The organism is Lysinibacillus sp. GJ-1, assembly GCF_021166035.1.
GTDB lineage: Bacteria > Bacillota > Bacilli > Bacillales_A > Planococcaceae > Lysinibacillus > Lysinibacillus sphaericus.
The window spans coordinates 634385-749727 of the sequence record NZ_CP088912.1 but is presented as its reverse complement, the minus strand read 5'-3'; the positions used below and the strand labels follow the sequence as shown (position 1 = coordinate 749727).

General features: G+C 36.7%; 120 protein-coding genes, 1 pseudogene and 1 other annotated feature (2 of these 122 running past the window's edge). Of the genes and pseudogenes, 20 read left to right on the top strand and 101 right to left on the bottom strand.

Translation table 11 applies throughout. From position 1 onward, the window contains the following. The 11 genes and pseudogenes from LO754_RS03430 to LO754_RS23605 all read right to left on the bottom strand — a co-directional run. A protein-coding gene (locus LO754_RS03430; protein WP_024362562.1) for an NAD-dependent epimerase/dehydratase family protein crosses the window boundary here: on the bottom strand, positions 1-427 show its start. It extends 500 nt beyond the left edge of the window; only the first 427 of its 927 coding nucleotides appear in the window; the start codon lies at positions 425-427; its stop codon lies off the left edge, out of view. 316 nt (positions 428-743) lie between these two features. Further along, positions 744-1271, bottom strand: a complete 528-nt coding sequence (locus LO754_RS03425; RefSeq protein ID WP_231785616.1) for a YceI family protein — start codon at positions 1269-1271, stop codon at positions 744-746. 282 nt (positions 1272-1553) lie between these two features. Continuing rightward, the gene (gene srtB, locus LO754_RS03420; protein ID WP_231785615.1) at positions 1554-2330 is read right to left on the bottom strand and encodes a class B sortase; all 777 of its coding nucleotides are present in this window, start codon (positions 2328-2330) and stop codon (positions 1554-1556) included. A 12-nt stretch (positions 2331-2342) separates the two neighbouring features. After that, positions 2343-3113: an ABC transporter ATP-binding protein gene (locus LO754_RS03415; RefSeq protein WP_024362559.1), complete on the bottom strand. Its 771-nt coding sequence runs from the start codon at positions 3111-3113 to the stop codon at positions 2343-2345. 6 nt (positions 3114-3119) lie between these two features. After that, entirely contained in the window at positions 3120-4085 is a 966-nt protein-coding gene (locus LO754_RS03410; protein WP_231785614.1) for an iron ABC transporter permease, read from the bottom strand. A 153-nt stretch (positions 4086-4238) separates the two neighbouring features. Then, on the bottom strand, positions 4239-5144 hold the full coding sequence (gene isdE / locus LO754_RS03405; protein WP_420798344.1) for a heme ABC transporter substrate-binding protein IsdE: 906 nt from the start codon (positions 5142-5144) through the stop codon (positions 4239-4241). 29 nt (positions 5145-5173) lie between these two features. After that, the gene (locus LO754_RS03400; RefSeq protein ID WP_231785612.1) at positions 5174-6421 is read right to left on the bottom strand and encodes an NEAT domain-containing protein; all 1248 of its coding nucleotides are present in this window, start codon (positions 6419-6421) and stop codon (positions 5174-5176) included. 84 nt (positions 6422-6505) lie between these two features. Next, positions 6506-8029 (bottom strand): NEAT domain-containing protein, encoded by a 1524-nt coding sequence (locus tag LO754_RS03395; RefSeq protein WP_024362555.1) that lies wholly within the window; start codon positions 8027-8029, stop codon positions 6506-6508. Further along, positions 8029-8625, bottom strand: coding sequence for a heme uptake protein IsdC (gene isdC, locus LO754_RS03390; RefSeq protein WP_025218684.1), 597 nt, complete (start codon positions 8623-8625; stop codon positions 8029-8031). Before isdC ends, LO754_RS03395 begins: the two co-directional genes overlap by 1 nt. A 272-nt stretch (positions 8626-8897) precedes the next feature. Beyond that, positions 8898-9245, bottom strand: a complete 348-nt coding sequence (locus LO754_RS23610) for a manganese efflux pump (RefSeq protein ID WP_304364566.1) — start codon at positions 9243-9245, stop codon at positions 8898-8900. Next, positions 9243-9476 (bottom strand): annotated as a pseudogene (locus LO754_RS23605) (manganese efflux pump); the annotation flags it as partial. The pseudogene LO754_RS23605 and the gene LO754_RS23610, both read right to left, overlap by 3 nt. 51 nt (positions 9477-9527) lie before the next feature. Between LO754_RS23605 and LO754_RS03380 the strand changes: the two are divergent. Further along, the gene (locus LO754_RS03380) at positions 9528-9728 is read left to right on the top strand and encodes a hypothetical protein (RefSeq protein WP_231785611.1); all 201 of its coding nucleotides are present in this window, start codon (positions 9528-9530) and stop codon (positions 9726-9728) included. A gap of 93 nt (positions 9729-9821) precedes the next feature. Here LO754_RS03380 and LO754_RS03375 read toward each other — a convergent pair whose 3' ends face one another. The 4 genes from LO754_RS03375 to LO754_RS03360 all read right to left on the bottom strand — a co-directional run bounded on the left by LO754_RS03375 (position 9822) and on the right by LO754_RS03360 (position 11690). Next, a complete protein-coding gene (locus tag LO754_RS03375; RefSeq protein WP_231785610.1) occupies positions 9822-10034 on the bottom strand; it encodes a sunset domain-containing protein in 213 nt (70 codons plus the stop codon). Positions 10035-10163: 129 nt separating this feature from the next. Beyond that, positions 10164-10346, bottom strand: a complete 183-nt coding sequence (locus LO754_RS03370) for a thermonuclease family protein (RefSeq protein WP_231785609.1) — start codon at positions 10344-10346, stop codon at positions 10164-10166. Continuing rightward, positions 10261-10632 carry a hypothetical protein gene (locus LO754_RS03365; protein ID WP_231786380.1) on the bottom strand — a complete coding sequence of 124 codons (372 nt, stop codon included), beginning with the start codon at positions 10630-10632 and terminating at the stop codon, positions 10261-10263. Before LO754_RS03365 ends, LO754_RS03370 begins: the two co-directional genes overlap by 86 nt. A gap of 476 nt (positions 10633-11108) precedes the next feature. Then, positions 11109-11690, bottom strand: a complete 582-nt coding sequence (locus LO754_RS03360; protein ID WP_024362550.1) for a phosphatidylglycerophosphatase A family protein — start codon at positions 11688-11690, stop codon at positions 11109-11111. A 112-nt stretch (positions 11691-11802) separates the two neighbouring features. Between LO754_RS03360 and LO754_RS03355 the strand changes: the two genes are divergently transcribed. The 3 genes from LO754_RS03355 (at position 11803) to LO754_RS03345 (ending at position 13553) form a co-directional block, all read left to right on the top strand. Next, on the top strand, positions 11803-12522 hold the full coding sequence (locus LO754_RS03355) for an alpha/beta hydrolase (protein WP_025218681.1): 720 nt from the start codon (positions 11803-11805) through the stop codon (positions 12520-12522). 83 nt (positions 12523-12605) lie between these two features. Further along, positions 12606-13121, top strand: coding sequence for a YjcG family protein (locus LO754_RS03350; protein WP_024362548.1), 516 nt, complete (start codon positions 12606-12608; stop codon positions 13119-13121). Between the two features lie 3 nt (positions 13122-13124). Continuing rightward, entirely contained in the window at positions 13125-13553 is a 429-nt protein-coding gene (locus LO754_RS03345; RefSeq protein ID WP_231785608.1) for a GNAT family N-acetyltransferase, read from the top strand. Between the two features lie 114 nt (positions 13554-13667). Here the strand turns inward: LO754_RS03345 and LO754_RS03340 are convergent, their stop codons facing one another. The 6 genes from LO754_RS03340 to LO754_RS03315 all read right to left on the bottom strand — a co-directional run bounded on the left by LO754_RS03340 (position 13668) and on the right by LO754_RS03315 (position 16562). After that, on the bottom strand, positions 13668-13916 hold the full coding sequence (locus tag LO754_RS03340; protein ID WP_024362546.1) for a stage VI sporulation protein F: 249 nt from the start codon (positions 13914-13916) through the stop codon (positions 13668-13670). 190 nt (positions 13917-14106) lie between these two features. Further along, positions 14107-14274: a YjcZ family sporulation protein gene (locus LO754_RS23600; RefSeq protein WP_080653321.1), complete on the bottom strand. Its 168-nt coding sequence runs from the start codon at positions 14272-14274 to the stop codon at positions 14107-14109. A 64-nt stretch (positions 14275-14338) separates the two neighbouring features. Further along, complete coding sequence (spoVAE, locus tag LO754_RS03330; RefSeq protein ID WP_374116275.1) at positions 14339-14698, bottom strand: stage V sporulation protein AE; 360 nt, start codon at positions 14696-14698, stop codon at positions 14339-14341. Between the two features lie 15 nt (positions 14699-14713). Next, positions 14714-15709, bottom strand: coding sequence for a stage V sporulation protein AD (locus tag LO754_RS03325; protein WP_024362544.1), 996 nt, complete (start codon positions 15707-15709; stop codon positions 14714-14716). Beyond that, positions 15703-16158, bottom strand: a complete 456-nt coding sequence (gene spoVAC, locus LO754_RS03320; protein ID WP_024362543.1) for a stage V sporulation protein AC — start codon at positions 16156-16158, stop codon at positions 15703-15705. The genes LO754_RS03325 and spoVAC overlap by 7 nt, the downstream gene beginning before the upstream one ends. Further along, positions 16158-16562, bottom strand: coding sequence for a YhcN/YlaJ family sporulation lipoprotein (locus LO754_RS03315; protein WP_227665410.1), 405 nt, complete (start codon positions 16560-16562; stop codon positions 16158-16160). Before LO754_RS03315 ends, spoVAC begins: the two co-directional genes overlap by 1 nt. A 135-nt stretch (positions 16563-16697) precedes the next feature. Between LO754_RS03315 and LO754_RS03310 the strand changes: the two genes are divergently transcribed. Further along, positions 16698-17222 (top strand): CotY/CotZ family spore coat protein, encoded by a 525-nt coding sequence (locus LO754_RS03310; RefSeq protein WP_024362541.1) that lies wholly within the window; start codon positions 16698-16700, stop codon positions 17220-17222. A gap of 66 nt (positions 17223-17288) precedes the next feature. Here the strand turns inward: LO754_RS03310 and LO754_RS03305 are convergent, their stop codons facing one another. The 6 genes from LO754_RS03305 to LO754_RS03280 form a co-directional block, all read right to left on the bottom strand. After that, on the bottom strand, positions 17289-17714 hold the full coding sequence (locus LO754_RS03305; RefSeq protein ID WP_024362540.1) for a hypothetical protein: 426 nt from the start codon (positions 17712-17714) through the stop codon (positions 17289-17291). A gap of 53 nt (positions 17715-17767) precedes the next feature. After that, positions 17768-19144, bottom strand: coding sequence for a magnesium transporter (gene mgtE / locus LO754_RS03300; protein WP_024362539.1), 1377 nt, complete (start codon positions 19142-19144; stop codon positions 17768-17770). 226 nt (positions 19145-19370) lie between these two features. After that, complete coding sequence (locus LO754_RS03295) at positions 19371-20279, bottom strand: RluA family pseudouridine synthase (protein WP_231785607.1); 909 nt, start codon at positions 20277-20279, stop codon at positions 19371-19373. Next, complete coding sequence (locus tag LO754_RS03290) at positions 20272-21066, bottom strand: NAD kinase (protein ID WP_024362537.1); 795 nt, start codon at positions 21064-21066, stop codon at positions 20272-20274. The genes LO754_RS03295 and LO754_RS03290 overlap by 8 nt, the downstream gene beginning before the upstream one ends. Continuing rightward, positions 21063-21734 (bottom strand): GTP diphosphokinase, encoded by a 672-nt coding sequence (gene yjbM, locus LO754_RS03285; RefSeq protein WP_024362536.1) that lies wholly within the window; start codon positions 21732-21734, stop codon positions 21063-21065. Before yjbM ends, LO754_RS03290 begins: the two co-directional genes overlap by 4 nt. 63 nt (positions 21735-21797) lie before the next feature. Continuing rightward, the gene (locus LO754_RS03280; RefSeq protein ID WP_024362535.1) at positions 21798-22181 is read right to left on the bottom strand and encodes a UPF0738 family protein; all 384 of its coding nucleotides are present in this window, start codon (positions 22179-22181) and stop codon (positions 21798-21800) included. A 294-nt stretch (positions 22182-22475) separates the two neighbouring features. On the opposite strand from LO754_RS03280, the gene LO754_RS03275 reads away from it, so the two are divergent. From LO754_RS03275 to LO754_RS03260, 4 genes are all read left to right on the top strand, one after another. Next, positions 22476-23066 carry a CYTH domain-containing protein gene (locus LO754_RS03275; protein WP_231785606.1) on the top strand — a complete coding sequence of 197 codons (591 nt, stop codon included), beginning with the start codon at positions 22476-22478 and terminating at the stop codon, positions 23064-23066. Between the two features lie 33 nt (positions 23067-23099). After that, entirely contained in the window at positions 23100-23891 is a 792-nt protein-coding gene (locus tag LO754_RS03270) for a lytic transglycosylase domain-containing protein (RefSeq protein WP_108029440.1), read from the top strand. A gap of 252 nt (positions 23892-24143) precedes the next feature. Next, positions 24144-24551: a globin domain-containing protein gene (locus LO754_RS03265; RefSeq protein ID WP_024362532.1), complete on the top strand. Its 408-nt coding sequence runs from the start codon at positions 24144-24146 to the stop codon at positions 24549-24551. Next, on the top strand, positions 24544-25353 hold the full coding sequence (locus tag LO754_RS03260) for a DsbA family protein (protein WP_024362531.1): 810 nt from the start codon (positions 24544-24546) through the stop codon (positions 25351-25353). Before LO754_RS03265 ends, LO754_RS03260 begins: the two co-directional genes overlap by 8 nt. Positions 25354-25967: 614 nt before the next feature. On the opposite strand, the gene pepF is transcribed toward LO754_RS03260, so the two are convergent. The 5 genes from pepF to spxA form a co-directional block, all read right to left on the bottom strand. Beyond that, positions 25968-27785, bottom strand: a complete 1818-nt coding sequence (pepF, locus tag LO754_RS03255; RefSeq protein ID WP_231785605.1) for an oligoendopeptidase F — start codon at positions 27783-27785, stop codon at positions 25968-25970. Between the two features lie 144 nt (positions 27786-27929). Then, entirely contained in the window at positions 27930-28178 is a 249-nt protein-coding gene (locus tag LO754_RS03250; protein WP_231785604.1) for a hypothetical protein, read from the bottom strand. A 329-nt stretch (positions 28179-28507) separates the two neighbouring features. After that, a complete protein-coding gene (locus LO754_RS03245; protein ID WP_231785603.1) occupies positions 28508-29047 on the bottom strand; it encodes a competence protein CoiA family protein in 540 nt (179 codons plus the stop codon). A gap of 188 nt (positions 29048-29235) precedes the next feature. Continuing rightward, positions 29236-29904, bottom strand: coding sequence for an adaptor protein MecA (mecA, locus tag LO754_RS03240; RefSeq protein WP_024362528.1), 669 nt, complete (start codon positions 29902-29904; stop codon positions 29236-29238). A 432-nt stretch (positions 29905-30336) separates the two neighbouring features. Further along, a complete protein-coding gene (gene spxA / locus LO754_RS03235) occupies positions 30337-30732 on the bottom strand; it encodes a transcriptional regulator SpxA (RefSeq protein ID WP_024362527.1) in 396 nt (131 codons plus the stop codon). A gap of 550 nt (positions 30733-31282) precedes the next feature. Beyond that, positions 31283-31514, top strand: a binding site (T-box leader). 65 nt (positions 31515-31579) lie between these two features. Here spxA and trpS point away from each other — a divergent pair. After that, complete coding sequence (gene trpS, locus LO754_RS03230; protein WP_231785602.1) at positions 31580-32569, top strand: tryptophan--tRNA ligase; 990 nt, start codon at positions 31580-31582, stop codon at positions 32567-32569. 15 nt (positions 32570-32584) lie between these two features. Continuing rightward, positions 32585-32893, top strand: coding sequence for a hypothetical protein (locus tag LO754_RS03225; protein WP_024362525.1), 309 nt, complete (start codon positions 32585-32587; stop codon positions 32891-32893). Here the strand turns inward: LO754_RS03225 and LO754_RS03220 are convergent. The 3 genes from LO754_RS03220 to LO754_RS03210 form a co-directional block, all read right to left on the bottom strand. Further along, a complete protein-coding gene (locus LO754_RS03220; RefSeq protein ID WP_024362524.1) occupies positions 32877-33107 on the bottom strand; it encodes a YuzI family membrane protein in 231 nt (76 codons plus the stop codon). The genes LO754_RS03225 and LO754_RS03220 overlap by 17 nt on opposite strands. 97 nt (positions 33108-33204) lie before the next feature. Further along, positions 33205-34446, bottom strand: a complete 1242-nt coding sequence (gene fabF / locus LO754_RS03215; RefSeq protein ID WP_024362523.1) for a beta-ketoacyl-ACP synthase II — start codon at positions 34444-34446, stop codon at positions 33205-33207. Positions 34447-34476: 30 nt separating this feature from the next. Further along, entirely contained in the window at positions 34477-35415 is a 939-nt protein-coding gene (locus LO754_RS03210; protein ID WP_231785601.1) for a beta-ketoacyl-ACP synthase III, read from the bottom strand. A gap of 379 nt (positions 35416-35794) precedes the next feature. Between LO754_RS03210 and LO754_RS03205 the strand changes: the two genes are divergently transcribed. Then, positions 35795-35989, top strand: coding sequence for a YjzD family protein (locus LO754_RS03205; RefSeq protein ID WP_024362521.1), 195 nt, complete (start codon positions 35795-35797; stop codon positions 35987-35989). A gap of 54 nt (positions 35990-36043) precedes the next feature. Here the strand turns inward: LO754_RS03205 and LO754_RS03200 are convergent, their stop codons facing one another. Continuing rightward, complete coding sequence (locus LO754_RS03200) at positions 36044-38170, bottom strand: ATP-dependent Clp protease ATP-binding subunit (RefSeq protein WP_229388623.1); 2127 nt, start codon at positions 38168-38170, stop codon at positions 36044-36046. A gap of 256 nt (positions 38171-38426) precedes the next feature. Between LO754_RS03200 and LO754_RS03195 the strand changes: the two genes are divergently transcribed. Beyond that, entirely contained in the window at positions 38427-39122 is a 696-nt protein-coding gene (locus tag LO754_RS03195) for a Crp/Fnr family transcriptional regulator (protein ID WP_231785600.1), read from the top strand. Positions 39123-39314: 192 nt separating this feature from the next. On the opposite strand, the gene LO754_RS03190 is transcribed toward LO754_RS03195, so the two are convergent. Together LO754_RS03190 and LO754_RS03185 are read right to left on the bottom strand one after the other, a co-directional pair. Next, positions 39315-39623, bottom strand: coding sequence for a metal-sulfur cluster assembly factor (locus LO754_RS03190; protein ID WP_024362519.1), 309 nt, complete (start codon positions 39621-39623; stop codon positions 39315-39317). A gap of 53 nt (positions 39624-39676) precedes the next feature. Next, positions 39677-40441, bottom strand: coding sequence for a serine aminopeptidase domain-containing protein (locus LO754_RS03185; RefSeq protein WP_024362518.1), 765 nt, complete (start codon positions 40439-40441; stop codon positions 39677-39679). 124 nt (positions 40442-40565) lie between these two features. On the opposite strand from LO754_RS03185, the gene LO754_RS03180 reads away from it, so the two are divergent. Beyond that, on the top strand, positions 40566-41375 hold the full coding sequence (locus tag LO754_RS03180) for a Cof-type HAD-IIB family hydrolase (RefSeq protein WP_024362517.1): 810 nt from the start codon (positions 40566-40568) through the stop codon (positions 41373-41375). A gap of 239 nt (positions 41376-41614) precedes the next feature. Then, complete coding sequence (locus LO754_RS03175) at positions 41615-42472, top strand: DegV family protein (protein WP_231786276.1); 858 nt, start codon at positions 41615-41617, stop codon at positions 42470-42472. A 104-nt stretch (positions 42473-42576) separates the two neighbouring features. Here the strand turns inward: LO754_RS03175 and LO754_RS03170 are convergent, their stop codons facing one another. The 8 genes from LO754_RS03170 to LO754_RS03135 all read right to left on the bottom strand — a co-directional run bounded on the left by LO754_RS03170 (position 42577) and on the right by LO754_RS03135 (position 55863). Then, entirely contained in the window at positions 42577-44052 is a 1476-nt protein-coding gene (locus LO754_RS03170; RefSeq protein WP_025218668.1) for an alpha-amylase family glycosyl hydrolase, read from the bottom strand. A gap of 225 nt (positions 44053-44277) precedes the next feature. Continuing rightward, positions 44278-44646 (bottom strand): YisL family protein, encoded by a 369-nt coding sequence (locus LO754_RS03165; protein WP_024362514.1) that lies wholly within the window; start codon positions 44644-44646, stop codon positions 44278-44280. Between the two features lie 288 nt (positions 44647-44934). Continuing rightward, a complete protein-coding gene (locus tag LO754_RS03160) occupies positions 44935-45837 on the bottom strand; it encodes a fumarylacetoacetate hydrolase family protein (protein WP_024362513.1) in 903 nt (300 codons plus the stop codon). Between the two features lie 123 nt (positions 45838-45960). Further along, the gene (locus LO754_RS03155) at positions 45961-47127 is read right to left on the bottom strand and encodes a DUF418 domain-containing protein (protein ID WP_108029436.1); all 1167 of its coding nucleotides are present in this window, start codon (positions 47125-47127) and stop codon (positions 45961-45963) included. A 160-nt stretch (positions 47128-47287) separates the two neighbouring features. Next, positions 47288-51001 carry a helicase-exonuclease AddAB subunit AddA gene (gene addA / locus LO754_RS03150; protein WP_231785599.1) on the bottom strand — a complete coding sequence of 1238 codons (3714 nt, stop codon included), beginning with the start codon at positions 50999-51001 and terminating at the stop codon, positions 47288-47290. 1 nt (position 51002) lies between these two features. Next, entirely contained in the window at positions 51003-54512 is a 3510-nt protein-coding gene (addB, locus tag LO754_RS03145) for a helicase-exonuclease AddAB subunit AddB (protein ID WP_231785598.1), read from the bottom strand. 167 nt (positions 54513-54679) lie between these two features. Continuing rightward, positions 54680-55300 carry a TVP38/TMEM64 family protein gene (locus LO754_RS03140; protein ID WP_231785597.1) on the bottom strand — a complete coding sequence of 207 codons (621 nt, stop codon included), beginning with the start codon at positions 55298-55300 and terminating at the stop codon, positions 54680-54682. An 11-nt stretch (positions 55301-55311) separates the two neighbouring features. Beyond that, positions 55312-55863: a helix-turn-helix domain-containing protein gene (locus LO754_RS03135; RefSeq protein WP_024362509.1), complete on the bottom strand. Its 552-nt coding sequence runs from the start codon at positions 55861-55863 to the stop codon at positions 55312-55314. A gap of 125 nt (positions 55864-55988) precedes the next feature. Between LO754_RS03135 and LO754_RS03130 the strand changes: the two genes are divergently transcribed. Both LO754_RS03130 and LO754_RS03125 read left to right on the top strand, forming a co-directional pair. Then, positions 55989-56720 carry an AzlC family ABC transporter permease gene (locus LO754_RS03130; protein WP_025218664.1) on the top strand — a complete coding sequence of 244 codons (732 nt, stop codon included), beginning with the start codon at positions 55989-55991 and terminating at the stop codon, positions 56718-56720. Further along, positions 56717-57043: an AzlD domain-containing protein gene (locus LO754_RS03125; protein WP_231785596.1), complete on the top strand. Its 327-nt coding sequence runs from the start codon at positions 56717-56719 to the stop codon at positions 57041-57043. Before LO754_RS03130 ends, LO754_RS03125 begins: the two co-directional genes overlap by 4 nt. A gap of 167 nt (positions 57044-57210) precedes the next feature. Here the strand turns inward: LO754_RS03125 and LO754_RS03120 are convergent, their stop codons facing one another. The 12 genes from LO754_RS03120 to LO754_RS03065 form a co-directional block, all read right to left on the bottom strand. Continuing rightward, positions 57211-57435 carry a DUF2198 family protein gene (locus tag LO754_RS03120; protein WP_024362506.1) on the bottom strand — a complete coding sequence of 75 codons (225 nt, stop codon included), beginning with the start codon at positions 57433-57435 and terminating at the stop codon, positions 57211-57213. Next, a complete protein-coding gene (locus LO754_RS03115) occupies positions 57435-58640 on the bottom strand; it encodes a PDZ domain-containing protein (protein ID WP_231785595.1) in 1206 nt (401 codons plus the stop codon). The genes LO754_RS03120 and LO754_RS03115 overlap by 1 nt, the downstream gene beginning before the upstream one ends. A gap of 100 nt (positions 58641-58740) precedes the next feature. Then, positions 58741-60189 carry a S41 family peptidase gene (locus LO754_RS03110; RefSeq protein WP_024362504.1) on the bottom strand — a complete coding sequence of 483 codons (1449 nt, stop codon included), beginning with the start codon at positions 60187-60189 and terminating at the stop codon, positions 58741-58743. Positions 60190-60417: 228 nt separating this feature from the next. Then, positions 60418-61005 (bottom strand): peroxiredoxin family protein, encoded by a 588-nt coding sequence (locus LO754_RS03105; RefSeq protein ID WP_025218662.1) that lies wholly within the window; start codon positions 61003-61005, stop codon positions 60418-60420. Then, on the bottom strand, positions 61002-61622 hold the full coding sequence (locus LO754_RS03100) for a hypothetical protein (RefSeq protein ID WP_231785594.1): 621 nt from the start codon (positions 61620-61622) through the stop codon (positions 61002-61004). Before LO754_RS03100 ends, LO754_RS03105 begins: the two co-directional genes overlap by 4 nt. A 259-nt stretch (positions 61623-61881) precedes the next feature. Further along, positions 61882-63183, bottom strand: coding sequence for a peptidoglycan DD-metalloendopeptidase family protein (locus LO754_RS03095; protein WP_231785593.1), 1302 nt, complete (start codon positions 63181-63183; stop codon positions 61882-61884). 186 nt (positions 63184-63369) lie between these two features. Then, entirely contained in the window at positions 63370-64254 is an 885-nt protein-coding gene (gene ftsX / locus LO754_RS03090; protein ID WP_108029432.1) for a permease-like cell division protein FtsX, read from the bottom strand. After that, a complete protein-coding gene (ftsE, locus tag LO754_RS03085) occupies positions 64244-64930 on the bottom strand; it encodes a cell division ATP-binding protein FtsE (protein WP_024362499.1) in 687 nt (228 codons plus the stop codon). Before ftsE ends, ftsX begins: the two co-directional genes overlap by 11 nt. 280 nt (positions 64931-65210) lie before the next feature. Beyond that, the gene (locus LO754_RS03080; protein WP_229388612.1) at positions 65211-66389 is read right to left on the bottom strand and encodes a DUF4097 family beta strand repeat-containing protein; all 1179 of its coding nucleotides are present in this window, start codon (positions 66387-66389) and stop codon (positions 65211-65213) included. Positions 66390-66677: 288 nt separating this feature from the next. After that, positions 66678-69542 carry an excinuclease ABC subunit UvrA gene (uvrA, locus tag LO754_RS03075; protein ID WP_229388610.1) on the bottom strand — a complete coding sequence of 955 codons (2865 nt, stop codon included), beginning with the start codon at positions 69540-69542 and terminating at the stop codon, positions 66678-66680. Between the two features lie 7 nt (positions 69543-69549). Next, positions 69550-71529, bottom strand: coding sequence for an excinuclease ABC subunit UvrB (uvrB, locus tag LO754_RS03070; RefSeq protein ID WP_231785592.1), 1980 nt, complete (start codon positions 71527-71529; stop codon positions 69550-69552). Positions 71530-71900: 371 nt separating this feature from the next. Further along, positions 71901-72143 (bottom strand): IDEAL domain-containing protein, encoded by a 243-nt coding sequence (locus tag LO754_RS03065; RefSeq protein WP_024362495.1) that lies wholly within the window; start codon positions 72141-72143, stop codon positions 71901-71903. Between the two features lie 229 nt (positions 72144-72372). Between LO754_RS03065 and LO754_RS03060 the strand changes: the two genes are divergently transcribed. Beyond that, on the top strand, positions 72373-72882 hold the full coding sequence (locus tag LO754_RS03060; protein WP_231785591.1) for a competence protein ComK: 510 nt from the start codon (positions 72373-72375) through the stop codon (positions 72880-72882). Positions 72883-72971: 89 nt separating this feature from the next. Here LO754_RS03060 and prfB read toward each other — a convergent pair. From prfB to LO754_RS02855, 42 genes are all read right to left on the bottom strand, one after another. After that, a protein-coding gene (prfB, locus tag LO754_RS03055) for a peptide chain release factor 2 (RefSeq protein WP_370510640.1) occupies positions 72972-74076 on the bottom strand; the annotation gives its coding sequence in 2 pieces (ribosomal slippage) (positions 72972-74000 and positions 74002-74076; 1104 coding nt in all). 556 nt (positions 74077-74632) lie between these two features. Continuing rightward, on the bottom strand, positions 74633-75190 hold the full coding sequence (locus tag LO754_RS03050; RefSeq protein WP_024362492.1) for a competence protein ComK: 558 nt from the start codon (positions 75188-75190) through the stop codon (positions 74633-74635). Between the two features lie 347 nt (positions 75191-75537). After that, the gene (gene secA, locus LO754_RS03045; RefSeq protein WP_231785590.1) at positions 75538-78051 is read right to left on the bottom strand and encodes a preprotein translocase subunit SecA; all 2514 of its coding nucleotides are present in this window, start codon (positions 78049-78051) and stop codon (positions 75538-75540) included. A 224-nt stretch (positions 78052-78275) separates the two neighbouring features. After that, on the bottom strand, positions 78276-79484 hold the full coding sequence (gene fliB, locus LO754_RS03040) for a flagellin lysine-N-methylase (RefSeq protein ID WP_231785589.1): 1209 nt from the start codon (positions 79482-79484) through the stop codon (positions 78276-78278). 85 nt (positions 79485-79569) lie between these two features. After that, on the bottom strand, positions 79570-80121 hold the full coding sequence (gene hpf, locus LO754_RS03035) for a ribosome hibernation-promoting factor, HPF/YfiA family (protein ID WP_025218652.1): 552 nt from the start codon (positions 80119-80121) through the stop codon (positions 79570-79572). 90 nt (positions 80122-80211) lie between these two features. Beyond that, positions 80212-80595: a PilZ domain-containing protein gene (locus LO754_RS03030; RefSeq protein WP_024362489.1), complete on the bottom strand. Its 384-nt coding sequence runs from the start codon at positions 80593-80595 to the stop codon at positions 80212-80214. Positions 80596-80813: 218 nt separating this feature from the next. Continuing rightward, positions 80814-81224, bottom strand: coding sequence for a flagellar export chaperone FliS (gene fliS, locus LO754_RS03025; protein WP_231785588.1), 411 nt, complete (start codon positions 81222-81224; stop codon positions 80814-80816). Between the two features lie 74 nt (positions 81225-81298). Next, a complete protein-coding gene (fliT, locus tag LO754_RS03020) occupies positions 81299-81658 on the bottom strand; it encodes a flagellar protein FliT (RefSeq protein ID WP_231785587.1) in 360 nt (119 codons plus the stop codon). A gap of 34 nt (positions 81659-81692) precedes the next feature. Beyond that, entirely contained in the window at positions 81693-84173 is a 2481-nt protein-coding gene (fliD, locus tag LO754_RS03015; protein WP_231785586.1) for a flagellar filament capping protein FliD, read from the bottom strand. A 22-nt stretch (positions 84174-84195) separates the two neighbouring features. Further along, entirely contained in the window at positions 84196-84585 is a 390-nt protein-coding gene (locus LO754_RS03010; protein ID WP_231785585.1) for a flagellar protein FlaG, read from the bottom strand. Between the two features lie 280 nt (positions 84586-84865). Continuing rightward, positions 84866-86002, bottom strand: a complete 1137-nt coding sequence (pseC, locus tag LO754_RS03005; protein ID WP_231785584.1) for a UDP-4-amino-4,6-dideoxy-N-acetyl-beta-L-altrosamine transaminase — start codon at positions 86000-86002, stop codon at positions 84866-84868. Beyond that, positions 85999-87045 (bottom strand): pseudaminic acid synthase, encoded by a 1047-nt coding sequence (gene pseI / locus LO754_RS03000; RefSeq protein WP_231785583.1) that lies wholly within the window; start codon positions 87043-87045, stop codon positions 85999-86001. The genes pseC and pseI overlap by 4 nt, the downstream gene beginning before the upstream one ends. Then, a complete protein-coding gene (gene pseG / locus LO754_RS02995; RefSeq protein ID WP_231785582.1) occupies positions 87042-88007 on the bottom strand; it encodes a UDP-2,4-diacetamido-2,4,6-trideoxy-beta-L-altropyranose hydrolase in 966 nt (321 codons plus the stop codon). Before pseG ends, pseI begins: the two co-directional genes overlap by 4 nt. Then, on the bottom strand, positions 88007-88729 hold the full coding sequence (locus tag LO754_RS02990) for a glycosyltransferase family protein (RefSeq protein WP_231785581.1): 723 nt from the start codon (positions 88727-88729) through the stop codon (positions 88007-88009). The genes pseG and LO754_RS02990 overlap by 1 nt, the downstream gene beginning before the upstream one ends. A gap of 15 nt (positions 88730-88744) precedes the next feature. Beyond that, on the bottom strand, positions 88745-89917 hold the full coding sequence (locus LO754_RS02985; RefSeq protein ID WP_231785580.1) for an acyl-CoA reductase: 1173 nt from the start codon (positions 89915-89917) through the stop codon (positions 88745-88747). After that, positions 89914-90975, bottom strand: a complete 1062-nt coding sequence (locus LO754_RS02980; protein ID WP_231785579.1) for a LuxE/PaaK family acyltransferase — start codon at positions 90973-90975, stop codon at positions 89914-89916. Before LO754_RS02980 ends, LO754_RS02985 begins: the two co-directional genes overlap by 4 nt. After that, positions 90972-92306: an AMP-binding protein gene (locus tag LO754_RS02975; protein WP_231785578.1), complete on the bottom strand. Its 1335-nt coding sequence runs from the start codon at positions 92304-92306 to the stop codon at positions 90972-90974. The genes LO754_RS02980 and LO754_RS02975 overlap by 4 nt, the downstream gene beginning before the upstream one ends. A gap of 58 nt (positions 92307-92364) precedes the next feature. Next, positions 92365-93336 carry a transketolase C-terminal domain-containing protein gene (locus LO754_RS02970; protein ID WP_231785577.1) on the bottom strand — a complete coding sequence of 324 codons (972 nt, stop codon included), beginning with the start codon at positions 93334-93336 and terminating at the stop codon, positions 92365-92367. Next, a complete protein-coding gene (locus tag LO754_RS02965; protein WP_231785576.1) occupies positions 93329-94003 on the bottom strand; it encodes a transketolase in 675 nt (224 codons plus the stop codon). The genes LO754_RS02970 and LO754_RS02965 overlap by 8 nt, the downstream gene beginning before the upstream one ends. Before the next feature lie 28 nt (positions 94004-94031). Continuing rightward, positions 94032-94154: a hypothetical protein gene (locus LO754_RS23415; RefSeq protein ID WP_255702603.1), complete on the bottom strand. Its 123-nt coding sequence runs from the start codon at positions 94152-94154 to the stop codon at positions 94032-94034. Then, positions 94147-94902 carry an SDR family oxidoreductase gene (locus LO754_RS02960; RefSeq protein WP_231785575.1) on the bottom strand — a complete coding sequence of 252 codons (756 nt, stop codon included), beginning with the start codon at positions 94900-94902 and terminating at the stop codon, positions 94147-94149. The genes LO754_RS23415 and LO754_RS02960 overlap by 8 nt, the downstream gene beginning before the upstream one ends. 16 nt (positions 94903-94918) lie before the next feature. Beyond that, positions 94919-95158 carry an acyl carrier protein gene (locus tag LO754_RS02955; protein ID WP_231785574.1) on the bottom strand — a complete coding sequence of 80 codons (240 nt, stop codon included), beginning with the start codon at positions 95156-95158 and terminating at the stop codon, positions 94919-94921. Beyond that, entirely contained in the window at positions 95151-95729 is a 579-nt protein-coding gene (gene pseH / locus LO754_RS02950; RefSeq protein WP_231785573.1) for a UDP-4-amino-4,6-dideoxy-N-acetyl-beta-L-altrosamine N-acetyltransferase, read from the bottom strand. The genes LO754_RS02955 and pseH overlap by 8 nt, the downstream gene beginning before the upstream one ends. A 573-nt stretch (positions 95730-96302) precedes the next feature. Further along, positions 96303-97283 carry a UDP-N-acetylglucosamine 4,6-dehydratase (inverting) gene (gene pseB / locus LO754_RS02945; protein ID WP_231785572.1) on the bottom strand — a complete coding sequence of 327 codons (981 nt, stop codon included), beginning with the start codon at positions 97281-97283 and terminating at the stop codon, positions 96303-96305. Between the two features lie 72 nt (positions 97284-97355). Then, positions 97356-98543, bottom strand: a complete 1188-nt coding sequence (locus LO754_RS02940) for a 6-hydroxymethylpterin diphosphokinase MptE-like protein (RefSeq protein WP_231785571.1) — start codon at positions 98541-98543, stop codon at positions 97356-97358. Next, the gene (locus tag LO754_RS02935; RefSeq protein WP_231785570.1) at positions 98543-98884 is read right to left on the bottom strand and encodes a DUF8042 domain-containing protein; all 342 of its coding nucleotides are present in this window, start codon (positions 98882-98884) and stop codon (positions 98543-98545) included. The genes LO754_RS02940 and LO754_RS02935 overlap by 1 nt, the downstream gene beginning before the upstream one ends. Beyond that, complete coding sequence (locus tag LO754_RS02930; protein ID WP_231785569.1) at positions 98871-100352, bottom strand: 6-hydroxymethylpterin diphosphokinase MptE-like protein; 1482 nt, start codon at positions 100350-100352, stop codon at positions 98871-98873. Before LO754_RS02930 ends, LO754_RS02935 begins: the two co-directional genes overlap by 14 nt. 282 nt (positions 100353-100634) lie before the next feature. Further along, entirely contained in the window at positions 100635-101453 is an 819-nt protein-coding gene (hag, locus tag LO754_RS02925; protein WP_231785568.1) for a flagellin Hag, read from the bottom strand. Positions 101454-101652: 199 nt separating this feature from the next. After that, positions 101653-101871 (bottom strand): carbon storage regulator CsrA, encoded by a 219-nt coding sequence (csrA, locus tag LO754_RS02920; RefSeq protein WP_103977402.1) that lies wholly within the window; start codon positions 101869-101871, stop codon positions 101653-101655. Then, positions 101871-102314 (bottom strand): flagellar assembly protein FliW, encoded by a 444-nt coding sequence (fliW, locus tag LO754_RS02915; protein WP_231785567.1) that lies wholly within the window; start codon positions 102312-102314, stop codon positions 101871-101873. The genes csrA and fliW overlap by 1 nt, the downstream gene beginning before the upstream one ends. Before the next feature lie 17 nt (positions 102315-102331). Further along, positions 102332-102895, bottom strand: a complete 564-nt coding sequence (locus LO754_RS02910; RefSeq protein WP_231785566.1) for a DUF6470 family protein — start codon at positions 102893-102895, stop codon at positions 102332-102334. A gap of 80 nt (positions 102896-102975) precedes the next feature. After that, entirely contained in the window at positions 102976-103890 is a 915-nt protein-coding gene (gene flgL / locus LO754_RS02905; RefSeq protein WP_231785565.1) for a flagellar hook-associated protein FlgL, read from the bottom strand. A 40-nt stretch (positions 103891-103930) separates the two neighbouring features. Next, the gene (flgK, locus tag LO754_RS02900; protein ID WP_024362472.1) at positions 103931-105478 is read right to left on the bottom strand and encodes a flagellar hook-associated protein FlgK; all 1548 of its coding nucleotides are present in this window, start codon (positions 105476-105478) and stop codon (positions 103931-103933) included. Between the two features lie 34 nt (positions 105479-105512). Continuing rightward, positions 105513-106013, bottom strand: coding sequence for a flagellar protein FlgN (locus LO754_RS02895; RefSeq protein ID WP_108029409.1), 501 nt, complete (start codon positions 106011-106013; stop codon positions 105513-105515). Positions 106014-106040: 27 nt separating this feature from the next. After that, positions 106041-106301 (bottom strand): flagellar biosynthesis anti-sigma factor FlgM, encoded by a 261-nt coding sequence (gene flgM, locus LO754_RS02890; protein ID WP_024362470.1) that lies wholly within the window; start codon positions 106299-106301, stop codon positions 106041-106043. Positions 106302-106481: 180 nt separating this feature from the next. Beyond that, entirely contained in the window at positions 106482-106895 is a 414-nt protein-coding gene (locus LO754_RS02885) for a TIGR03826 family flagellar region protein (RefSeq protein ID WP_231785564.1), read from the bottom strand. 85 nt (positions 106896-106980) lie between these two features. Continuing rightward, a complete protein-coding gene (locus tag LO754_RS02880; RefSeq protein WP_231785563.1) occupies positions 106981-107571 on the bottom strand; it encodes a ComF family protein in 591 nt (196 codons plus the stop codon). Then, complete coding sequence (locus tag LO754_RS02875; protein ID WP_231785562.1) at positions 107564-108931, bottom strand: helicase-related protein; 1368 nt, start codon at positions 108929-108931, stop codon at positions 107564-107566. The genes LO754_RS02880 and LO754_RS02875 overlap by 8 nt, the downstream gene beginning before the upstream one ends. Positions 108932-109060: 129 nt before the next feature. Further along, positions 109061-109903 carry a DegV family protein gene (locus tag LO754_RS02870; RefSeq protein WP_024362466.1) on the bottom strand — a complete coding sequence of 281 codons (843 nt, stop codon included), beginning with the start codon at positions 109901-109903 and terminating at the stop codon, positions 109061-109063. 213 nt (positions 109904-110116) lie between these two features. Further along, positions 110117-110668, bottom strand: a complete 552-nt coding sequence (locus LO754_RS02865) for a nuclear transport factor 2 family protein (protein ID WP_231785561.1) — start codon at positions 110666-110668, stop codon at positions 110117-110119. A gap of 192 nt (positions 110669-110860) precedes the next feature. Continuing rightward, on the bottom strand, positions 110861-111535 hold the full coding sequence (locus LO754_RS02860; protein ID WP_024362464.1) for a response regulator: 675 nt from the start codon (positions 111533-111535) through the stop codon (positions 110861-110863). A gap of 36 nt (positions 111536-111571) precedes the next feature. Beyond that, positions 111572-112720 carry a sensor histidine kinase gene (locus LO754_RS02855; protein WP_231785560.1) on the bottom strand — a complete coding sequence of 383 codons (1149 nt, stop codon included), beginning with the start codon at positions 112718-112720 and terminating at the stop codon, positions 111572-111574. A 165-nt stretch (positions 112721-112885) separates the two neighbouring features. Here LO754_RS02855 and LO754_RS02850 point away from each other — a divergent pair, with 165 nt between their 5' ends. Together LO754_RS02850 and LO754_RS02845 are read left to right on the top strand one after the other, a co-directional pair. Continuing rightward, entirely contained in the window at positions 112886-113521 is a 636-nt protein-coding gene (locus tag LO754_RS02850; protein WP_231785559.1) for a YigZ family protein, read from the top strand. Between the two features lie 145 nt (positions 113522-113666). Then, entirely contained in the window at positions 113667-114725 is a 1059-nt protein-coding gene (locus tag LO754_RS02845) for an LCP family protein (RefSeq protein ID WP_024362461.1), read from the top strand. Between the two features lie 229 nt (positions 114726-114954). Here the strand turns inward: LO754_RS02845 and LO754_RS02840 are convergent, their stop codons facing one another. Further along, positions 114955-115343 carry the 3' end of an MraY family glycosyltransferase gene (locus LO754_RS02840; RefSeq protein ID WP_231785558.1) on the bottom strand. Its footprint extends 655 nt past the window's final position, so the window shows 389 of its 1044 coding nt (coding positions 656-1044); the start codon falls outside the window, past its right edge; it ends in the stop codon at positions 114955-114957.

Below are 115343 nucleotides of genomic sequence, written 5' to 3'. Positions count from 1 at the left end.
TTAAGCCATACATTGAAATAGGCTCACTCACATCTGTTTCCTCTAGCGGAGGATAATGACTATTACCATACACCGCCGCAGAAGAGGCAAAGACAAAATGTTTCACCTTGTATTTTGACGAAAAGAAGAGCATCTGGCTAAGCCCTACAATGTTCGTTAAAATATCCTTCATTGGCTCCTGTATCGAAAGTTGAACACTCGTTTGCGCTGCACAGTGAATCACCACATCGAATGCAACTTCCTTAAAGAAGTGCTCGCAAACTTCATCCTCAACATTTAATAAGTAGGATTTATGCTCAAAATCAATGTTTCGTAGATGTCCCGTACTTAAATTATCAATTATATAAATATTGGCGCCTTCCTCAAAAAATCGTCTTGCCACAGCACTGCCAATAAAACCATAGCCACCTGTCACTAATACATTCATCCCATCGCCCCCAAAAACAATATGATGTTTTATATGCATTAATTGCTAAAAATATGCAAGTAACATATTGCTGGTTTATTTTAACAGACTATCAATAACAATACATATTCCTTCTACAGAGGTTGTTTGTCCTAATAGACAAACTGCTAGACTCATTCTACTTTTTCGTAAAAATACATAACAATAACCAACACCTGAAATAAAAAAATCCGCTCAGACTTTCAAGCATGCCATGAGCGCCAAACGAAAGCGTTTAGCTCCGTTACTCATCACTTGCCAATAAAAGTCGAGCAGATGTTTAGTTAAGAGATTTAGTTTAAGCTGGGTTCACTTCAAGTTCAACTGAAATTTTAATATCCTTGCCTACAAGGACACCTCCTGTTTCCAAAGCAGCATTCCAAGTTAAACCGAAATCTTCACGGTTAATTGTTGTTTCTGCCTCGAAGCCATATACTTCCTGACCCCATGGATTTGTACCTTTACCGTTAAATTCAGTATCGAATGTGACTGATTTCGTTACATCCTTAATTGTTAAATCACCAGTTAACGCATACTCATCGGCAGATTTTTTGGTAATGCTTGTTGATTTAAACGTAATATTTGGATAGCTGTCTGTATCAAAGAAATCACCTGCTTTTAAGTGATTATCTCGGTCTTCACTACGTGTGTTAATGCTTGCTGCATCAATTGTAATAGTAATGTTTGCTGTTGTTAAATCTGCAAGATCCGTTGCTTCGATATCAGCTGAATAACTATCGAATACGCCTTTTACTTTTGATACCATCATGTGTTTTACTTGAAAGTTAATTGCTGAGTGTCCTAAATCGATATTCCATTTTGCCATTTTAAATTCCTCCAATTGTTTGTTTTATATCTCGAATTCGAGATATATGTTAAAATATGAAGTAACTACTTTAATTATGTTACCCAAAAATTAATGAGCTAAACATATGTAGTTACTTCGAGTACTTCTTAGCTTATTTTACATTACGAAAAGTAATCAATTACTTTATGTAACTTACTATATATTAATAATCAATTTACGTCAAGTAATTTATTTTCATTATTTTCGACATCGTTCTTGTTTTAAAATTTGTCGAAGTAGCGAACTTCTTGCTGAAGCAAGTTATCGTTTTACTAATTTCCCTTGTACAACAAATCGATGGTCATCACTCATGACAGAATCTTTACATGTAGATAGCGTCACAATTTTATCATTTGGTCCAATAGCTACATTCAAATCAATTTCAGAACGCTTTTGCACTTCTTCAATAAATTGAATAAAATCCTTATCTGACTTAAATTCGGTTTCAATATAATAAAAATCAATAGTTGTTTCATAAGCTGCAAATACTTCCACATCATAACCTTCATATAAGGTATCCAGATAAATTGTACGATGTGCTTCAGCATAATCTTGTTTCAAGTAATTTTTCAAACTACCAAACATCGTTCCATCTTTCATGGCATGACCATACAAAATCGTATTGCGATTAATATCGAGTGCATCATTACGATAGTCCATAAAGATGCTACCTGCACGACTTTCACGGTTTTTAAAATTATGGGTTAGATAAAAATCATTATCCTCTGCTTGTAAAATTGGATTGTTGAGCTTTGTATCATCTATAGCAATCCAGCCTACAATGCGCTCATTTACAGCTAATAAATCGTGAAATTGAGATCTTATCGTATAGTTTGATTTTATTTTCTCAGTCGTTTTTGCTTCGTCATTAACTTCTTCCTGGATAGTTGCCAACGTTTCGGCATATATCGTTTGTACTTCCTTTAAAGACTTTGCAGACTCATAATAGGTATAGAGATACTTTACAAGAGCAAAACCAGAATATAAAAATATTGCAATATATAAAACTGTTAATAACCTAGATGTCCATTTTTTCATCGTTCCACCAACTTAAATACCTACTGGTACCATATAAAGGCCTAGCTGTTCATCCTCATTGAAGATTGCTTCAACACCATATACTTCTTTTATGACTTCCTTTGTAATGACATCACGTGGAGCTCCCTCTGCCATAATATGTCCATCCTTCATCAAAATAATATGATCACTATAACGAATCGCTTGATTAATATCATGAAGCACCATAACAATTGTTAGACCATAATTCTTATTTAAAGCTTTTACCAGTTCCAATAGCTCCATTTGATAATAAATATCTAAATACGTCGTCGGCTCATCCAAGCACAATATTTCAGATTGTTGTGCTAATGCCATTGCAATCCATACGCGCTGTCTTTCCCCGCCCGATAAAGCCACTAAATCATTGTCTCGTTTTTCTAGTAAATTCGTACAAGATAAAGCCCAATCAATCGCTTTCTTATCATCCTCATCATTGCGTTTTAACATTGTATGATGTGGCAGACGCCCAAAACTCACTAACTTTTCAATCGTTAAATCTTTCGGTACATCATTTTGTTGATAAACAATCGCAAGCTTTTTAGCAAACTCTTTAGGCTTATACTGGACTAAATCCTTATTTTCCAAAGAAACATTCCCTGATTTCGGCATATTATTGCGAGACATTACACTAAGTAAAGTCGACTTCCCACAGCCATTTGGACCAATAATCGTCGTAATTTTACCTTTTTGAATCTGCGTTGAGACACCATCTAAATGATTGCGTGTATTATCATGGGAAACGATAATATCTTGTATTTCCATATTTCTTCACTCTTTTCGTAATAGGAATATTAAGAATGGCCCACCGATAATTGCCATAATGGTTGAAGCAGGAATTTCAATGGGCGCCACTATCGTTCGACCAATTGTATCAGCTACTAAAATTAATAAGGCCCCTGCTAGTGCGGTAAATGGTATAAGTACTCGATGATCATGACCAACCAAACGTCGTGCAATATGTGGAACTAATAAACCAACAAATGAAATAACACCTGCTACAACAACTGACACGGCTGATAACAATACAGCAACCGCGGCAATTATTAAACGGGCACGTGCTACGTTAAAGCCTAGACTTTTTGCCGTTTTATCTTGTAAAACAAGTAGATTACACCAGCTATATAACGCAAATGCTGCAACTAAACCTATTGCTCCATATGTCGCAATGGTCGACACATCTTTCCATGTGCGCATCGTTAAATTTGACCCAACCACACTAGTAGCAGATGTATTGAGTGAGCCCCCAAGGCTTAAAAATGCTTCTGTCAGACCAGTAAACATCGCATTAATAGCAATCCCTACTAATATCAATTTTAGTGGACTTAAACCCGATTTCCATGACAAGGCAAACACTAGTGCACAAGCAAATGCCCCACCTATAAACGCTAATACTGGTGTCATAAAAAATAACGCTGGGAAAAACGAGATAATAAATAATTGAACAAAAGCTGCCCCTGAAGAAATACCAATAACGCCCGCGTCTGCTAGCGGATTACGCATAACAGATTGCAGTAGTACCCCCGAAACTGAAAGCGCAGCCCCAGCAAATAAAGCAACAAGAATACGAGGAAAGCGTAAATCACGAATCGCCTCCATCTGGCTATTCCCTTCTTCAAACAATGCCCCTATAAATTCAAAAAAGCCCATTTTAATACTACCCGTCGTTGCTGAATAAATCATTGACACTAGCAACAACGCTATTACAATTGAAAAGCTTATTATTTTTTTCGTCATATCGGACTTCCTTTATTCCGCTAGTATTTGTGTATCTATTGTGCGATGAAAGATTTGTAAGCTGTTATCATAAAACGATAAGGCTACTAGAAATATAAGAAAAGCGCCCTACGGCAAGATACTTGCTATACGAGCGACAATTTCAAATACATATTAACGATAGAAAATTTCCATTAGCTGTCCTAACGCTTGCGGTACTTGTAAGGAAGCTGTAGTGCCAAATAACTCTTCTTCTAAATCATACACTTTGCCATTTTTCACTGCTTCAAAATGCTTCCAAATATCATTTGTTTTAAATTCCTCGTCAAACATTTTAACTACTTCATCAGGCATACCGTGTGAAAGGCGTAAAATAATATCAGGATTGCTATTGTGCAAGTACTCCGTATTGGACGCTAAGTACTCTGCCTCTTGCCCTTCCATGACATTTATTCCACCAGCCCGTTTAACTAGGTCACCTGCATAAGAATTTTCAGTAGCCACTAAGTAACTCCCTGGAATACCAAGTAAAATTAAAACACGAGGTCCTTCCTTATTAGTAGCAACCGTTTGGACGGCATCAATATTTTTTTGTAGACCCGACACTAATTGTTCAGCTTGAGTAGTACGGTCATAACGTTCACCTAGCGTTTTAATTTCCGCCATCATTGCATCCACACTTTGGAAATTTAAAAAATGTACAGGTATTTTCAGTTGCTTGAATTTATCTTGTAAATCATATTCTAATGTTGACACTGATAATACGTCCGTAGGGTTCAATGATTTTACAATTTCCATATCAGGCTCCATTGCATTGCCAATAGTAGGCAGGCCTTTAAAGCGTTCTGCTAAATTTTTTTCAGTCGTCGGTACAGCAATTGCATCCAACTCAAGCTTATCTAAAATTTCAGCTATTACAACTGTGCCAGCAATAATACGATTTTCACTTTTTGCAGTTGTGTCCGTTGAAACTTCAACCTTTTCAGTGGAGTCTTCATTTGCTTGATCGCTTCCACCGCTACAACCAGCGATTAAAAATACGGTCATCAGTGCTAGTAATGCAAACCAGTTCTTTTTTATATTGCACATATCGTCATCTCCTAATTATCTCAGTCTTTTTTTGAATTTCTTAAACGACGAATGACTAACCAGCCTGATAAAATACAAATAAGCACAAGCAATACAATTTTTACTTTATCTAGCTGTGCGAGTTGCTGATTTACTGTCATTTTGTTATTTGTCTGTTCAGTTTTTGCTTTCTGTTCCTCTTGCATTTCAGCAGGTTCTTCAACTGCTTCCTCCGCATTTGCATCAAGTGTTCGATCAAAAGCTAACTGTTCTTCCACCATTGTTGTATCAGTAGGCTGTACTGGAGGAAGGGGGAGCGAATTGGGCTTAATTGTAGGCTCAACTGTATTTTTCTTTAAAGGTTGCTCTCTTTTTTCAGTAGCGATAGCAGGAGACTTCCTCATCACGTTTTGCTTAGGAGGAACTGCTTCTATAGGCTTCCCAACAATTTGAGTCACTTGTTGTTCATTAAATTGTAAATCCACAAAATATTGATGATGATACGCTATCTCTGGAATATCTACTTGTACCCACATCCGAAGTGGGCGATGGAAATCAACGACTGCAAATTCGACAATTCGCACATTGTCATTTATAGAGACAAGTGTTGGTGCTACTTGCTCACCTAGTTGTTCAACGGTTAGACTCGTTACCCAAGATGATTTTAAAATCGTCATCTGAGCAAAATAGCTGCCGTTTTTTTCTATTATTTTAGCCACTGGATTGACATACGTATTCATAATCGATGGTTCTTTTTTTCCATCTACATACAATATGTAGTCGATTGACCATTCTTTTTCAGGCACACTTTCTGCGATTTCAGTATTCTGTTCAATCTCTTCACTTGGCGCTTTCACTCTTATCTGAAACTCTTGTTCAAACGGACGACTTTCCTTTTCTAATTCAGAAGCCACTAAACCCTTTATTCGAATTGGTTCTTTTAAGTCTTTCACATCAAACTGAACTAAATTTTCAGTCCACGTTAAAATAGTAGAAAGCGATTTTTCAGGCTGTTCAATATGTATATCTTGTAAAGTATATGGATGATTGATTGTCAAAGACAATGTATATTGACCATTATTCATGTCCAGTGTCGCTTCTTCATTAAAAAATCGGTTTTGTTCTATTCCATCGTGAGTTGAAAAACTTAGTTCAACTTGATAGCTTCCATTTCCTAGTGAACTATCTTCTTCAGCTTGCACATACAGCCATTTAAAATGAGGGGCAAATAAGAAAAACATTGCACTAAGTGCTAGTAATACGATGACTTTTCTTTTGCATGTTTTCATGAAAATTCCCCCTATTTCTCTAAAAGCAACAGTAACTTCCTTCCTCATTTATGTGAGAAAGGAAGTTGCTATTGTTAAACCTTATTATTCTTCAAATTCGTAGAAGAATTCTAAAGAGTTATTTAAAATTTTTGCCATTTGACCACGTGTTAATGGTTTGTTTGCATTGATGTATGTTTTACCATCTTTTGCAACAGATCCAGTCATAATGCCTTCTTTGTAAAGTAATGAGAATGCTTCTTTCGCTTCATCATTAGCAATTGACGCTTGGTCCGCATATGGTAATGAAATTTCAACATTTAAGTCGCCTTCCGTTACTGCTTGGATAGCACGGTAAATCATTAGCGCACCTTGTTGACGAGTTAAAATGCCATTTGGATTGAATTTATCACGAGATTCAACAATACCATATTCAGCTAGCGCGTTAATCGCTTGTTCCGCTTCAATTCCTTTAATATCTTGGAAGCCCGCAACTTCAGTAGCTTCTAATTCTAAAGTACGTGCAATCATTAATGCAAATTGTGCACGTGTTAAATTGTTATTTGGATTGAATTTATCTTGTGGCATGATAATCTCATAAGCTAGTAAGTTAAGAATGGCTTCTTTATTTTCGTTATCATCGATATCTTTAAATGGATTTTCAATTGTTGTTTCTTCAGTATCTGTAACTGGTTTACTTAAATCTACATCAAAGCTAAATTGTACAGTATGAACAGAATCATATTTTACGCCTGCTTTAGGCTCATCTACGATAATATGAATTTCAGCGTTTGTAAGTGCTTTTAAATCTTTTACTTCGAAAGTATAAATACGTTCATTTGTTTCTTTATCTTCCTCTGCTAATACAGCGTCCTTACCATCTACTTTAAATGATTGAACATACTGACCTTTAGGGAAATGCATGCCGACTACATATGTGCCATCTGCATCACCAACTGCTACAGTTGGACTAATATAGTCTTTCATAATAGATTCTTCTTTAGTGCCATTTTTATAAACTGTTACAGTACCTTCATAAACATTTACGTCTTCAGTTTCATCTGTAACTGTTGTTGTTTCTTCTTTTACAGGTTGCTCTTCTTTTACTTCATCAACTGGCTTTACTTCTTCTGCTGTTACTGGTTGGAAATCGAATTCGTACCATTTATCCATGTTAGCTGGAGCTGGAACAACTACGTGTACTTTTGCCGCAGTTTTCACTTTTGGATCTACTGGGAATGACACGATGCTTGAACCATCTTGTTGCTTTTCAAATGTTGCATCGACATATTTATCGCCTTGTTTTACTTGGAAACCAGTGATTGTTGGAGCGAATTGAGCTGGAACAGTTAGTTTCACTGTGTATGTACCATCTTTTTCGATAAGTAAGCCTGTACCTGTAAAGTATTTATCCATGTATCCCGCTTCATCTGTACCTGGTTTAAATGTTTGGAATTTTACAGCTGTACCTTCAGCTGTTCCTGCTTTTTCTTCCACTTTCACATCTGTAGTAACTGTTGTTGTTGTGTCCGCTACCTTTGCTGATGCAAATGATGGTACTGAAAGTGATGCTGCTAATAATGAGGCAAGTACGATTTTTGTTGCGCGAGATTGACGTTTTTTAGTCATTAATGACCCTCCATTTTTGTTTTGTTTTTTGTTCTATAAAGTAAAAATGCTGATCCTGCAAATGCAACAAGTAACAAATAGGGCGTCGCATCGCTTGTTTGTGGATTAGGCACTTGACTTCCAGATGTTGTTGGCGTTGTCGTATCATTTGGTGCTGCTGTAGCTGCTGAACTTCCAGTTGCTGGTGCATCAAATACTAAGGAAACGCTATATTCATGGTGATAATTAATATCATCGATATCAATTTTCATAGATGTTACAACTGGCTTTGATAAATCTTTCACTGTGAATTGTACAACACGTGTATCAGCTGCCTTATCTTCGCTAACAACCGAAGCTCCTCCTGGTGGTTGAAATTTCGTAATCCAAGCACTATTTTTTAATGTAAGTTGTACAGTAGCTGTGCCACCTTTTACTGTCACCGTTGCAGGCTTTACGAAATAATCGTTTGCTATTGATGCAGAGCTACTATCTGGTTTATTGACCTGATATTTTACAGAATAAGTACCATCAGCAAGTTGAGCAGATGCATGTGGTAATGCTAAATTAAAAATAACCATACTGACTAGCATGACCAACATCATTATTTTCTTCATGTGTTGCACGCCTCCTCTAATTATTATGGAAAATTTTTATCCATTTTCCATTAATCATTATAATTGATACGAATAATATTCTCAATATTTCCATGAAAGCAATATTATGAAAATGTAAACGAAAATTATTCTCAATTACACTCTCTAACCAAAGGATAATCTTTGCTACCAATGAATGTCAACTAGCAATCTAAAAACGTCTTTAATATGTCAAAATTCCCTAAAAAAAAAAGAATATTACTGCATCAAACAGTAATATCCTATTATTTTTATTATTTAGCAAAAACTTCAAAAACCCCAATAACAATTAACAACCATCCTGATATTGCGGTAGAGTATTTCCCTATAAATGTTTTACTTAGCAGGACACCAAAATGACTTCCTAAACCCACTGTGATAAAAGAAAATGTGCCTATCGAGATGACCGTCCAAATCGCGGATATACCATTTGCACCGATGGCAATTCCGCCTGCTAAACAGTTTGCCGATAACACGAACCCAAGTGTCATTGCCTCTCTCATAGAAATAATATGATTTTTATCTTCGTCAAATATTTCAGGATTTTTAGCAATGCTATGCTTGGAAAAACGATTAGAGAAAAGTGTAAATATCCCAATCACACATAGCAGAAGGCTCCCTAAAAGATTGGCTGTATGTGGCGAAATATACTCTATTACTGTACTACCAGCCGTTACTGCCACAAAAGTGACAATCATTGACAGTACAGCAATTACTGCATTCGATAAGATGGGAATCTTCACTCGCTTAACACCATAGGCCAAACCAATCCCCAAATTATCTAGATTGGCTGCTATACCAATAAAAATAATGGTGATCCAATGCATGATTTCCCTCCTTTTAAACGATTCTCCATTTTCTCATCATATGAGAAGGAAAATTTTATGTTCAATTGGGCGTTTACCGGAAAATGCAATGGAATTAATGAAGTGCGGGGATTTATCCGAGATTGGCACGGCTTTACCCGCGATATAACATGGCTTACCCGCGATTTATTCAACATTACCCGCGATTTGAGCGAAGTTACCCGCGATAATAAAACAAAAGCGCGATACAATCACTTTAAACCCATAAAACCATTGTAAACAATGAGGGATTATCAGGAACATGACTGATTGTTGTAAATTCATATTATCCCGACAATCCCCTAAGTAAAAAATTTAACTTTTCCTACGACATTATTGCCTAGCGGGAATAAACCCCTCTGCTTCTGCTTCTTCTTTCGTACAGAACATGGCTTCTGCTACAGTATTGTCATAATCACGTTGTCCAGGCATGTGATAAATTTTGTTACCTTTTGAATTAATATTTCCTTTAATAGTACAATTCTTTTTACTGCTAGTATTATTCGACTCATCTTTACTTGCTTTAGATGGATTTTCTTCTTTCACAGCATTAGTATATACTCTTTATCGTAACCACGATTTGTTACGTAGTCTTCAACTGACCAAATACCAATGGCAGATTGTTGCGCAGTTTTTTGAATGGACTTAAACCAATCTACATGTTTCGTATTTGGCTCATAAATATAGTACGCGTGCTAACCCATTTTTCAATAGTTGCTCTTGTACACTAATACCATCTTTCGTATAAACATAAGCTAATAACCTTTTATATTTATCCCGATAGGAAACGTCGAATTCTAAATAAACGGTATCTTGTCCAGCTAGTAACTGTTTTGTAAATTCTTTCGCTTCTACCAAAAGGTTGCACCCCTAACGTTTTGTGATTCGTTTCAGGCGTATCTACAAGAAGAAAACGTATTTTTTCGGAACTGCCGTTATATTTTATTCTGATTGTGTCCCCGTCAATTATTTCTTGTAGTTTATATTCTTCAAATTTACTCACATCATGCTTTTCAGCAGATTCCTTTGTTGAAGCTACAATCCCTTGTATATCTTCAGTTTTACCATTGCCGGTGCTAGCCTCTTCTGTACATCCACTAATCAGCAATGTTGAAAACAATAAAGCTAAAAATAATTTTTTCAAATTCATATCCTACTTCCTTAAAGTTAAATCTAGAAAATATCCATTACTAATTTAGAATCGTCCGGACAAAAATAAAAAATGATACATAATAATGATCCCCTTATTAATTCCTTACGGATATCGCCAAAATCAAAAATCTCCAGCTATATTATAAACTGAAGACCTGATAATTTATCTAAATATTAAATACAATACAACGGCAAAAATAATTGTTCCGCTAGTGATTAACGTTTTAATATCTTTATCACTCATTTTCAGTACCTCTTTTCTTACTTCCTACAATACTTTATTTAATTCTATTATCAATAAAGTCGACTAATATCACAATGGATTTGATTAGTTTTCTTCTGAAATTTTTAAGTATGCTTAAAAAATTCAGAACGCCCGTTACAAAATAAAGAGTCGACAAACTTGAAAAATACGAGTTTGTCGACTCCCTTATTCCCTCAATTGAAGGCATTTATGATATTACACTATTAAATTTCATTATGTGGTTTTGGCTTTGGACCGAGCTCTTCTGGCTCAATATCAGCAAATGTTTCGCCTTCTTCTTCTAAATCACGCATGCGGTGAGCAATACGTGATGCTGCCGAAGCTGCAATGCTGGCAACTAAATCATCTAAAAATGTATTAACATGATGTCCAGGCTCTGTGTCAAGTTTTTTAATAATACCGATTTTTTGTTTATCTAAATGTCCAAATGTTGTTACAGCTATACTTCCATATGTAAACACAGACCCCAATGCAATCGTTTCATCTACTCCGAATAAGCCTTCATCGGATTCGATAATTTGTTGTAGAGGTGACGATAATAACCCTTTTTCAGCTAATTCATCCAACTCTATTCCAACTAATACTGCATGTTGGACTTCTCGTTTACGTAATACACGTTCAACCGAATGAATACAATGCTCTAATGTTAAGCCTACATTGTAGGATTTTTGCATTTCATAAACAATCTCAGCAATGTCTTCTAACTCTACACCACGGCGAATTAGTGCAGCTTGGGCTGCTTTCGCCACTTCTTCTGACTGTACGCGAATACTTTTATCATGCATAACTAACCCTCATTTCAGTTTTTTTGCTAACATAACGTTAGCCCAACCTATTATACCTTTACTTTCGTAATATGGTACAATTTTGTCACAAACACATGAAGGAGTGTCATCATTGGATAAGGGAACTGTACAAGATTTAAAGTTCTATAGTGAAGCATTGCAGGAGGAATTACAGCTATATATTTACGTCCCTGCTAATTATTCTCCACTATACAAATATAATATTCTCATCGCTTCGGATGGTAAAGATTATTTCCAACTTGGAGGTATTACAAAACTAGCCGATGAACTTATCGATGACTATGAAATCGAAAATTTAATCATTGCATTTGTCCCATACAAAGATATTAAAGATCGCCGTACTAAATATATTCCAAGTGGTGAGCAACATGAAGCTTACTTACGCTTTTTAGCACATGAACTTGTTCCCTATTTAGATGCTGAATATGCAACGTACCAAATGGGTATGAGCCGAGGAGTTATCGGTGATTCTATGGCTGCAACCGCTTCCTTAATGGCTGCATTAAAGTATCCGAGTATTTTTGGCAAGGTTATTTTACAATCACCTTATGTTGACGAAGATGTACTGAAAGCGGTTGAACAGTTTAAAGATCCAGGAGCTATTTCTATTTATCATATCGTCGGAAAAAATGAAGATAAAGTTGTGACAATGGATAAAACCGTTAAAGATTTTTTAACGCCAAATCGACAGTTGCATAATCTAATGTTAAGTAAAGGCTTCTCTACATTTTATGAAGAGTTTGATGGCAATCATACATGGAAATATTGGAAACCTGATTTAAGACGTGCGTTAATTGAAAATTTCAATTAATGTTAGGCGATTCAAATTACGTATTTTGAAATTTCTGTTATACTTAGATAGAAAAATCGTTTATTTTCGGGAGGTAATGGACTATGAAGTACGGAATTGTGGCATTTCCATCAAAAAAATTGCAAGATTTAGCAAACACGTATCGCAAACGTTACGATCCTCATTATGCGAAGATTACACCGCATATGACGTTAAAAGACAGCTTTGATGCAACAGAAGACGATATTCAATCTATTGTTAAGCAATTAGATGATATTGCTGCTAAACATGCGCCTTTAAATATTCATGCATCACGCATTAGTTCGTTTTTCCCAACAACAAATGCGATTTATTTCCGCATCGAACCAACTGAACAATTACAAGCATTCCATCGTGTATTGGAAGAACAAATTCCTTTTGGGGACTCTAAGCATGTTTTTGTTCCACACATCACGATTGCACAAAAAATGACCGACTCAGAACATGATGATATTTTTGGGCAACTCCGCATGACTGGGGTTGATGAACATGATAGTATCGATCGTATTCATCTTTTATACCAATTGGAAGATGGGTCATGGACAACATATGAAACATTCCGATTGACTGGAGCTGAATGACTTTTGTATAACGTTAAGATTGTCGAAACAGAGAAAGAACATGCTGATGCATTTGCTGTTCGTAAAAAAGTATTTGTAGAGGAACAAGGTGTTCCGCTTCATTTAGAATGTGATGCTTTAGATGCAACAGCAACACATTTTATTATGTATGAAGGCAATGAACCTGTTGGTGCTGCTCGTCTACGTAGCATTGAAGATCATACTGCAAAAATTGAACGCGTATGTATTTTACAAAGTCAGCGGGGCAAAAAACTTGGCGTTTTAATTATGCAAGAAATGGAGAAATTCGCAATTTCCATTCAACAAAAGAAATTAAAACTCCATGCTCAAAGCTACGCCGTTCCTTTTTACGAAAAGCTTGGTTACACGGTAACATCTCCTGAATTTATGGATGCTGGAATACCTCATCGAGCAATGGAAAAAGCGATATAATGAACAGGTGTTACGATATGCTAAAAGCATAGTCGTAACACCTTTTTTTATGCCTTTGTAGCGTGTTCTCTATTTGGAGCTCTTTCTCACACCAAAATAGACAAACGTTCATCATTATTTCATCATTCTAGCAAGCTTTTCGAAATCTAGTGAAGCGCCATCTTGAATAATAGAGTTTACGATTTTATCCTCAAGCTCTTGTGTAATTTGTCTATTAGACACTTTGCCTACACGGCGTACTATTTTTCTTACTTGTTTCTCATTGGTGAAATCAGCATGTTGAATTGCATTAGCTAATGCAAAGATTTCATCCATTGATACGCCTGTCTTTTGTTCAATCGAATTAAAAAACGAGCGATGCATGTTCCCCCTCCTATCAATTCCACCTCAACGTTATTGTCGCGAATGATTCATAAACGGTAACTAATCGTACACAAAACATCAATGACAACTGTTGGAGGCTCTAACCTTATTCAGTAAGTTTTTTATATACTCACAGAAAAAAGCTAAAGCCTATATATCTAAAACTCTCTAGAGCTTTTAGCTAGACTAATTAACTTACGAAAGTAGCGCCAACAATAATTAGGAGAATGAATAGGACAACAATTAAGACAAATGTTGAGCCCATTCCATTATTGTTATTGCCTCCGCAATAGTTCCAGCTATTTGCACCAGCAACATTATTACCATAAGGTTGTGCACACCAGCCTTGATATCCCATAAAAGCACCCCTCCCTTCTACAACCTATAATATGTAAAGTTGCAGGCAAGAGAGGGGTATTCGTCTAGTCAATATTCCCTTTTGGTTTAAAAATTAATGCGCCAATAAAGCCAAAAACAATTGCAGCACTGATTCCCGAACTTGTTACTTCAAACATGCCAGTCAATACGCCTACTAATCCATGCTTTTCCGCTTCAGCCATTGCACCATGTGTTAAGGAGTTACCAAATGATGTAATAGGTACAGTAGCACCTGCACCTGCAAAATGAATGAGTGGCTCATACAAGCCCATTCCATCTAGAATTGCACCAACAACGACTAACGTACTTAATGTATGTGCTGGCGTTAATTTACCAACATCCATTAATAATTGACCGATAACGCAGAAAATGCCTCCTACAATAAATGCAAATATAAAAGTCATAACCATGCTGTTGCCTCATTTCATTGTAATTTCTATCGCATGTGCGGTACATGGGATCGTCTCTTTCTGTTGGAACGAAAGTGGAGATAGCAATGCACCTGTCGCCACAAGGAGCACTCGTTTATATGTCCCTGCACGAAGCTCTTGCATTACATAACTAAAAAAAACAGCCGCTGAACAGCCTGCTCCACTCGCCCCCGATTGAAAGGATTCATCTTGACCGTAAAATTCCGCTCCAGCATCGCGTAAAAGTGTTAACTCCTCATTTTTTATGCCACTCTCGACAAGCATGCCTTTAAGCAGTTTTAAGCCAAGCTGTCCTAAATCGCCCGTTAAAATTAAATCATAATGATATATTTCTTGTTTACGTTCCTCTAAATGAGACTTAATCGTTTGGAAGGCAGCAGGAGCCATAGCAGCACCCATATGAAATGGATCATCCATTCCATAATCAATGACCTTACCTATCGTGGCTGCTTCAATAGAAGGAGCATCTTCACGATGTTTACCAACCAGCGCATAACCTGCTGCTGTTACAGTCCATTGCGCCGTTTGAGGTTTCTGTGCACCATAATTAATGGGATAACGAAATTGACGTTCAATCGCATTGTGTTGACTTGATGCCCCAGCAATTGAATAATTTGCAGCTCCGAGCTCCGTTAAAAGGCTGGCTACAATTACAGCTGAAACAGAGGTAGCACAAGCTGAAAATAATCCGATAAAGGGAATAGCTAATTCCCTTGCCGCAAAATTGGTAGGCGTCATTTGGTTAACTAAATCGCCACCTAATAAATAATCAACTTCTGCAGTTGTAATACCACCTTTTTTCATAACAAATTCACAAGCTTCTTCAACCATTTTTCGATGGCCTTGTTCATTTGTTTCCATTTGCCAGCGCTCATCGTCGTAGACCGTATCAAAATATTGTTTGAAAGTACTGCGGTCCTCTAACGGTCCTGCTACTACGCCTCCTGCTAACAACGATGGTTTTGACGGAAAGATGATTACCATGAAACCACCCCTATCGTCACAAGAATATATTTAATAAGTGCAACAAAAAATGCAGATACTACACCAAATAACACAACAGATCCCGCTAATTTGAATAAATTACCGCCAACACCGAGTACTAAACCTTCAGATCTGTGTTCAATTGCAGCAGAAATTACCGCATTCCCAAACCCTGTAACAGGCACTGCTGAACCTGCTCCTGCAAATTGACCAATTCTTTTGTATAAACCAAAGCCTGTTAAAATCATTGCAAAAAATACCATCGTTGCAACGGTTGGGTTTCCGGCTGTTGCTTCTGTGAAATTAAAGAAAACGATATAAAAAAGAGAAACCGCCTGCCCAATTGTACAAATGAGACCACCTACCACAAATGCTTTAACGGCATTTTTTAAGTAAGGGGTAGGCGGTGTTATGTTTTGTTCTAGCTGTTGATATTGCTCTTTTTCCATTATGTTTCCTCCTTTGCAAGCTTCTGCAGCTCCGTAATTTTCTTGCTTAGTTTATTATCTTCAAGTTGGTCCTTTTTTATTTTATTGGCTTCATAAAATATTTTATAATCGGCTGAAACAAAAACCTCTTTGCTGGGATACTTTTCATCAAACTTTTTTTGGAGTTTCTTCTCTATTTTAGTCGTATTCCATTTTTTCAATGGTTTAATTTGCACAGCCACAAGCATTTTATCGTCATATTGAATGACAGTTGATTTTTCAACCGATTTTTCTTCTTTTAATACCGATTCAAGCTCTGCTTCATTTTGTGGAGAACCATAGACAATAAATTTTTCTTTTTCCGTGCATCCAATAAGCAATGTCATACAGACGAATAGAGGCAACATCATTCCTAATAACCTCAAGGTATTTACCCTCCTTTTCCTAACAGTTTCTCCACACATAAAAAAACTATTCATTTGAATAAGTAAACGAAAGCCCGAGTCCATTTTTCAAAAGCACATATTGTAGAAGTAGTTAGAAAGAAAGGAGGTGACAATATGGGTTGTGGTAAACCAACAAATCCTATTGGACCTATCCATTCAGCAGGCTGCGTATGTGACGTGGTGCGTGCAATTTTAGATATTCAAAATCAAGCGGTGCGAGATGAGTGTTCTCCATGTACAGCAAACTGTTTCTTAGAACCACTAGGCGGGATCGTAAGTCCTGCACGCTCAACAGCAGATACACGCGTATTCATGCTTATTACAAAAGACGGTACTCCATTTAAAGCATTCTTTAGCTCACCATCAGCAGATCCTTGTAAATGTACATCAGTATTTTTCCGTGTCGAAGATATGTTTGATGAATGCTGTGCTACTTTACGCGTTTTAGAACCATTATGTACTTATGATTCTACTGAAAGCACTGTAGACTTATTAAGTCGTGATGGCTGCTGCGTAAATATGAAGAAAATTTGTAAAGTAGATGATTGGAACTCTACTGATAGCTGTATCACTGTGGATTTATCTTGTTTCTGCGCTGTTCAATGTATCGCTGATGTTGACTTAGGGATTTGTAATTAAGTCTTTCTCCTTTGACACACTACACATAAAAAAAAAGTGTACAGCATCCTCTGCTGTACACTTTTTTTATAATATCGGCAATTGTTTCCCCCGCCATAATATTTGTTCAATATCCTCGAAGTAAATAATTTCTTGTGTATTGAACTCCTTGGACGTCAACAATAGGGAATCCATTTGCATATCTGAAGCAGTTCCACTTAGTCTTCTACCATCCTTTAAAGTGATTAATAATGGTTGATAAGCTTTTTGACGAAACGGTTTTTCTAAAAACTGTAGCTGCTTTATAATATATTCGTCCATTTCTTCGTTTACTTCTTCATTTACTTGTTCTTTCACTAATTTAGGTACCGCTTCATCTAGACTCGACTCACTGTCGTATTGATCTCTTACATAGACAGACGTACTTTCATCCAAATCCAATTCATGTAGCATTTTAGAAATGTTTAAGAAATAAGTTGGTGACTTTATATATAGGCGTGGCTCTCGCTCCACAATTATCACTTCCCTTTTTTCCCTACAATATGCAAAAGTGAAGAAATTGGTTCTTAGCCTATTTGACTTAAAAACACGGTCGCTAGTCCTAAATAAATTAAAATACTCGTAATATCATTTAATGTTGTAATAAACGGACCCGATGCAACAGCCGGATCAATTTTCATACGATGCATTAATAATGGGATAAATGAGCCAGCAAGTGTTGCCACTAAAATCGAACCACAAATTGCTGCACCAACAAGCATCCCTAAAATTAATTCACTTTTCCATATATATACAATACCAATAACAATCAGGCCACAAACAATTCCCGTTAAGATGCCAGTACCTGCCTCTCGAAGTAACAGCTTCATTTTGCTATGTTCTTCGACATCACCTGTCGCAATGCCTCGAATGGCAACAGCAAGTGCTTGTGTGCCACTATTCCCCGAAGTACCTGAAATAAGCGGAATAAAGACAGCAAGCAACGCTACTTTATCTAATGTATCTTCAAACTGCCCCATTAAATTCGCTGTTAGCATACCTAAAAACAATAAAATAACAAGCCAAGGCAAACGTTTTTTTGCTGCTTGCCAAGGATTAGTATCAAACTTATCCATATCGGAAATACCCGCTAATTTCGAGTAGTCTTCCGATGCTTCCTCATCAATAACGTCGATAATATCATCGACAGTAATAATCCCCAAAAGCTCACCTTGATCACCAATAACAGGTGTTGCTAGGAAATTATAATCCTTCATAATTTGTGCTACTTCCTCTTGGTCATCACCCACATGCACCATTACAACTCGTTCATTCATAATGGAGCGAATAAGTGTATCCTCATCAGCAATGATTAAATCGCGGAGTGAAATAACCCCTGTTAGTCGATGTGCCTCATCCACAACAAATATATAATAAATCGTTTCGGCATTTGGTGCCTCTTTACGCAATATCGCCATTGCAGAACGAACAGTTGAATTTTCAGGAATAGCTACGTATTCAGTTGTCATAATAGAACCAGCTGTATATTCATCATAACTTAAAAGCTCATTAATCTCTTCAGCTGTTTCTACATCCATCATGCCTAAATAGCTTTCTCGTTGCTTTGTATCCAACTCATTTAAAACGTCTGCAGCATCATCAGCATACATATGGGACAGCATTTCTGCACCGTATGCTGGATCCATCTCAGCTAAATACGCTGTATATTCGTCATCATCTATTTCGATTGCCTCAAAAATATCAGCCATTTCCGTCGGAGACAAGTACGAATAGATGATCTTCCTTATATCAGGCTCCACCTTTTCATAAAACGTTGCCTGATCATATGGATGAAGTTCTAAAAACTCATCACGGAATGCGTTAATTTCATTGTTTTCTAGCATACCACGTAAATGTGCCTCGTCGAATTGCACATCATCCTTTTCATTTCTTTCCTCTATCATGCTTGTCCCCTCCTTCCGAGCGTTGAAATTATTTTACGTTCATTGACGCAAATCTACCTTTTATATAATAGTGTGCATGCACTGTTTGTGCAAACTCTTTTTTTAGATAAAAACAACTTTCTTCTTTACTATACCCTACAATTGCTTATTTTTCTGTTAACATGCTATTAAGATACTATTTAATAGTAAAAATGATAAGGAGATGCTCGATTTCGCGAACACCTCCTCAAATATTTAATATTTGTTGCATATCATCCTTTAACATACTTGTGAAAGAGTACTTCTCATTTGTTAATGGATGCTGCAAAGACAACGATACACAATGTAGTGCTTGCCGATCTATCAGATTACGGCTTCCCCCATATAATTCATCGCCTATAAGTGGGTGACCTACATAAGCCATATGCACGCGGATTTGATGTGTTCGTCCTGTATGCAATTTTAAGCGAATATGCGTCATCGGCTCTCCTTGAACAGTAAAACGCTGTAAGACGGTCACATCCGTATGCGCAAATTGGCCATCCTCCCGTACCTCACGTTCAATAATACTAGATTCTTTTCGACCAATAGGCGCAATGATAGACTGCCTATCCTCTATTAAATGTCCGTGTACAATTGCTTCATATTCACGCGACACATTACCACTGCGTTGGGCTAAACCCATTAAGTGATGGATATGTGCATGCTTAGCGATGCATAACAAGCCTGATGTATCACGATCGAGCCTTGTCACAACATGGACGGTGGAGGCTAAGCGTTGTTGTTCAAAATAGCCACAAACAAAATTAGCTACACTTTTTGACGGATGCTCACGGGATGGAATTGTACTTTGATGAGCTGGTTTATCAAGCACTAACAAAGCCTCATCCTCGTAAATAATAGACAGCGCTCCATATTCAATTGTGAGTCCATCACTTTTCTCTTCTGGTGGAAATTTTATTTCTACCTGATCTCCCATGTGAAGGGGGTAACGTACATTTTGCTCGATACCATTGACCGATAGTAAGCCCCCATCAAACTTAATAGCTGTTAAAGCACGTTTCGATATTTGCCATTGTGCTAAAGCCTCACGGAGCAATTGACCATCCTTTTCAGCTTGAAATTGAAGTGTAAAACGTGTATCGCTATTACTCATTTGCAACGAATGACTCATGCACACGTTCCCAAAACGGAAACGGTCTGAAGCGTGCAAAGCGGACCCTTTCATTTGCTACATTGAAAGCAATGGATTTCACATCACCTTGTGTGACTTGTAGATGATCAACTGTCATATTGAAGTTTTGATCGTTCACTGGGCGTAGAATACAGTGATGATGAGCTGGTAAAATTAGTGGCGAGCCTACTGTTCGAAAGACGCGATTATTTATAGAGGCAATTTCAGTAATTTGAAGTGCCGCTAAAGTAGGGTGGATAATGGCTCCTCCTAAAGCTTTGTTATAGGCTGTACTACCTGATGGGGTCGAAACACAAAGGCCATCCCCACGGAAACGCTCAAACTGATTACCATTTAACTCAACATCCATTACAAGGGTAACATCAGGCGATTTCACGGTCGCTTCATTTAGTGCCAAATAAGTGTTTGATTCTGCATTATGATGTTCCACTTTTACTTCTAATAAGGGATACTCCACAACATTAAAATCTTTTTTCGCAATAGATAGCACTAATTTCTCTAGTTCGGAAGGTTTCCAATCCGCATAAAATCCTAAATGGCCTGTATGAATACCGACGAATGCAACTTGATCTAGCAAATGTGAGTAGCGATGGAAAGCATGTAATAGCGTGCCGTCCCCACCTATCGATACGACAATTTCAGGTGTCTCTTCATCGTATGTTAATCCAAAATCTTGCAAATATGTTTTTGCTAGCTCCATTAATTCATTTGATTGTGCATCTCTACGTGATTGAATAGAAAATTTCATTGTGAGTCACGCTCCTTCTCTGATAGTAAACTAGGATTCGATGCCTCTTTAAATTCACTAAAATAGGCTTGTGCTTCTTGAATTTCACTACGAATCGAAGACATTTCTTCATCTAACCGGAAGGCTGCTTCTGCTGCACTTTGTAGACGATTTTTTATTTCCTCTGGAAACATGCCCTTATATTTATAATTTAGTGAATGTTCTATTGATGCCCAAAAATTCATAGCTAATGTACGAATTTGAATCTCTGCTAGCACTACTTTTTTTCCTTGTATGGTCTCAACGGGGTATTCTACAATCATATGATATGAACGATAACCGCTTGGCTTATTATGGGTAATATAATCTCGCTCTTCCACTACGCGCATATCCTTACGTTGTCGAATTAGCTCTGTCACCGTCGAAATATCATCTACAAATTGACACATAATACGAACACCTGCAATATCGCCAAGCTCGTCGCCAAGTTGCTTCGACGGTTCAAAGGCTAGTCCTTTTTCTAGCGTTTTATCGTAAATGCTTGCCAGTGGCTTTACTCGTCCTGTCACAAATTCAATTGGTGAATTTGCATTGACAATGCCAAACTGAGATCGCATACCTTTTAATTTTATTTTTAACTCATCTACTGCTTGTTTATAAGGACTTAAAAAAATCTCCCATTGTCCCATCGCTAAAACCTCCCGACATTCGGTATCGGACAAAACCAACACCGTCTGTTCGTTTTGTCTTTTTTAATCAGCGAGAACTGCCTTGAAGTGTTGTTCCACTGCTTGAACAAATTCTGCTCCGTAATTGTAATTTCCTTCAATATTATACACGAGCATTTCCAATTCCTCGTAAAAGTTTGTCAGTTCAATTACTTCCCCATCTACTTTTAACATTGGGTTTTGTTTGGCTTGTAAAATATGTACAAGATTGTCCCAACTGTTTTGTGGAAAACGCAAGTAATGATAGTCCTCTCCTGCATCCAGTAAATAGATAAATGCAAAATCATCTGAATCTGCAATTACTTGAGCAGCAGGCTTTAGCTGTAAATTTTTATGATTGTCGTTTAAACTAAAATGAGGTTGCTGATTTTCAAAATAAAATGATTCTATAGTATATATTTTACGCAAATGTGGGTCCCCTTTTCGTCGTTCTCTTCCTCTTATTTTAGCATATGGGGTAAATAGTTGCAGTGTGTAATTGCAAAACAACAAGCAAACTTCGGCTAAAAACCGATTACAACATTCGCTTAATTGCGTCCCGAGCTTTTTCATTTCTGCTTGAAAAAAGCTCCAGTTAAATATCGATGACAACAGTAGGGGTAGAAGCCCCTCCCAATCAAATTATAGTTTGGCAACACACACTTATTAGAAGTAGCGGACTTCCGTTGACGCAAGTAAATTAATAAAAAAGGATGAACATCTATGGCACAACAACTTGAAATTGAGTTTAAAAATATTTTAACTAAACAACAATATGAGCATTTGCTAGAAGAATTCCAAATCCCAAAAAATGCTATTCATCGTCAAACAAATCATTATTTCGACACACCTACTAATGCTATTCGAAATTTGCAAAGTGGGTTACGTATCCGCATTATTAATAATTATTATGAATGTACATTAAAAGAGAAAACTTCAAATCATACACATTTAGAAACAACCGATGAATTGACCGCTGCACAAGCAGAGAAAATGCTTGTATACCAAGGTTTTTATGCACCAGAAGTCGCAAAAAGACTAGCGTCACACAACATTGCATTAGAACAATTAGCCGTTTTTGGTTCCCTTACAACGGACCGTGTCGAAATTCCTTATAAAGACGGACTTCTTGTATTTGATCATTCTTTCTATTTGCAGTGTGACGATTATGAGGTAGAATATGAATCAAAAGATGAAATAAAAGGAAAAGCAATCTTCGACGAATTTCTACAGCAATACGATATAAAAAAACAAATTGCTGAAAAAAAAATTGCACGCTTTATGAAAGCTTTACAATCAACTAAACAACAATAATGCTTATTACAATACGAAAGGGTGACCAGCTCATTGGATATCCAATCTTTGAGAACAATGCTTGAAATCCAAGCACTACAAACATTAGGTTCTACGGGAAATACTTCACCAAATTCTTTCACAAACAGCAATTCTATCTTTTCTGATATGATTGAAGAAATGTTAGGCGATGCGACAACAACGAACAACGCAAAATTATCTAGCCTCCTTGGCATGAGTTCTTCGGGCTCCGCCAACTTTATGGACCAGCTTAGTAGCTTAACAGGTATGACTGGTGGAAATACAAATAGTTCGCTCCAATCATTGCTCTATAATGGAACGAAATCTGTGTATATTCCCGCCTCTCTCCAAGCGACATTATCAAACATGCAAGCCAGCACTAAGCTAGATTCCTATGTATCAGACGATGTGATTGGCTCGACTGCCTATGCCAATTCACTTGCTGGAGCTAACCAATATGCCGCAATTATCGATAAGGCTGCGGCTACTTATAATGTACCAGCTAAGCTTATTGCTGCCGTTATCAAGCAAGAGTCCAACTTTAACACATTCGCTGTCAGTCATGCAGGCGCTCAAGGCTTAATGCAATTAATGCCTAAGACAGCTCAATATTTAGGTGTAACGAATTCATTTGATCCCGAGCAAAATATTATGGCTGGAGCCAAATATTTACGCCAAATGCTTGATAAATTTGATAATGATCCAACACTGGCTTTGGCCGCTTATAACGCTGGAGCTTCTCGCGTAACAAAATATAATGGCATTCCACCATTTAAAGAAACGCAGAATTATGTCAAAAAAGTGATGAATTATTACACTGTTTAAATCGCATAAAGCCTGTAATTACAGTCTTTTTCAGCAAATTTCACCCTCGTTGGTGAAATTTGTGCTTTTCTATCGAAAACATTTTCAAAGTGCTCTTTGTTTGTGTAAACGAATGGACGTTGATAGAATGAAGGTAGTCACAAGATATTCACATTTTTCAATTCAACAAAGTATTAGATAAAATGGTACATGAACATATTGATTTGTACTTTACGATATACTTCTTATAAAGAATAAAAGGAGCATTTACTTATGAGTCGAAAATACACTGTTCCTTATGAGGAGCTTGGAGCTGAAAAACTTTCTGAACTCATACATGCGTTCTATAAAAGAGTTGCACAGCATCCTGATCTTATGCCAATCTTTCCTAAAGATTTGACAGAGACAGCCCGCAAGCAAATTCAATTTCAAACACAATATTTAGGGGGTCCAAATCTTTTTACAGAAGAGCATGGACATCCAATGATGCGTGCGCGTCATATGAATTTTCCAATCACACCTGATCGTGCCCAGGCTTGGCTAGAGTGTATGGCTGAAGCGATGGATGAGGTTGGTTTGGAAGGGAAGTTCCGTGAAACCTACTACCAACGTTTAGTTTTAACAGCTCATCACATGATTAATACACCTAATGACGATGAGGGGGAATTATTACGTGAATAATATTCAAATGTTGCAAGAACCAACACCGACGATTTCTACTGCCAATAAGCCAATTGAATTGTATATTTTCGTAGATCCACTTTGTCCTGAAGCTTTTAGTATGCAATCCATCATTCGTAAACTACAACTAGAGTATAATCATTATTTTTCATGGCGCTTTGTGTTAAGCACAGAGCTCTCTTCACTTAATTGTTTGAGTAAGCGCATGAAGGGCTGTGAATCAGGGATTGAACTGGATATTAATCACCCTGTGTTACCCTCTATTGCCATAAAGGCGGCAGAATTACAGGGTAAACGTTCAGGCGCTCGTTATTTGTCAAAATTACAAGAATATGTTTTGCTGAATTATCAGGATGTTAATTCCTATGCAACGCTGTTAAAAATTGCAGAGGAAGTACAGTTAGATATGAATGAATTCACTGTCGATTTCGGTTCAAAAGAAGCCGCACGTGCATTCCAATGCGACCTTTATATAAAAAGAGAAATGGAAGTTGATGAAGTACCTAGTATTGTATTTTTCAATGAGTGCATTGAGGATGAAGGGTTAAAAGTGAGCGGTAGCTATGACTATGAAGTTTATGAACATATTTTACAAGAAATGATGAATGAACAGTTAATTCGCCAACCGTTACCCACTATCGAAGAATTATTTTTAAAGTACCATACACTTTCTACAAATGACATAGCATTTATTTATTCCTTAACAGAACAAGCAGCAGAACGTGAGTTAAAAAAACGTATGCTTCAACAAAAGATTGAACGTATTCAAACAGATCACGCTACACTGTGGCGTATTAAATAATGCAATTATACTTTTATTCCAAAAGGATAGGAACTCAACTATTTTATAACTGAGTCCTATTCTTTTTTTTATTTCATAACGTCATAATCTTTCATTATAGGAAGTGCCTATTGTAGGTCAAAGGCAGTGATACTAAAACCTTATATGAAAGCAACATAATTCCATCTTTCGGCTTAACATTAAGTTAAAACCAATCTATTCACCTTAGTTAAAGAGACGCTAAGAAAAAAACTACAAAAGACATGGAACGTATAAAGAATTAGCAGGAAAGAACTATAATAAAAGAGGCGCCACTATCCTCGACAGATAGAGACGCCTCTTTTTCACAAAGGGATGGGAGAAATGTTCACGTTCAAACAAAGGGGTGTATGTTTGTTTTGTGATTTATTTCACAAGATTCACTTTATCATGGAATAATAAATTTAGCAATGAATCCTGCTTTAGATTCACAAATTTGTCATATAGAAAGCGATTACAGTACAGTATTTTTTCAAGATGGAAACTTTTAATCATTTGTAAATCAAAGAAAAACATTATTATTTACTTTTTTCTTGAAAGCCAATTTCTACATAAAATAGAAAATGGCTGTAGTAATGTTACTACAGCCATACCTATTAATTATTCAACAATAATTTTTCCAATTCATTTAAGCGTTGTTCAAATACTTTACAAGCATCATCAATTGGTTTAGCTACATTCATATCAACACCTGCAGCCTTAAGCACTTCAATCGGGAAATCTGAGCATCCAGCTTTCAAGAAGTTATTAATATAACGTTCTACAGCAGGAGCACCCTCCTCTAATATTTGCTTACTTAATGCCGTAGCTGCGGATTTACCAGTAGCGTATTGATAGACGTAGTAATTGTAATAGAAATGCGGAATGCGAGCCCATTCCAGACCAATTTCCTCATCAACTACCATATCCTCACCGAAATATTGCTTATTCAAGTTATAATACACTTCCGTTAAACGTTCCGCTGTTAACGATTCTCCGTTTTTATCCATCTGATGAATTAAATGTTCAAATTCTGCAAACATTGTTTGACGGAATACTGTGCTACGGAAACCGTCTAGCCAATGGTTTAATAAATATATTTTTTGCTGCGGATCTTCTATTGTTTTCAACAGATAATCATTCAATAATTCCTCATTGCATGTAGACGCCACTTCGGTCACGAAAATGGAATAATCTCCATAAACAAAAGGCTGATTATTACGAGTATAATAACTATGGACACTATGCCCAAACTCATGCGCCAATGTAAATAAGTTATCCACATTGTCTTGCCAGTTCATTAAAATATAAGGATTCGTACCGTAAGCACCTGATGAATACGCGCCACTACGTTTACCTTTATTTTCCTTAACATCAACCCAACGATTATCGAAACCACTTTGGACAATGTCTTGATATTCTTTTCCGAGTGGGGCTAACGCTTTCACTAAAATGTCTTTAGCTTCCTCATAAGGAACTTTCATATCTACTTCTTGCACTAGTGGTGTAAATAAATCCCACATATGCAACTCATCTACACCTAATAACTTTTTACGTAATGCAATATAACGTTGCATAGTTGGTAGATGTTTATGAATAGTCTCTACTAACTGATCGTAGACACTTTCTGGGATAAAGTTATTGGACAATGCCGCATGTCGTGCCGATTCATAATGACGCACTCGTGCACTCACATTATGTTTTTTTACATTACCTGTCAATGTAGCAGCGAATGTGTTTTTAAAATGACCATACGTTTCATACATCGCTTTAAATGCTGCTTCACGTACAGATCGATTTTTACTTTCTAAAAACTTAATGTAATTACCATGTGTTAGTTGAACTTCTTCCCCATCCTCGTTTTTAACTGTAGGGAAAACTAAGTCCGCATTATTTAACATACTAAATGTATTCGAAGCAGTGCCTGTCACCTCTGCCATTTGTGCAAGTAATGCTTCTTGTTCTGCTGGTAGAACATGTGGACGGGTCATTGAAATTTCTTTTAATGATTGCTTATATAATTGTAAATCCTGATTATCAGCTAAATAGGATTCAATTGTTTCTTCGCTTAGTGATAAAATTTCAGGTGTTAAAAATGAAAGTGCTGCTGAAATATTTGTCGCTAACGTTTGAATTCGACTATTCATATCTTGATAAAAGCTATTCGTTGTATCTTGATCATATCGCATATGCGCATACGTATAGAGTCTCATTGTACGTTGATAAATTTTATCGTAATAAGTTAGTACAGCTAATAAGGCATCTGCACCATTTTTTAAAGTACCTGCATAGCTAGATGCTTCTTTCGAAAGTTCTGCGACTTTTTTAAATTCCTCTTCCCATAGTGTATCCGTTGCAAAAATATCTTCCAATCGCCAAGTTAACTCTACCGGTATTTCATTTCTCATTAAAACTCGATTACTGTTACTAGCCATGAGCCAGCCCCCTTTATATATGACTTTCCTGTACTCTCATATTTTCTCAATATATTGCGACAATTGCAAATAATACCCTGTAGCTCAACTCATCAAAATCCCAGTTTGATTATCCACAGCGATACATTAGCTCCATGAAGGGATTTAAACAAACGGTTGATTATACATATAGGTATATACTCGCTTCCATATCGCACTAGCGCAATCCATTTGATAAAAACGATGGCCTAACAAGTTTCCATAGTTTTCAACAGCTTGCACGCCCATTTCAGTTGGCTCCACATTAAGAATCTTTAGAAACAGTCGAATATCTTCTTGCCTTAACTCATACGGTAGCAATTGTAATTCCCTGCAATAATTTAATAAAATTGCTTGCCATTCAATTGAGAACATCGGAATAGCCCTTGCATTTTTAACAGGTATACCAATGTAATGAGGCAGTGCATTCAACGAAAAATTTTGTTCATAGCAACTCCGTAGAAAACGATCTTGAACTCCCTGTCGACTTCGCAATAATTTTTGCATTACATACCGTTGACACAATCTTATATATATCTCCTTGTATATAGTAAATGATTCATGTGTAATCGGCTTAGGCTCATAGAATGGGAATTGCTGTTTGCTGAGTGGAATCGAGAGTACTTTCGCTATAAAAGTATGCCCGTGAACATAAAGTAGATTCGTCCAATAATTAAATTTTGCTGCTCTCGCATCATATGTAACTAAATACGGCACATTGTTGAATGAATAAGCAATTGCATTTTGATGGATAGGGAAATTCTAATTTTTTGAATTGCATTTGTAGTATATTTTTTCTGTGGTGTTTGAAAAAGCCATAATGCTTGAATGTTATGCTTTTCATAACCTGCTGTACGTCGTTGCCAGTTTTCTTTTGTTATCGCACTACATTGATATTCAATGGCAATCTGCTGATGCTCACCTTGCAGTAGTAAATCGGGCCTTTGCGATAGTGTCCTTAAAAATGGCTCCAGCTTTACTCTATGCCCACGTGCCTGCAACCATTCAAATAATTGAATTTTCCCTTGTAAATGGAGCTCTGATTCCCCTTCCGCAAATCGATGATGACAATTGTTAGTAATATGTGCAAAATGCGGGATATTCAGCTTACCAATTTTTAATTGTACAGGCTGTTGACACTGTGGACAAAAAAATTGTAATTGCTGGCGAAATTGTCGTAAAGCTTGTCTTGAATGTTGATAGGAAATAAATAATTGCTGTTTGTCTGTATAGGCAATAAGCATGTTATCCTTCTCCTTTTTGCCTCATTGTAGTAAAAGTTTTTCTATACGCCAACTAATGATGTGCTTTTCTTTGAAATTTGAGTTATCTTTAGCTCCTTTATCTGAAAACGTAAAAAAAGACTGTAGTCCTACTCATTTTGAGTGTGTCTACAGTCTGAAAGCCTCTGATAATCAGAAGCATGAAGATGTTAACTAAAATATTTTCGTACAGTTTCAAAGCAATCGTATTCCATAATTTTTTCGCCATATTCCTCAAGGCGATGAATTGTGAAATTAGAAGGGCTTAAAAACTCTTTAATAATCGCGTTTTTATCATGACGATTTAAATCATCGTCTGCATTCGCAAAGTCTACTACAAGATAGTAACTACCTTCATATTTGAATAATGAGGAATCCACTAAGTCATCTGTCATCCGTTTTGCAACGGGGATTAACTCATCAATATCTTTAAATTTATAAACATAAATGTCTGTATCCATAAATAACTCTGATTCATCCATGTCACCAAATTGAGTTAATTGACTAAGTAGATCCTCTCCAACTTCGTCAAATGGGGCAAACATACTTTTTTGTTCATCAAAATGTGAATGACCATCTAATGTTTCACCGTCTTTTAAAATATGTGCACGTGTGACAATGATTTCTAAGCCTACTTCTGACGCATTGATATGAATCCAAATCGGACCTTCTACATCAAAATAATCTTCAGTGTTCACTTCATCAATCATATCCCAAAAAAGTTGTTCACCCTTTGCTCGGTTGTACCAAATTTCTTCACGACTATAGCCGCGATCCTCTATATCATTGTACGTAATAAAGAGCTTGAGTGTATTCTCATTTACACGTTCGATGTCCACTAGACCTCATCTCCCTTCACTGTCATTTGTCGAAAAACAGTATTATTTCATTAGTATGCTTTGATTCATTGTTTTTAACCTTCATACTCCTTTGTTTTTCAACCTTTGACCACACCACAGAAAATCATCGAGCAACCGTAATCGTAATTTTTTTGGTCACAGTTGTCTCTAATTCTATTGTATGCTGTTCTTTCATAAAATGAAAAGGATATACACCGTTTCAAAGAAGATATTTGAATAATTGAAATTGTAGTAAACTATTTGTATTAAATCAAGTTTAACATACTTTTACGGAAATATATGACTTTTACCTATTAAATATTAGTTTTGAATGAAGGTTTTTACATAAGTAAAACATAAAAAAATAGATGTCACAACATGCTTTTGCATTTGTAACACCTACTACATCATTCTATGCAGTCTAAGTGGGTTTTAGTTCACCATACGCTGTGCTTCTTGTAATTGATAAGCTCTAACCTTACGCGGTAAAAATCGTCGAATTTCATCTTCGTTATAGCCTACTTGCAGTCTTTTCTCATCTAAAATTATTGGTCGGCGTAATAATCCAGGATATTCTTGAATTAATTCATATAAGCGTTGTAAAGGTAAGCTCTCAACATCTACATTCAATTTTTGGAATATCTTAGAACGAGTAGAAATAATTTCGTCTGTTCCATCCTCCGTCATTCGTAAAATCTCTTTGATTTCACTAATGCTTAACGGTTCAGAAAAAATATTACGTTCTGTATAAGGAATTTCATGCTCCTCTAACCATGCTTTTGCTTTACGACAAGACGTACAACTTGGTGATGTAAATAAAGTAACTATCATACTGACACATCCTTTCTATTTGTATTCGTTATCTATAAACCAATTTCTTAAATTAGAATTAATGTAATGTAAATCTACAGTTCCATTATACAGCACTCTGCTGTATTTGAATATAGTTCCAAGGAAAAAAAGAATACAGGATATATGACTTTGTTACAAAATATTCTGTCTATTAATACTACCTTAATGTATTCAATTAAGTATTCACTTTCTTGGTATGTCCAATGAACTAATAATAATATTCCCAGTAACAAGTCATTTTAAACATGAATTTCTCGAAACTAGTTGTTCTCAATTAAAAAACACAAACGAGAATAATGTCATGTAGACGTGTACAATTAAGACGTACTTTAGATAATATTGGTTTCCTTTTTTTACAACACAAAAAAATTCAGTCATAAGACTGAATTTACAGGCTTGCATTTAACTAAGTCTTTATACTATAATTTTGTGCAACAAGAGAAGCGCATTTGCGCCAGTCTGGATGGTCAACAGTTTTTTGATTGTTGTTCTCGAAAAGACACTCTCTACACATTAAATAGTGTAGTTAAAAACGCTGACGAAGAGTAGTACATTTGCAATATACATGTATAGAGAGTCTGTGGTTGCTGGAAACAGACCATGTATGCATTTGGAATGGACTTCCGAGTTAGCTTTGTGAACGTTCAAGTCTTCACTTGACCCCATTAGCAAAGCTCGTCCCTTCACGTTACGAAGCAAAGTGGCCTTTTAAGGCAAGCAGGGTGGTACCGCGGATTCGAACATCATTCGTCCCTTCATTAGTTTATTCTAATGAGGACGCATGATGTTTTTTTATTTTTCGAACCCCGAGGAGGAACTAATTATGACAACTATTTTTTCAGGCGTACAGCCAACAGGTATTGTAACATTAGGCAATTATCTTGGTGCATTCAAGCAATTCCCAGCACTACAGCATGAAGGGAATGCTATTTACTGTATCGTTGACCAACATGCCATTACTGTTGCGCAAGATCCAAAAGAGTTACGTCAAAACATCCGTAATTTAGCGGCTACTTATATTGCGACTGGAATTGACCCTCAAAAGTCAACGTTATTCATTCAATCTGAAGTACCAGCTCATGCACAAGCGGGATGGATGCTACAATGTGTCGCTTCTATTGGTGAACTAGAGCGTATGACACAGTTTAAAGATAAATCACATGGTAAAGAAACTGTTTCAGCAGCTCTTTTAACCTATCCACCATTAATGGCGGCTGATATTTTATTATATAACACGAATATTGTTCCTGTAGGGGATGATCAAAAACAGCATATTGAGCTAACACGTGACCTTGCAGAGCGCTTTAACAAACGTTATGGTGAAGTGTTAACGATTCCTGAAATCCAATTACCAAAAGCTGGAGCTCGTATTAAATCATTACAAGAACCTACAAAAAAAATGAGCAAATCTGATCCAAATACAAAAGCAACGATTAAACTTTTAGATACAGCAAAAGATATCGAGAAAAAAATCAAATCTGCTGTCACTGACTCTGATGGTATTGTGGCATTTGATGTTGAAAATAAACCAGGTGTTTCAAACTTACTAACGATTGAATCCGCTATTTCAGGTGTAGCAATTGAAGATTTGGTGAAAAAGTATGAAGGCATCGGGTACGGTGGCTTCAAACAAGGTGTCGCTTCAGCAGTAATCGACCACCTAACACCAATCCAAGAAAGATTTTATAACCTTGTAGAGTCATCTGAACTGGACATTATTTTAGATGAAGGTGCAGAAAAAGCAAATGCTATTGCAAGCGCAACTTTAAAGCGTATGGAACAAGCAATGGGCTTAGGCTGCACAAACCGCTAAGAAAGGAATTAACATATGCTCTGTGAACATTGTCATCAAACAATCAAAACCCTTCTATTAGAAGGTGACTTTGGTGCAGATCCATTATGGTGTGGCCATTGTCACGCCAATTTAGAATTAGAGCAACTGCCTTTAGACGAGTCCCTATTAACGGAGCTGACAACATGGATGTGTAACTTCGGCGAATGGATTGACCTTGAAACAGATTCATTTATTGATGGTATGGATACTTTAGCGAAAAGCCATGATGTACAAGGTGAAGACTTGGCCAAAAAAGTAGCAGAAGCATTCGCCATGCCTGTGATATTCAAGCCTTATCTTTAAGATTCGCTGTTTTATCGAAACCAAAGTCGAGCACAACACTACAAAGAACAATACAAGCTCCAATGGCGATATAAAACTCAGTTGTGTGCATGATAAATTTTAAGACTACTGACCAAGAATAACCAAGTGTCCGATAGTTCAAATATAAAATTAAATTGCCGATAGAAAGTATCATTAAGCCATAGCTCATTAAAAATATAAAAAGACGAAACAAATAAACGGCATCCTTTCTATTTCTTCTTACTTTCTTTTCTATTCGCTAACTTTAAAAAAAAGACGTCAGCCTTGTAAATTAGGCTGACGTTTTTTCATTATTCCTCTATTTTTTTGAATAATAGACTTGCGTTATGACCACCAAAACCAAGAGAATTACTCATTGCATATTCAATGTTCGCCTTACGCGCTTCATTTGGTACATAATCTAAATCGCACTCAGGGTCTGGCTCTGTTAGGTTAATTGTTGGAGGTAAAATGCCCTCTTTCAATGCTAGTGCTGTAAAAATCGCTTCAACACCACCAGCAGCACCTAATAAGTGACCTGTCATCGATTTAGTAGAACTCATTGCTAATTTATAAGCATGTTCACCAAAGGCAGTTTTTACAGCTTGTGTTTCAAATAAATCGTTGTACGGTGTACTTGTTCCGTGTGCATTAATGTAGCCTACTTGTGAAGGGTCTACGCCACCATCTTGTAATGCTTGCGTCATTGCACGTGCAGCACCTTCACCTTCTGGAGCTGGTGCAGTAATATGATGCGCATCGCCAGTTGAACCGTAGCCAAGAACTTCAGCATAAATTTTTGCGCCACGCGCTTTTGCATGTTCATATTCTTCTAAAATAACAATTCCGGCACCTTCACCAATAATAAAGCCGTCACGGTTTTTATCAAATGGTCGAGAAGCTGTTTGAGGATCCGTATTTAAAGATAATGCTGTATTTGCACAGAAGCCTGCCACTGCCATCGTCACGATTGGTGATTCGGCTCCACCAGAAATCATCACATCTGCATCTCCACGCTCAATTACTTTAAATGCATCACCGATTGAGTTCGTACCTGATGCACAAGCTGTTACTGAACAAGAGTTGATTCCTTTCGCACCAAAGTGAATAGATACTTGACCTGAAGCCATATCTGGAATCATCATTGGAATAAAGAATGGACTAACACGACGTGCGCCACGCTCTTGGAATGTTAGAAATTGTTGTTCATATGTTTCCATACCACCGATACCAGAGCCAATCCATACACCTGCACGCGGTGCTAACTCTTCATCGATTGTAAGCTGTGCATCTTCCATCGCCATAATTGACGCAGCTAGTGCATAGTGCGTGAAACGATCCATTTTACGAGCTTCTTTACGTTCAATATACTTTTCAATATCAAAGTCTTTTACTTCAGCCGCGATTTTTGCAGCGAATAGGTCTTTATTTAAGCGTGTTAATTCACCAACGCCTGATTTACCAGCTTTAATGTTTGCCCATGTTTCTTCGATGCTATTACCTAGTGGTGTTACTGCGCCAATTCCTGTAATTACTACTCGTCGTTTACTCATTGTCTTACTCCTCTCAAGCAATTATCGTTTTTATTTTCCCCATCTTAATGCAACTGCACCCCATGTTAAGCCACCGCCAAAACCGACAAGTACTAATAGATCATCATCTTTTATCTTACCTGCTTCAAGCTCTTCTACTAAAGAAATACCTATAGAAGCAGCCGATGTATTGCCATATTTGTGAATCGTTTTTGACATTTTTTCCGCTGGTAATGCTAAACGTTCACGTGCCGATTCCATAATTCGAATATTCGCTTGATGCGGAATTAAAAAATCAACTTCTTCTTTTGTTAAACCTGCTTTATCTAATACATTTACTGCTGATTCACCCATTTGGCGTACAGCAAACTTAAATACTTCGCGACCGTTCATCGCAATTGTATCCTGTTGCGTTAAATATAGATGTTTGCCGCCTGTACCGTCTGCCCCAAGCTCAAATGATAAAATCCCTCTACCTTCTGATACTGGGACAACAATGGCAGCACTAGCACCATCACCAAATAAAACAGCCGTATTACGATCTTCCCAATTAATGACTTTTGACAGCTTTTCAACACCTACTACTAAGACATATTTATAAGCATTTGATTCTACAAATTGTTTTGCTGTCACTAAGCTATATATAAATCCTGCACAAGCCGCTGCTTGGTCCATTGCTGCTGCATTTACCGCACCAATTTGCTCTTGAACCATACATGCTACACTAGGAAATGTTTGATCTTGCGTTACAGTTGCTACAAGTATTAATCCTATTTCTTCAGGCGTAATACCTGCTTTGGCTATAGCATCTTTCGCAGCAGCTACTGCTAAATCTGAAGTTTCTTGATTATCTGCAGCAAAATGACGTTCTTCAATTCCAGTACGAGTTCGAATCCATTCATCCGACGTATCCATAATTTTTTCTAAGTCAAAATTCGTCACGACCTTTTCAGGAACGTATCTGCCTAAACCTATAATACCTGCGTTCATATAGCAACCCCTCTGCTTTCTTACTATCAATTATTAGTAACTGGTCATAATTATAACTCATAATTAAGGAATGGTGCAAGATGATTTAAAATTAGTATAGCAAATGCTTGTACTTCACATAGCTTTCGATAGTTCAATTCACGTTTTCGTTGGTGACACTTCTGTTCTGTACAGCAGGGACTTTGTGAATCGCTGGTAAAACTGTGCAAATCGCTACGAACACTTTACGTTGCGCGACTCTACTACTTTGTTGTGACAAAATTGCCATAAATCACAAAACACAATACATCACTTTTTGATAAAAGGTTCTTTTTTTTTCGACTTATGTTATGATATGATAATGTATATGTAATAAAATAGTTCGGTTGAGGTGAAATTAATGCAATATATCGTAACGTTCATATGGTCATTCTTACTAGTTTCCATGTTAAACTACGTAGTAAGTGCTGTAATCGGAGTACCATTTGATTTCCAAACTGGTGCGATTCTTTCAGTTGTATTCTCTGTACTAATTTTTGTTATTGGCGCAATCATTCCAAACGAGCCAACTCCAGAAGCTGCAGACCATCATTAATCAAATTATAAAAAACCTGTCTCGCCCAGTGCGAGACAGGTTTTTTTCTATTTATTATTTTTCCACTACACACTGACCATCACGCATTTTAATATGCAAAGTTTCTCCAGGCAGTACTTCACCACGTAATAACTCCTTGGCAACCGCTGTTTCAATATAACGTTGCACAAATCGTTTTAACGGACGAGCCCCAAACTGTGGATCTGCACCTTGCTCGACAACCCAATCTATGACGTCTTGTGCGACATCTAACGTAATTTCCTGTTCAGCTACACGTTTTACAAGCTGCTCAACATATTTCCAAGCAATCGCTGTAAAATGTTCTTCTGATAACGCATGGAACAGAATAATATCATCCATTCGGTTTAATAACTCTGGTTTAAAGTGTTGACGTAGTGCTGCCATCACTAAATCTTCTACTGCCGGATCATCTTTTTGTGCCTCCATTAAATAGCTAGAACCAATATTAGATGTTAAAATAACAACGGTATTTGTAAAGTTAACCATTCGTCCTTGACTATCTGTAATGCGACCATCATCTAAAATTTGCAATAATATGTTCGCTACATCTGGATGCGCCTTTTCAATTTCATCGAGTAAAACGACAGAATATGGATTACGGCGAACAGCTTCTGTTAATTGACCGCCTTCTTCATAGCCAATATAGCCTGGAGGTGCACCTACGAGACGTGATACACTATGTTTCTCCATATATTCACTCATATCAATACGAATAAAATGCTCCTCTGAATCAAATAGCTGTGCAGCAAGTGCTTTAGCTAGCTCTGTTTTACCAACACCCGTTGGCCCTAGGAATAAGAAGCTACCAATTGGACGATGTGGGTCTTTAATGCCTGCTCTTGCACGCCAAACCGCTTCTGTAACAAGTTGAACAGCATTATCTTGCCCTACCACCCGTTCATGTAACGTATCTTTTAAACGCAATAATTTCTCACGTTCCCCTTCAACTAACTTTGTAACAGGGATACCTGTCCAACGAGATACAATAGAAGCAATCTCTTCCGAAGTCACTTCTTCACGTAAAATACGTGTCTCACTACCGTTTTCTAATTGCTTTTCCATTTCTTGAATTTCTTTTTCAAGTGCAGGAATTTTCCCATGTCGTAATTCCGCTGCTTTATTTAAATCATATTTACTTTCCGCTTCGTCTAAATCACGGCGGTACTTATCTAGTGACTCACGTTTTTTCTGGATACCTTGCAGTGTTTCTTTCTCTGCTTCCCATTGTTGACGCATGCCTTCGGATGAACTTTTAAGCTTTGTTAACTCTTCTTGTAATTGTTCAAGGCGTTTTTTACTCGCCTCGTCCTTTTCCTTACGCAATGCTTGTTCTTCAATTTCTAACTGCATAATACGACGAGTCACCGCATCTAGCTCTTGTGGCATCGAATCAATTTCTGTTCGAATCATCGCACATGCCTCATCGATTAAATCAATCGCTTTATCTGGTAAAAAACGTTCCGTAATATAGCGATTTGAAAGCTCAGCAGCAGCTACAATTGCTCGGTCATGAATGCGCACTGCATGATGTAGTTCAAAACGTTCTTTTAAACCACGTAAAATCGAAACGGTATCTTCAATAGATGGTTCACGTACAAGCACTTGTTGGAAGCGACGTTCTAAAGCAGGATCTTTTTCAATATACATACGATATTCGTCTAATGTAGTCGCTCCTATACAATGAAGTTCACCACGTGCAAGCATTGGCTTTAACATATTACCTGCATCCATTGCACCATCCGTTTTACCCGCACCAACAATTGTATGAATTTCATCGATAAATAAAATAATGCGCCCTTCAGATTCTTTCACTTCTTTTAGCACACCTTTTAATCGTTCTTCAAATTGCCCACGATAACTTGCACCAGCTATTAATGCACTCATATCCAGCTCATATAGCACGCACTCTTTTAAACCTTCTGGCACATCACCTTTAACAATACGTTGTGCCAAGCCTTCTACGATGGCTGTTTTACCAACCCCAGGTTCACCAATTAACACAGGGTTATTTTTTGTTTTACGTGTTAAAATTCGAATGACATTACGAATTTCTTCATCACGCCCAATGACGGGATCCATTTTGCCGTTTTTTACTTCTTCGACTAAGTTACGACCAAATTGCTCTAATGGTTTTTTATCATCTGTTTGTTGAAATTGCATAATAGCACTCCTCTTCCCTTTTCATATTTTTATCCTAATTTTGCTTTATGAAAGTTTGACCTTTTTTGACTAACTTTATTTTACAACAATCGACAAAGCCAAGCAAAAAAAAAGCTCAAAAATTTTACACTGGCCAATGGGAAATTACGCTATAATAGTGGTATGTTTCGTTGTTTTAGTATATCGAAATGATTATCATCATCCTTTTGTAATACAGGTAATTTTTATTACAAAAAGAAAGAGATGTGTTTGATATATGGTACTAAAGGATAGTACACAAGAGAAAATAAAGGCTCTTTTTCAAAATAATGGCGTTTTCATCAAAGTGAATAAGGATAGTAAAATTTTCTTAGAAGGAGAACGTGCTAAAGAAATATATTATATTAAAACAGGCGCTATTTCGATTAGTCAGGAAACCGAGAGCGGCAAAGAATTAACCGTTCGAATTTGCGGTCCTGATAGTATAATTGGCGAGGGTTCATTATTTTGTAACCTCACGTATTTTTCGATGACGGCAAAAGTTTTAGAATCTTCCACGTTATATGTTTTAAGTCGTAAATCATTAGAGCACCTATTAGTTGAGCAACCGCAATTAATGGTAGAGTATATGAAGTGGTTGCAAACAGAAAATTTAAAATACCAAAGTCGTCTACGCGATTTAGTATTAAACGGTAAAAAAGGTGCTTTATTTTCAACGCTTATTCGCCTTTCGAATACGTACGGTCAGCCATTAGAAGATGGGTCAATTTTTATTGATTTTCCATTAACAAACTCTGAGATTGCGAACTTGTGTGCAACAAGTAGAGAAATGATTAACCGTATGTTGAACGATTTAAAAAAGCATCATATTCTATCCTTCGAAAAAGGCTATATTACGATTATAGATTTGCAATATTTAAAAGATGAAATTGCTTGTGAAAATTGTCCATTGCAAATTTGCCGTATTGATTGATTTAACAATTAGCCTTTTATTGCATCTTGGTTTTTTCTTCATATATTCACAGGGGGCTTGAACTAATTCCCTTCAGAATGCCCGTGTATATCCGACATTCCGCCTGTTAACAAAAAATGAAGGAAGCTAAATATAAAATCCCCGCTTACAGTTATGTGCAAGCAGGGATTTTTTATTCACTAGAAGAAACCACTAACGAACGCCTAACGCCATTTTCGCATAGCGAGACATCTTATCTTTTGACCAAGGTGGATTCCATACAATATTGACATTTGTACTTTTCACTTCTGGTAGTTCACTTAAAGCTGTATTCACTTGATCAACAATCACTGGTCCCATTGGGCATCCCATTGAAGTCAGTGTCATTGTAACGGTCGCTAAACCTTCGTCATCTAACTCTACATCATATACTAAACCTAAGTTGACGATATCAATACCAAGCTCAGGGTCAATTACATTTTCTAATGCACTTAGCATGCTGTCTTTCATATCTTGATCCATTTGTATTTCTCCTTCCAACATAGTGTTAACTTAATCATAGCAGATGCTTCTTATTATGCCAAATGCTGTGCAAGCCATTCCGTTGCTGCTAGCATACCATCACGTGTCACGGCATGACCAGCATGTTTATCTGCAATAAATTTTAAATTGCTCGGATTTTCTTCATAATATGCACGTAATGAACAATAAAAATCATACGTATCCTGAAATGGTACGGTTTTATCTTGCTCACCATGCCAAAAGAACACAGGTCGTCCAGCAAACTGTTCCGGTGTTAAACTAATATCATACGTTGCGAGAAGTGCGTTTGTTTTTTGTACTTCTTGTTCTGACATCGGCCACTTTACACCACTTTTAGCCAATTGCTGTAATTGATAGGCTCCTAGTTTAATAAAAGTTGGACTACCCATACATATTGCCGCAGTTTGTATCCAATCATAAAGCTTTAAACAGCCAGATGTAACGATGGCTCCCATTGAAGTACCGGCTACACCAATTTTATCGCTAGCTACAAGTTGCTTATTCTTTAATTCTTTATATAATTGTTTTACTTCATGAATAGAATTTAAGACAATGTCCCAAAAATGTAAATTCATTTGAGTCTCTGTTAATCCTTCACTACGTGCACCATGGAATTTTGCATCTGGTAGTAGGACACGCACCCCTTTATTTACCAACTGATAAGCATAATGTAAATTATGTTCTTTTGCACTCATAAAGCCATGTAAGAAAATAACTACTGGGGTTTTTTCATTCATATTGTCTGTATATATATGTAACAAAGGAATCTGTCCCCATATTTCAGTCTTTACAAACATTCTTGTCACTCCCAACTTTTGTCTGACATTTTTATGTTAGCAAACTTTTTTCAATGTGACAAAATTTTGACGAACGGATAACAAAGCGATACTATTCAAACATATAGGAAAGGGGCAACAAGCTATGAAACAGCATTTAATCGTTTTAGATTTAGACGGTACGTTATTAACGGACCAACAACAAATTTCTTCAAAAACTAAAAAAACATTATTGCAGGCTAAGGAACAAGGGCATCAAGTTATGATTGCCACAGGTCGTCCATATCGTGCAAGTGACATCTACTATCATGAGCTTGGTTTAACAACACCGATTGTTAATTTTAATGGAGCCTATGTCCACCACCCTAAAAATGCTGCTTGGCAAACCATGCATACACCGATTGATTTAAGCGTTGTAAAAGAAGTGGTTGGTTCGGTCAATCACTATGAGTATGAAAATATAATTGCTGAAGTGAAGGACGACATCTATGTGCACACGGAGGATGATCGGATTTTAAATATTTTTAACATGGGCAATCCCAAAATTACATTGGGTGATATTTCGACAAATCTATTAGTCAATCCAACGAGTCTACTAATTCAAGCAAACGAGGTAAATTCTATGATTATTCGCGACCATTTACAAGCTGTCCATGCTGAAGTGATTGAACATCGTCGTTGGGGTGCTCCACTTCACATTATTGAAATTGTTCGCCGTGGCTTAAATAAAGCAGTGGGTATTTCACATGTAGCGAAAGATTTAGGTATTCCACGTGAACGTATTATCGCTTTTGGCGATGAGGACAATGATCTAGAAATGATTGATTATGCAGGTATTGGAGTCGCTATGGGGAATGGAATCCCTAGCTTAAAAAACATTGCCAACGAAATTACAACAACAAATAATGAAGATGGCATTGCTAAAATACTTATTGAACGCTTAAAATTATCATAGTTAAAGTATCATTTCCAGTTATTCAAACTTTATTCTGTAGAAGCTTTTCATCTCTAATGCTTGTAAAATTTGATTTTTATTTGTACACTTGAATGCTTATACGTCTAGTAAATAAAGTTATAGCTTTTGGCAAGCTTCTAGATTTAGAAAAGCGAATCTAATGCTATTATTGTAAATCATGACGAAATAGAATAATACCAGCATGTCTAGTAAATACAGTTTTTTAGGAGGTCAAGATGATGAAAATTTTTACTGATAGTGGCTGTGATTTACCAAAGTCATACTACGAAGAGAATGATGTCATTCTACTTCCGCTACGTGTACAAGTAAATAACCATGAATATGATGATGTCTTGTCGATTGATTCGAAAGAAGTTTATGATGCTATTCGCCAAGGGGCTCATCCAAAAACATCGCAAGTTTCACCAGAGCTCTTTCTGCAACAGTTCGAAAGCTTAGCAAAAAGCGGAGAGCCAGGTATCTACATCGCCTTTTCATCTGAATTATCAGGTACGTATAGTACAGCTTTAATGATTCGCAACCAAGTACTTGAACAATATCCAACATTACAGCTCGCAATAGTCGATTCGAAATGTGCCTCATTAGGCTATGGCTTAGTCGTTGAAGAAGCTGTGCAACTTCGAAAAGCAGGTACTTCGCTTGATGAAATCGAAACAAAAATACAATTACTCGCTTCACAGATGGAGCACCTGTTTACAGTGGAAGATTTAGATTACCTTGCAAAAGGAGGTCGTGTTTCGAAAGCGAGTGCCTTTCTTGGTGGACTACTTAGCATAAAGCCTATTTTGAACGTAGAGGACGGTAAACTCGTACCGATTGAAAAATCACGTGGTCGTAAAAAAGCCATTGCGCGTATGTTGGATTTAATGCAAGAGCGTGGTGGCAATTTTGCAGATAAAATTGTCGGAATTAGCCATAGTGATGACTTGGCTTTTGCTAACGAAGTAAAAGCATCCATACAAGAAAGATTTGCACCAAAAGCAGTCCAAATGACAATGATTGGCTCTGTTATCGGCTCCCATGTTGGGCCTAGTACAATTGCAATTTTCTTTACGAATAAAAGTTATCAAGCGTAGTGTGAAGCTGGTAGAAGTCTACTTAGACAAATCGCCATTGCAGGCAACTACGCGCACAGCAAAAAAGTGTTAGATTGATTGCAATCAATCTAACACTTTTTCAATTAGTTATTTTCACTGGCAGCGTCTTGTTGTTGACGACGTTTTTTTCCACGTTTAATAATAATAATAACGAAGCCAATAAATACAACATAGACCAATCCAAGCGCAACCATGTAAGGAACATTTAGCCCCTCATCATCCTTCACTTGATAAATTTCTACGATTTCACGGTCTAGTATTACTGGATAAACATTTTTTTCATTAATTCGCACCTTTTCTTCTTGTAAAATACCGTTTAGCATTTTACCCTCACCAATTTGATCTGGTGTTAAATCGACACGTTGTGTTTTTCCTGTATTGTTCACCATAATAATCCATTGCTCTTCATCGGATTTTCTCGTAAACACAAGTAAACCATTGTCATTTGTAATAACTTCGAAATCACCTTTTCGTAATGTCGCTGATTGGTTACGTAATGACTGTACGTTTTTAATATAGTCAATTAACTCTTCATCTGTTTTGAAATTGTATAATTGATGCGTGTCAGGTTTCTCTTCCCCATTCATGGCAATTTCGGTACCATACTGAACAACTGGAATACCAGGCAGCATAAATAACGCACCCATCGCCATTTTCAATCGTGTTGGTGGGAACATATTTTCAGAAGCAGAATCAAATGTAAAGCGATATGTTTGTAATGAATCAATCATAATTTGCGTTGGCTTTTCACCAGCAAGAGGCTCCATTAGCTTTGAAGAGTCCTGATCTACATTTTTGAAAATATTACGGTAAATCTCTGCTGTAGCTGGTGAGAAGGATGCATCAAAATTCGCATCACTTTCTTCATTCGAAATCACATATAACGATTTGTTGGTACTTTTTAACGCCTTAATCATGTCATTAATAAATGCTGTGTCAGCATCCGCAATATTCGTTAAACGTAAGCCACCCACATCATATGTAGAAACAAATTCTGTTGCTGATTCGATTAAAGCAGCTTGAACATCTTTATTCGTTAAATCCCACTGAATGTGCCCATTATTTGTTGAGGCAATCCAGTTTTGCTTTGCTGCATCTTTTGCCCACTCATGATTAGGACTTACATTATTTAAAGGAAAGTCCACCATCATTGACATATTTTTTTCTTTATATGCCTTCACCACACTTTGGAATTCTTCTGCTGTTCCAAAATGCTCTTCGATTGTACTATAGCTCGTTGGCATAGAACCATCGTATACTTCTGTGTCAAAAATTGTCCCAATGGATACGATTGTATAGCCCATTTCGCCAATAAATTTTAGTTTATCTAGTAGACCGGTGAAGTCGCCACCTGCAAATTTCGTTGGGTCTTGCGTATTTGTATCATAATCGTTAGTGCCTGAGCCATTAAAGAAACGGTCAACGAGTAAATCAAAAATGCTTTCTTCAGCAATCGTTCTTTTTTGTACTTCATCCGCGTGTGCAGGTGTTGCGCCTATTAATGAAGTTGCCAGTAAAAGCGATGCAGCTGTCGCGCTTATCCACTTCTTAAATTTCACTTTTATTCCCTCTCTTTCAAACCAATCCAACGTCATTTTACCAAATAAAACAGTAACGTTGCTATCATTTCAAAATATTTTACCGAAATGCAAAATGAATTACGACAAAAAGGTGTCAAATTAAGTTAACCTAAAAACACAGAAATTTCAGAATCGTTCTGGTGTCTGGCACTTCAAGAAAATAAAAGAGCCGTGAAGCAACAACTTCACGGCTTTTATTAAACATTATGCAAGGAAATTGAATCCCATTGGTAGCTTGAATCCTAAGAACATTGTAATGAGTAAAAATACTGCAAATAAAATCCAGAACATTGTTGTTGGCTTGTTTTTCTTTTGACGAACTAATACCATTTCCATCATGCCAATAACGAAAATACCGCCTAAAAATTTAAAGCCATAAAGCATTCCTTGACCGAATTTCATCGCTTCAATAAATAATGCCCCGCCAGTAATAATAATTAAAATGTAGAATAAACGTAATAACATATGTAAGCCTTTGGACTGCTTACCACTAAGTGCTGCAATTAAAAAGATTACGATGCCAACTACCCAAGTTGTAATGTGCAAATGTGTTTGGTTAGTTAAAAAATCCATTTTTGTCCCACCTCATTTTTTTTCTATCAAACTCTATCCTATCACGCAGTGGTAATGGTTTCAAATATTACAAGTTGTGTTCACAAAATTGAATGAATTTACGTCTAAACGTCATTGATTCCAGACTTTCGAACTTGCCTAATAAAAAAATCTATGACAGCTACCAGTGCTTGATTTAAGGGAGCTTTCTGTTAGTTATTTGCTATTCGTCCACCTTAGAAAAGTGATGAGCTGTGCTGAGTCAAATTAAAAAATCCGCGGAGCTTACACTCACGCGGACTAGCTATATTATTCAAAATGATTAACTAACGTACCGATACCTTGAATGGATACTTTCACGGTATCACCCGCTTTTAAATATTGCGGAGGATTCATCCCTTTACCAACGCCTGCTGGTGTACCCGTTAAAATCACATCACCTGGCTCTAGCGTTACATGTTGCGATAAAATCGATACGAGCGATTCGACCGTAAACATCATATCTTTCGTTGTACCATTTTGACGTACTTCATCATTTACTTTTGTAACAACTGTTAACTCTTGCGGATTTGGAATTTCATCCTTTGTTACAAGGTATGGTCCTAATGGGCATGTGCCTTCTAGGCTTTTACCTAAGAAAAATTGTTTATGTTTATCTTGAAGGTCACGTGCTGTAATATCATTCGCAATTGTGTAGCCAAATACATAGTCAAAGGCTAAGTTTTTCGGAATGTTTTTCCCACGTTTACCAATGACTACTGCAAGTTCCCCTTCATAATCCATTTTTGAAGAAAGATCTGCATGGATTGATAGTGTTTGACCATCAGCCGCAATAGCAGTTGGCGATTTTGTAAATACCATTAAATCGATTGGTGCTGCTTCTGCACCCATTTCTTTTGCATGCTCATCATAGTTTTTGCCAATACACATAATATTTTTTGGTGTGCGCGGAATTGGAGATAACCATTCAATCACTGTAAATTCACGCTTGAAGCTATTCGCACGGTCTGATTTTTCCGCTGCTTCTACTAATTTACGAATTTGTTCAACAAAATCGAAGCCTAAAGCAATGCCATCAACAATTGAACTTGAAAAAGAAGGGAGAACTTGTAATTCGTTTTGAATAGCGAGTACATCCCATACCGCTTCTTCTTTTTTTACTTTTGGTCCAAAACTTACATGTCCACCTAATTTAAATGATAAAATTTTCATGATTTTAAGAGCTCCTTCTTTTTTCTACATGATACAACAATATGATATAAATTACCTTACTTTTACGATAACAATTTTTAATGTTGCTAATTCTCTATTAATTAAGCCAGTTACGCACAAAATTTAGCTTGATTCAGTTTTCGTCTTATATGTTAACTTACGCCAAATTGCTTCTAATGGGCCTTGCTTCCATTTTGTAAGCCAAATTTCTGCAAAAATCATTTGCACGACAATAATACCGATAGCAATTAATACACCTGTAGCTACACTTACTTTCCCATACCAACCTAATCCAAATTGATAAAATATAAATGTGCCAATCATGGATTGCAGTATGTACATCGTTAACGACATGCGTCCAATTTTTGCAAAAGGACTAAGTATTTTTGGTATGACTGGAATCAGACAAAGTAAAACAACAAGGCCAATATAGCCAACTGATAAAATCGGCCCACCGATATAGACCTTTATATAATCAAGTAAATACGTACGTGTAAATAGGATGGGTACACTCTTCAAGAATATACCAAGTGCCAACCCAGCTATCGCAAGTGCTAGCCACAGCCATTTCAGCTCTTTTGCACGTTCTACTAAATGCCATTTGGAGGCAGCTGCACCTATTAGCATATACGGTAATATCGTAAATAATGACGCAATCCACATCCCGATTCCCGCTTGAATAGATAAGTCAGATAAACGCTGTAAAAAGGCATCCATCCAACTACCAGTACCATAAGCTGTGATTGCCTTTTCCACACCAGTAATATCCAAGTACGTTTCAATCTCCGTATTAAAGTTAATATAACCTACTACAAGCAACATAAAAACATGCATAAATCCATTGATAAGAATACCCGTTACGAATAGCCAGATGGGATGTAAACGTAAAAGCAACAGCAGAAAAACGCCACAGAAGGCATACATCATTAAAATATCTCCCCACCAAATAAGGAGCGCATGCAGCAAACCGAACATAAATAAAACAGTTAACCTTCGGAGTCCTGTTCCATAAAAGTTTTGTTCACGACTTTGAGCTTTTTGCCATTGTAGCGCTAATCCATAACCAAATAATAAGGAAAATAAAGGATAAAAACTACTTTGCACATAAATATCTAAATTTTGTTGCCAAACAATATCTGACGGTGTTGTAAACCATGACGCTAAATCAATGTGTGGCATTGGCAAATAAAAAGCATACATATTGACGACTAGTATACCTAGCAAGCTAATTCCACGTAAAATATCTAATGTTGCGATTCGTTCCTGCAACATCGTCGGTTTCAAATTCACAAAATAGCCTCCTCTTCTTTCTAAGTCGTTAAACTACAATGCGCATCCTTCTGCGCTTTCAGTAAACTTCGAAGAAGCTTACTTTCCACGCAGAAGTTTGCCTATTGTTTTTAACATTGCTGAAAGGAATACTTCATTTTACAGGCAAAGGATAGTGACCCTACGCATAAATCGCCTGCTCAATATCAAATAAGTACAACACTTTCTCATATACTTGTATGTGTAAAATCGACTCAAGTGCCTCGCTATAAACACGTAGTTGCACCCCATAGCGACCTAAAAGTTCCTTCGATAACGCCGGCTCCTCTGCAAATTGCCGCCCAATGCGGTCGGTTTTATAATCGAGTAATATCCAGTGACCGTAGACATCCTCAAACAAGCAATCGACAATCCCTTGCACAATTTGAGCGTCGCCATCCTCATCCACGCGGCTTATCGTAAATGGCATTTCTCTTCGAATTTGCTTCGCATTTTTAAAACGTTGGCCAATATCGGTTGTAAAGAAACGGTAAATTTTCTCACACGGAACAATCTTGCTCTCTGCCTCTGTTAGCAGTTGTTTTACCACTAACTCAGTGACAAATTGCTCCACTTCTTGCACTGTGCTAAAGCCACATTGTGGTACATGCTGCATGACCGTATGAATGGCTGTCCCCATTTCCGCACCTGTAAGTTGCTTATCCTGTAAAAAGGTTGGTCGTGGGGCAATCGTACCCTTATTCTTTTTAGGAGCGGTAAAATAGTATTCTGGCTCCTCTAGACGTTGTAAGCTTTCTAGACGTTTAATTTCACTAACAGATGTTTTCGAACGCTTCTGTGTCGATTTTTGATATGCATATTGAGCTTGGAAGCGAGCTGTAATTTCTGCAAGCAGAGCTGCGTCCTCTGGCGTTGTGAACATCTGTTGCACATCTTCATCTAACGCTTGCGTTTCATACATAAAATGATGTGTTGAAATGGCTCTTACCCACCAATGCGAGAGATCTTGTCTTGCTTTATACGAAGTACTTGTAATAGCTGCAAAATCAGCATGTCTCGCAACAGCTGGCCCAACCCAGTCAAAATAACTATTTGCACGCGCGCGTAAATAATCTTGCAAAGGAGCATCCACAGGCAAGTTTTGCGCGTCCAGCCAGGAATCAAGTGTTTTATCCCAATTTTTTACGGAGCCAATTAAAATAAGTCGTTCCTTTGCACGCGTCATTGCTACGTACAACACCCGCATTTCTTCGGCTCTCATCTCCAGCTCTTTTTTCTCCTTCATCGCTAGAAATGGTAAAGAAGTATAGGTAATCCGATTTTCAGGGTCAATTGCTTTAACTGCAAGCCCATAATCTTGGTCAAATAAATACGGATTGTGGAAGTCCATTTTGTTAAAAGGCCGTCCCATTCCTGCAACAAAAACAACTGGGTACTCTAAACCTTTGGATGAGTGAATTGTTACAAGTCTCACTACATCGTCTTTTTCACCAATCGACTTTGCTGTTCCTAAATCATCCCCACGCGTTCGCATTCTATCTATAAAGCGTAAAAAGCGGAACAACCCTCGAAACGCCGTCTTTTCATACATTAATGCGCGATCGTGCAAAATGCGTAAATTTGCCTGTCGTTGTTTACCATTCGGCATGGCACCAACCATTTCATAATAATGTGTATCCAAGTAAATTTTCCAAATTAAATCCGACAAAGAGCCACGACGTGCTAAATCTCGCCAGTTTTCAAATGCCAACATAAAACGTTGAAGCTTCTCAAATGTTTCGGATTGCACACCATGTCCTTCACTGCGTATAAATTGCCTTAATGCATCATAAAACGGTGTTTTAGTATCTGCTAAACGAATTTTTGCGAGCTCATTTTCTGTTAAGCCAACAAACGGTGCACGTAATACAGAAGCTAATGGTATATCTTGATATGGATTATCGACAACTTTTAGTGTGTTCAGCATAATCATCACTTCTAAGGCATCGAAATAACCTTTAGATGACTCTGCATAAAGAGGAATGCCTGCCAACTTAAATTCCTCGACCAAATCTGTAGACCACGTCATAGAGCGCATTAAAATGACAATATCACTGTATTTTAAAGGACGTTCTGTTTTTGTTTTCGTATCGTATACCGTTGTTTCCTCTTCCATCAATTGTCGAATGCGATCAATTATAAAACGTGCCTCATATTGTGATTTCTTCAGTTCCTCAAGCTCTGATGCTTCACTTATACTTTCTTCCATTTCTTCATCCGCTGCCTCTTCCTCTGGCGGATGTAAAATTACGAGCTCAACAGGTACCTCTTTCGCATCATACGGCGCTGCTGGCTTCAATGAAGCATTGTCATCATATTGTATTTCACCGACACGTTCATCCATAATTTGTGCAAACACAAAATTGGTTGCGTTTAAAACTTCACTACGACTACGGAAATTGGCATTCAAATCGATGCGCATCCCCGTCGTATCAGGATTTTCTACAAATTCCCCATACTTCCGCATAAAAAGTTTGGGTTCCGCTAAACGGAAACGATAGATACTTTGTTTTACGTCACCAACCATAAAAAGGTTGCCATCGTGCTCATCGCCTAGCTTGACCAATTGTAAAATGGTTTCCTGTAGCATATTCGTATCTTGGTATTCATCCACCAGCACTTCTTTAAAACGTCTTTGTAAATCTAACGCAACGGGCGATGGCTGTAATTCGCCCTCTACCTCTTCCGTTAAGATTTGCAGGGCATAATGCTCTAAGTCGGAGAAATCGATAATACCTCGCTCTAATTTCGCAAGACGGAATTGCTGGCTAAAAATAGACGTCAAGTCAACTAATGTTGCAATCGTTGGCGCCATCAGTCTAATTTCTTCCAGCAAACGTGCAGGTGTACGAACAAAATAAGTATCTTTTAACTTATTCATTATTTTTTTAGCAGCCTCACGCTTTTTCTTCGCTAGCTCTTGAAGCTCCACATCGACTAAAGCATCCTTGGATACCCGTTTTAATGTCGACCACTTGACTGTTGAAAAATACTCAAATAGCTGTTGCCATGTGCCCTCTTGACTGATACGAATCCCTTCCTGAATCATTGCAAAATCAATTTCAGCGGTTTCAGCATATGGAGCCGGTCCATCTGGCTGAAGCGTTATCGCACGCATTTCAGAAATGAGAACGAATGCTTCTTCAAGGCTATGTTTTACAGTTAACTTTACATATTTAGATAAATCTAAATCATCTATTGTCACATCGTCCGCTAGCTGATAGCTTTCTGGTAAGGTCGTTAACCATTTTTGTGGTTCAGCATGGACACGCGACGTATCATAAAGCTTACTTATTAATGTTTCAATCGCTTGATCATCACGATCGGATGTAAAACTATCGACAAGTTGATAGATTGCATGAATTCGCGCTTCGTCATCTGTATCATAGGCAGATTCTAGCACGTCAGCTAATATATCATCTCGGAGCAAGGCGATTTCTGCCTCATTAGCAATTCGGAAACCTGGGTCTATATCGAGCAAATAAGCATACTGCTTAACAATCGCTAAACAAAAGGAATGCAATGTCGAGATTTGCGCTTTATTGACTAGGCTCAACTGACGTCGCAAATGGCTCGACGTCGGATTTGCTGCAATTGCTTTTTCAAGCGCCTCTGCCATACGATGACGCATTTCAGCTGCGGAAGCATTCGTAAACGTTACGACAAGAAGTTCATCCACATTCATTGGATTTTCTGTTGCCACAACCTTTTCAATCATGCGATTAATCAAGACCGCCGTTTTACCAGAGCCTGCAGCTGCTGAAACAAGTGTATCTTGCCCACTTGCATAAATCGCTTTCCACTGATCATCCGTCCAAGTGACATTCGCTGGTTTGACAGGTATTTGCTGCACCATGTTAGTTCATCTCCTTGCGAATTTTTTCGACAACTTCTACTGGCTTTACTTGCTGTAGTTGACGATAACTTTGTTTGCCATCAGAAGGGTCAAATTGGCATACTGCTGCAAATTGACAGTAATCACACGCTGTTTTTGCTTTTAGCTTATAAGGGCTTATAGCCGTATCCCCTGCTAAAATGCCGTTGCCAGCCTCTTGATGCTTTCGGCGGACAAAATGCTGGAGATTTTTCATATCATTAACGGGTACGATGCGTGATTGTGATTCAGAAGGGGTACCATCCTTTTTCATATAAACTGGAATAATTTGCGAATGCCCGCTCGCTTCCTCTAGCTGCTCATCCATCGAGTAAATAGCCTCAGGATTTTCAGTTAAAAGTCCCTTCATTTTGTATTGCTTTAACCGATCTTCTTCAATCTCACTGTCACTCAAGTCCTTATCCAGTTTTAACATCGGATTATGGACATGGACATAAAGCACACCAGCAGGCTCTGCATCGCCAGATAACCAATAGGATGCATTCTCCATCGCTACATCTAAATATGTTAGCACCTGCAATGATAGGCCATGATACACTTCATTTAAATCTAAGTCACGAGCAGACGATTTATAATCGACTATTCGTAAATACGAGCGATCATCAATCGATGCACTATCCACACGGTCAATACGACCGCGCATGTACATTTTTTTGCCACCTTGCAAATCAATTTCCAATGGCGGTAGCTGTTCATGCTGCCCTGGCCCGAACGATGCTTCAATAGCAATTGGTTTAAAGTGTGACACATTGGCATGCTGTGTCAGTGCCATCATCGTGCGCTCTACAATGCGAATCAGCTTGCGTTGAATATAACGATAACGTGCACTAGATAATAAAATTTGGTGAGAGAAAACGGGCACAATTTGCTCTACTGCCTGTCGTGCAAGTTGTTGAATTTGCTGTTTTGATAAACGAATCCACGACAGTTGTAAACGGTGCGTCTCTTCGGTAATCCATTTCAATGCTTCATGGAACAAATCACCCATTGCAAATGTCTCTAAACGATATTCTGCTCGTTCCTCTAAACGAAGCCCATACGTCGTGAAGTGAGAAAACGGACAACGGAAGTATTTTTCTATACGTGACACACTTGAAGTGAGCTTGCGACCATATAATTCTTGTGTAATATAACCTTCTAGCGGTTCTGCCTCATTTTTATGTGTCATTGGATGCATCAGGCGACGTAAAATTAATGCCCAGTATGGATCTTGTTCATAATATTTTTGTAAAGCAACCCATTCTGGTGCAAGTTCACGACTATGCTCCGCTTGCCTTAATTGCAGCATTAAATGAGCTAACGCTGTACGAGGATGGCGGATATAAGGCAATACATTATCATCAAGTAATTCTATCGGATCAATGACAACACGCTCGACGTTTACCCCACTTAAAAGACCTGCCGTTTTTTCATTTCCTATAATTTTCTTTATATATAACGAGGATATTAAAGCTTTCCCCTCTTCATCCGCCGTTGGATAAGTCATATAAAGCTTGTCAGATGGCGTAGTTATTGCACGATACAATAAAAAGTTTTCCTGTAATAGCCGATTTTTAGATGTCGGTGCTAATTCATAGCCAATATGCGTAAACCATTCACGTTCTACATCAGACAATAGACCTTCATAATCCAGACGTGTAGGATAGACGCCATCGTTCATTCCTAGAACAAAGGCAACCTTTATTTGCGATAGGCGCGCTAAATCGACCGTTGCCACCATCACTTCATCTAAAGTTGGAGGAATACGCGCGAATTCTAATGTATCAAAACCTTCATCTAAAATCTTTGCCGCTTCCTGTACCGACATTTCTTGCTCGCCAAACATGTAAACAAACTGATCGAGTACGGCGATCCATTCTTTCCACGCTTGATCATGCTCACTTGCTGCTAACGCCTCCCCTCTATCCAATTCACGATCTTTCATGATTTGAAGCTTGTCATATACTTGTACTTCTTCTACTAGCTCAAATAGCGCTGTTGCCACATCTCTACCCGTTTTCGCCAGTATAAGCTTGTCCTGTAACGCTTTTAATGGTGTGCGAATTTCGTCGCGAATGGCCTCAATTTCTGTCTGCATCGCACGTTCTTCGTCTGTTTGCACACGAGAATGGAATTCAAGCCCGCGATATTTTTTATAAAACCAACGAGATTCGTCAAACCAACGCTCTCCGTAAATTCCTTGCGCTAAACAGTAATTTTCAAGACGGTCAGCACGTTCACGCCAAACACTGTTATCAGCTTGTAGTGGGAAAAATAAATCTGTTTTCACACTTCTGAAAAGCGGTTCATATTTCCAATTTGAAATAACAACTTCCAATGCAGATCGACTAAATTCAATTAACGGATGGTGAAGCATCGTTTTTTTTGTATTCACAAAAATAGGAATGTCGTATTGCTGGAAAATTGTTGAAATTAGCGGATCGTATACATCTGCTTGTCTATACAGCAACACTATATCTTGATAACGATAGCACTCCTGCCTCGTCAGCTTTGTTATTTCCCGGGCAATGGCATGGATTTCAGCCCGACGATTTGAGGCTTCAAAAACTTTCACATCACCTGTGGATTTTTCTGTTTGGGGCACCATATCCGCAAATGTTGCTTCTACATGCTGTAAGTCTTTTGACTGAAATCGATGGGTTTTGATAAAATGCAACGGTGCTTCGACTTCAATGCCATTGTCATATGCTATATCATGCAAGCGTTGACTTGTAGTTGCCGCTTCATTGAATAATGCCTGCTCATCTTTAGCTTCTTCCATATGATCATACGGTAGCACAACCGTTACTTGCTTCGTCACCTTTAGTAATTCTTTTACAAGCTCTAGCTCTCTTACAGTAAAGGCAGTAAAGCCATCTATATAAATTGTTGCCTGTTTCATCGTCTCAGAAAATTTTAAGTGCTCGGTTAAAATCGGGTAATAGCCTTCACTATCGACATAAGTTGTACCGAGTCGAGCTTCTAATGCTTGTAAAACAATGTATAAATCATTGATTTTCGCCTGTAGTGTATGAGGTGCATCAATAGCCTTTAAAGAGGTTGTTACATCACTTAAAACTGAACTGTTCACGCTATAACGGCTAAATTCGCGTAACAACGTTTCAATTTCCTCTGTAAAGCCCCGCTTACCAGCAGCTTGTCGAAATAACGAAAAATCACTCTTCTGCTCTTCTAGCAATTTTCGAATAAGCATTCGATAACCATAGCCATTTACTTCTTGGCGAGCAATACCCCCTGTTTCTTGAAGTACAAGCCAAGCTAAGCGTTTAAACGTCATCACTTGTGCACGTATGAGCCCGTGCAAACCATGTCTATTTGTCAGTTCATATTCAGTTGAATAAGACATTTGGTCAGGGACAATGATAAAAATAGGGTGACCTAATGGATCGGTATTTAATTGTTCGACTATTTCTCTATGAATATAAGCCGATTTTCCGGTACCTGCACGTCCTGATACAATTCGTAATGTCATTCATGCTTCCCCCTATTCATTAAAAAATTATATTCTATCTTCAGAAACTTGTAGTGAGCGTTCCCTAGTAATCGCCAATATAAAACGACTAAAGAAATGAAATAAAAAGACCCTCCTACCATTTTACATGATACAAGGGACCGCATGTGCAGATTCAGCCTAGAAGATTATTCATTTTTCGTCATTTTTCGCCCACGTTTCAAATCTCTTTCTACACGAGCATTCAATCGCTTCTCCATTAGCTTGCCAATCCACCATAGTAAGACGATAGCTACACCCGCACTAATTAGTCGTACCGGACTCGTGATAAGCGATTTTAAATCATAGCCCAATACACTCATGCCAAAAATCATGACGAATTTTCCGGCTAATAAAACAATTAGATAGTATTTTTTATGAATATGTGATAAGCCCGCTACTATATTCACTATTACAGAAGGCGTAAACGGAAAGCATAGTAAGACAAACAATGGGCTAATACCATTCATATCCACCCATTTAATAAACTTTTGTACCTTTTTACTGCCTGTTACAAAACGATTCGGATGCTTTCCAAAGTGACGTACAAGCAAAAAAACAGCATATGAACCAGCTACTGAACCTAGCCACGATAACAAAAACCCTATCCATAACCCAAATGCACTCGCATTCGCCACGACGAACACAACCAATGGTAAAAAAGGTAAAAACGCTTCTAAAAAGGGCAGTAATATCCCCATTATTGGTCCAAGTGTTCGATATTGTGCCGCAATATGTTCCATATTTTCTACAGTAAACCATTCATTCACTATTGCCACCTCTATTTATATTGCAAGATTACATGTAAAACCGTAAGTTCTTCTGATATATTTTGATATTCATGTGCTTGATGTCCCGAAAATACCAATGTTTCCCCTTCGGTTATCGTTTCATGCATAACCCCAGCCGAAATAACAGCTTGTCCATGAATCACTGTTACCGTTTCTTCTACCCCTTCTGTATGGGCTTCACTCCTACTCCTTGCACCAGGCTCCATTTCCACTTTATAAAATTCCCAACCTCGTTCAGGATCATAAGGAATAATGGAATAGACCCGATAACGCCCTTCGTCTTCATCGACATGTGGTGCATTTTTACTGCTAAATTTCATAAAATGGGCAATCGGCGGCTGTAAAAGTGATGAAAAAGAGATGCGTAAACCTGCGGCTATTTTCCAAATCGTTGAAACAGTAGGATTCGCTTCACCTTTTTCAATTTGGGCAAGCTGTGCCTTACTAACCCCCGTTGCTTTCGCTACATCATCTAAACTTACACTGCGTTGTTGCCGTATTTTCTTTAATTGGAAAGCTAAATTTCGACTCATTTGTTCCATTACGACTCACCATTTCCTGTTGTTTATTTTATCAGACATATGTATACTTTAATAAACATGTGTGAATGTTCTAACTATTCTATTTTAAGTATACATGGAAACTTTTTTGAAAGGATGACCTTTTTATGACAAGCACAACAGATCTTCATAATGAACCAACAACTGCTTCCGAAGATAGCTTTATACAAGGAGTTAAAGATTGTGTACCTACTTTACTCGGTTATATTAGTATAGGACTGGCATTCGGGGTTGTAGGTTCCGCTTCTGGCCTATCTTTAGTAGAAATTGCATTACTAACAATACTCGTTTATGCAGGCTCTGCACAATTTATTTTTTGTGCACTCTTGTTAACAAGCAGTCCTACCTCTGCTATCATTGTAACCATTTTTGTCGTAAATCTACGTCACTTATTAATGAGTTTAACATTAGCTCCACATTTTACGCGCTATTCGATGCTTCGGAATGTTGGATTCGGTACATTATTAACAGACGAAACGTTTGGTGTGGCCGTAACCAAACAAATGCAAAACGGTAAATTATATGGTCGTTGGATGGATGGTCTAAATATAACAGCGTATGCATTTTGGATTCTATCTTGTATTGCAGGTGCCTTTCTAGGACAATGGGTGGCTAATCCTGAAAAGTGGGGCTTAGACTTTGCACTAATTGCCATGTTTATTGCTCTACTTGTGCTACAACTTAGTAGCGTGGGCAAACATAAAATTATGCATTACCTGATGTTAATTGGCTATATGGTTGTAATTATGTATGGCTTATCATACGTCGTTCCTTCGCATCTAGCAGTGCTTCTTGCCACTGTTATCGTCGCAACGATTGGGGTGGTGACAGACAAATGACGACAACAGCTTCGATGGTGTGGCTAATCATTGGTTGTGCACTAGTGACTTGGTTACCACGCATTATTCCATTTATGTTCGTACGTAGTGTGAAACTACCAGATGTTGTTTTAAAATGGCTAAGCTTCATTCCTGTTTGTATTCTCAGTGCGCTTGTTATTGAAAATTTATTGGATACTGAAAGCAAAAATTTCGTTACATTGGATTTACTTGTCTTTATTACATTTGTGCCTACCCTTATCATTGCACTTGTCACAAAAAGCTTATCAATTACAGTTGTAGCAGGTGTTATTATCATGGCCTACGTCAGATTCTTCATGTAAAGAAATTGTTATATGTGTACCTTTTCACTATAAAAAACCCGCTTAGACGCTTGCGAAAATAGCACAAGATGTAAGACGAAACCATCCACTTTAGGAAAGTTACGTCTTACACAGTGCCCGCAAAATCGGAGCGGATTTTAATAGTGAAGGCAGCAACACAGCCCTCCTTATTTTTTGTGCATTTTGCTCGCTAGCCAAAAGCCAAGCGTTAGCGAAAAAGCATCAACAACAAAAATAATAGGTGGGGAAGTATAACCTGCATATACTGAAGCGGCAATAAGTGCAATAGCCAAACTTAACGCTACATAGCGGTTATACGTAATACGAGTAAACAATAACACGAGCAATGCTGGTAAAAATAATGCTAGCATCATTTTCCCATATAAATCGATCATAGTTCTTTCGGCTCCGCCAACAATAAACCAATTCGATAATGGTCATTGCTGTAAATAACATGCTGCGTTAGGCGAATTTCATTATTCCGATCCAATACCTCTAAACGGCAATGTGCAGCATTTAATTGTAAAGCTTCATATAATTCAACCTCTGTTGTAATCGTGCGTCCGTTTACTTTACGAATACATTCCCCTGCGAGTAAGCCCATTTTTTCTGCTGGTGAATCAGGCAGCACAGCAGCGATTACCGCACCCTTAGTGCTTGGTGCAACCGCATATGACTCTGTCTTATCTTGCCAAGCATAATAAACTGCCATAATAATCCGAATTAATACCCCTAACGCTAACGTTATAAAGCCAATTAACGGTTCAAAATATGATGCAAGTCCACCTACTACAATCAGCTGTCCTAATAATAAGACAGAGCGTCCTATTTTCGGCAACTGAACAACAGGCAGTTCTTTCCTTAACAATTTTGAAAATCCGATAACGACTGGGAATAATACGAGTGCAAAGTGACTATCGCCCAATGTAAATTGCGGCCAATAAGGCAATACCGATGGAATACTATTACCTGGTATGATAAAAAATATAGGTAACACCCAAACATTTCTTGAGCGATATACGATAGCTTGCATTCCGCGCTTCGTATTTTCGATTCTAGGCGTTATTACTTGTTTAGCAGTACGACGAATTAACATACCTTCCACTACTACACTTAGACCTGTTAAAATCGTAATTGTCACAATAGCCCCTTCTAATAAATCGATGCCTTCCAACGAAATCTTCCACCAGGAGAACGACCAGTTGTACTGGTACATCGCCCATAATGCTAACGTTGCCATTGCCATTGTGTAGATGGGTGACAATACATTGATGAAAAACAACAAGAGACCAAGGAAAGATATAGCGGTTAAAATCAATAAGTATGCTTTGGGTACTGTCAGCCCGACACCAAGACTTATTAGTGAAATAACTAAGGCATAAGGCCATCCTCGTTTCCATTGCCCTATCAGCTCGGTCCAACCCCAAATAATACGTCTGTTAAAAAATTTACGCTCTTGCTTTACACGTCTATACCCTAAAAAGATAGCAACTACTATTGCAATATAAACTACTGGGTTCAGTAAAAAGCGGTCAATCGCTGTTACAATTTCTATTAATATATTACTAACCATACGAACACCCGCCGTTTCTATCATGAATACTATGCATTCATTGTATCAAACGACTACTGTCTTGCGTAGTAGTAACTGGTAGAAAGCTTGGTATTTCCCATCATTTTTATTAGTTTGAGTATTTCTATTGTTCGATATTGTGCAGTAGGAAGCTCGTCGCCATTTGGAATTGTAAGTCATTTTGGCGATCTTCTTTATAAGCCTTTAACGTGCCATTTAAACTATTGAAAAAGGTAGAATCGACATACATATCATTATCAGGCTGCGCTAATTTTTGTTGTTCGCGATAGAGTTTTACTGCCTCTTGTGTAGTCTCATCTAAGTAACCATCTAGTCGGTCAATCTGATAACCTAGCTTTTGCAAGGCTTTTTGCGTATAAGCAATTTCTTCGCTCATATCACCTACTTTGAATTGTCCTGTTAACGGATGCAATTGGAATGCAAATAATTCATTTTGTTCAATCACTAATCCAGCTTCAATTCCCTTCCCATGGATCCATTCACGTTTTGGCGTCAGCCATTTATTTGTTGATAGCTTCAGTTCTCCCCCATTGGCTAGAGACCAAGATTCCTGTACTGTGCCTTTCCCAAAGCTTTTAACGCCGACAATGGAAGCACGATTCCAGCCCTTTAACGCACCACTCAGCACTTCACTAGCAGAAGCACTACCACCATTTTGAATAATGACAATCGGAATTTTATTCATCGTACTTAAATAATTTTCATCAAAGCTTTTCGATTCTGTTTTTAATGGTTCCATGGCACCCTCTGCATTTTGCATATAGGCAAATACTTTGCCATTTTCCAATAGTGTACTTAGTAGCGCTGCGACGCTATGTAAATAGCCTCCAGGATTATCACGAACATCAACAACGAGCCCTTCTATATCTTTGCGTAGTAATTTACTCGTTTCTGTCACCCATTCATTTGCTGTCTTCTCTCCAAATAACGAGATTTGAATATAGCCTATTGGCGTATCCTCAATCTTTACTACCTCACTCGTTACTGTTTTATTGGAAATCGCAGCCCGTTCCATCGTCATTTTAATATGTTTATCCTCGCTAGGACGATAGACAACAATTGTAATCTTTGATCCTTTTTCTCCTTGAATCAAATGCATTAATTCACTCATTGTTTTGCCATCTACTTTTACCCCATCAACTTGTACAATTTCATCAAGAGAGCGCATCCCAGCCTTTTCTGCTGGCGACGAACGAACAGGTGATACGACAATGAACTTCCCTTTGTTTTCTGTCAGTTCAATACCAATACCAACACGTTCTTCTGCTAGCATTTGTCGATGTTGCTCGGCTTCTTCCTTCGTGTAATAAGTACTATACGGGTCCTTAATAGCATCAGCCATGCCGCGTAGAGCCCCTTCTACTAATTCTTCCTTTTTAGTACTATACACAGATTTTTTTTCGATTAATTGTAATGCTTCATTAATCGAATCAACCTCAGTCACTTGCACTTTTTTCTCTGCTCCATCTCCATCAAACCAGTCAAAATAAAATCCACTACCTATCAATAAACTGCTGACAAGTACGCCGACTCCTGCCGTAATTTTGCGCAAACCTTCCCTCCTCTGTCTCTTTACTGTATGAATTATATTTTTCAAACATACAAAATAATGTTTTGGTTTTCAGAATTGTTTAGGTGTCTGGCACCCAAACAATTAAAAAACACGAAGATTTCAACGGTCACAACGGAAGCCGCAGAATTCTTCGTGGATTTTACTTAGCTATTTTGAATAATCTTCTGACAAAATTCAGAATTGTTTGGGTGTCTGGCACGCACATACTTAATCTAATGCATTTACAGTGTTTTTTAACATCTCTAAATTCATTGGACCCTCTATCGCTTGCTGAATGGTGCCTGTTGAATCAATAAAATACGTTGTAGGAATCGTAATGACTTGATATTCTGAACCAGCTGCATTTTCAGGGTCCAGTAAAATAGGAAATGTCAGTTCAAAGCCATCTCTAAATGTCATGACTGTATCAATTTTAGCATCGGCTGTGACATCTCGTTCAGCTGATGTTAAGTTGACAGCTAATATTTCAACATTATCTTCCTTGGCATATTGGTCGTAATAATTTTGCATATGTGGCATTTCAGCTTTACAAGGTGGACACCATGTTGCCCAAAAATTGAGTACAACTTTTTTTCCACGCAATTCACTTAATGTCACTTCTTCACCATCTAAGTTTGTTAATGTGAAATCTGGCGGTATATCACCTTTATTTAACCCGACTGTCCGTTCTTCTACTTCTTTACCGAGGGATGCAGATTCAATTTCACGTTCTTTATCAATTTGCTGTTTAACATATGTACCAATCATCGCAACTATTAACAACACGACAATAAGTAACCCAATATTTTTTTTCATTCTTTTCCTCCTATTCGTTGAATTCCTATACCTAATAGAAGTAGTAGGAAGCTTACCCCAACAGCCGTTTGCCAAAAACCAAGTGGCTGTAATGCAGCTACGATACAATAGCCAACGGTATACAGGAATAACGCTGTCTTAGTTGTTGGTACTTTCCATAATATGAAAATCGTTAGCACGCTTAGCACTACTAAAGTGATGAGTTCGCTTTGAAGTGGATTGTCATTCAATAATACCACGAACCATTGATAAATGGATTGCGTTAACATAATTGCCCAACCACACGCCATTATACCCTCAGTGTCAAACTGTAGCTGTTGACGCTTCCGCCAAAATTGTAACAGTATAGCAGCTACCCCTAGTAACACTCCAACTGTTCCTCCATTAAAGTAAAGAAGCGCTAGCGGTTGATTAATGACCGATTGGAAGTCCGTAATAATAAGGCTAAATTTCCAAACGAGTATAAAAGTAAAGATGGCATCTCCATATACCCCTGACCATATTTTCAGAAATTGTATTCGCAAAACAAACCATACGATGAAAAACGCTAGTAATAAAGCAACAGCTGTTGCTGGTAATGTTAATGCACGAATTGAAAACCACTCAGTATTAATCACCTAAACAAATCCTCCATCAATATAGATACTTTTAGCATAGCATAGATGCTTTTACGAAAACTGTTATTTCACACTGTGTTCAAAAAAACTACTAATGGATATATAGAATGTAAATTTTATTAGTACTTTATTTTAAAATACCCCATATCGTATTTTATTGCAATGAACAGATGAAATTCCGTCCACTTTTTTTCGAACGAGTTGGCGCAAATAAAAAAGAGAGCCGCCTTAAACATAAGACGACTCTGTTAATTCTTTATTATAATGGAATATATTTTAGTGGATTCACACTACCAACTGCTTGTCCTTGCCAAGAGCCGATATGAATTTCAAAATGCAAGTGCGGTCCAGTAGAACGACCTGTACTACCCATTGCTGCAATTTGCTGTCCTTGGTTCACTACATCCCCTACACTAACGTTAAAGGCACTAAGATGTGCATAAACCGTTGTATAAATTTGTCCATTGATAGAGTGTGTTAAAATAACAACATTTCCATAAGAACTTAGTGGTGCTGCATAGGATACAACTCCGTCAGCAGATGCCCAAATTGGTGTACCTGTTTTGTTGGCAAGGTCAACACCATAATGGAATTCTGGACCGGCTCCAAGGTTACGCCAGCCGTACGGTGATGTTAAACGACCATTTGTCGGCTTAATCCAAGTACCTTCTGATGCTGGTGCATTCACCGTAGAACCAGAGCTTGAACCCGAGTTCCCAGCCGCCGCAGCAGCTGCCGCTGCAGCTTTACGTTTTGCCTCTTGTTGACGGGCAATTTCCGCTAAACGGTTTTGCTCGGAAATGATTTTTTGCTGTAATTCTGCACTAATTTCCAGTGCCTCTGAATACTCTTTTTCAAGTAATACTTTTTCAGACTTTAGTTTCTCTTGTTCTTTTTCTAGCTGATCAACTAATGTGTTTTTCTCTTTTTTCTGTCCATCTAATGATGCTTTTAAACCTACTAGCTTTGCTTTCTGTTCTTCAAGCTTTTGGCGTTTGCCTTCTAGAACTTGTTTTTGCTCTTCTAAAGTTTGCTTATCTTGTTTTTGATCGCGAATAATTTGACGATCTGCTTCAAGTAATGAATTGACAGCAGAGAAACGATCGATAAAGTCTACGAAACTATTTGAACCGAGTAGTACATCTAAGTAGCTAACTGAGCCCCCAGCTTGAATTGCTCGTGCACGATCTTGTAACAATAAATCACGCTCTTCAATTTTGCGAAGAAGTTCTTCGATAGTTCCTTCTAATGCTTTTATCTCATCATTTGTAGCATTTATTTCAGCCAATATATTTTTAATATCACTATTTGTTTTGTCAATTTCAGCATTTAACGCTTGAATTTGATCTAATAGTTTTTGTTGCTTTTCTTTATTTTCATTAATGGCGTTTTCTTTACCACTAATAGAAGAATTCAATTGATTTTTCTTTGTTTCTACTTGATTTTTCTCTTCTTTTAAATCCGATAAACTATTTGCATACGCTGATGGAGTTTGGATAAAAAGAAGTAGTGCAGTTGTTGCCGCAAATGCTTTTATAGAGTTTTTCGCTATACTTTTCATCTAATGGACTCCCCTTCGATATTTAATTCCCATAAACTTTGCCGTTTTAAAAGCCTTTAAATTGTGGTGCAAATTTAGCTAAGTTTACGCGTCGGCAGAATCTGCTTTTGAAATCTGTGACATTCTTTGGCACCGTTACTACCTGATTTGGCCCTACAAAACGAATGACTATTGCCACAAAGCAAGTTAAATTTTTAAAAACTTACGTACAGACATGAAACTTCCCCATATACCAATTAACACACCAATAAGAAGTATCAGAGCGCTCACTTGGTAAACAAGTGGTGAGAAATCTAATAGTTGCACGAGCTCACCTTGTAAACGAGGTGCAATAATTTTATAAACATTGTGGTAAAGTGTTGCGACAACCGCAATCGGAATAATAGAGCCTAAAATTCCAAGCCACATACCTTCTAAAAGGAATGGAATACGCACGAATGAATTTGTTGCCCCTACTAGTTTCATAATTTCTATTTCATCACGACGCGCGATAATCGTAATACGAATCGTATTAGAGATTAAGAAAATCGCAGTGAATAATAACCCTAAAATCAGCACAAGACCCACATTACGACTAATATTTAGGAAGTTGAAAAGTTTTTCTACTTTACCTTCGCCGTACTTAACATCGTATGTATATTCATACTTATTAATTGTCTTTGCAACTTTTGCTGTTTGTTGTGGATCTGCCGCCTTTACATAAATGACATTTCGTAACGGGTTACTTTGCTCAAAAAGCTTAAAGTCATCCCCAAAATCTTTTACTAACTTTGTCAATTCATCCTCTTTTGTGGAATATGTCATTTCCGCAACATCTGGCAATTTTTTAATCTTTGCTAATAACGCTTTTTCAGCAGCTTCATCTGCCGTTTCGTCGATTAACACTTTTATTTCAACGTCGTTCTCTAAATCAGATGCAACTTTGTTTAAGTTCATCATAATGAGTGAGAATACACCTACTAATATTAAAGTCACCGTAACTGCGCTGACAGAAGCAATTGTCATCCAGCTATTACGTCCAAGTGATTTAATACTTTCTCGAAAATGGCGTTTTACCGTATTAAATTTCATAGCCGTAGTCACCTCCGTGCTCATCACGGACAATCATACCGCCTTCAATCGCTATAACCCGTCGACGAATAGTGTTCACTATTTCACGGTTATGGGTTGCCATTACGATTGTTGTACCCCGTGCATTAATCTCTTCAAATAAATTCATAATCTCCCAAGATGTCTCGGGATCTAGATTTCCTGTTGGTTCATCAGCAATCACAACTTTTGGTACATTGACGATGGAACGTGCAATGGAGACACGTTGCTGCTCACCACCAGAAAGTTCATTTGGGAACATTCTTGCCTTATGTTTTAAGCCAACAAGTTCTAAAACTTCCATAACCCGTCGACGAATTTCTACGGGCTCCTCTTCAATTACCTCTAGAGCAAATGCTACGTTCTCATAGACGTTCAACCTTGGTAATAATTTGAAATCTTGGAAAACAACACCAAGTTGCCGACGCAAAAAAGGTACCTTTTTATTTTTCAAACTGCCCAAATCAATACCATTAACAGTAATTTCACCTGAAGTTGCTTTTTCCTCGCGGTACATTAACTTGATAAATGTCGATTTACCTGCACCACTTGGACCAACAACATAGACAAACTCACCTTGTTTTATATTAACCGAAATGCCATTTGTCGCAACTACACCATTCGGGTACTTCTTTGTCACATTTTTCATTTCTATCATAATTTTTTAAACCACCTAAACCTCTTATATATGTAAGATGTATTCCTTTTTCTATTATAGCACTCAATCTATGATTTTTTATTACAGTTTTATTTCATTCGTTGGAATATTCTCCTAGTTAATTAATATCTTTTGGAATATTTTATATAAATCTATCAAACACCAACAAAATAAAACAGGAATCGATGGAAAGTTCTAGTCGATTCCTGTTTATTGCTTCATTTGAAAATACAAAAGAGCATTCAAGCTGTTTCATCTCCTTGCTTGAATGCTCCTTATTTTACATTTCTTGCTCGTCAGTCGTTGTATAACGTACTAAAACTGCTCCTGTTTTCGACTCGCCTTCAATAAATAGACGATTGGCATCTTCCACTTCTTTATCAAAACGGACTACTTTAGATAAAAATTGATCTTGTGTCTCAATTTTCGACGCATCTTGAATACCGACATCTACTTTACCAAAATTCGTTACAATTTTACCGCTTAACGACATTGTACGTGGTACATATATTTCTACAGCACCTGCAACAGTATGTGCTTTAATTTTTGAAGATTTACTAGAGCATGTTGTCACTACAACATGTCCATTTATAGATTTTGCTTCTACTTCATCTAATGCACCATCTAAATATACGCGCCCATTCAAAGTTTCAGCTTCTAAATCTTTACCACGAACATCCGTTAGTTCGATGGAGCCATTCGATGAATCCACTTCCGCCTTCGTAAATACTAGCTTCGAGCCCTTAATTGCTCCATTCAATGTTTTCAGCTTTAATTGCTCCAGCTCGATATTTTGTAAAGTTACGCCACCATTCATTAAACGGACAGATAATTTATCTAATTTTTCCTTTGGTGCAAGTACTTGTACATTTACTTGTACTAGCTTTAATTGACTTAAAATTCGTAGTGAGTCTTCTTCATTTTTCACAACAAATTGCTCCAAGAAATGATTACGTGTTTCTTCCTCACTATCATTCACTAGAGGTGCTTTGACCTTACAAATAATTTGGAAAGTATCACCTTCACACGGTTCTAATGAAAAATTACCATTCGGTAGCTCAACCATAATATTTTCTATATGCGCTGCTGCAAGTTCTTCGGTATGAGTAAATTCAAACTTATCTCCAAATGGTGAAGAAACATCGAATTCTTTTACTTTTTTTACTGCCGTATTCATCATATCCATAAAGAGTGAGCCAATTTGTGTTAAATCTTTACGAAAATCATGGATTTCATCTTGGAAATGCTTTGTGAAATCTGCCTCTTTCTTTTTTTGTTCTTCTTTAAAGATTGGTTCTTTTTCTGCTGAGGATTGCTGATCCGTATTCGACGTATCGTTCATACTGCTATCAGTGGACTTGCTAGGTTGCTCTAATGCTTCTAATAATGTAATCGCCTCTTGCGCTGAAATAGTTCCTTTTTCCACAAGTTCTAAAATTCGTTGACGTTCATTTTGCATAATGGTATAGCCTCCCACAGATTGTTATATTTATTTATACGTCTCCATATGTGAAAAGTTTCACTGAAAAAAGAAAAAGCATGCACTGTCATACAGTAAAAAAGTTTTCATGCATGCTATCTAGATGTTTTTTTGATACTGTCATTTAAAAAATCTGCTACATTTCCAGAGTGAAAATAAGACTTATGCTAGCTGTGCTAAATGCTTTAGCGTACGAGGTCTTAAATCTCACCCTCAGAAACAGAGCAGATTTTTATAATTTTTTTCTTTTTGCTGTTTGTAAAAAATTTATTTTGTTGCTTCTGTTAAAGCCATTTCCATACGTTGTCGATCACGTATTAAAATCGGTTTTAAATATTTACCCGTATAAGAGCCAGCCACTTCCATTACTTCTTCTGGTGTACCCGTTGCAACAATGGTACCTCCTTTGTCGCCACCTTCTGGTCCTAGATCAATAATGTAATCCGCTGTTTTAATAACATCTAAATTATGCTCAATAACGAGCACCGAATCCCCATTTTCTACAAGTCGTTGTAAAACAATTAGTAAACGCGCAATATCATCTGCATGTAAGCCCGTCGTTGGCTCATCTAAAATATAAAATGACTTACCTGTTGAGCGACGATGTAATTCAGATGCCAATTTGACACGTTGCGCCTCACCACCAGACAGTGTTGTCGCAGGTTGACCTAATTTCATATATCCTAAGCCAACATCAACAATCGTTTGTAATTTACGTTGGATTTTAGGGATATTTTCGAAAAACACGACGGCATTTTCAATTGTCATATCTAAAATATCGGCAATACTTTTGTCTTTATATTTTACTTCAAGTGTTTCACGGTTGTAACGTTTTCCATGGCAAACCTCACATGGCACATATACATCTGGTAGGAAATGCATTTCAATTTTAATAATCCCGTCACCCCGACATGCTTCACAACGGCCACCTTTAACGTTAAAGCTAAAACGTCCTTTTTTATAGCCACGTACTTTCGCTTCATTTGTTGTGGCAAACACATCGCGAATATCGTCAAAGACACCCGTATACGTTGCAGGATTGGAGCGAGGGGTTCTTCCTATTGGCGATTGGTCAATATCGATAACCTTTTCCAATTCATCGATCCCTGATACTTCTTTATGTGCGCCTGGCTTTACCTTTGAACGGTTGAGCTTTTGGGCTAATGATTTATATAAAATTTCATTAATTAGTGTTGATTTACCTGATCCAGAAACACCTGTTACTGCTACAAATAAACCTAATGGCACATCTACTTTGACGTTTTGTAGATTGTTTTCCTTTGCCCCCACTATAGATAATTTACGCCCATTTGGTTTACGACGCTCTACTGGTAGTGGTATAAACTTCTTGCCACTTAAATATTGGCCTGTTAACGACTGTGGATTATCCATGACTTCCTGTGGCGTACCTGCTGCTACAATTTGACCACCATGTACACCGGCGCCCGGTCCAACATCAATCAGATAATCTGCCGCTAGCATTGTGTCTTCATCATGCTCGACAACAATCAGTGTATTGCCGATATCTCGCATATTTTGTAGCGTACTAATAAGACGGTCATTGTCTCGCTGATGTAGTCCAATGGATGGTTCATCTAAAATATAGAGTACACCTGTTAAGCGAGAGCCAATTTGTGTTGCTAAACGAATTCGTTGTGCTTCTCCACCTGAAAGTGTTCCAGCTGCACGATTTAATGTTAAATAATCTAACCCTACATTCACTAGGAAGCCAAGTCTTTCCTCGATTTCACGCAATACGAGTCTCGCAATTTGCATATCCTTTTCAGATAAATCGAGCTCTTTGAAAAACGTATCTGCCTCCTGAATCGAATACTCTGTTACTTGTCCAATATGTTGATCGCCAATTTTCACAGCTAATGTTTCGGGCTTTAATCGGTAACCTTTACAAGATGGACAAGCTTGCTGTGCCATATATTTCTCCATTTGCTCTCGTACATAATCAGAAGTTGTTTCTTTAAAACGGCGCTCTACATTACGCACCACACCTTCAAATTCAATCATCTGATCTCGTACATTGCCAAATTCATTTTCATAATAGAAGCGAATTTTATCTTTACCAGAACCATATAAAATCTTATCCATCTTTTCTTTAGGTAAATCTTTGACAGGTACGTCCATCGGAATCGCGTAATGATCACATACTGCCTTTAATAGTTGTGGATAATATTGTGAGCTTGTCGGCTCCCATGGTGCAATGGCGTGCTCTAATAATGAACGTTCCCAATCTGGCACGATTAGTTCTAAATCAACCTCCTGCGTTGTTCCTAACCCGTCACAGCTTGTACATGCTCCAAACGGACTGTTAAATGAAAACATACGAGGCTCTAGCTCCCCTATTGAAAAACCACATAATGGGCAGGCATGATGTTCACTAAATAATAATTCTTCATGTTCCATGACATCAACAAGAACGCGTCCTTCAGCTAATCGAAGGGCTGTTTCTAACGAATCGCTAAGACGAGCAGCAATCCCCTCTTTAACAACAACACGATCGACTACAACTTCTATCGAATGCTTTTTATTTTTATCAAGATCAATCGCATCATCTAAATCGCGTAATTCACCATCAATCCGTACGCGTACAAAGCCTTGCTTTTTCAAGTCTTCTAGTAACTTAACATGCGTTCCTTTACGACCTGAAATCATCGGTGCCAGTAATTGCATTTTCGTACGTTCTGGATAAACTAATAAACGATCCACCATTTGCTCAATCGTTTGCGATGTAATCTCTATACCATGATTTGGACATATTGGCTTCCCAATACGAGCGAATAGCAAACGTAAATAATCATAGATTTCCGTAACGGTTCCAACTGTGGAACGTGGATTACGGCTTGTCGTTTTCTGATCGATTGAAATGGCAGGCGATAGCCCCTCAATTGCATCTACATCTGGTTTATCCATTTGGCCGAGAAATTGGCGCGCATATGCAGATAGCGATTCTACATAACGACGTTGCCCCTCGGCATAAATCGTATCAAACGCTAAGGAAGACTTCCCAGAACCCGATAAACCTGTTAACACGACTAATTGATCACGTGGAATTGTGACATTTATATTTTTTAAATTATGTGCTCGTGCGCCTTGCACGACGATTTCTGTATTTTTCACAAGCCAATCACCCTTCTGCTTTCAATTCAAATATTGTATCTCGTAGTTCAGCTGCTCGTTCGAAATCAAGCGCTTTAGCCGCTTCCTTCATCTCTACTTCAAGAGATGCCAACAATTTCTCTTTTTCTGCCTTCGTCAACTTCTTGCCTTTCGTTGCCTTTGTAACATAAGATTCCTCTTCCTCTGCCACTTGTGTCGCACGAATAACATCCGGAATCTTTTTGACAATTGTTTTCGGTGTAATGCCATGTTCCTCATTGTAGGCCATTTGAATTGAACGACGACGTTTCGTTTCCTCAATCGCCTTTTTCATCGAATCTGTCATATTATCTGCGTACATGATAACATGTCCATTTGCATTACGTGCCGCACGACCAATTGTTTGAATAAGCGAACGTTCCGAACGTAAAAAGCCTTCCTTATCCGCATCTAAAATCGCCACGAGCGATACTTCAGGAATATCTAAACCTTCACGCAATAAATTAATGCCGATTAGTACATCATATGTACCTTTACGAAGTTCACGAATAATTTCAATCCGCTCTAATGTCTTAATCTCTGAATGTAAGTATTCCACTTTTAAGCCCATTTCCTTCAAATAAGCAGATAAATCTTCCGACATTTTTTTCGTCAATGTTGTAACGAGGACACGTTCATTGCGCGCAATACGGTCATGAATCTCGTCAATTAAATCATCGATTTGCCCTTCAATCGGGCGCACGTCAATTAATGGATCAAGTAACCCTGTCGGACGAATAATTTGTTGCACCATTTCTGGCGTATGTTCAAGTTCATATGGACCAGGCGTTGCTGATACATAAATGGCTTGATGAATGTGTCGTTCAAACTCCTCGAAACGCAAAGGACGATTATCTAGTGCAGAAGGCAAACGGAATCCATGCTCCACTAGTACCCCTTTTCGTGCTTGGTCCCCGTTATACATACCCCGTACCTGTGGTAATGTCACGTGACTCTCATCGACAATAAGCAAAAAGTCTTCTGGGAAGTAATCGAGTAATGTGTATGGTGTTGCACCAGCTTCACGCAATGTTAAATGACGTGAGTAGTTTTCAATACCTGAACAAAAGCCCATTTCACGCATCATTTCTAAATCATAGCGCGTACGCTGCTCTAAACGCTGTGCTTCCAATAGCCTATCTTCTGCTCGCAATAACGCAAGACGTTGTTCTAATTCTTGTTCAATATTGTCAATCGCTTTCAGCATTTTTTCTTCGCGTGTAACGAAGTGGGAAGCTGGGAAAATTGCTACATGGTCGCGATCTGCCAATATTTCTCCTGTCAACGCATCGACTTCTCGAATGCGATCAATCTCATCTCCGAAAAATTCCACACGAACGCAATGTTCATCACGAGAGGCTGGGAAAATTTCGACAACGTCACCTCGCACACGGAACGTCCCGCGTGTAAAACTAATATCATTACGTTCATATTGCACGTCTACTAATTTCCGAAGCAATTGATTGCGTTCAATCTCCATACCTGTTCGAATCGATACAACCAATTCGCGATATTCTTCAGGAGAACCTAAACCATATATACAAGACACTGAAGCAATAATGATGACATCATCCCGTTCGAAAAGAGCCGATGTGGCTGAGTGACGCAGCTTGTCGATTTCATCATTAATACTTGAATCTTTTTCGATATACGTATCTGTTTGTGGAACATACGCTTCAGGCTGAAAGTAATCATAATAACTCACAAAGTATTCAACTGCATTATTTGGGAAGAACTCTTTGAACTCACTATATAATTGACCTGCTAGTGTTTTATTGTGGGCCATAATCAGCGTTGGTTTTTTTACTTGCTGAATAACATTAGAAATCGTAAATGTTTTGCCCGTTCCTGTTGCACCAAGCAAAGTTTGATGTCGTTTCCCTTCACGTACACCCTCCACTAATTCCGCTATCGCCTGTGGCTGATCCCCGTTAGGCTGATATGGCGCCTGTAAATCAAATGTTTGCACGCATGTTCCCGTCCTTTCCTTCCAATTTGTACATTTATTTTAGCATAGCAGTACTAAAATATCGAACATTTAACGAACGAATGTTTGTTATTTTTCTCAATTTCGGATTTCTCACTTTATTACAACGCATTTATTATTTGTCATTACTCGTCACTAATTCTAACGCTATCATTCATTTTTCTAGAAGCTAAATACTTTAGCTCCTTGTATCCATGATTAGATATATACCCATTCTTTAATCATACAATTCTATAAATTTACAAATGACAAAGACAATTATCCTTATTGCCCTATTAATGCAATAAGGCACTTTCTATTTCGTTGCAGACAAAAAAATCCGCTCCCCGTTAACGGAGAGCGGTCTTATCGTATTATTCACTTGCTATTTTGTGTAATGCCTCTAGTTCAGCCGCGTATAGATGAAAAGCCTTTTCATCTCGTTCATCGAGTGTTCTATCTATCAGAACCATTAGCTGTTCTTCACGATGCATACGCTGGATATGATTTAAAAATAAATCTAAATAAATCTCGTTCAATAATTTCTCTGCCTCATCAACTTTTTTCGACTGACCAACGGCTTTTAGAAAATCTGTGTACGAATAATATTTATCCAACGATCTCCACCTCGATCCTTTTCTAAATTATAAGAAAATTCAGACCAAATTGCAACGTTAAACAAATTAAAATCAACTATCATTTATTAGAATTATAGCGTATTTTTAAGCAAATTTCTAAAGAAATAGTATCAATTTCTAGACATTTTCGTTTTTTATCCATATTTTCAGTATTCGTCTTGGTCATTTACACTACAAATAAATATTCCCAAAAGGAGGCATTACATATATGTCCAAAAATTATGTAAATGGTTATTTAATGTCTTTCAATACTTACTTATTACAACCGATTCAACATGAATCGAAAATTTTCACAAGGGTCATCGACAAGCATAATGAGTTAATTGTGACACGCAAGCCTTTGCATGTTTTACGAAAGTCATGCATTTCATTGGGCACAACGTATGAAGCAGCAAAATTTTCTGCGAAACGTTTTTTTGGCAATCAACATAAACTGCCAATTGTTGTTGCTTATGATTATGGCTTTCCTTGCATTTTTTTGCCGACCTACTCGCCAAACTCTATACATAATATTTGGATTGGACTTCATGCCATTTCAAATATTTCACCAAGCAACGATGGTTGTATTATTACGTTGAAAAATGATATGAAAATCGAGCTTCCTATTAAATACGGCTCGATTAGTAAACAATTTGTCAATGCCTCTATGCTCTATAAACATTATATGGAAGAGCGCAAGCAACTTAGCCATGATGCCCCCTATCACCCTCCATTTTGAAGTGCCTGACACCTAGAATATTCAGAATTGTTTGAGTGCCTGACACCTTAAAAAACCTCAGAAGCTTATGCCTCTGAGGTTTTCATTCATTATCCGATTTTAGAACGTAAATAGGCATTGATGAATGGATCTATATCTCCGTCCATTACGGCTCCTACATTCCCTGTTTCTTCACTTGTACGATGATCTTTCACCATTGAGTATGGATGGAACACGTATGAACGAATTTGAGAGCCCCAGCCTATTTCCTTTTGCTCTCCACGAATTTCATCAAGTTGTGCTTGTTGCTTGTCAATTTCTAATTGGTATAACTTACCTTTTAACATCGTCATGGCTTTTTCACGGTTTTTAATTTGTGAACGCTCTGCTTGACATTGAACAACAGTACCTGTTGGAATATGTGTAATACGGACAGCTGAATCGGTTGTATTAATATGCTGACCACCTGCACCTGTTGCACGATACGTATCAATTTTTAAATCCTCGGTACGAATATCCACTTCAATATTGTCATCAAATTCAGGCATGACATCACATGATACGAATGATGTATGACGACGACCTGATGAATCAAACGGTGAAATACGTACTAAACGGTGTACGCCTTTTTCAGCCTGTAAGTAACCGTAAGCATTATGTCCTTTAATAGATAATGTTACCGATTTAATACCTGCTTCATCACCTGGAAGATAATCGACTGTTTCTACTTTAAAGCCACGTTTTTCAGCCCAACGCGTGTACATACGAAGCAACATCGAACCCCAGTCTTGAGACTCAGTACCACCAGCACCAGGATGCAGCTCTAAAATCGCATTGTTATGATCGTAAGGTCCACTTAATAATAATTGCAGTTCAAAATCATTCATTTTTTGTTGGAATTCCGCTAGCTCATTGCCTAGCTCCTCCTGCAATTCTTCATCAGGCTCTTCACGTAATAACTCCAGTGTCATATCTAAGTTTTCATGTGTATCGACTAATTCTTTATATTCATTAACAATGGCCTTCAAGCCATTCCCTTCATTAATGACTACTTGTGCTCCTTGTTGATCGTCCCAGAAACCAGGCTCTAACATCATTTCATCTAATTCCTGAATACGTGCCTCCTTGTTTTCTAAGTCAAAGAGACCCCCTAAAGTCCGCCAATTTAGTGGCTGTAGTGTCTAACACATTACGTACATCTGCTAATTCAATCATTGTTAAATCCTCCGAACATTTTTAATGGATATTATAAGTAAAATCCGTATCTTTTTATTATAGCGTTTTTGAGGCGGAAAACATACTATTTTCAATATCTCCATAGGTTGCGCTTAAAAAAGAGAAAGCCTGAACAAAAAATAGTAGTACAAACTAGCTTAGCTTGTGCTACTACTTTCTTGTGTAATTTCACTAATTTAATTTTCCAAGTAAACTTTTACGCGCTTCCGCATGAATCTTTTGATCACAATGTTCGCAAGTCAAACGTCTATTACGATTCACCTTATAAAGTTGATATTTCCTTGTTCCTTCTAAAAGCTTAAACGGTTTCTTACAACAAATACAAGTCGTTTCGTAATAAATCATCCATTTCCACCCTTTCGTATAAACAAGTATTATTCATTTGTATCCAAATGTAGCCCTTGAACTAAAATAGTCCACTAGAAAATTTCCTGCAATTGTTAATAGTTGTTAGCATTTGAAACAGCATGAAGAAAAATAAAGATGCAATCTTACTTCCGAGAGTTATCATGGGGTAATTATACGTGGTTAATATCTAGCTCTCATCTTGCTTTGGTTCATCCTCCAATTTAGAATGGATAGCCATTCGTTGAAAAACTTTGACTCGATCAAATTGTACAAGTAAATGCTTTGTACGCTTTTCAAGCTTATATTTTAATAAGAACGCCCTTTGAATACGGTATTCAAATGCTTTTGGGCTAACATCCACAATAATCTCTTGGCCGTTCATAAAGAGCACCTTTGTTTGCTTTTTATCAACTGCGATATAGTCGTCGATATGATGCACAGCAAACCAAATGCATTCAGGATGTAAGGGCGACTTACTAGGGAACCATAAAATATTAAAACGCTCATGGACAACAATAGGATTTTTATTCAGCTTACCTAATATCATCTTAGAGCCATCAAATGCCCCTCGTAGGCTAGATCCAAAATAACGAAGATTAAAATCCATTAATCTCGTAGGTGATAATTTAGAAATATATTGAAAGTCTCTTTCAATTACACGTGTACATAAATTTCCAAAGGCATCATACTCAGGCATATACAACATAGTTTCACTACTCATAATGTCTCCACAATTATAATGCAATGATTACTCCTCCTTAAATATCATGTCTATTATCTGAATTAAAAAGGAATGTACATGTATCTTGTTGTAACCTATGTACTTCCTCGAGCATACCCTCGAGAGTTTTGTCTACTGAAGATCTATTCACCTCCCTTTTAGTCAAAAAAGAAAGTTCACGTGGACTTAATGAAATCATTCAGTAATTTGCTATACTATTTACTTTCATTGTACTAAATACCTATTGTTACAATTATTGTATACCCTTAATTATCTATTGTCTATTAATTCTGACTTTTAACTCCATATTTTCTAGGAATAGATAAAAAAAGATCAACTCAACCTCCGTTGAATTGATCTTTTACTATTATTTATTGACCTGCACCATGACAGTTTTTAAATTTCTTCCCACTACCACATGGGCATAAATCATTTCGACCAATATTTTCTGCCTTACGTACAGGTTGTTTTTTCGGTGCTGGAGAACCGTCTTCTTTCGGATTCACAGCCTGACCTTTGGCAACCTCTTCACGTTCTAAGTTACTGCGAATTTCGGCTTTCATCGCATATTTCGCTACATCTTCACGAATGGAAGCGACCATATCCTCAAACATAGCAAAGCCTTCTTGTTGATATTCGCGTAATGGATCATTTTGACCATAAGCACGTAAGTGTATCCCTTGTCGTAATTGATCCATTGCGTCAATATGGTCAATCCACTTCGTATCAATCGAACGCAATAAGATAACTTTTTCAAACTCACGCATACGCTCTGGTGTAAGCTCTGCTTCTTTTTCATCATAGCGTTGATGCACAGCGTCAGAAATAAGTGCAATAATGTCTTCAGCAGATTTACCTTGGAAATCAGCTACTTTTAATGTACCCTCTTCTAATAGATTTGCGGACACATAATCCTCAATTGCTTTTAAGTTCCAATCGTTCTGCTGCTCTCCTTGTGTATAAAGGCCAACAACATTATCAATTGATTCCTGAATCATGGACTCTACAAGTACACGCATATTTTCTGTTTCTAAAACATCATAACGTTCTTTGTAAATAATCTCACGTTGCTGACGTAAAACATCATCATATTGTAGTAAACGTTTACGTGCATCGAAGTTATTCCCCTCAACACGTTTCTGCGCTGATTCTACAGCTCTTGATACTACTTTCGATTGTAATGGTTGAGAATCATCCATTCCTAATCGCATCATCATCGACTTCATATTGTCAGAACCAAAGCGACGCATTAAATCATCTTCCAACGACAGGTAGAATTGCGTAACCCCTGGATTCCCTTGACGTCCAGAACGACCACGTAGCTGATTATCGATACGACGTGATTCGTGACGCTCTGTACCGATGACTGCTAAACCACCAATTTCTAATACACCTTCACCAGGTTTAATATCAGTACCACGACCAGCCATATTCGTTGCAATCGTAACGGCACCTTTTAAACCAGCATTGGCGATAATTTCCGCTTCGCGTTCATGGTTTTTCGCATTCAATACGTTATGTGGAATTTTATGTTTATTAAGCAACTGCGAAATAATTTCCGATGTTTCAATCGCAACTGTACCGACAAGTACAGGTTGTCCTGCCTTATGACGTTCAGCAATGTCAGCCGCCACCGCTTTATATTTCCCTTCCATCGAAGCGAAAATTAAATCTGGACGGTCATCACGCGCGATAGGCTTATTCGTCGGAATCGCAATAACACTCATATTGTAAATATTACGGAACTCTTCTTCTTCTGTTTTCGCTGTACCTGTCATACCCGCAAGTTTCTGATACATACGGAAATAGTTTTGGAATGTAATTGTAGCCATTGTCATCGATTCATTTTGAATCTCAACGCCCTCTTTAGCTTCAATTGCTTGATGGAGTCCATCCGAATAGCGACGCCCTTTCATTAAACGTCCCGTAAAGCCGTCAACAATGACAATTTCGCCATCTTGGACTACATAGTCAACATCATTATGCATACTCACATGTGCCTTTAGTGATTGGTTAATAGCATGATTTAATCGTACATGTGTTAAATCAAATAAATTGTCGATACCAAATGCTTTTTCGGCTTTTTCTACACCAGCATCCGTTAACGTAACACCTTTTGTCGACTCTTCATATGTGTAATCTGTATCTGCACTTAACATGCGGACAAATGCATTCGACTGCTTGTACAATTGTGCTGATTTCCCAGCCTGACCCGAGATAATTAATGGCGTACGTGCTTCATCAATTAAAATCGAGTCAACCTCATCGATAACAGCATAGTGTAACGGACGTTGCACACGCTCTTCTTTATAAAGCACCATATTGTCACGTAAATAGTCAAACCCTAACTCATTGTTTGTACTATACGTAATATCCGCTTCATATGCAGCGCGCTTCTCTTCTTTTGACAAACTGTTTAAATTTAAACCTACAGTAAGGCCTAAGAAATTATACAGTTGGCCTATCTCAGCAGCGTCACGACTAGCCAAGTATTCATTGACTGTTACAACATGCACGCCTTTGCCAGTAATAGCATTTAAATAAACCGCCATCGTCGCAGTTAACGTTTTACCTTCACCGGTTTTCATCTCCGAAATATTACCTTCATCAAGTGAAGCAGCACCCATGATTTGCACGCGGAAAGGATACATGCCTAATACACGTTTGGACGCCTCACGACTCACCGCAAAAGCTTCAGCACGAATAGAATCTAATTTTTCGCCATCTGCATAACGCTTTTTAAATTCTTCTGTCTTCGCTTGTAGTTGGTCATCTGAAAGCTGTTCCATTTGAGAAGCGAACCCCTCAACTTGGTCAGCGATTTTTTCTAATTTTTTTAACTCACGTTTATTGAAATCAAATAATTTATTTAATAGGTTTGCCATGAATATTTTTCACTTCCTATACGAGTCTCAAATTTCATTTTACCATTGTGTAACAGTTTCATGCAAACAGTGTCCTTAAAGCGCTAACTAAAATGGGATAAAGTAAGTTTAATTCATTAACTTACATTAATTACCATTTGTAATAATTGTACTGCATATTCCATAAAAAACCTCTCGCTATAGTGAGGCTACAACAAGAGGTAAAAAAATATTTCTTTTTATTACTAACTCTTTAATAAAACAATCATATGAGCCATCGTTGAATAACCGCTCTCGTTAAGCATTTCGCGAACATTTTGTAAATAAGAAACGTTATGTTCAATTGTTTTCGCATAAGATTGGATTAGTTTAATAACCAACTCCGTAGTTAATCCTTTATGATGCCCTGCCATTCCAATTAAATGAAGCTTGATGATTGAAATATTTACCGATAACATAACAAAACTTTCAAATAAATTAGGCTGATCAAATGGGAATAAATTTTTAAATACATAATTTACAGCATAATTTTCAAGTATATATTCGTACTCTCTCATAAATGGAACATAATATTCGGCATAAAATCTTTTATACAATAAAACAGAGTCATTAATATCTGTTTCATCATTTAGCTGTAAGGAATTTATCATATCATTCACACAGTCCAAATAACGTTGGCTCGAAATGCCACCCATTAAACGGTAACTCACAAGTTCTTTTGCCATATTCATTTGAAATGATAGATTTTCTGGTAAATTTAATAATAATTCAATTTTCTCATCATCATTTAAAATATTTTTATATCGAGTCATTATAGGTTCTAATTGTAATGCCCAATCCATTATTGGTATTTCGCTTATTTTTTGAAAAAACATGCCAATCACTATTAATCGCACATCTAAAGATTGCTTACGATTTTGTAACATTTCGATTGTAAACATTCTTAGTTCCCAAAAATACTTTTTATCATTTGAATGGAGTCTTGCTTCAACTAATATATTTTTCTTTATTTGTTCTTCATCTATAATAAAATCAATGCCTGTCTCATTAAGTAAAATTAATCTTGCAGCCTCTGGACATGATGGTGTCAAACTTTTCTCGAGACGGTTATCCACTTCTTTTAGGGTTCTTGGATACACCGAACATGTATTGCATAAAAAATCTTCTCCAAGTTCCGCATGTATTTTGCACCAACCATCTTCAGTCAGCATAGTACATACATTATTTTCAGTCATTTTAATTTTTCCATAAGAGGAATCAGACGGATTTGAACGCTCTCTAGTTATGTATTTTTTTAATTCTTCTTTAATCCCTGGTTTACTAATATTACGATATTTTTGAAAGGTTGTTTTATCAACAGTAACTTTCCAACCTGCACAACAAGTGTCTTCACATGAAGCACCTATACATGAAAACTTCGTTAAATATTCCGGTATTAATATTTCTCTACTCATATATCTCACATCCTTATTTATAATTAATTTTATCTTAATAAAAAAACTCCCGCCAATGCGAGAGTTCTTTTTACTATTTTAATGTTTAAGTTGTTTCAATTAAGCCGTACTTGCCATCTTTACGTTTGTAAACAATGTTTGTACCATTTGATTCAGCATCAGTGAAAATATAGAAATCATGTCCTAACATATTCATCTGTAACACCGCTTCTTCTTGATCCATCGGTTTTAAATCAAATTGTTTTGTACGTACAATAGAATACTCGTCATCCTCTGTTACTGTATCAGCTACAGCTTGTGTTGTAGCAAAATAAAGTCCTGCACCTTCACGCTCACGGAATTTACGGTTTACTTTAGTTTTATGTTTGCGAATTTGTCGTTCTAATTTATCAACAATTAAATCAATTGCAGCATACATATCGTTATGACGTTCTTCTGCACGAAGTGTTAAGTTTTTCATTGGAATTGTAACTTCCACTTTTGTTTGTTTGTCATTGTAAACCTTTAAATTTACGTTAGCATTGGCGTTAACATCTTCGTTAAAATAACGTTCAACTTTTTCGATTTTATTTTCAACATACTCTCGAATAGCTGGAGTTACCTCAATATTTTCACCGCGAATGTTAAAGTTTAACATGTAAACTCCTCCTTTATAACTGCTATACTTTATATTTCTACACAAGTGTGTGAAATTCCTCTAAAATAATTCTTTTTTTCACAAGAAATTTTAAGAATTGATTTTTTTCATCTTGGCTTCTGCTGCCTCTTTTTTACGGCGGGCTTTTAGCTCATCAACAATCAAATCCTCAACAGCACCCTGATTATTGAAAAACACACCATATTGTTTCCCATTGCCATAAGGGCGGCTCCAAATAACCTCTCCATATACGCGAATTTCTCTTGTATCCAAAACAAAACGCAAATCAAGTGGTGCAGGACGTAAACCTAAATCGACCTCGGTAAACATCTTTAATCCCCTCGGACTAATATCTAACAAATCAGCGATTGCCGTTTGTGCATGATTCACTTTGCCATTTTCATATACCGCAAAAGTCATATTAACTGGCTCGTCAAATTTAAACCGGAAGCCTTCTTGACGTTTAAATTTCATTTTCCCCACCCCAATACTTTTCAAACATATCATTAGCTTGATTATGACATGAAAGAATGATTTTCATCTAGAGGGAATTAGTAACATATTTGACCATTTAATGACCTAATTTATAACTAGATGGACTATTTCCCTTGTCGAATTTTGTGTTATCGTAATTACACTATCTATTACAAAGAAAAGAGACCATCATCTAGCGATGGTCTCTAATTTTTTTATTAAACTTGTGCATTATTCCCATTACCGAATTGTTGCTGTCGATTAATGCGAATCACTTCTTTCCATGTATCACGGAATTCCGTCACAAATCCTTCAACTTCTTCAATGATACTAACATCATTTTTGATATTTGCTTCTACTAAACGGCGATTCATATATTCATAAAGAGCAAACATATTTTTCGACACTTCAATGTCCATATTAAGTGTTGCCATAAGCTCACTAATAATCGCTTGTGCTTTTATTAAATAAGTATTTTTGTCTTGAATATTCTTATCTTGAATCGCAAGTTTAGCTTTACTTAAAAATTTTAAACACCCATTATAAAGCATTAATGTAAGCTCACCAGGTGAAGCAGTTGTGACACTATTTTGCTTATACGCGTTTTGTGCTGTTAAATTTGCTGCCAAGAATGGACAACTCCTTTTAGATGTTACTTATTTACTATTTTAAACCATTCAACGAAGAAAAGCTAATGGTGAAATTAATTTTTCTTATCGTAATACATCCCGTCCATAACACGGACATTGCCATATGGATTGAAATATTGCGCTTCACTTTTTTTCGTTTTTTGAAGGTTTGCCATATCCTGCTTTACTGCACTCATTACAGCAGCCAACCGTTCTTTTATACCATTATCTAATTCAAGCAAAGTACGATGAACACGATCTTGTTCATCAAAATGAAAACCTTCTTGTTTTAAATCATTGATAATTATTCCACGCTTGTCCAACAGATTATTAATCTTATCTACATAGTCATCACGGTCTTCGCCATTAGGGATATCACCTAATAATTTATATAGATTCGCAGATGCCTGCAATAGTTGATTTGTAAGTTGCATAAACTTCTCCTACCTTGCCTAGTTAAAAACTTGATCATCCTTGCGCGAACAAGCTTGATTGAGAATTTGCTTTATTAATCGCTGTTTCCATTGCAGTGAATTGCTTCCAATAGCGAGACTCAATATCTTCTAATTTTCGCTTCCAAGTACTAATTCGACTTTCTGTATCTACCAAGTTTTTCCCGATAGCATATTGCGCGTCAGTCATCGTAGAGCGACCAGCTTTTTTCTCAATAGTAATTTCAAAAGATTTCATAGATTCACGTAATTTATCGATATAACCACGTGTATCGACCGTTTTACCATCTACTATATCTTCTTTTTTACCTTCACTATTTTTAAACAACTTTTCAACTGCATCTGGATCTTCTTCTAAAACTTTGCGCAATTTTATTTCGTCTATTTGCAATGTACCGCCATCATTATAGTTTTTAGATGTAGTTATTCCAATACTAAATAACGTATTATATTTAGAGTCGATAGCTGGATTAGATTGATACACTAGTGCACGCATATTAGATAGTCCTTCACGGATAAGCGTATCGCCTCGAAGTAAGCCACTCTTAGCTTTTTCTTCCCAAAGTTTAACTTCATTTTCGGACATACCTTCTTTTTGCTCGCTAGTTAATGGTTTATAATCACGATATTTTGTTTCTTTCGTTTGATCATTTAAATCTTTTATAAAGCCATTATAAGTAGTGACAAATTCTTTAATTTTAGTCATAATATCGTCAACATTTGTTGTTGAAGTCATTGTCACCGCTTGCGCTTTTGGTGCGGCATTGACCTTTGTGTCGTCTACACTACCATCAGGGTTTAAAATACCAGCTGCACTAGCATCTGCTTTTGCTGCAGTTTGTGTACTCGTAGCCTCATTTAAACGTGTAACAGCTGCTTTTTCATCAGCATCTGCAGTTAAGTACTCTTTACGTAAAATATTTTGTTCCGCAAGTGAATTAAATTCAATCTTTTTTTCTGGTGTTAAATTATTCCAAACTTCTTTTTGTTTCTCAGTTAAATCTTCAACTCTCTTAGAACCATCTTGCAAACCTTTAATTAAAGTATCGCCAAATTGACTATATTTTTGTTTTAAATCATCTGCTTGCGCTTTTTCAGAATATGTTTTTAACGTTGCAGAATCTGTTGCAATTAAATTAGTTAAATCATCTTTACTTAATGATTTTAATGCATCTTTTACTTCTTGTGTAAATTCCGTATTATCGTCTATATCTTTACGAATTTTATCAATTGAATCATTGCTGTTATACGAGAAGCGTTTTAGTGCATCAATAGCATTTTGATCAAAATCTTTTAATTTTGTACCATACTTTGCATAATCAGCTTGAGCTTTAAAATCTGCTAGTTGAGCTTTATTAGAATATAAAGCTTCCAGTGTTTTGTCATCAAATTTCTTTAACTTTGCTTTACTTTCATCACTTAAAGTACTTCCATCAATATTGTCTTTAATTCCTTGGACAGATGACTGATTTTTAATGAAATCAATTTCATCTGTTGATAAATTTCTCCATGTATCACTTCCAAGTTTATTGTATTGGACTTGTTGTGACAAAGATAATGTATTACCAAAAGCATTTTTATATGCTGTTTCATGATTAGCTGTGTAACTAATAATATCACTAGCACCATAAGCATTTTGCTTAGTTATAAGATTTGCTTGTTTAGTTGCTAAATTGTCAGTAGCATTTTTAAATTCTTCAACAGCGGCTTTATATTTATCTGAAATCGTTTGAAGACCATTGAATGTATCTTTTAACGTTACATTATAGCCTGAAATCAAAAACGTATTCGTTGTACGTTCTGTTGCTATGCCGTTCACAGTGAAAATAGCATTTTTCCCTTCTGTATTTTGAACTTTACTAGGGTCAGCAAATCCTAACTTATTGAAAATATCTACTCCACCTGTAACTTTGATTTCCTCATCGCCTTTAACATCACCAGTGTTTTTGGCAGTAAAGGAGAATCGGCCATTTTCAAATACAGCACTAATTCCTGCATTACTAGAATTCACTTTACTAATAAACTGATCCACTGTCATATCAGAAGTAATTTCAATTTTTGTTGCCTCACTTGCTAATTGACCGTTCTTTTGAATAGCTTTAAATTCAATAGTCCCTGTTGCCCCTAAATCAGCCATTTTCGTAGAACCTACAGCATTTACTTGCTCCCCTACTTTACGAGCTGCAGTAGCTAATTGTGAAACACCCTCAATTGAAAGTGTTCCCGCAGCACTCCCAGTTGCAGTTGCAGATACTAAATTAGAGTTTGAACTAGCTGCGTTTTTAGAAAGGAAGCTTTTTAATACTAAATTATCTGCAATATAAGTATCAAATGTTTTTAATTTTGTATTTATACTACGATATGCGTCACGCTGCCACTCATATGTTTGTTTCTTTTGATATAATTTGTTTAATGGTGCTTTTTCAGCATTCATTAATTTTTTTACAATTGAATCTATATCCATTCCTGATGCTAATCCACCGATTCGATTTACCATTTTAATTTCCTCCTAAATATGCTTATATTTTTTCGTCTACAATCATTCCTAATAACTTTTGCATCTCATAAAAAGCATCTAAAAGTTTTTTTGGGGGGATTTCCTTTACAACTTCTTCTGTTTTAGTATCAACAACTTGTACAAAGTAACGATCTAACCCGTCGTGTAAAACAAATTTAGAAGCATTATGATTGATTTGTAAAAATTCATTTACGGTGTCTACTGCATGTTGCAGCTTCTCTTTAGATATTTCTTGTACATCAGCAGTAGGTAGATCTTCACCCTGTGATTGCGTTACTAATTGAGCTTTACTAGTAGTCATCGTAGTTTCCTCTATAACGGTTTTCTTCGCAACTGTAGATGACGCTGCAGTTCCTACATCTGTAGATTGTCCTTGAGCTGCAATACGCATAATATGTAACCTCCTAAACTTTTCTTATTCTTATATTTAATATCGGAAGTTTTTAGGAATGTTTCACTTTTTTACTGTAAACTACTTTTAATGATACTTTTTCAATAAAAAAGGCCTTTAGTTCAAAATGTATATCTGAACTAAAGACTTCTAATATTTTCGACTAACATAAAATTAAAAATATAACATACTTGTGACTAATATAAATCTCATTTTTACCATAATTTCCAAAGATAGTACTCAAATTATTTTTTTAAAATAGTTTTATAATAAAAAGCACTTATAATGAAACCACTTCTTTTAATTTCTGCACAATATAATGAATGTCATCATCAGTTAAACCAGGATGTATAGGCAATGTTAACGCTTTTTCATACCATTCCTCCGCCACTGGACATAGTCCCCGCTCATAACCAAGGTTTTGATAATACGGATGCCAATAAACGGGTATATAATGCACGTGGACACCAATATTTGCTGCGCGCATAGCATCAAATACTTGTTTCCGATTTGCTTCATCTAATTGAATCATATACAAATGCCAGCCGGATTCAGTACCCTCTAATTGCTTAGGTATTGTAATTCCAGAAACTTTGTTAAAGGCTTCATTGTACTTTGCAACAATTTCTTGTCTCCGCTTAATAAAGTGATCAAGCTTTTTCATTTGTGAAACACCGAGTGCTGCCTGTAAATCTGTCATTCGATAATTATATCCTAATTCTGTCATTTCATAATACCAGTCACCTTGCTCTTTAGCATAAACTGTTGGCTCAATTCCATGGCTTCGGAACTTTAATAATTTTTTATAATAATTTTCGTTATTTGTAACTATTACGCCACCTTCTGCTGTTGTTACAGGCTTTACAGGGTGGAAACTAAACATTGTCATATCTGCCTGTGTTCCAATCTTAAGCCCTTTATAGCTGGCGCCAAAAGAGTGTGCACCATCTTCAATAACAACGAGTTTATGCTCCTTGGCAATTTCCATAATTGCATCTATATCGACAGGTTGGCCAGTAAAATCCACAGGAATAATTGCCTTTGTTTTTGATGTAATCTTTGAACGGATTTGTTCAGGATTTATATTATACGTACGTTCATCAATGTCTGCGAAAACGACTGTGCCTCCAACATAACGCACACTATTTGCACTTGCAGCAAAAGTAATAGGAGAAGTAATTACCTCATCCCCTTTTCCGATTCCAGCTGCGTAACAAGCACCATGTAAAGCTGCTGTTCCATTGCAAAATGCTACTGCATATTTTGATCCAACATAATCTGCCACATTTTGCTCAAACTGTGCAATTTTCGGTCCTTGAGTTAAGTAAGGCGAACGCAATGTTTCTATAACGGCTTGAATATCCTCTTCATCTATATTTTGACTGCCGTATGAGATAAATCGAGGTGAATTATTCATAGTAATAACTCCCAACTTAACGGTGTTCCTTTTTTTACGTCCTGCTTAATTGCTTTACCAATGACTAAATCATAGTACTTCGTTGGCAAACCAAGTCCTGGTCGAACGTTGCGAACATTTTGTTCAGTTAATATATCGCCGGCTTTTAAATCTTCACCAATATATAAAGAACGACGGAATTTTGCTGATTCCTTTTCCGCATTTGTTGGTCCATAGCTTACATTCCCTAAACTTTGCCATGCACGCTCTGTTTCTTCCACTAACATTTTTAATTCATGGGGTTCCATCGAAAAGGCAGAATCAACTCCACCTTCAGCACGAGATGTTGTAAAATGTTTTTCAATTACCGTGGCTCCAAGTGCCACTGCGGTAACCGATACACCAACCCCCATTGTATGATCTGATAAACCTATTTCTGTACTAAACATTTCTCTTAAATGCGGTATCGTTACTAAATTCGAATTGGCAGGTGTAGCAGGATATGTACTAGTGCACTTCAGTAAGATAATTTGGTCATTGCCTTCTTCACGAGCAGCACGAACCGCTTCATCTAGTTCAGCAGCTGTCGCCATACCTGTTGAAATAATCATTGGTTTTCCTGTTCGCGCTACTTTTCTAATTAATGGAATATCTACATTTTCAAATGAGGCAATTTTATAAGCTGGTACATTCAATGTTTCCAGAAAATCTACTGCTGTCTCATCAAATGGTGAGCTAAAAGCAAGGAGACCTAGTTCTTGTGCTTTTGCAAAAATCTCCTTATGCCATTCCCAAGGTGTATAAGCCTCTTTATATAAATTATATAAAGAATTACCTTTCCAAAGATTCCCTTCTTCTTGGATAAAAAACTCACCTGTATGAACATCTAATGTAATTGTATCTGGTGTATATGTTTGTAATTTTAGTGCGTCTACACCTGCTTCTGCAGCTAGCTCCACTAAATGTAATGCTCTTTCTAATGATTGATTGTGGTTTCCCGACATCTCAGCAATAATAAATGGTTTTGTATGACGACCTATTTCTCTGTTTGCTATTTTAATCATTTTATCAACTCCAATATTTTATAAACCCACGCATTTGGTTGCTCATTTTGAGTTAGAGTAAGCCCTCGTTCACTTAAGTCTTTAAGCTTTACATTTTTTAGTAACTGTTTGTAGGTTTCAGATGTTACATCACTGTACCACCCCAGATTAATTACTAATCCAAGTTCAGCAACATATTCTGTCCCTTCCCTTTGATTACTAGCTACAATTGTACTCGATGAGGGCAACCCAACATAACAACGTTCCCACGTTGTACTTCCACCAGCACCTATAGCAAAATCTGCTTGTTGCATTAACTTTGACATATAATTAATTTGACAATGATAGGAATACCCTCGCTCTACACAAACCTCGCGAATTTGTTCCTTAAAAACATTACCATTTCCGACTACTACATCAACATGTTTAAACTGAAAATCCTCAAGTGCTTCCAATATTTTCATTGTCTCATTCGTTGGATCCGAACCGCCCATAAAAACGAGTAAGTTTTCGATTTTCTCATGCCTCTTGCGTAATAGTCGTCTTGCTTCAATAAATTCATCACGGATAATTAAATATTTTGGGCCAAATTTCAATAGTTTTACACATGTTTTTGACACTAAACCATCATAACGCGATTCAAAATTTGGCAATGCATTTTGATCTAAAAGTAATTCACAATCATGCTTACGGTTCGCTAAATCATCAATTACTGCAATTTTTTCCGTGTATAAACGTATTTTGGACTCCCATTCTTTATCAATCCCATAATGATCAATGATATAAAGGTCTGCTTGCTCAGCTTTAAAAATATTTCTAAATCCTTCACTGATTACGTAATCAATTAGATTGCCAGGTAAATCTTGCATCCAAAATATTACTTCACATCCATTTAAACGTAAATTTTTTGCAACTGTTAAACAACGCATGACATGACCACTACCGATTTCAATTGATGCATCTGTACGAATAATGATTCTCATTAAATCACCGGCTTTTGCTCGATATGAGCATTTAGTTTTGCAACATCAGGATTATCTTTTAAAAATTGAATGACATCAGCACTTGAAACTAAAGGGTTGTCGAAATGCTTCGCTACCTCATAAATGAGTTTATAGTCTTCTTCTGTGTCTAGCGTAATTCGAAGTTCTGGCGCAATTCGATTTGCTGGTGCTTTATATGTAACTGATTCAAACTCTTCAGTAAATTCGTAGGCATAATAAGTAACATGCTCACGATGTCGAGATTCTAGTCCTACTTTATGAATATATAAAAGCGCTTTATATGAAATAAGTTCTACCGCTAATCCACGGGGTAATTGCCCGTCAATTAAAACAATATCTTTACGTTCTTTTTGAATTAACTCTACAATTTCACTGGTCATTTCATAGTCAACGAATGGGCAATCAGACGTTACACGCATCACATAATCAGGGTTGTATTGTTTTGCACATTGAACATAGCGATCTAGTACATCTTCCTCGGAACCTCTGAAATATGCAATTTGATTCTTCTCACACCAGTTTGCAATTGCATCATCTTGTGTTAATGTACTTGTCGCAACAATAACCTCGCTAACACCTTTAATGGCACGACAGCGCTCGATATCGTACTTTAAAACATCTACATCTCCAAGTGGTTTTAAAATTTTCCCTGGTAAACGAGAGGAGCCCATTCTTGCTTGGATAATTACAATTGTTTTCATAGTTAAACTCTCCATTTATAAAATTATTACTTCCCTCGTAAACGATGTTAAGAAACTTTGTCCATCCCAAACACCATCAAAATTTAGCGCTTGCCCAATTGGTACAATCCGATCTATCCCCCTAGTTGAAATTGAATCTACTAAGTCCACTAGCTCAGACTTCTCAAAACCAAAATATGCGATTGTTTGATCTTTATCAATTATAGTTTGTTCTAAGTCTATTAAGTTTTCAACTTCATACTCAAAAAACAAGCCACCACCGCAATGTTGTTCACGTACATTTTCTGGTACGCCATTTAGCTTTATTCGTGATAAATAAGTTATAGGTGCTACTTTTTCTACATAACTTTCAGCAGCTAATTGTAAACTAGTTGAATATTTTAATACTTGAGTTGCTGCAAGTAGCTCATGTTGCTTCATCTGGATTTTGCGTTCAAATGCCTTCCAGAAAAATTCTATTTTCTCACCTATCCAAACGACAAGTCTTGGTGATGAACATGCCATTTGGTCAAACCAAAACACATCGTTATAAAATTGCTCAAGTAATGCATCAAGCTCCTTATTCTCTAACAGCTCAACTTTTTTGGAATTTAATATGGCCAATGAGAATCTGTCTGGAAATGTTAATTCATTTGCTAACGGTGCAAGTGGAATGTTACGTATAGCTTTGACCGTGTCATCGCCGCCCCAAATTACACGTGTATGACATACTTGACTAAACACTTCCGTGGCATTTTCGTCATGTCCATATGTACATATTATGATTTGCTTTGCTACCGATGTAAAATTCGGTAACTCTTCTAAGATGACTTGTAATAACTCATTTATTTCCGTTTTACTAGAGATTCGAACGATGTTTCGATTCCCTGCTAGAAGTGACAGCATCCATGAATAAACGAAAATAGTATCAACATTTGAAGGTGCGATGTGAAAAGCTGTGCCACGCCCTCGAACTACTTTTCCCTCAGTAGCCTTTTCAAACTCTGCTTGCATTTTCTTAATATTTGATTTCCGGAGCCAGTAACCTAATGCTACAACTTCGGGCATAGAACGCATCCGCACAAAACGCTTCGACAAACTTTGTGTAAAAGCAATGATTTCTTCAGCAAAAGGTTTACTCAGTTTTTGACTATTCAAGTTACATAGTGCATCATCAAAATTCACATTTTTTGGCCAAAATATTTTCACAAACGCACACCTCCTTGAAAAGTATCGCTACAACCGCGTAATTCTGCCTTCGGAATACGCCCAACTACACTAAAATATTTCCCTTTCCATCCGCATGGACAATCATCAATACCATGAATTGTGCCTAGATCCTCTGTCAATAGAGAATGACCTGGATAGCTTTTCGGTAATTCACTCACTACCTGAATTAACCCTTGTTGTCCCACAGGTAAAACATCAAACGTAAGTGGATGACGAATAATCACATCCGCATAGCTCGGAGCATGTAAATGTCCTTCACTACACTCCACAAAAATTGAGCCGACCTGTTCAACCATGCCATAATAGTTATGTACTTCTTGAATGCCAAGTTGCTCACTAAGAAGATGGTTAAAAGTTAAAGCATCAACTGCCTCGTCCTTAAGCTTTTTCCATCCACCGCCGTGAATCAGTACACTATTATTAAAATTAATATTTAATCCTTTATCTCTTATCTCTTTATAAACGTACTGCCAAATCATAAAAGTAAAACCAAACAGTAATATACGCTGCCCTTCGTATTCTTTTAAATACGCTTGTAAACCTTCAACATCCAATGTCATATCATCATTTAAAGCATAAAAGTGTTTGCGACCAAAATTCGAGAATCCTAAAATTCCCACTCCACGTGCACTAAATGATTTACGATCCTTTAGCACAGATTTCGTATCTAACAGAATCATCGGCAAACGTTTATTACCTAAAATGGGTTTCATCACTTCAACAAGTGCTTTTGTTTGAACAATCGATGTTTCTTTATCGAGATAAATTTTAGATACTTGCTGTCCTGTTGTCCCACTGGACGTTAACACCTTTACAATGTTCTCTTGAGGAACCGATTTTAAATTCATTAGTTTAAATAACTGCACAGGTAAAAAAGGCACTTCTTTTAAACAGTTTGCTTCCAGTAATGCGTTGCTTTTTTCTAGCATGGATTTATATTCATGGCAGTTTTCTGTGTGCCATTTAGTTAGTTCATTTAATTTAACTACAAGCTCACTTTCTTTCTCGGCTTGTACTAAATGATAAGGGACCGTCATAAACAGCTCTCCTTTAATTTCATATAATCGGTTTTGCCACTTACAAAACGCGGTATTTCATCAATCACCTTGACTTTAAATGCAGTTTTATGAAGCTTATATAAACGTTCAAGCGCTTCTTTTACTTGCTCAACGAAATCAGCTTGTTCAATTGCTACAATTAATTTATCGTCAGAACCAGTACAAGCTAAAGATATTTGTAGTTCTTCTTCAAGTTTCTTTTCTACATCATCTAAATTAATGCGCAAACCAAATAACTTAATAAAGCGCTTAATACGACCTGTAATTGTAAAGTATCCATCTTCATCAACGATTGCTGTATCGCCTGTATAAAGTACCCCATTAAGTTCATAGCCTTTTGCTAAGTCTGCTAAATTCTCAGCGTATCCCATCATGACATTAGCACCTCTATAAATTAACTCCTCTGTTTCTGCATCTATAGAAAGTTTACCACCAGGAATAGCAATTCCAATTGTGCTAGACTTCTCTAATACTTTTTCATAAGGTATATAAGAAATACGCGGTGCAGCTTCAGTTTGACCATACATTATGTAAAATCTCTTATTTTGTTCTTTTGCATACTCTGCAAAATGCTTTACAAGCTTTTCATTTAATCGTCCACCAGCTTGTGTCATTGTCTTTAAATAAGGTAACTCCATTTTTGTAAAGCCGATACGCTGTAACATTTGATATGTAAATGGAACACCTGCAATTGAAGTTGCTTTATATTTTTTTATAAATTCCCAAAACGACTTCTCCATTACACTTTCATCAGTCAATAAAATTGAAGCACCTGCTAAAAGGTGGCTATTCACTATCGACATGCCATAGGAATAGGAAAGTGGTAAATTCATAATCGCTCGTTCATTTTCTTTAATTTGTAGGTATTCTATAATAGATTCAGCATTTACTCTAATATTATTATAGGAAAGACGGACAAACTTTTGACTACCAGTAGTACCTGAAGTACTTAATAAAATTGCAAGATCTGGATGGACATTCTTTACTATTTCTTTTGTTCTTGTTAGTAGATTTCCGTTTTTTTCATATCCTTTATAACTCTCTAATCCAGTTATCCATTTTGGCTGATACGTTTCTATAATATTTTCTAATAATTCACGATTAATCCCTTCAGCAATCAGCATGACAGCATGCTCACTATTCATAGCTGAAATATAAGTAGCTAAAATGTCAATTGTATTTTGGCATAGTATCAAGATTAACTCTTTACTTGAACTATGAAATTCAATTTTAGGAATTTCACTAAAAGCGTATATTTGTTCATTTGTAATAATCGCCACATCATTACTTTTTAAATTAAAAAGGTTCATAAACTCGCTCCTTCTTTATAGGAAAAGGTGTGATAGCATCTACCACACCAATAAATAATTAAATATTATTTAATGTTTCCTTTATACTTTTAGCAACTTTATTAGCAGTTAACCCGTAATGGTCTAACATTTCTTCATAAATGCCTGCTTTACTATAATCACTAGGTAACCCTAACATTAAGTGAGGTGGCTTTTTAACCTCAAGAGCTATTGCTTCTGAAATAGCACTACCTAACCCACCAGCAATAACATGTTCTTCCATACTTACAAGAAGCTTTTTATTTTTTATACAGCTTTTAATTCCTTCAATATCTAAAGGTCTAATCGTATGGACATTAATTACTTCAACTCTAATGCCTTCTAATTCTAATAATTCTGCAGCTTTTATTGCCTCACTAATAATAGAACCAGTTACGAATATCGCGACATCTTCCCCATTTTTCACTGAGATAGTTTTTCCAATTTCAAAGTTATAATCCTCTTTATAGATAATTGGAGAGGGTGCTCCACTAGTTAATCGAAGATATACAGGATGAAGGTAATTATCCAAAGCTTCTAATACTTTTACTAGTTCAAAAGAATCTGCAGGTGAAATAATTGATATGTTTGGAATAGCACGAATAACAGCAATATCTTCAAAACTACAATGCATATTACCTATCATACCTAATACTACCCCACTAGATAATCCTACCATCCTTACTGGGTGTTTCATTTCACCAATATCCATCCGAATTTGCTCTAAACATCTTAGCGTATGAAATGGAGCATATGTTGTTGTATATACATCAAAACCTTCACTAGCTAAACCAGCACCTATACCAATCATATTTTGTTCAGCAATTCCGACATCAATAAATTTATCAGAATATTGTTTTCTAAAACGATCTAAGCCTGCCGGAATAGATACATCAGCTGTTATCACCAATAAATGTTCATTTTCTTTGGCCTTCTCTAACATTACCATTCCAAATGTGCCTCGTTGACCTAAACGTGCTAACATTTTTTGATTCTTTAATGTATTATTCATATTCTTTCACCTGCTCTTCTATCGCTTCGTTAAATAATTTATTTGTTAGGACAGCATGATGCCAATCAATATTGTGTTCCATAAAAGAAACACCTTTGCCTTTAATAGTATTAGCTATTATTAGTTTAGGTTTATTAGAAACACTATCAAATACATTTATTAATGCCTCAATATCATGCCCATCTACAGTTGAGACAGCCCAGCCCATCTCTTCTAATACTTTCTCCAAATGATTCATTGGTAAAATATCGTTCGTTTTACCACCTAACTGAATACCATTTCGATCAATAATGACTGTTAAATTATCTAAGTTAAAATGTGGAGCAGATAAAAACCCTTCCCAAATAGATCCTTCGTTACTCTCACCATCACCTAATAATACATAAACATGATTTGATAATTGCTTACGTTTTAAACCAATCGCTACGCCCATAGCTAATGATAAGCCCATTCCCAAACTACCGCTTGTAAATTCAATTCCTTTTTCGCGATTCATTACTGGATGACCTAAAAAGGCACTACCTGTTTTCATAAAACTAGCTAAATCTTCCTCAGTAATAATTCCATTCTCATATAAAGCCGTATAGTAAGCTAATACTCCATGTTCTTTACTTAATATAAAACGGTCTCTACCTTCATCTAAAAGATTTTTACTACTTATATTCATTGTGTGACCGTATAAAACAGCTAAAATCTCAATGATAGATAAGCCTTATGTGTGCAGCATTATTCCCTGAAGCATTTGCTAATTTCAAAGCATTTATTCTCATTTGACTAGCTTGTTTTTTTAATTTTTCTACTAAGCTTGCATTAATCATTAAAAAGTCCCCCATCTACTCGTAATATTTGTCCAGTAATATAGGTTGACAAATCAGATGCCAAAAATAATACACTATTTGCAATCTCCTCAGGTCTAGCTAAACGTTTTAATGCTAAATGATTTTGTAATTGTATTAAAAATTCTTCATTTGTAACAGCATTTGATACCATATCGGTTTCTGTAAAACCTGGAGCAATCGCATTTACCCTGATATTCGCACTACCTAGTTCATTTGCTATTGTTTTAGTAAAGGCATTAAATGCAGCTTTACTTGCCGTATAAGAAATCATCCCTTTGTAACTATCATCGGCAGCAATAGATGTAATATTTACAATAGATGCTGCTGTACTTTTTCTCATTAACTTCACAATATATTGAGTCATTAAAAAAGGGCCATAAAAGTTGACTTTCATTTTTTCTTCAAGCGTTTCCATAGCAGTCATTTGATAAATTGTATCTCCTGCAATCCCAGCATTGTTAACTAATATATCGATTGTAGGGAACAGTTTTCTTATTTCTTTTATGGCTCGTTTCACTTCATCTTCCTTACTAATATCAAAATAGACAGGTGTTATTTGAACACCTGTCTCGTTTTGAAGATTAGTTAAGTAGCTTTCAAATTCCACAGTACTTTTTCGAGCACATGCAATTATATTTGCGCCCTGTTTCGCAAATACAGTTATAATGGCTTTTCCAATTCCCCTATTACATCCTGTTATAACCGCTACTTTTCCGCTTAAAAGCATACTAACTACCTCCTACTTATAAATCGACATCATATTTCTTTAAAATTTCTATACCGATCGTATATGAGCTAAACTCAATCACATCATCTGTTTCAAGCATAATGTCAAATACATCTTCTAGTTCAGCAACCATTGCCATATGTCCTACAGAATCCCACTCTTCAATTGAATTATATACTAACTTTTCATTTAATTGGTCCTCAGTAACATTAAAACACTCTTTAAAAACATCGTTATACTTGTTTAAATTATTCATTGCTATTTTTTCCTCTCAATTCAAATGGAGCTCTTAATTTATGATATTTTTGATAGTTACTAATCCATGTATCTTTTAAAATTTCAAGAACTTCCACATCATAATATATACCATCTTTTTTTATATGCTGAGTTAACGTATCTACTTTTCTAAATCCATAATGATAGTCCATTTTCAACATTGATTCATTGATAGAAAGAACTTCAATTACTAATTTAGTGAACTTCATTTCGAAGAAGTAAAAATTTAAAAAATAGGGTAGAATACGGCTTGAAACCATAGAATACTCTAGTTCACCAATATAAAATCCCGAACTGGCTTTCTCATGTATGTAGTCAATATCATTTAATGAAATTAAACCGATAGGGTTATCTTTATAAACAATAACCCAATTTAATTGTGTAGTATCTTTGTTTATCTCTTCAAACCATTTCTTTTGTTTGTTTAAATCAGGCTCAATATCTGTATACATAAATTTAGTTACATGTTCACTAGTACGCCACTTCATTACTAAATCTAAATACTTTTCACTTAATAAAGTAAACTCCAAAAAGCTTTCGCCACCAATCATTCTTTAGTAAAATCATATCAGCTTTCCTGCTAGTAGGAGATATAAGACTAAATTGATATAATTAATGAAATATTCTCCTGAAGAAGCATTTGAGAATTTTTTTTAATTCAGCGAAGACATCCCTTTCATCGAAACCCTCAAATGTGTCAAATAAACAGAATTATTTTCCGTTTTCAAAAACTCTCGAAATATGCTTCACCAATTCTCCCTTATACACCTAATTCAGCTATACTTCCCTGGATATTATTTTCATTTATTCATTTTCTATCCTTCTAAGATAGGCTAATCTAGCCTCAAATTTGATATCTTTAGTATAGTATTAAATTATACTTGGTTCATTCGCGAGTTGATTAGTTAATTGATTACATATTTCTTCTCTGCTAAACTAGCAATATAGATTTTATTATACTGCATATCTTTTAATTCATCTGGTTTCAAAACATAAAGTTCTTTAATTTTAATATCCCATTTATTAACATAATTGTAACAAAAACTACAACAGTATTTGATTCATTATATTTATAAAAACTTTAATTCCAACTTCTCAGGCACCACATATAATTAGTTATCCATTTAATCTAAGTCTCTCTCATTTACCAATTCTTTCAACTCTTCTATAGCTAACCAAGCGGTATTGTTATCACTCGTGTAAGCAAATCCATCTGGCAAAGCTTTCCCACCATCTAGTTGCTCTTTAGCAAACCAAGCCAGCTCTGGTTGGATAACATAGTAATCATCAAACTCTAAAGTATGACGAGCATCATCTTCCATAATCATTGCTTCGTGTAATTTCTCACCAGGACGAATCCCAATCACTTCTATTTCACATTCTGGACCAATTGCTTTTGCTAAATCAGTAACTTTCATACTCGGAATCTTCGGTACAAAGATTTCTCCACCATACATTCGCTCTAAATTATCTAATACAAATTGCACTCCCTGATCAAGGGTAATCCAAAAACGTGTCATACGTTCATCTGTAATAGGTAACTTACCTGTATCTTTAATCTTCTTAAAGAATGGTACTACGCTACCACGACTTCCTACTACGTTGCCATAGCGTACAACTGCAAATCGAGTTTTCTTTTCTCCTACATAAGCGTTAGCCGCAACGAATAATTTATCAGATGCTAGTTTTGTCGCACCATATAAATTAACTGGACTACAAGCCTTATCTGTTGAAAGTGCAATTACCTTTTCAACACCACAATCAATTGCAGCTTCAATAACATTTTGAGCACCATGAATATTTGTTCTCACTGCTTCAAACGGATTATATTCACATGCATCGACATGCTTCATAGCAGCAGCGTGGATGACAATATCCACACCATTAAATGCACGATATAAACGATTTTTATCTCGAACATCACCTATAAAGAACCGAATACGTTCATCTTGGAACTCTTGCTTCATTTCATATTGTTTTAACTCATCGCGGCTAAAAACGATAACTTTTTTTACGCCTAATGTAAGTGCTCTCCCGATAAATTTCTTTCCAAAAGACCCTGTACCACCTGTTACTAAAACAACTTTATCTTTTAAAATGTTCATAAACGTTCTCCTCACTTATGTATCTCTTTGTATTATATCGGATGATACTTCTTTTTTTTCACAGCAAATAGCCTATGACTGCTTATCACAGGCTTCAAGCTGTAAATATTGTTCCTTTGTTATAAATTGTGTGCCGTTTATTTTTGCACCTTGTCTTGCAGTATTATATACCCTAGCATTTGCTATTGGACAATGTTCATTGAACCACCTTAAATAGACATAAAGATTAGGTTGAGTCTTTATAACGCTACCATCATTAGCTTGTACTTGTATTGATGAATTCTTCACTATTTTACCTGAAGTTGAACCATCAGCATGTGTACGTTCACCACTAAATCCTAAGTCTTGCCCAAAAAGTACTATATTTTCATAACCTAGATGATCAAGTAAGCTAAATGTTGTTGTTGCCACAGAGCCCCCAGTTGCCACCTTAGGCAAACTATATTTATCTGCTAGCTCTTCTGCTGCTTCATAGCCTTTTTGACATAGTATAAACTTCTCACCCTGATGAAGACTTACTGCTTCTGCATTAGCTGTTAATAAATAAAATAATATACCTTTAAAATCTGTATTTTCTAATTGTTTTACAATATTTTGCTGTGCATCCGTAATGATAACCGCTTTTGGATGTATGCCTTTTGCCAGCACTAGCTTCAATGCCGATCCAACTACATAAATATCTACATTCTTCGCTTCTACCAACCACTCAATCGTTTCATTTAATGAAGGTCCTGATGAAACAAGACAAGCTGTATTACTGCTAGGCTTTGGGTACGGTTTATGCTCATACAATGCAATATTTTTTTCAGCATTGCTATGCATGAGTGGTGCAAACTTTTTATACGAAATTTGATTACGCTTAATTGTATCTAACGTACAATACAGTACATTGTTCTCTCCAATCGCCTTAATCCAAACATTAGGAACCATCAACTGCAAGTTACTAGTATTTACGACTAATTCCAAAGAGTTAATAAGTTTAATATTTAAAGCTAATTGACTACCACTTTGCTGAAAAATATCAAGTTCTTTTTGACCGAAGTAATAAACATAGATTGGTTTAGTTGTTAGCTCTGCTAGTGCTTCCGCATGGTAACCAAGACCAAGACCGATAATTAAATAATGAGTTGCTTCTTCATCAAACTCATTCAATACCCATCTTACTGCATCGTCGTAAGGTCGATACTTACTATATATCGCTACACCATTAAGAAGTAAAGTTAACTCTCCATTCTTCGCCTGTTGTAATTGCCAATTCATTATTGTATAGGTGCTTCCGCTAATGCTACTTCTTCAAAGAATGGTGCAATTTCGTACTCAAACATATCAGCTACTACAACATAATCTTGACGTTCTAAGCCATCATTTACTTCTAATAAAAACTCTTGGAGCTTTTCTATTTCTAAAATTACTTTCCCTTTATTTGAGTTTATTAGTTCGCTTGCTTGTGATAACCACATCATGCCTTCAGAAAAATCCTTGATACTTACAAGTGCGCTACTTAATTCATCACCACGTAATTTTTCAGCAATATACATTGCACCATGTGGAACATTTTTCATATATGCGTTATACATTTCAATAAGTTCACTTAATTCCATCTCTCATTTCCTCCGCTTCATTAATAGTAGCTTCAACGTATGTGCTACATTTTTCAATGACTTCTATAAAGCTTGTATACAAATCTTTTTGTTGAAGATAAACTCTTTCATAATTTTCATTATGTGTTTCATTAAACTTTGCGTTATACTGCGTCATAATCCTCATTATGATAGGGTCTTTTATACTTGATATTAACGTAGTTTCTAATAATTGCTTAAAGTCAATATCAATAGAATCTAGTTTTTTCAAAGTACTTTCAGGAAATTGCTTACTTGAAAAGGTACTTTCTAATAAACGCTCTGCTGTTTTCAAGAGCATCAGAATCTCTTTATATTTACTTTTTTCTTTTCTCATAGCGGAAATATATTTTTCAACAATAAGTTCTGGATAAGATGGAGCAATTTGTGTTGCATTTTCATATTTAGGAATTGCATTACAAAATGCTTCAAAACTTTGTTGTTCCATACCTCTAATTTTAATGCCACCTTCAGTACAATTATATATATTATAAGGTTGGTCAATGTCCCTCATAATTTCCTCAAAATTGTCTCTCATCGTTAGAAAGGCATAGTCAGTTAACACTTTTTCATCATGATAGCCATCAACTTCAACTAGACCTCTTTTTTCAATATAATCTCTATCTATTTCACGCATATTTTTATTGCCATCAGCATGGGTTAGATTATTTGTATATGCTAAATCCTGACCAATTAGAGCAATAGGGCCATTACTTATATACCTAGCGATAGATAACGCATAGTGTGCAACAGACCCACCACCTTTAATTTGGGGTAACGTTAACCCTATTTCTTTAAGGACAGAGCTTTGGGTACTTACTTCATTGTCAAAAAATGCGTACTTTTTATTCATAAATGTTTGTTGTATTTCATATTTACTCGTTATGCTATATATTAACTCTGTACATTTCAAATTTAAATTTTTAAAATGTCTCTCATAGTTTACCATACCACCATCAATACTTATTATATAATCTGGTTCAATTTCATTTTTTAATAATGTATGTATAGTAGAACCAGAAGCAATTAATAAGACGAAAGGTCTAATTTTTTTTAATAATGGAATTTGTTTTGTTAAGGATGGTCCACCTGATGCCACAACTACAGGTTTAGACAAAGACTTTTCTAGGTCAGATAAATTGCTAGAATAATAAGAATATAACATGTTTCTAATAATATTTTCCTGCCATAAATCTGCAAACTTCATAATTGTATTCTTATAAATTGTATTTTTATTTTGAATTCCTTTAATTAATTTTAGTAACTCGACATACTCTTCTGCAAAAATTTTATCATAGTTAGGCGTACATATTATATTTACTTCATTTGAAAAATTTATTAGTCTTTCTGTAATTTCTAATTCAATTTCCTGTGCATTATGCCCATAGATCACAGAATACAAGGTATATCTATTTTTTTTTAATTGTTCAAGTGGTTCAATAAAAAGCACTTTATCTTTACTAATCCCTGCGTTCAGAAAAGCGTCATATAAAAACCCATTCCCTATTCCAAAAACAATATTTAGTTGACTGTTATTAATTTTTTTGACAAATTTGCTCAGCTTCTCTTCGAGGATTGTATTTACTATGTATTAACATATTATTTATTTTAAGTGTTTCGTCACCAGTTTTAGATTCGAGATATTCAACATCATATAACATTTCACTACACTCCTTTAACATTTAAAAAAAGGCTCTCTCAAAGTAGAGAGAGCCTTTTAGGGTACTATTAATTATTGTAATAATTGCAGCACACCTTGTGGTTGTTGGTTAGCTTGAGCTAACATAGATTGAGCAGCTTGCATTAAGATGTTGTTCTTAGTGAAGCCCATCATTTCTTTCGCCATGTCAGTGTCACGGATACGTGATTCAGCAGCTGTTAAGTTTTCAGAAGTAGCACCTAAGTTGTTAATTGTGTGCTCTAAACGATTTTGTACCGCACCAAGAGCAGAACGTTGTGTTGAAACTGTTTCTAATGCTGTATTGATTGTTGTAATAGCAGAATCTGCTGCTGTTTGTGATGAAATACTTACTTTAGATACTCCTAAAGTACCAGCAGTCATATCATCAATTTTTAATTCAATACTTTGAGCTTCATTAGCACCGATGTGGAATTTTAATCCACTAGTTGCTAATCCACCACTTAGTAATGTCTGAGTGTTGAACTCTGTATTTTTAGCAATACGAGTAATTTCTTCTGATAATGCATTTACTTCTTCTTGTAATGCTTTACGGTCAGAAGTTACGTTTGTATCGTTCGCAGATTGTACTGCTAATTCACGCATACGTTGTAGGATTGCGTGAGTTTCGTTAAGAGCACCCTCAGCAGTTTGGATTAAAGAGATTGAGTCTTGAGCGTTTTTAGTCGCCATATCAAGACCACGGATTTGTCCGCGCATTTTTTCAGAAATTGCTAAACCAGCAGCGTCATCGCCAGCACGGTTTACTTTGTAACCTGAAGATAACTTCTCAAGGTTTTTAGAAGCTTGAGTGTTGTTGAAAGCTAAGTTACGGTGTGTGTTTAAAGCTGAAATGTTGTGTTGAATTCTCATTTGGAATTCCTCCTTGAATGTTTGTTTTGTTATCCCACGTCCGTGTGGAATATTGTCGGTTTAGGTTGTATGTATGTACTTCCCTTACCCTACAATCTATATATCGTTAGTAGTTGGAAAAGTTTAATAGTTTTTTTAAAAGTTTTTTTATTTTTTATGTAATAGATTTAAAGTTTAAATTTATCATAAAAAGTAGTTACTATTTTTTCTTTAACTGCTCTAAAAAATTAGCCGAAGAAGAAAGAGCTTCTTTATTTTGGGCTTGAATTGCTTCAAAAACTTCCGAACGATGTACTTTAACTGCTTTTGGGGCAACTATACCAAGTTTAATTTGGTCACCTTCGACTGCTAGTATTTTTATTTCGATTTGATCGCCTATCATGATAGATTCATCTTTTTTTCGTGAAAGGACTAGCATTATTTCGCACTTCCTTCCAATGGCTGCATCGGAAAGCGTAATGGATAGATTTTGTTGTCTTGAAGTACAATTTGTTTCCCGCATTTCTTTTCTATATTTAAAATAACGGGTGCTAGCAAGTTAATGGTAGAATCTTGGAATGTTTCCTTCATTGTGACAATGGCATATGGAAGAACATCTTCTTCTTTTTCAATTTGTAATTGCGCGCGATCTTCATCGCTAATTTCAAAGCTATAATCTGGTTTAAATGCAAAAGGATAGGCTACAACAAAACCGATTTCTTTATGCACAACAGATTGTAGTAATGCGAGGGGAAGGTCTGCATCGATTGGCAACAAAACGAATTCTCTTTCTTCCTCTAAGCCTAATAAGCCATGTTCAAACGTCAAAATATCTTGATTAGCAATTTCCACTTCACCTAAAAATTTAGTAGCAATTTTCATATTTTCCGTGCACTCCTTTAAATGATGACATCAATGTCAACATCTGGTCTTTGTATCATTGTACCAGTTACTTTCCCTGGTGTGTATTCATGGATTGGTTTGTTCACTTGCGCGTCAATAATTGGTTCTCTACGTTGAATATTGACGTCAGTTGTACCAGGCGTGTAGTCAATTTTAACAGAGCCAACAGAAGGTACAAATTTTATATTAAATTGCACACGGTGGGGTCCATGATTTTGTTTGGCGATATTTTGGATGGTTGCTCTCCCTTGATCTTTCCCTGCATTCTCCATCATTTGTCGACCTTCCCTTGCTCTGCGTGCCATCCCCTTCATCGCTTCTTGTTTGGCTTTTTGAGCATAATTTGCACTTGATTCTAATGGTCCAATTAGCCCTAAGTCACGTCTTGCTTGTGAAGAATCAATTTTTAATACACTGCGTGTTGTATGAATCTCAAGTGTTGCAGCAGGCTGTTCAATATGCTGGGTAGCTCTTGGCTGTTTAATATATTGCTGTGGCTTAGCAATATGAAGGTCAATTTTTGTATCGGTTGTACGTATTTGGATTTGTGGGAGTTTCATCTATACCTCTCCTTTCAAGAAAAGCGTCTGAACAAAATGTTCAAACGCTTAGATTTTATAGTAGAAAACTAGTATTAAAATTATCTAATAAAATCAACTAAAGTTTGCTGAATAATTTTAGAGCCAACAGACAATGATGCCTGATGAATTGCTTCTGATGTTACCATTTGTGTAATAGCTTTTGCATAATCGACATCTTCGTTATTCGATAATTGCTTCGTCACACTAACTTCACGAATTGATAAGCGATTTTCCATTAATTCCACGCGATTTTGGCGTGCTCCCACATCGGCTTGAGCTTCCAGGATTTTATTATGCATGTTTGTAATATCATCTGATGTACTTGTAGTTGAAACGCCACCTAATGTAGAGCTGATTTCTTCACCTGTAGCAAGTGGAACTCTATTCGGGTCTAACAGCCCAGCAATTTTACTCATCATATCATCAACATTTTTAAATAAATCTTTGCCAACAGTATTTACGGTCATTTGAATGCCATCATATACTTCAATTTTTACATCTTCGGTATTGATATTCGCTGTGTTAATTGCCCCATTTAAAAATAGGGGTTGTCCTGTCTTTGTACCGCTGAATATATAACGGTCTCCTACTTTTGTGTTGGCTACATCTTGAATTTGTTTTTGAATTTGGTCAATTTCGGATTTAATCTTTGCTCGTTCATCTGGTGTATTTGTATCGTTTGCTGCTTGAATAACAAGCTCACGTACTCGCTTCATTTGTTCGCCTACTTGATTTAATGACTCATCAGATGTATCTAGCCAGTTGTTCACTTCATTCATATTTCGTGAATATTGTTCAACTTGTCCTAAATCACGTCGATAGCCCATACCTTTTACTGCTACTACTGGATCATCTGAAGGTCTTGTAATTTTAGAACCAGAATTTATTTGATTTTGTAGCTTCGACAGTTTCCCGTAGTTATTATTTAAGTTCAGAAGCATGTTATTCGATAACATAGATTGTGTTACGCGCATGTTTGTAAAAGCTCCTTCCTTTTTGTCAAACTAGATTCGTTTAGATTCCTACCCGGCCCATGCCGTTAATAATTTTGTCTAATGTTTCATCGATTACGGTAATCATTCGAGCATTGGCGTTATACGCTTGTTGGAATGTAATCATATTGGTCATTTCTTCATCCAACGATACGGAAGTAATTGCTGCACGATTATTGCCAAGTGTCACAAGCAATGTTTCAGAAGTTCCATTTAAACGTGCCGCTTCTTCTCCATCAACACCTAGTTTCCCAATAATTCCTTGATAGAATGAGTTAAATGTTGCGCCATCTAAATTCGCTTGAACCTTTGACTGGATATTCGACAGTTCAAGTGCCCATTTACCGTTCCCTTCTTCATTTGCCCCTGAAGAAGCTGCCAATTTTGATGAATCTTTTATAAGTGCATCATTTACTTTAATATTGCCTGCTGACAATGGTTTTGTATTATCAATCGGTTCAAAGAAATCGAGTGTGCTTTGAGCACCAGTGAAATCAAATCCTTGCTTATGCATTGCATTAAAGACATTGGCAAATTCCGAAGCCAATTTGTCAATGTTAACCATCGTTTCAGGATAATAGCCTTTCGGACCTGTTGCACTTTCATAACCATATGAATCAATTACAGATAGTAATTTACCTTTGCCAGGCTCTAACTGGTCATATGTAATCGTTCCTGAATCTGCTGTACCTGTGCCGTTTACTTTAATGTTTGTAAAAAGATTCGCTAAATTTGTACCATCAATTTGTGTAGTGCCACTGTTGACTTCAATATTAGCAGCATCTTTACCATTAACTAATTTTATTTCTGTATTTGTGCCATATGGCTTGAATGTAATCGTCACACTACCTTCGGCTACACTTGAAGCAAGCCCTCCTGAAGGAACGCGTTCAACTGAAACTGGGATGTAACTATTTAATTCATCGATTAACACATCACGTGCATCATATAAATCATTCGGTACATGACCATTCGGCTCAACCTCTTGCACTTGCTTATTAATGGAAGCAATTTGCTTTAGTAATGAGTTGATGCGATTTGTCGACACACTAATTTCGTTACCTATGTTGCCTTGAATCGTCTTTAGTTGCGTATCCATATAGTTAAAGGATTGAGCTAAGTGATTGGCACGCTCAATTGCCACTTTACGTGATGCCGCGTTTTCTGGAGCCGTACTTACATCTTGTAGACCTTTCCAAAACTGTTCCAATGCTGCATTTAAACCGAATTTAGATGGTTCATCCATAATATCTTCCATTTGAGAAATAGCATTTGAACGTGATTCCCAGTAACCTAATTTATTCGTTTCTTGACGGAATTGTCGATCGATAAACTCATCGCGAATGCGTTGAATGGAGCCAGTTTCTACCCCTGTTCCCATATGACCAGGGTAATTTGGTGTATTTAAACCTGCTGTTGGAAATCCTGGTGTAGCTTGCATGTTTACTCGTTGACGTGAGTAGCCAAGTGTATTGGCGTTCGAAATATTATGACCTGTTGTATATAGAGCTGATTGCTGTGTAAATAAACCGCTTCTACTTGTTTCTAAGCCCATAAATGTTGAGCGCATTCTTGTTCCTCCCTTTAATAACGTTTTAATAAAATTATGCTTGAGAATCGAAGTACGATTTTTTTGCCATTGTATTCGTACCGCGCACTTCACGCCCCGAATAATTCATTTGCTCAGGACGCGGACGTAGCGCATCTAATGTCAGGTTGACGAATTGCAATGATTGAAATACTAATTTTTGATTGAGTTCATTTTGTTTGCGTAAATCATTAATAATTGACATGAGTCGATCGCGAACAGCTGATAGTGTGTCTTTTTCAGCATCTTGTTCAGCAGCTTCGATGACATCAGCGACAGTCATTTTGTCAGTGGACGCAACTCCTTTTGCTCCCAGGTATTGTGTTACCTGTATCTGACGCTGTTGCTCGAGCTTATCGATAGCCGCTACATGCGCCTGCTCATCCTTGAGCATTTGGTCAAGTGCTTTCATATCGCCAGTTTTTATGATTTCTGTTTTTTTATAGGCTAGTTCGAGCAAGCTTTTATGCATTCTTTCTAGCTTTATTAATGTAGAACAAATCGTCTCTACAGACATTTTGCTAAACACCCTTTCTGTTATTTCCTAGAAACGATAGTATTTCAGCATATCTTCAGCAACTTTACGAGCATTGACCTTATATTCTCCAGAATCAATATCTGCCTTTAACTGTTGCACACGCTCTGCACGTTCTGCACTGTAAGTAGTAACACCTTGCATGTTCTGAGCGGCTTTTGAAATTTCAATTTTGTCAGCAAATGACGCTTTATTTGTGTCAGATTTCACATTGCGTACTTGATTTTTATAGGCATTTACTGCATTAACACCATAAGATGTGATTTTCATGTTCATCCCCCTATCTTAAAAGCTTATCTTACTATTATTTCGGATTGTCTCCAACAATGTTAAGTTTTCAAATATAAAAAAGTGTGCTAATTTTGTTTAAAATTAACACACTTTCGCTTCTCAACCATCTTGCAAGGTGTAAAATTTATCTTTATTGCGCATTTTGACGTGATGTCAACATTATTTTTTGCGGTCAGCATGATAAGTTACTTTATCACGTTGTTCCACGCTATCACGAAACTCCTTCGCTGCCTCAAATGTGCGAAGTTCAGCCTTTAATTCATCTTGGCATTTTGTACATAATTTCCCTGTTGTCGTTAAATGGCAGCAGTTATCACATGGATAACCTAAGTTTGGGAACATTGCAGGCTGTAAACGACCTTTGCGCACCCATTTATATAATAAATCTTCTTCAGCACCAGTTGCCTCAACAATTCGTTCTACTGTCGCAGCGCGATTTTCACGCTTGCGTAAAAAACGATAAACAATTTGATATAATTCCTCTTCAGATTGTGCACATTTATGACATACTTCTCTGACCCCTGTATAATTAAAAAACTCATTACACTTTGGACAATTTCGAACCTCAGCCATTTTTTCTTCCTCCTCTTGCCATGATCACTATCTAATTGTACGAATCCTAAATTCGTAATCTATTATACATGATGTGTTAGCATTTTCATCCATTAATTAAAGTGAAGGTTCGAACATTTCGAGTACCCGCTTCTAGTAAAACTTGTTTGGCATGCCGTAGTGTTGTCCCTGTAGTTTTAATATCGTCAAAAAGAAGGTAATCTTTATGCATAACTTGGGCTTCTGGTATTAGACGAAAAAGCGGAGCGGATTGTATACGCTGCTCTCTATTTTTTGAACTTTGTGTTTCTACTGTTACTTTTTCTAAAAGTTGAGTAAATGAGGTATTAGCTGCTTTTAAGAGCTCCTCCGTATGGGAGAAGGTGCGCTCCTTTTGCTTCATAGGATGCATAGGAATCGGTATAATTATCGCCTTTTCCTGTTTAAAGTGTGCATATAACTCCTGGCGAAATACTTTAGCAAGTGCAACATCTTGTAGAAATTTATATTGATGTAAATATACTTTCATTGCATCATTATATTGATAAAGTGCCGTTGCTGAAGTGGAACGTACAAATTGCCCTTTACACTTTTCGCAAATACATGGTGGAAAGCATCTTAATAAAAGCGTTTGCCAAGAAGGCACAAAATGCAATGGCTGTGCACATAATAAACAAAACTTATCTATTTTATTCATTGTTTGAACCCTCTTTATTGTTAGCTAAAATCTTCTGTCGAGCTTCATCCATTGCCAAAGTCACTCCATGATGAAATAAAACAACTTCCCCATTCGTATAAGAAGCATGTCTTCCTACACGTCCCGCAATTTGAATAAGTGCGCTCGCTGTAAAGATTGTAGACTCTGCCCCAACAACAGCAACTTGTACTTTTTTTATCGTAATACCTCGTTCTAAAATGGTTGTCGTTAGTAATCCAGGAATTTTTTCATCGCGTAACTGTAGTACTTTTTGTTTCCTCTCTGGATCTTTAGCATGTACTGCTAATATATTTGCATGTATCCTCTGAAACAATGGTATTGCCAGATTTAGCAGTTCTACTGTCGGGAAAAATATAAGAAATGGCTCATTTTTCGCAAGTCTTTCTTCAGTCCATGTTTTGAGTTTTCGAGGAAGTTTTCCTCGCTTTATACTTTTTTCATAGCCCCATAGCGAACAAAAATATGGCACGGGCAGTGGCTTGTGATGGTATCGATTTGGGATAAAAGAATAACTATTTTTATATTGATTAATTAATGATTGAGAAGGTGTAGCTGTAATAAAGTATATTGGTGCATCACTTGTTTTAGCTTTTTGTACTGCTCTTTCTAATGTTGCATCATATGCATAAGGAAATGCATCCGCTTCATCAACAATCATGACATCAAACGCTCGTTCGAAACGATACAGTTGATGAGTCGTTGCTAGAATTAGCTGTGCAAAACCAAGCTGCTTTGGAGCTCCACTATAGTACGCATGGACAATAGTTTGTGGAAAAGCTTTTTGAAAGCGCGGGAATAACTCCAATACTACATCTGTACGCGGTGCGGCAATGCACACTCGTAACCCTTTTTCTAATGCATAATGTACAGACTGAAAGAGCAACTCTGTCTTTCCAGCCCCACATACTGCATTCAATAAATGGGATTTTCCTGCTATTACACTTTCTAGTAGTTCATCGGCTGCTCGTTGTTGTTGTGCTGTCAATTGCCCTGTCCATTGAAGGGGATGCTGCTTAATTCGACATGCCTTCGGTCCTTTCCATATGAGCAACGGTGTGCAACTGCTTACTCTGCCCATCTTCACACAATGCCTGCAATAAACACACCGTTGCAGACATTTCGAGCATTCATACTCAGTAAAGTCATGTGGATTGTCATTATAGCAACGATTACATCTTAAGCGAGGTATTTTTTGAATACCATCTATTATAAGAAAGTATTTTCTATTAAAAGCCTGCTCCATATCATATTTAGCAAATGGTGTCTGCTCCTTTAACCAAATTCGTCCCTCATGGAAGTCTCGTAATGCGGGAGGCAACAGCCATCCTTTGTAGTTCATGTATCTAGCTCCTTTCTTTTTGTAATGTTGGTTTTACTAGTGGTTCTGCTTAATTAATGGCGATTCTTCCGCTGCGCCTATTAAGCAAATAAAAAAGCCCCTACAACAAGTTGTAGAGACTTTTACTTATTATTTTTTTGTCCAACCAAGACCCATTGCACCTTCACCTAAGTGCGTGCCAATAACAGGTCCGAAATAGCTTAATTTAAAGTTTACGTTCGGGTAAGTCGTAGCAAGTTGTGCTAACCATTCCTCGGCTTCTTTTTGGCAATTACCGTGAATAACTACAGCATCCATCTTGTCATACTTGTTTGCATCTTCAGCCAATAACTCTTCTGCACGCTTTAGTGCTTTCTTACGTGTACGAATTTTTTCAAACGGTACAATGACCTTGTCCACAAAATGTAAGACAGGCTTTACTTGTAATAAGCCCCCGATTAATGCAGCTGCTGAAGACAAACGCCCTCCCCGTTGTAAGTGCGCTAAGTCATCTACAATGAAGTAAGCACGAATATACTGCTGCATGTCCGCTAATGCTGCTAGTATTTCCTGTGCTGAACAACCTTCCGCAGCCATTTCAGCCGCGCGTAGCACATAAAATCCTTGAACAGCGCAAGAAATCTCGCTGTCAAATGGATACACATCAATACCTTCCACCATTTCTCCTGCTTGGACCGCACCTTGATATGTACCACTTATACCACTCGATAAATGAATGGAAATTACTTCGTCATAATCATTTGCCAACTCTTCAAAGAGTGAGGCAAACTCACCAATCGGTGGTTGAGTTGTTTTGGGGAATTCTTTTGCACCCCGTACTTTATCATAAAACTCAGATGCAGTAATATCTACTTCCTCTGCGAATAACTCACCTGAAATGTTTACACTTAACGGAATCATACGAATGTTTAAGCGCGCGCGTTCTTCTGGCGTAATGTATGCAGTACTGTCTGTTACGATTGCCGTCCTCATTCATTTCCACTCTCCTATGTTCCAAGTTTACCTCAAAAAGAAATGAATGTGAATTGAATTACGAAATCTCGTAATGACGTCAGGAATTGACTTTATCACTACAAGTTCAGTCCGTAACATACACTAGATTTCAACTTTACTTTGCCATAAGACTCAAATCTAGCGTTCATTTCACATTCATCTTCTATGTATAGTAAAGGGAATAATTTCCCCTTATTGATTGCCCGTGCTAGATTTAGTATCATCTCCAATATAAAAGACGCTCGTTACCTTCCACTTTCCATCTTCTTTGACAAATACCGTTACTTGGCGTCCAGCGCTTTCATGTTCGACGTTTGTTTGCACTTGAAGTGAGTGCGTTGTCATATTGGCAAATACTTGCGCTTCATCCTCATTATACTTCGCAATGGTCACATTTGTTACATCACGTTTCGTATCAAATTGAGCAAATACTTCATCTGCGAATACTTTCTCTTCATCATAATTAAAGCCTTTTGGATCCTTAGATATCGTGTCCATATAACGATCAATTTCTTCATCATTGAATGCGGCAATATATTCATCAAACGCCGCTAAAATTGCTTTTTCCTCATCAGCCGGCACATTTGAAGCTTTTTTAACCTCTTCGCCCATCATTTCAAAGCCTACCGTACCGTCTTCAATTACCTTTTCACGCTCTTTTGCCGTTAAATCTTCATCTTTATTGCCACAGGCAGTTAACACTAATAAGGTTAAAACTGCTAGAATACTTTTCTTTAACATCATAAAACCTCCCGCGCAATATTGTAGCATATAAATGCTTAAGTAGGAATTTTGTTGCGCATTTTCAACTTTTAGGTGCTTATTTCATTAAAAGACGTCTTTCCAATAAAAATGTTGCATAATAAAAAACTGTCTTAAAAACTACTTTATCTTTTAAAGTAGCTTTTAAAAACAGCCTTCATTACTACTATGCAATTATCGTACTTCAACCCAACCATTTTTAATAGCTGTTACAACAGCTTGTGTACGGTCGTTTACGTTCATTTTTTGTAAAATGCTTGAAACGTGGTTTTTTACCGTTTTTTCAGAAATAAACAGTGTCTCACCAATAGTACGGTTAGATTGTCCATCTGTAAGTAGTTGTAAAACTTCGCATTCACGTTTTGTTAATAAATGGAATGGACGGCGAATTTCTGTTTGATGGAAGTTGCCTTTGTTTTCATGCTCAGACAGGCGACGGAATTCTGCTACTAAATTTTTAGTTACTTTAGGATGTAAGTAAGAACCGCCATTTGCCACTACTTTAATCGCTTCCACGATTTCGTCTGCATCCATCTCTTTTAGCATATAGCCAAGTGCGCCTGATTTTAGTGCATGAGTTACGTATGTTTCATCATCATGAATCGATAACATGATGACTTTAGCATCTGGAAATTCTGTAATTAAATCTGCTGTTGCCTCTACACCATTTTTACCTGGCATATTTATATCCATTAAAACAACATCTGGTTGATTTTCCGCATATAAATTTACTACATCTGTGCCATCGTCACCTTCTGCAATTACATCAAACGTATCTTCAAAATCTAAGATACGTTTCACTCCTTCTCGGAATAGCTGGTGATCGTCTACAATAATAATCTTCGTCATTAGTCTTTACCCCCTAAAATTCTGCAACACATTTCTTTACTTTACTTCTAACGGAATTTTAAATAATACCGTAGTGCCTCGATTTATCTCACTTTCAATTGAGATTGTACCATTTAATATTTCAATTCGTTCTCGCATTCCTAAAATACCAAAGGAATGATCTTTCACAACTTTTTGATTGAACCCTACGCCATCATCTTTCACGACAACATTTACCGCATCGTTCAACCATTCAAGTTTCACCCAAATATCCTTACATTTGCCATGCTTCATGGCGTTTGTTACACATTCTTGCACTAAGCGAAAAATGGATACTTCATAATTCGAAGGAATACGTTGTTCTGTGCTTCTTGACTGAAAATGAATTTCTACTCCTGGATTATATTCGGTCACAGTCGACAAATATTTCTTTAATGTCGGCACAATGCCCAAATCATCCAGCGCCATAGGTCGTAAATCATAAATGATGCGTCGCACCTCTGACAGTGCATTACGCACAGTTTTCTTCAAATCAGCAATTTCAGCTATAGCGTATTCAATGCCCTTCTCTCGATACGTTCTTTCTATTAAGTCCGTACGCATTAAGACATTGGCCATCATTTGAGCAGGTCCATCATGAATTTCTCTTGATAAACGTTTTCGCTCTTCTTCTTGTGCAGCGATGATTCGAATACCAAAATCTTGCTTCATTTTCGCTTGTTCAAGCGCTAACCCAACATTTTTTAAATCAGACGTTAAATAATTTAAAATAACATTTACTTGATTGACAATATGATCAGCACGTTCAATTGTATCGAGTAAGCCTCTTAAACGTCGCTCTAAATCATCTCTTTTGTCGCGAAGTTGCTTTTCTTGTGTTTTAATGACGGAGAGCTTCAATTGAAAATCATGTGCCGTTTCATATGCATCTCTAACTTGTTCTTCGGTATAATTATCAAAAGCTTTACTCACTAACACAAGTCTTTGCTTAGCAAGCTGCGTGCTTTTTTCTAAAGCATCGCCTTCATCGATGACAATTGAAATTTGTTTTCGAACAATTTCTAGCTCTTGTTGCATATCTTCAAAGCTTCTTCGGCTTTGTTCACTTATAATGAAAATATCATCTTTAGAGCTCATAATTGTTTCTAACATTCGATTGAATACGTCATCAAGCGACTTTAAATCGAAGGTATCATTTGAAAACATTGTGTACTCCCCAGTCTAATGTCCTTATTATCACATAGTATTTTGAAAGACCAATTTCATAGAATCTAAGTCTAAACCTATTATAGCATCACAATGCTAAAAATTAATGCTTTTTCTTTATGAAATTTATAGCATACAACCCTATTTAAAAGGAGAATGACACTTATGAGAGAGAACTATTTAACTGTAAAAGGCTACGGAGAAAGCGAAATTATAATATCTAAATCTCGCTTTCTTACTTATATAGAACGCGCTGAAACCGAAGAGGATGCAATGACTTTTATAGAGCGCATAAAAAAAATGCATTATAATGCGACTCATAATTGCTCTGCCTATATTATCGGCGAGCATGATCATATTCAAAAAGCGAATGATGATGGGGAACCTAGTGGCACCGCTGGCGTCCCTATGTTAGAAGTCTTAAAAAAGCAAGGCTTAAAGGATACGGTCGTTGTCGTCACACGCTACTTCGGTGGCATTAAATTAGGCGGCGGCGGTCTTATTCGTGCTTACGGTAAAGCAACAACAGAAGGATTACTCGCTGCACAAGTTGTCGAACGAAAACTTCATCACCTTATGAAAATCGCTATAGACTACACTTGGCTTGGAAAAGTGGAAAATGAGATTCGCAACTCTGGATATTCTCTAGAAGAAATTAACTACTTGGAAGGTGTCGAAATGATAGTTTCGGTGTTAAAAGAGGAAGAAGATCAGTTTCGTCATTGGGTGACAGAACTGACGAATGGGCAAGCAACAATCACTTTTGAGCACGCCCAATTTATCGAATTTATTGTGAAATAAATAGTTTTAATTGTCTAATCCTGAAGGTCCATAGTATAATTTTAATATTGAGCTCGCTTAATCAATTACGCCCATGTGCTAATTTGAATAAATTTTAGCTCAATTGCATAATTATTCCCAAAATCAAGAGGAGAATATACCATATATGAAAAGAACGAATGTAAAAAAGAAGAAGAGGTCTTCTAAAGCTTCTTTGATTATAAAAGTAGCATTACTTCTAGTTGCTAGTTTACTAATTTGCGTTACGGCCTATGGTGTTTATATTACAAAGCAAGCTGAACACGCAGCCAACTCAGCACATGAAGTATTAGAAGGTCGAGATGTCTCTGCTTTACGAGAAGAAAAAGTAGAGCCAGTTAATGATAATGTGTCGATTTTATTTGTCGGTGTCGATGATAGTGAAAATCGTGGGCAAGGTTCTGAAAACTCACGCTCAGATGCACTGATTCTTGCAACTTTAAACAATACTACGAAAACTATTAAAATGTTAAGTATCCCTCGTGATTCTTACGTTTATATCCCTTCAGTAGGCTATAAAGATAAAATTACTCATGCCCATGCTTTAGGTGGTACGCTTTCGACAATTGAAACGGTTGAAAAACTTTTTGATGTTCCGATTGATTACTATGTCCGCATGAACTTCAATGCGTTTATTGATGTCGTGGATGCTTTAGGTGGTATCGAAGCAGAAGTACCATATGCTCTACATGAAAAAGATGAATTTGATCGTAATACAATCAACCTCAAGCCAGGTTTACAGCATTTAAACGGTAGTCAAGCACTTGCACTTGCACGTACACGTAAGCAAGATAGCGATATCCAACGCGGTATACGTCAACAAGAAATTTTAACTGCTATAACAAATAAAGTAGCATCTGTTGATTCTATTACAAAATACGACGATGTTATTAAAGCAATCGGCGATAACATGAAGACAAATATGACATTTAGTGAAATGAAATCCTTCCTGTCTTATTTAACAAAAGGTAAGCCACGTATTGATTCATTAACATTAGAAGGTAACGACGATATGTCTACAGGTGTTTATTATTATCAATTAGACCAACAATCAGTTGATGATGTATCTGAAATTCTTAACAACCACCTTGCAAGAAAAAAATCGTCTTCTGCTTTAACAAATAGTAATACTGATAAAGACAATGCGGCTGGCGATGACAGTTCAACAAACGAGTCAGCGCAATAAAAATAAAAAGCCTTTCCACTATCGAAGTTTGATAGCGGAAAGGCTTTTTTGTGTATCAGGTTCATTACCCGCGAAATCTGGTACTTTACCCGCGATTCATGAGGTTTTACCGGCGAAATTTGTTGTTTTACCCGCGATTCACGATACTTTACCCGCGAAAACCATATTTTACTGAAAAAAAAAACTGCAGACGAACTCAAATTCGAGTTTGTCTACAGCAGTTCTTTTGTTATTTATTGAATATCCTCATGAAATTTAATAGCGGTTTATAGTTTTTACCAGCAAGTCCAATGACTTCAACAAAAATTTCGATTGCAATTAAGATGACCGTAATTAGTAAAATAGCTCCCCATACCTTTGCCATTGAGAAGATAATGGCAGCTAAACCAAACATCATTGCAATGCCATAAATAATAAGGACCGTTTGTCGATGTGTAAAGCCCATATCCAATAATCGATGGTGTAAATGGGATTTATCTGGATCAGACCATTTTTTCTTCATTCGGTAACGACGAACAATTGCAAAGAATGTATCAGAAATCGGTACACCTAGCATAATAACTGGGATAATTAACGAAATGATTGTAAAGTTTTTATATCCTAATAAAGCTAAGACAG

Coding starts and splice junctions, on each gene's coding strand:
- flgM (WP_024362470.1), bottom strand. CDS start 106,301: ATGAAAATCACATCTTATGGTGTTAATGCAGTAAATGCCTATAAAAAT.
- LO754_RS02850 (WP_231785559.1), top strand. CDS start 112,886: ATGAGAGAGAACTATTTAACTGTAAAAGGCTACGGAGAAAGCGAAATT.
- LO754_RS03210 (WP_231785601.1), bottom strand. CDS start 35,415: ATGAACGCAGGTATTATAGGTTTAGGCAGATACGTTCCTGAAAAGGTC.
- spoVAE (WP_374116275.1), bottom strand. CDS start 14,698: ATGACTTTTATATTTGCATTTATTGTAGGAGGCATTTTCTGCGTTATC.
- LO754_RS02980 (WP_231785579.1), bottom strand. CDS start 90,975: ATGACGGTCCCTTATCATTTAGTACAAGCCGAGAAAGAAAGTGAGCTT.
- LO754_RS03080 (WP_229388612.1), bottom strand. CDS start 66,389: ATGCAAAATGAACGTCAACGAATTTTAGAACTTGTGGAAAAAGGAACT.
- yjbM (WP_024362536.1), bottom strand. CDS start 21,734: ATGGGACAATGGGAGATTTTTTTAAGTCCTTATAAACAAGCAGTAGAT.
- LO754_RS03190 (WP_024362519.1), bottom strand. CDS start 39,623: ATGGATCAAGATATGAAAGACAGCATGCTAAGTGCATTAGAAAATGTA.
- LO754_RS03400 (WP_231785612.1), bottom strand. CDS start 6,421: ATGAAAACATGCAAAAGAAAAGTCATCGTATTACTAGCACTTAGTGCA.
- LO754_RS03185 (WP_024362518.1), bottom strand. CDS start 40,441: ATGTTTGTAAAGACTGAAATATGGGGACAGATTCCTTTGTTACATATA.
- secA (WP_231785590.1), bottom strand. CDS start 78,051: ATGGCAAACCTATTAAATAAATTATTTGATTTCAATAAACGTGAGTTA.
- LO754_RS02940 (WP_231785571.1), bottom strand. CDS start 98,543: ATGAATTGGCAATTACAACAGGCGAAGAATGGAGAGTTAACTTTACTT.
- LO754_RS03180 (WP_024362517.1), top strand. CDS start 40,566: ATGAAACAGCATTTAATCGTTTTAGATTTAGACGGTACGTTATTAACG.
- ftsX (WP_108029432.1), bottom strand. CDS start 64,254: ATGAAATTTAATACGGTAAAACGCCATTTTCGAGAAAGTATTAAATCA.
- LO754_RS02990 (WP_231785581.1), bottom strand. CDS start 88,729: ATGAAAACAATTGTAATTATCCAAGCAAGAATGGGCTCCTCTCGTTTA.
- LO754_RS03205 (WP_024362521.1), top strand. CDS start 35,795: ATGCAATATATCGTAACGTTCATATGGTCATTCTTACTAGTTTCCATG.
- LO754_RS02965 (WP_231785576.1), bottom strand. CDS start 94,003: ATGAATATAAGTAGTAAAAATCTTTTAGATGAAGGTAGAGACCGTTTT.
- fliB (WP_231785589.1), bottom strand. CDS start 79,484: ATGAGTAGAGAAATATTAATACCGGAATATTTAACGAAGTTTTCATGT.
- trpS (WP_231785602.1), top strand. CDS start 31,580: ATGACAACTATTTTTTCAGGCGTACAGCCAACAGGTATTGTAACATTA.
- srtB (WP_231785615.1), bottom strand. CDS start 2,330: ATGAAAAAATGGACATCTAGGTTATTAACAGTTTTATATATTGCAATA.
- LO754_RS03245 (WP_231785603.1), bottom strand. CDS start 29,047: ATGCTTATTGCCTATACAGACAAACAGCAATTATTTATTTCCTATCAA.
- LO754_RS03200 (WP_229388623.1), bottom strand. CDS start 38,170: ATGCAATTTCAACAAACAGATGATAAAAAACCATTAGAGCAATTTGGT.
- LO754_RS02895 (WP_108029409.1), bottom strand. CDS start 106,013: ATGTCTGTAGAGACGATTTGTTCTACATTAATAAAGCTAGAAAGAATG.
- LO754_RS03380 (WP_231785611.1), top strand. CDS start 9,528: ATGTTCAATTGGGCGTTTACCGGAAAATGCAATGGAATTAATGAAGTG.
- pseH (WP_231785573.1), bottom strand. CDS start 95,729: ATGATTGGTGGCGAAAGCTTTTTGGAGTTTACTTTATTAAGTGAAAAG.
- LO754_RS02960 (WP_231785575.1), bottom strand. CDS start 94,902: ATGCTTTTAAGCGGAAAAGTAGCGGTTATAACAGGATGTAATAGGGGA.
- pseG (WP_231785582.1), bottom strand. CDS start 88,007: ATGAGAATCATTATTCGTACAGATGCATCAATTGAAATCGGTAGTGGT.
- LO754_RS02910 (WP_231785566.1), bottom strand. CDS start 102,895: ATGAAACTCCCACAAATCCAAATACGTACAACCGATACAAAAATTGAC.
- isdC (WP_025218684.1), bottom strand. CDS start 8,625: ATGAAGAAAATAATGATGTTGGTCATGCTAGTCAGTATGGTTATTTTT.
- LO754_RS03275 (WP_231785606.1), top strand. CDS start 22,476: ATGGCACAACAACTTGAAATTGAGTTTAAAAATATTTTAACTAAACAA.
- LO754_RS03415 (WP_024362559.1), bottom strand. CDS start 3,113: ATGGAAATACAAGATATTATCGTTTCCCATGATAATACACGCAATCAT.
- hag (WP_231785568.1), bottom strand. CDS start 101,453: ATGAGAATTCAACACAACATTTCAGCTTTAAACACACACCGTAACTTA.
- pepF (WP_231785605.1), bottom strand. CDS start 27,785: ATGGCTAGTAACAGTAATCGAGTTTTAATGAGAAATGAAATACCGGTA.
- LO754_RS03425 (WP_231785616.1), bottom strand. CDS start 1,271: ATGGCAAAATGGAATATCGATTTAGGACACTCAGCAATTAACTTTCAA.
- LO754_RS03115 (WP_231785595.1), bottom strand. CDS start 58,640: ATGATAGAAACGGCGGGTGTTCGTATGGTTAGTAATATATTAATAGAA.
- addA (WP_231785599.1), bottom strand. CDS start 51,001: ATGGTGCAGCAAATACCTGTCAAACCAGCGAATGTCACTTGGACGGAT.
- LO754_RS03130 (WP_025218664.1), top strand. CDS start 55,989: ATGACAAGCACAACAGATCTTCATAATGAACCAACAACTGCTTCCGAA.
- hpf (WP_025218652.1), bottom strand. CDS start 80,121: ATGTTAAACTTTAACATTCGCGGTGAAAATATTGAGGTAACTCCAGCT.
- LO754_RS03060 (WP_231785591.1), top strand. CDS start 72,373: ATGTCCAAAAATTATGTAAATGGTTATTTAATGTCTTTCAATACTTAC.
- LO754_RS03395 (WP_024362555.1), bottom strand. CDS start 8,029: ATGACTAAAAAACGTCAATCTCGCGCAACAAAAATCGTACTTGCCTCA.
- fliT (WP_231785587.1), bottom strand. CDS start 81,658: ATGCAACTTACAAATCAACTATTGCAGGCATCTGCGAATCTATATAAA.
- fliD (WP_231785586.1), bottom strand. CDS start 84,173: ATGGTAAATCGAATCGGTGGATTAGCATCAGGAATGGATATAGATTCA.
- LO754_RS02970 (WP_231785577.1), bottom strand. CDS start 93,336: ATGAATAATACATTAAAGAATCAAAAAATGTTAGCACGTTTAGGTCAA.
- LO754_RS03010 (WP_231785585.1), bottom strand. CDS start 84,585: ATGCGTATTGCAGCTCAAGGACAATCTACAGATGTAGGAACTGCAGCG.
- LO754_RS03225 (WP_024362525.1), top strand. CDS start 32,585: ATGCTCTGTGAACATTGTCATCAAACAATCAAAACCCTTCTATTAGAA.
- LO754_RS03125 (WP_231785596.1), top strand. CDS start 56,717: ATGACGACAACAGCTTCGATGGTGTGGCTAATCATTGGTTGTGCACTA.
- LO754_RS03095 (WP_231785593.1), bottom strand. CDS start 63,183: ATGAAAAGTATAGCGAAAAACTCTATAAAAGCATTTGCGGCAACAACT.
- mgtE (WP_024362539.1), bottom strand. CDS start 19,144: ATGATAGAGGAAAGAAATGAAAAGGATGATGTGCAATTCGACGAGGCA.
- flgL (WP_231785565.1), bottom strand. CDS start 103,890: ATGCGCGTAACACAATCTATGTTATCGAATAACATGCTTCTGAACTTA.
- LO754_RS03250 (WP_231785604.1), bottom strand. CDS start 28,178: ATGTTCTCAATTGAATGGCAAGCAATTTTATTAAATTATTGCAGGGAA.
- csrA (WP_103977402.1), bottom strand. CDS start 101,871: ATGCTAGTCCTTTCACGAAAAAAAGATGAATCTATCATGATAGGCGAT.
- LO754_RS23600 (WP_080653321.1), bottom strand. CDS start 14,274: ATGGGATATCAAGGCTGGTGTGCACAACCTTATGGTAATAATGTTGCT.
- LO754_RS03410 (WP_231785614.1), bottom strand. CDS start 4,085: ATGACGAAAAAAATAATAAGCTTTTCAATTGTAATAGCGTTGTTGCTA.
- LO754_RS03135 (WP_024362509.1), bottom strand. CDS start 55,863: ATGGAACAAATGAGTCGAAATTTAGCTTTCCAATTAAAGAAAATACGG.
- pseB (WP_231785572.1), bottom strand. CDS start 97,283: ATGAACATTTTAAAAGATAAAGTTGTTTTAGTAACAGGTGGTACAGGG.
- LO754_RS02855 (WP_231785560.1), bottom strand. CDS start 112,720: ATGTTTTCAAATGATACCTTCGATTTAAAGTCGCTTGATGACGTATTC.
- LO754_RS03310 (WP_024362541.1), top strand. CDS start 16,698: ATGGGTTGTGGTAAACCAACAAATCCTATTGGACCTATCCATTCAGCA.
- LO754_RS03340 (WP_024362546.1), bottom strand. CDS start 13,916: ATGCATCGCTCGTTTTTTAATTCGATTGAACAAAAGACAGGCGTATCA.
- pseC (WP_231785584.1), bottom strand. CDS start 86,002: ATGAATAATTCACCTCGATTTATCTCATACGGCAGTCAAAATATAGAT.
- fabF (WP_024362523.1), bottom strand. CDS start 34,446: ATGAGTAAACGACGAGTAGTAATTACAGGAATTGGCGCAGTAACACCA.
- LO754_RS02865 (WP_231785561.1), bottom strand. CDS start 110,668: ATGATGTTAAAGAAAAGTATTCTAGCAGTTTTAACCTTATTAGTGTTA.
- LO754_RS02860 (WP_024362464.1), bottom strand. CDS start 111,535: ATGACGAAGATTATTATTGTAGACGATCACCAGCTATTCCGAGAAGGA.
- LO754_RS03195 (WP_231785600.1), top strand. CDS start 38,427: ATGGTACTAAAGGATAGTACACAAGAGAAAATAAAGGCTCTTTTTCAA.
- pseI (WP_231785583.1), bottom strand. CDS start 87,045: ATGATTAAAATAGCAAACAGAGAAATAGGTCGTCATACAAAACCATTT.
- LO754_RS03295 (WP_231785607.1), bottom strand. CDS start 20,279: ATGAGTAATAGCGATACACGTTTTACACTTCAATTTCAAGCTGAAAAG.
- LO754_RS23415 (WP_255702603.1), bottom strand. CDS start 94,154: ATGATTAATGCAAGCTTAGTAGAAAAATTAAAAAAACAAGCTAGTCAA.
- LO754_RS02955 (WP_231785574.1), bottom strand. CDS start 95,158: ATGAATAATTTAAACAAGTATAACGATGTTTTTAAAGAGTGTTTTAAT.
- LO754_RS03265 (WP_024362532.1), top strand. CDS start 24,144: ATGAGTCGAAAATACACTGTTCCTTATGAGGAGCTTGGAGCTGAAAAA.
- LO754_RS03030 (WP_024362489.1), bottom strand. CDS start 80,595: ATGAAATTTAAACGTCAAGAAGGCTTCCGGTTTAAATTTGACGAGCCA.
- LO754_RS03105 (WP_025218662.1), bottom strand. CDS start 61,005: ATGAAAAAAAATATTGGGTTACTTATTGTCGTGTTGTTAATAGTTGCG.
- LO754_RS02870 (WP_024362466.1), bottom strand. CDS start 109,903: ATGAGGACGGCAATCGTAACAGACAGTACTGCATACATTACGCCAGAA.
- spoVAC (WP_024362543.1), bottom strand. CDS start 16,158: ATGGAAAAAGAGCAATATCAACAGCTAGAACAAAACATAACACCGCCT.
- LO754_RS03290 (WP_024362537.1), bottom strand. CDS start 21,066: ATGAAATTTTCTATTCAATCACGTAGAGATGCACAATCAAATGAATTA.
- LO754_RS03160 (WP_024362513.1), bottom strand. CDS start 45,837: ATGAAAATTTTATCATTTAAATTAGGTGGACATGTAAGTTTTGGACCA.
- LO754_RS03350 (WP_024362548.1), top strand. CDS start 12,606: ATGAAGTACGGAATTGTGGCATTTCCATCAAAAAAATTGCAAGATTTA.
- LO754_RS02885 (WP_231785564.1), bottom strand. CDS start 106,895: ATGGCTGAGGTTCGAAATTGTCCAAAGTGTAATGAGTTTTTTAATTAT.
- LO754_RS02935 (WP_231785570.1), bottom strand. CDS start 98,884: ATGGAATTAAGTGAACTTATTGAAATGTATAACGCATATATGAAAAAT.
- LO754_RS02875 (WP_231785562.1), bottom strand. CDS start 108,931: ATGAACTACAAAGGATGGCTGTTGCCTCCCGCATTACGAGACTTCCAT.
- fliW (WP_231785567.1), bottom strand. CDS start 102,314: ATGAAAATTGCTACTAAATTTTTAGGTGAAGTGGAAATTGCTAATCAA.
- LO754_RS02845 (WP_024362461.1), top strand. CDS start 113,667: ATGAAAAGAACGAATGTAAAAAAGAAGAAGAGGTCTTCTAAAGCTTCT.
- flgK (WP_024362472.1), bottom strand. CDS start 105,478: ATGCGCTCAACATTTATGGGCTTAGAAACAAGTAGAAGCGGTTTATTT.
- LO754_RS02975 (WP_231785578.1), bottom strand. CDS start 92,306: ATGAACCTTTTTAATTTAAAAAGTAATGATGTGGCGATTATTACAAAT.
- ftsE (WP_024362499.1), bottom strand. CDS start 64,930: ATGATAGAAATGAAAAATGTGACAAAGAAGTACCCGAATGGTGTAGTT.
- LO754_RS03175 (WP_231786276.1), top strand. CDS start 41,615: ATGAAAATTTTTACTGATAGTGGCTGTGATTTACCAAAGTCATACTAC.
- LO754_RS03325 (WP_024362544.1), bottom strand. CDS start 15,709: ATGGTAATCATCTTTCCGTCAAAACCATCGTTGTTAGCAGGAGGCGTA.
- LO754_RS03165 (WP_024362514.1), bottom strand. CDS start 44,646: ATGGATTTTTTAACTAACCAAACACATTTGCACATTACAACTTGGGTA.
- addB (WP_231785598.1), bottom strand. CDS start 54,512: ATGACATTACGAATTGTATCAGGACGTGCAGGTACCGGAAAATCGGCT.
- LO754_RS03360 (WP_024362550.1), bottom strand. CDS start 11,690: ATGCATGATAAAAGTATTCGCGTACAGTCAGAAGAAGTGGCGAAAGCA.
- LO754_RS02880 (WP_231785563.1), bottom strand. CDS start 107,571: ATGAATAAAATAGATAAGTTTTGTTTATTATGTGCACAGCCATTGCAT.